At 68.0% G+C, this 114,058-nt stretch carries 101 protein-coding genes, 1 tRNA gene, 2 pseudogenes and 1 riboswitch; of the genes and pseudogenes, 50 read left to right on the top strand and 54 right to left on the bottom strand.

Annotation, left to right across the window (positions count from 1 at the left end):
* Positions 1–76 precede the first annotated feature (76 nt).
* On the bottom strand, positions 77–703 hold the full coding sequence (rpsD, locus tag AB4Y91_RS06880) for a 30S ribosomal protein S4 (protein WP_091251848.1): 627 nt from the start codon (positions 701–703) through the stop codon (positions 77–79).
* A 181-nt stretch (positions 704–884) separates the two neighbouring features.
* A complete protein-coding gene (locus AB4Y91_RS06875; RefSeq protein WP_441417879.1) occupies positions 885–2,198 on the bottom strand; it encodes a replication-associated recombination protein A in 1,314 nt (437 codons plus the stop codon).
* Between the two features lie 212 nt (positions 2,199–2,410).
* Between AB4Y91_RS06875 and AB4Y91_RS06870 the strand changes: the two genes are divergently transcribed.
* On the top strand, positions 2,411–3,058 hold the full coding sequence (locus tag AB4Y91_RS06870; RefSeq protein ID WP_441417703.1) for an acVLRF1 family peptidyl-tRNA hydrolase: 648 nt from the start codon (positions 2,411–2,413) through the stop codon (positions 3,056–3,058).
* A 106-nt stretch (positions 3,059–3,164) separates the two neighbouring features.
* Here AB4Y91_RS06870 and AB4Y91_RS06865 read toward each other — a convergent pair whose 3' ends face one another.
* Positions 3,165–3,953 (bottom strand): GNAT family N-acetyltransferase, encoded by a 789-nt coding sequence (locus AB4Y91_RS06865; RefSeq protein ID WP_441417702.1) that lies wholly within the window; start codon positions 3,951–3,953, stop codon positions 3,165–3,167.
* 91 nt (positions 3,954–4,044) lie between these two features.
* Positions 4,045–5,826, bottom strand: coding sequence for an aspartate--tRNA ligase (gene aspS / locus AB4Y91_RS06860; protein ID WP_441417701.1), 1,782 nt, complete (start codon positions 5,824–5,826; stop codon positions 4,045–4,047).
* 96 nt (positions 5,827–5,922) lie between these two features.
* Between aspS and AB4Y91_RS06855 the strand changes: the two genes are divergently transcribed.
* Positions 5,923–7,233, top strand: a complete 1,311-nt coding sequence (locus AB4Y91_RS06855; protein WP_441417700.1) for an APC family permease — start codon at positions 5,923–5,925, stop codon at positions 7,231–7,233.
* 23 nt (positions 7,234–7,256) lie between these two features.
* Here the strand turns inward: AB4Y91_RS06855 and hisS are convergent, their stop codons facing one another.
* Positions 7,257–8,621, bottom strand: coding sequence for a histidine--tRNA ligase (gene hisS, locus AB4Y91_RS06850; RefSeq protein WP_441417699.1), 1,365 nt, complete (start codon positions 8,619–8,621; stop codon positions 7,257–7,259).
* A gap of 236 nt (positions 8,622–8,857) precedes the next feature.
* On the opposite strand from hisS, the gene AB4Y91_RS06845 reads away from it, so the two are divergent.
* The 3 genes from AB4Y91_RS06845 (at position 8,858) to AB4Y91_RS06835 (ending at position 12,153) form a co-directional block, all read left to right on the top strand.
* Positions 8,858–9,664, top strand: coding sequence for a peptidylprolyl isomerase (locus AB4Y91_RS06845; RefSeq protein WP_441417698.1), 807 nt, complete (start codon positions 8,858–8,860; stop codon positions 9,662–9,664).
* Between the two features lie 61 nt (positions 9,665–9,725).
* Positions 9,726–11,378 (top strand): DUF349 domain-containing protein, encoded by a 1,653-nt coding sequence (locus AB4Y91_RS06840; protein WP_441417697.1) that lies wholly within the window; start codon positions 9,726–9,728, stop codon positions 11,376–11,378.
* A gap of 91 nt (positions 11,379–11,469) precedes the next feature.
* The gene (locus AB4Y91_RS06835) at positions 11,470–12,153 is read left to right on the top strand and encodes a hypothetical protein (RefSeq protein ID WP_441417696.1); all 684 of its coding nucleotides are present in this window, start codon (positions 11,470–11,472) and stop codon (positions 12,151–12,153) included.
* A 13-nt stretch (positions 12,154–12,166) separates the two neighbouring features.
* On the opposite strand, the gene AB4Y91_RS06830 is transcribed toward AB4Y91_RS06835, so the two are convergent.
* The 9 genes from AB4Y91_RS06830 to pdxT all read right to left on the bottom strand — a co-directional run bounded on the left by AB4Y91_RS06830 (position 12,167) and on the right by pdxT (position 22,098).
* Positions 12,167–14,560, bottom strand: a complete 2,394-nt coding sequence (locus AB4Y91_RS06830) for a RelA/SpoT family protein (protein ID WP_441417695.1) — start codon at positions 14,558–14,560, stop codon at positions 12,167–12,169.
* A gap of 143 nt (positions 14,561–14,703) precedes the next feature.
* On the bottom strand, positions 14,704–15,711 hold the full coding sequence (gene secF / locus AB4Y91_RS06825; protein WP_441417694.1) for a protein translocase subunit SecF: 1,008 nt from the start codon (positions 15,709–15,711) through the stop codon (positions 14,704–14,706).
* Positions 15,712–17,472, bottom strand: a complete 1,761-nt coding sequence (gene secD / locus AB4Y91_RS06820) for a protein translocase subunit SecD (RefSeq protein ID WP_441417693.1) — start codon at positions 17,470–17,472, stop codon at positions 15,712–15,714.
* A gap of 106 nt (positions 17,473–17,578) precedes the next feature.
* Positions 17,579–18,007: a preprotein translocase subunit YajC gene (gene yajC / locus AB4Y91_RS06815; protein ID WP_441417692.1), complete on the bottom strand. Its 429-nt coding sequence runs from the start codon at positions 18,005–18,007 to the stop codon at positions 17,579–17,581.
* A gap of 213 nt (positions 18,008–18,220) precedes the next feature.
* Entirely contained in the window at positions 18,221–19,342 is a 1,122-nt protein-coding gene (gene ruvB, locus AB4Y91_RS06810) for a Holliday junction branch migration DNA helicase RuvB (protein ID WP_441417691.1), read from the bottom strand.
* Entirely contained in the window at positions 19,335–19,979 is a 645-nt protein-coding gene (ruvA, locus tag AB4Y91_RS06805; protein WP_441417690.1) for a Holliday junction branch migration protein RuvA, read from the bottom strand. The genes ruvB and ruvA overlap by 8 nt, the downstream gene beginning before the upstream one ends.
* Before the next feature lie 83 nt (positions 19,980–20,062).
* Positions 20,063–20,641: a crossover junction endodeoxyribonuclease RuvC gene (ruvC, locus tag AB4Y91_RS06800; RefSeq protein ID WP_441417689.1), complete on the bottom strand. Its 579-nt coding sequence runs from the start codon at positions 20,639–20,641 to the stop codon at positions 20,063–20,065.
* The gene (locus AB4Y91_RS06795; RefSeq protein WP_441417688.1) at positions 20,638–21,393 is read right to left on the bottom strand and encodes a YebC/PmpR family DNA-binding transcriptional regulator; all 756 of its coding nucleotides are present in this window, start codon (positions 21,391–21,393) and stop codon (positions 20,638–20,640) included. The genes ruvC and AB4Y91_RS06795 overlap by 4 nt, the downstream gene beginning before the upstream one ends.
* A 3-nt stretch (positions 21,394–21,396) precedes the next feature.
* The gene (gene pdxT / locus AB4Y91_RS06790; RefSeq protein ID WP_441417687.1) at positions 21,397–22,098 is read right to left on the bottom strand and encodes a pyridoxal 5'-phosphate synthase glutaminase subunit PdxT; all 702 of its coding nucleotides are present in this window, start codon (positions 22,096–22,098) and stop codon (positions 21,397–21,399) included.
* Positions 22,099–22,190: 92 nt separating this feature from the next.
* On the opposite strand from pdxT, the gene AB4Y91_RS06785 reads away from it, so the two are divergent.
* Genes AB4Y91_RS06785 through AB4Y91_RS06775 form a run of 3 tightly spaced genes read left to right on the top strand, consistent with a single transcriptional unit; the run spans position 22,191 to position 24,779 of the window.
* On the top strand, positions 22,191–23,495 hold the full coding sequence (locus AB4Y91_RS06785; protein WP_441417686.1) for a MurT ligase domain-containing protein: 1,305 nt from the start codon (positions 22,191–22,193) through the stop codon (positions 23,493–23,495).
* A complete protein-coding gene (locus AB4Y91_RS06780) occupies positions 23,492–24,289 on the top strand; it encodes a type 1 glutamine amidotransferase (protein WP_441417685.1) in 798 nt (265 codons plus the stop codon). Before AB4Y91_RS06785 ends, AB4Y91_RS06780 begins: the two co-directional genes overlap by 4 nt.
* A gap of 10 nt (positions 24,290–24,299) precedes the next feature.
* Complete coding sequence (locus tag AB4Y91_RS06775) at positions 24,300–24,779, top strand: GNAT family N-acetyltransferase (protein WP_441417684.1); 480 nt, start codon at positions 24,300–24,302, stop codon at positions 24,777–24,779.
* Positions 24,780–24,798: 19 nt separating this feature from the next.
* Here AB4Y91_RS06775 and AB4Y91_RS06770 read toward each other — a convergent pair whose 3' ends face one another.
* The 3 genes from AB4Y91_RS06770 to AB4Y91_RS06760 are packed head-to-tail and all read right to left on the bottom strand — an operon-like array spanning position 24,799 to position 27,421.
* Complete coding sequence (locus AB4Y91_RS06770; RefSeq protein WP_441417683.1) at positions 24,799–25,299, bottom strand: AAA family ATPase; 501 nt, start codon at positions 25,297–25,299, stop codon at positions 24,799–24,801.
* Positions 25,296–26,093 (bottom strand): alpha/beta fold hydrolase, encoded by a 798-nt coding sequence (locus AB4Y91_RS06765; RefSeq protein WP_441417878.1) that lies wholly within the window; start codon positions 26,091–26,093, stop codon positions 25,296–25,298. Before AB4Y91_RS06765 ends, AB4Y91_RS06770 begins: the two co-directional genes overlap by 4 nt.
* 53 nt (positions 26,094–26,146) lie before the next feature.
* A complete protein-coding gene (locus AB4Y91_RS06760; RefSeq protein WP_441417682.1) occupies positions 26,147–27,421 on the bottom strand; it encodes a CapA family protein in 1,275 nt (424 codons plus the stop codon).
* An 81-nt stretch (positions 27,422–27,502) separates the two neighbouring features.
* Here AB4Y91_RS06760 and AB4Y91_RS06755 point away from each other — a divergent pair, with 81 nt between their 5' ends.
* A complete protein-coding gene (locus tag AB4Y91_RS06755) occupies positions 27,503–29,515 on the top strand; it encodes a M3 family metallopeptidase (protein ID WP_441417681.1) in 2,013 nt (670 codons plus the stop codon).
* Positions 29,516–29,758: 243 nt separating this feature from the next.
* Here AB4Y91_RS06755 and pdxS read toward each other — a convergent pair whose 3' ends face one another.
* The 6 genes from pdxS to AB4Y91_RS06725 all read right to left on the bottom strand — a co-directional run bounded on the left by pdxS (position 29,759) and on the right by AB4Y91_RS06725 (position 38,150).
* Positions 29,759–30,685: a pyridoxal 5'-phosphate synthase lyase subunit PdxS gene (gene pdxS / locus AB4Y91_RS06750; RefSeq protein WP_441417680.1), complete on the bottom strand. Its 927-nt coding sequence runs from the start codon at positions 30,683–30,685 to the stop codon at positions 29,759–29,761.
* Positions 30,686–30,848: 163 nt separating this feature from the next.
* Positions 30,849–31,487 carry a phosphatidylinositol phosphate synthase gene (gene pgsA / locus AB4Y91_RS06745; RefSeq protein ID WP_441417679.1) on the bottom strand — a complete coding sequence of 213 codons (639 nt, stop codon included), beginning with the start codon at positions 31,485–31,487 and terminating at the stop codon, positions 30,849–30,851.
* A complete protein-coding gene (locus AB4Y91_RS06740) occupies positions 31,477–32,124 on the bottom strand; it encodes an HIT family protein (RefSeq protein ID WP_441417678.1) in 648 nt (215 codons plus the stop codon). Before AB4Y91_RS06740 ends, pgsA begins: the two co-directional genes overlap by 11 nt.
* An 11-nt stretch (positions 32,125–32,135) precedes the next feature.
* Complete coding sequence (gene thrS, locus AB4Y91_RS06735) at positions 32,136–34,142, bottom strand: threonine--tRNA ligase (protein ID WP_441417677.1); 2,007 nt, start codon at positions 34,140–34,142, stop codon at positions 32,136–32,138.
* Between the two features lie 136 nt (positions 34,143–34,278).
* Positions 34,279–37,824, bottom strand: a complete 3,546-nt coding sequence (locus AB4Y91_RS06730) for a DNA polymerase III subunit alpha (protein WP_441417676.1) — start codon at positions 37,822–37,824, stop codon at positions 34,279–34,281.
* Positions 37,821–38,150, bottom strand: coding sequence for a DUF6504 family protein (locus tag AB4Y91_RS06725; protein WP_441417675.1), 330 nt, complete (start codon positions 38,148–38,150; stop codon positions 37,821–37,823). The genes AB4Y91_RS06730 and AB4Y91_RS06725 overlap by 4 nt, the downstream gene beginning before the upstream one ends.
* Before the next feature lie 145 nt (positions 38,151–38,295).
* On the opposite strand from AB4Y91_RS06725, the gene AB4Y91_RS06720 reads away from it, so the two are divergent.
* Entirely contained in the window at positions 38,296–38,682 is a 387-nt protein-coding gene (locus AB4Y91_RS06720) for a hypothetical protein (protein WP_441417674.1), read from the top strand.
* Positions 38,683–38,697: 15 nt separating this feature from the next.
* Here the strand turns inward: AB4Y91_RS06720 and AB4Y91_RS06715 are convergent, their stop codons facing one another.
* On the bottom strand, positions 38,698–39,024 hold the full coding sequence (locus AB4Y91_RS06715; protein ID WP_441417877.1) for a chorismate mutase: 327 nt from the start codon (positions 39,022–39,024) through the stop codon (positions 38,698–38,700).
* A gap of 14 nt (positions 39,025–39,038) precedes the next feature.
* On the opposite strand from AB4Y91_RS06715, the gene AB4Y91_RS06710 reads away from it, so the two are divergent.
* Positions 39,039–39,461 (top strand): VOC family protein, encoded by a 423-nt coding sequence (locus AB4Y91_RS06710; RefSeq protein WP_441417673.1) that lies wholly within the window; start codon positions 39,039–39,041, stop codon positions 39,459–39,461.
* Here the strand turns inward: AB4Y91_RS06710 and AB4Y91_RS06705 are convergent.
* Both AB4Y91_RS06705 and AB4Y91_RS06700 read right to left on the bottom strand, forming a co-directional pair.
* Complete coding sequence (locus AB4Y91_RS06705) at positions 39,458–40,609, bottom strand: hypothetical protein (protein ID WP_441417672.1); 1,152 nt, start codon at positions 40,607–40,609, stop codon at positions 39,458–39,460. The two genes, AB4Y91_RS06710 and AB4Y91_RS06705, sit on opposite strands and share 4 nt — an antisense overlap.
* A gap of 206 nt (positions 40,610–40,815) precedes the next feature.
* Entirely contained in the window at positions 40,816–41,562 is a 747-nt protein-coding gene (locus AB4Y91_RS06700; RefSeq protein WP_441417671.1) for an SOS response-associated peptidase, read from the bottom strand.
* A gap of 159 nt (positions 41,563–41,721) precedes the next feature.
* Here AB4Y91_RS06700 and AB4Y91_RS06695 point away from each other — a divergent pair, with 159 nt between their 5' ends.
* The 4 genes from AB4Y91_RS06695 to AB4Y91_RS06680 all read left to right on the top strand — a co-directional run bounded on the left by AB4Y91_RS06695 (position 41,722) and on the right by AB4Y91_RS06680 (position 44,458).
* Positions 41,722–41,979, top strand: coding sequence for a mycoredoxin (locus tag AB4Y91_RS06695; RefSeq protein ID WP_056739948.1), 258 nt, complete (start codon positions 41,722–41,724; stop codon positions 41,977–41,979).
* Between the two features lie 116 nt (positions 41,980–42,095).
* The gene (locus AB4Y91_RS06690; RefSeq protein ID WP_441417670.1) at positions 42,096–43,181 is read left to right on the top strand and encodes an S-(hydroxymethyl)mycothiol dehydrogenase; all 1,086 of its coding nucleotides are present in this window, start codon (positions 42,096–42,098) and stop codon (positions 43,179–43,181) included.
* A complete protein-coding gene (locus tag AB4Y91_RS06685; RefSeq protein WP_441417669.1) occupies positions 43,178–43,825 on the top strand; it encodes an MBL fold metallo-hydrolase in 648 nt (215 codons plus the stop codon). Before AB4Y91_RS06690 ends, AB4Y91_RS06685 begins: the two co-directional genes overlap by 4 nt.
* A gap of 126 nt (positions 43,826–43,951) precedes the next feature.
* Complete coding sequence (locus AB4Y91_RS06680) at positions 43,952–44,458, top strand: DinB family protein (RefSeq protein ID WP_441417668.1); 507 nt, start codon at positions 43,952–43,954, stop codon at positions 44,456–44,458.
* Here AB4Y91_RS06680 and AB4Y91_RS06675 read toward each other — a convergent pair.
* Complete coding sequence (locus AB4Y91_RS06675) at positions 44,455–45,204, bottom strand: lipoate--protein ligase family protein (protein WP_441417876.1); 750 nt, start codon at positions 45,202–45,204, stop codon at positions 44,455–44,457. The genes AB4Y91_RS06680 and AB4Y91_RS06675 overlap by 4 nt on opposite strands.
* A 16-nt stretch (positions 45,205–45,220) precedes the next feature.
* On the opposite strand from AB4Y91_RS06675, the gene AB4Y91_RS06670 reads away from it, so the two are divergent.
* On the top strand, positions 45,221–45,604 hold the full coding sequence (locus AB4Y91_RS06670; RefSeq protein WP_175320988.1) for a DUF2177 family protein: 384 nt from the start codon (positions 45,221–45,223) through the stop codon (positions 45,602–45,604).
* Positions 45,605–45,633: 29 nt separating this feature from the next.
* Here AB4Y91_RS06670 and AB4Y91_RS06665 read toward each other — a convergent pair whose 3' ends face one another.
* The gene (locus AB4Y91_RS06665; protein WP_441417667.1) at positions 45,634–46,437 is read right to left on the bottom strand and encodes a thioesterase family protein; all 804 of its coding nucleotides are present in this window, start codon (positions 46,435–46,437) and stop codon (positions 45,634–45,636) included.
* Between the two features lie 205 nt (positions 46,438–46,642).
* Between AB4Y91_RS06665 and AB4Y91_RS06660 the strand changes: the two genes are divergently transcribed.
* From AB4Y91_RS06660 to AB4Y91_RS06615, 10 genes are all read left to right on the top strand, one after another.
* Complete coding sequence (locus AB4Y91_RS06660; protein ID WP_441417875.1) at positions 46,643–47,350, top strand: endonuclease/exonuclease/phosphatase family protein; 708 nt, start codon at positions 46,643–46,645, stop codon at positions 47,348–47,350.
* Between the two features lie 135 nt (positions 47,351–47,485).
* Positions 47,486–48,760, top strand: a complete 1,275-nt coding sequence (locus AB4Y91_RS06655) for an alkaline phosphatase family protein (protein ID WP_441417666.1) — start codon at positions 47,486–47,488, stop codon at positions 48,758–48,760.
* The gene (locus tag AB4Y91_RS06650; protein WP_441417665.1) at positions 48,757–49,953 is read left to right on the top strand and encodes an alkaline phosphatase family protein; all 1,197 of its coding nucleotides are present in this window, start codon (positions 48,757–48,759) and stop codon (positions 49,951–49,953) included. The genes AB4Y91_RS06655 and AB4Y91_RS06650 overlap by 4 nt, the downstream gene beginning before the upstream one ends.
* Positions 49,954–50,051: 98 nt before the next feature.
* Positions 50,052–50,813, top strand: coding sequence for a phosphatase PAP2 family protein (locus AB4Y91_RS06645; protein ID WP_441417664.1), 762 nt, complete (start codon positions 50,052–50,054; stop codon positions 50,811–50,813).
* 4 nt (positions 50,814–50,817) lie between these two features.
* The gene (locus AB4Y91_RS06640; RefSeq protein ID WP_441417663.1) at positions 50,818–51,582 is read left to right on the top strand and encodes a DedA family protein; all 765 of its coding nucleotides are present in this window, start codon (positions 50,818–50,820) and stop codon (positions 51,580–51,582) included.
* 5 nt (positions 51,583–51,587) lie between these two features.
* Positions 51,588–52,262: a response regulator transcription factor gene (locus AB4Y91_RS06635; RefSeq protein WP_441417662.1), complete on the top strand. Its 675-nt coding sequence runs from the start codon at positions 51,588–51,590 to the stop codon at positions 52,260–52,262.
* A 7-nt stretch (positions 52,263–52,269) separates the two neighbouring features.
* The gene (locus AB4Y91_RS06630; RefSeq protein ID WP_441417661.1) at positions 52,270–53,265 is read left to right on the top strand and encodes a sensor histidine kinase; all 996 of its coding nucleotides are present in this window, start codon (positions 52,270–52,272) and stop codon (positions 53,263–53,265) included.
* A 194-nt stretch (positions 53,266–53,459) separates the two neighbouring features.
* Positions 53,460–54,608, top strand: coding sequence for a cation:proton antiporter (locus AB4Y91_RS06625; protein ID WP_441417660.1), 1,149 nt, complete (start codon positions 53,460–53,462; stop codon positions 54,606–54,608).
* A gap of 314 nt (positions 54,609–54,922) precedes the next feature.
* Complete coding sequence (locus AB4Y91_RS06620) at positions 54,923–55,765, top strand: esterase/lipase family protein (protein WP_441417874.1); 843 nt, start codon at positions 54,923–54,925, stop codon at positions 55,763–55,765.
* Positions 55,766–55,873: 108 nt separating this feature from the next.
* A complete protein-coding gene (locus AB4Y91_RS06615) occupies positions 55,874–57,544 on the top strand; it encodes a SulP family inorganic anion transporter (RefSeq protein WP_441417659.1) in 1,671 nt (556 codons plus the stop codon).
* A 21-nt stretch (positions 57,545–57,565) separates the two neighbouring features.
* On the opposite strand, the gene AB4Y91_RS06610 is transcribed toward AB4Y91_RS06615, so the two are convergent.
* From AB4Y91_RS06610 to AB4Y91_RS06600, 3 genes are all read right to left on the bottom strand, one after another.
* Positions 57,566–57,778, bottom strand: a complete 213-nt coding sequence (locus AB4Y91_RS06610) for a YegP family protein (protein WP_441417658.1) — start codon at positions 57,776–57,778, stop codon at positions 57,566–57,568.
* 123 nt (positions 57,779–57,901) lie between these two features.
* Entirely contained in the window at positions 57,902–59,632 is a 1,731-nt protein-coding gene (locus AB4Y91_RS06605) for a DUF5671 domain-containing protein (protein WP_441417657.1), read from the bottom strand.
* Positions 59,629–60,189, bottom strand: coding sequence for a hypothetical protein (locus AB4Y91_RS06600; RefSeq protein ID WP_441417656.1), 561 nt, complete (start codon positions 60,187–60,189; stop codon positions 59,629–59,631). Before AB4Y91_RS06600 ends, AB4Y91_RS06605 begins: the two co-directional genes overlap by 4 nt.
* A gap of 103 nt (positions 60,190–60,292) precedes the next feature.
* Between AB4Y91_RS06600 and AB4Y91_RS06595 the strand changes: the two genes are divergently transcribed.
* Positions 60,293–61,768 (top strand): DUF5129 domain-containing protein, encoded by a 1,476-nt coding sequence (locus AB4Y91_RS06595; RefSeq protein WP_441417655.1) that lies wholly within the window; start codon positions 60,293–60,295, stop codon positions 61,766–61,768.
* An 85-nt stretch (positions 61,769–61,853) separates the two neighbouring features.
* Positions 61,854–62,231, top strand: a complete 378-nt coding sequence (locus AB4Y91_RS06590; protein ID WP_441417654.1) for a cupin domain-containing protein — start codon at positions 61,854–61,856, stop codon at positions 62,229–62,231.
* A 34-nt stretch (positions 62,232–62,265) separates the two neighbouring features.
* Here the strand turns inward: AB4Y91_RS06590 and AB4Y91_RS06585 are convergent, their stop codons facing one another.
* Positions 62,266–63,459: a type II toxin-antitoxin system HipA family toxin gene (locus tag AB4Y91_RS06585; RefSeq protein WP_441417653.1), complete on the bottom strand. Its 1,194-nt coding sequence runs from the start codon at positions 63,457–63,459 to the stop codon at positions 62,266–62,268.
* Positions 63,459–63,656, bottom strand: a complete 198-nt coding sequence (locus AB4Y91_RS06580; protein ID WP_349627135.1) for a helix-turn-helix transcriptional regulator — start codon at positions 63,654–63,656, stop codon at positions 63,459–63,461. Before AB4Y91_RS06580 ends, AB4Y91_RS06585 begins: the two co-directional genes overlap by 1 nt.
* 258 nt (positions 63,657–63,914) lie before the next feature.
* Between AB4Y91_RS06580 and AB4Y91_RS06575 the strand changes: the two genes are divergently transcribed.
* A complete protein-coding gene (locus AB4Y91_RS06575) occupies positions 63,915–64,472 on the top strand; it encodes a dihydrofolate reductase family protein (protein WP_441417652.1) in 558 nt (185 codons plus the stop codon).
* A 95-nt stretch (positions 64,473–64,567) separates the two neighbouring features.
* Here AB4Y91_RS06575 and AB4Y91_RS06570 read toward each other — a convergent pair whose 3' ends face one another.
* A complete protein-coding gene (locus tag AB4Y91_RS06570; protein ID WP_441417651.1) occupies positions 64,568–65,329 on the bottom strand; it encodes a hypothetical protein in 762 nt (253 codons plus the stop codon).
* Between the two features lie 4 nt (positions 65,330–65,333).
* Positions 65,334–65,499, bottom strand: a riboswitch (cyclic di-AMP (ydaO/yuaA leader).
* A 201-nt stretch (positions 65,500–65,700) separates the two neighbouring features.
* Here AB4Y91_RS06570 and AB4Y91_RS06565 point away from each other — a divergent pair.
* Entirely contained in the window at positions 65,701–65,955 is a 255-nt protein-coding gene (locus AB4Y91_RS06565) for a hypothetical protein (protein WP_441417650.1), read from the top strand.
* A 2-nt stretch (positions 65,956–65,957) separates the two neighbouring features.
* Here the strand turns inward: AB4Y91_RS06565 and AB4Y91_RS06560 are convergent, their stop codons facing one another.
* Both AB4Y91_RS06560 and AB4Y91_RS06555 read right to left on the bottom strand, forming a co-directional pair.
* Positions 65,958–66,569 (bottom strand): DNA alkylation repair protein, encoded by a 612-nt coding sequence (locus AB4Y91_RS06560; RefSeq protein ID WP_441417649.1) that lies wholly within the window; start codon positions 66,567–66,569, stop codon positions 65,958–65,960.
* Between the two features lie 116 nt (positions 66,570–66,685).
* A complete protein-coding gene (locus AB4Y91_RS06555; protein ID WP_441417648.1) occupies positions 66,686–69,985 on the bottom strand; it encodes an Ig-like domain-containing protein in 3,300 nt (1,099 codons plus the stop codon).
* 656 nt (positions 69,986–70,641) lie between these two features.
* Between AB4Y91_RS06555 and AB4Y91_RS06550 the strand changes: the two genes are divergently transcribed.
* Positions 70,642–71,898, top strand: coding sequence for a hypothetical protein (locus tag AB4Y91_RS06550; RefSeq protein WP_441417647.1), 1,257 nt, complete (start codon positions 70,642–70,644; stop codon positions 71,896–71,898).
* A gap of 134 nt (positions 71,899–72,032) precedes the next feature.
* Positions 72,033–73,457, top strand: a complete 1,425-nt coding sequence (locus AB4Y91_RS06545) for an MBL fold metallo-hydrolase (protein ID WP_441417646.1) — start codon at positions 72,033–72,035, stop codon at positions 73,455–73,457.
* A 130-nt stretch (positions 73,458–73,587) separates the two neighbouring features.
* On the opposite strand, the gene AB4Y91_RS06540 is transcribed toward AB4Y91_RS06545, so the two are convergent.
* The 4 genes from AB4Y91_RS06540 to AB4Y91_RS06525 all read right to left on the bottom strand — a co-directional run bounded on the left by AB4Y91_RS06540 (position 73,588) and on the right by AB4Y91_RS06525 (position 75,951).
* Complete coding sequence (locus tag AB4Y91_RS06540) at positions 73,588–73,995, bottom strand: DUF7793 family protein (RefSeq protein WP_441417645.1); 408 nt, start codon at positions 73,993–73,995, stop codon at positions 73,588–73,590.
* Between the two features lie 128 nt (positions 73,996–74,123).
* On the bottom strand, positions 74,124–74,888 hold the full coding sequence (locus AB4Y91_RS06535; protein ID WP_441417644.1) for a sulfite exporter TauE/SafE family protein: 765 nt from the start codon (positions 74,886–74,888) through the stop codon (positions 74,124–74,126).
* Positions 74,885–75,493, bottom strand: coding sequence for a rhodanese-like domain-containing protein (locus tag AB4Y91_RS06530; protein WP_441417643.1), 609 nt, complete (start codon positions 75,491–75,493; stop codon positions 74,885–74,887). Before AB4Y91_RS06530 ends, AB4Y91_RS06535 begins: the two co-directional genes overlap by 4 nt.
* Before the next feature lie 155 nt (positions 75,494–75,648).
* Positions 75,649–75,951 carry a rhodanese-like domain-containing protein gene (locus tag AB4Y91_RS06525; RefSeq protein WP_441417642.1) on the bottom strand — a complete coding sequence of 101 codons (303 nt, stop codon included), beginning with the start codon at positions 75,949–75,951 and terminating at the stop codon, positions 75,649–75,651.
* 292 nt (positions 75,952–76,243) lie between these two features.
* On the opposite strand from AB4Y91_RS06525, the gene trxA reads away from it, so the two are divergent.
* The gene (trxA, locus tag AB4Y91_RS06520) at positions 76,244–76,609 is read left to right on the top strand and encodes a thioredoxin (protein ID WP_441417641.1); all 366 of its coding nucleotides are present in this window, start codon (positions 76,244–76,246) and stop codon (positions 76,607–76,609) included.
* A 285-nt stretch (positions 76,610–76,894) separates the two neighbouring features.
* Entirely contained in the window at positions 76,895–77,926 is a 1,032-nt protein-coding gene (locus AB4Y91_RS06515; protein ID WP_441417640.1) for a Gfo/Idh/MocA family protein, read from the top strand.
* A 27-nt stretch (positions 77,927–77,953) separates the two neighbouring features.
* Here the strand turns inward: AB4Y91_RS06515 and AB4Y91_RS06510 are convergent, their stop codons facing one another.
* Both AB4Y91_RS06510 and AB4Y91_RS06505 read right to left on the bottom strand, forming a co-directional pair.
* Positions 77,954–78,598, bottom strand: coding sequence for an FMN-binding negative transcriptional regulator (locus AB4Y91_RS06510; RefSeq protein WP_441417639.1), 645 nt, complete (start codon positions 78,596–78,598; stop codon positions 77,954–77,956).
* Positions 78,599–78,636: 38 nt separating this feature from the next.
* Positions 78,637–79,589 (bottom strand): annotated as a pseudogene (locus tag AB4Y91_RS06505) (DMT family transporter).
* Between AB4Y91_RS06505 and AB4Y91_RS06500 the strand changes: the two are divergent.
* Both AB4Y91_RS06500 and AB4Y91_RS06495 read left to right on the top strand, forming a co-directional pair.
* On the top strand, positions 79,588–81,000 hold the full coding sequence (locus AB4Y91_RS06500; RefSeq protein WP_441417638.1) for an aminotransferase-like domain-containing protein: 1,413 nt from the start codon (positions 79,588–79,590) through the stop codon (positions 80,998–81,000). The pseudogene AB4Y91_RS06505 and the gene AB4Y91_RS06500 sit on opposite strands and share 2 nt — an antisense overlap.
* A gap of 52 nt (positions 81,001–81,052) precedes the next feature.
* Positions 81,053–82,486, top strand: a complete 1,434-nt coding sequence (locus AB4Y91_RS06495; RefSeq protein ID WP_441417637.1) for an ATP-binding protein — start codon at positions 81,053–81,055, stop codon at positions 82,484–82,486.
* Here the strand turns inward: AB4Y91_RS06495 and AB4Y91_RS06490 are convergent.
* The 3 genes and pseudogenes from AB4Y91_RS06490 to AB4Y91_RS06480 form a co-directional block, all read right to left on the bottom strand.
* A complete protein-coding gene (locus AB4Y91_RS06490; RefSeq protein ID WP_441417636.1) occupies positions 82,472–83,140 on the bottom strand; it encodes a hypothetical protein in 669 nt (222 codons plus the stop codon). The genes AB4Y91_RS06495 and AB4Y91_RS06490 overlap by 15 nt on opposite strands.
* On the bottom strand, positions 83,137–83,859 hold the full coding sequence (locus AB4Y91_RS06485) for a dienelactone hydrolase family protein (protein WP_441417635.1): 723 nt from the start codon (positions 83,857–83,859) through the stop codon (positions 83,137–83,139). Before AB4Y91_RS06485 ends, AB4Y91_RS06490 begins: the two co-directional genes overlap by 4 nt.
* Before the next feature lie 122 nt (positions 83,860–83,981).
* Positions 83,982–84,175: pseudogene (locus tag AB4Y91_RS06480) on the bottom strand (hypothetical protein); the annotation flags it as partial.
* 185 nt (positions 84,176–84,360) lie between these two features.
* On the opposite strand from AB4Y91_RS06480, the gene AB4Y91_RS06475 reads away from it, so the two are divergent.
* Both AB4Y91_RS06475 and AB4Y91_RS06470 read left to right on the top strand, forming a co-directional pair.
* Entirely contained in the window at positions 84,361–86,508 is a 2,148-nt protein-coding gene (locus tag AB4Y91_RS06475) for a transglycosylase domain-containing protein (protein WP_441417873.1), read from the top strand.
* A gap of 73 nt (positions 86,509–86,581) precedes the next feature.
* Positions 86,582–87,430 carry an SDR family oxidoreductase gene (locus tag AB4Y91_RS06470; protein WP_441417634.1) on the top strand — a complete coding sequence of 283 codons (849 nt, stop codon included), beginning with the start codon at positions 86,582–86,584 and terminating at the stop codon, positions 87,428–87,430.
* 30 nt (positions 87,431–87,460) lie between these two features.
* Here the strand turns inward: AB4Y91_RS06470 and AB4Y91_RS06465 are convergent, their stop codons facing one another.
* Both AB4Y91_RS06465 and AB4Y91_RS06460 read right to left on the bottom strand, forming a co-directional pair.
* Positions 87,461–88,318 (bottom strand): 3-hydroxyacyl-CoA dehydrogenase, encoded by an 858-nt coding sequence (locus AB4Y91_RS06465; protein ID WP_441417633.1) that lies wholly within the window; start codon positions 88,316–88,318, stop codon positions 87,461–87,463.
* A gap of 26 nt (positions 88,319–88,344) precedes the next feature.
* Positions 88,345–88,977, bottom strand: coding sequence for a TetR/AcrR family transcriptional regulator (locus AB4Y91_RS06460; protein ID WP_441417632.1), 633 nt, complete (start codon positions 88,975–88,977; stop codon positions 88,345–88,347).
* Positions 88,978–89,047: 70 nt separating this feature from the next.
* Between AB4Y91_RS06460 and AB4Y91_RS06455 the strand changes: the two genes are divergently transcribed.
* Positions 89,048–91,453, top strand: coding sequence for an alpha/beta fold hydrolase (locus tag AB4Y91_RS06455; RefSeq protein WP_441417631.1), 2,406 nt, complete (start codon positions 89,048–89,050; stop codon positions 91,451–91,453).
* A gap of 77 nt (positions 91,454–91,530) precedes the next feature.
* A complete protein-coding gene (locus AB4Y91_RS06450) occupies positions 91,531–92,118 on the top strand; it encodes a TMEM175 family protein (RefSeq protein ID WP_441417630.1) in 588 nt (195 codons plus the stop codon).
* Here the strand turns inward: AB4Y91_RS06450 and AB4Y91_RS06445 are convergent, their stop codons facing one another.
* Positions 92,119–93,573 (bottom strand): FAD-dependent monooxygenase, encoded by a 1,455-nt coding sequence (locus tag AB4Y91_RS06445; protein ID WP_441417872.1) that lies wholly within the window; start codon positions 93,571–93,573, stop codon positions 92,119–92,121.
* A gap of 182 nt (positions 93,574–93,755) precedes the next feature.
* Complete coding sequence (locus AB4Y91_RS06440; RefSeq protein ID WP_441417629.1) at positions 93,756–94,553, bottom strand: dioxygenase family protein; 798 nt, start codon at positions 94,551–94,553, stop codon at positions 93,756–93,758.
* A gap of 138 nt (positions 94,554–94,691) precedes the next feature.
* On the opposite strand from AB4Y91_RS06440, the gene AB4Y91_RS06435 reads away from it, so the two are divergent.
* Entirely contained in the window at positions 94,692–95,765 is a 1,074-nt protein-coding gene (locus tag AB4Y91_RS06435) for a DNA polymerase IV (RefSeq protein ID WP_441417628.1), read from the top strand.
* 779 nt (positions 95,766–96,544) lie between these two features.
* Here AB4Y91_RS06435 and AB4Y91_RS06430 read toward each other — a convergent pair.
* A complete protein-coding gene (locus AB4Y91_RS06430; RefSeq protein ID WP_441417627.1) occupies positions 96,545–97,306 on the bottom strand; it encodes a GAF and ANTAR domain-containing protein in 762 nt (253 codons plus the stop codon).
* Between the two features lie 321 nt (positions 97,307–97,627).
* On the opposite strand from AB4Y91_RS06430, the gene fdh reads away from it, so the two are divergent.
* The 3 genes from fdh to nrfD are packed head-to-tail and all read left to right on the top strand — an operon-like array spanning position 97,628 to position 103,038.
* Positions 97,628–100,942, top strand: a complete 3,315-nt coding sequence (gene fdh / locus AB4Y91_RS06425) for a formate dehydrogenase (RefSeq protein ID WP_441417626.1) — start codon at positions 97,628–97,630, stop codon at positions 100,940–100,942.
* Complete coding sequence (locus AB4Y91_RS06420; RefSeq protein WP_441417625.1) at positions 100,943–101,953, top strand: 4Fe-4S dicluster domain-containing protein; 1,011 nt, start codon at positions 100,943–100,945, stop codon at positions 101,951–101,953.
* Positions 101,950–103,038 (top strand): NrfD/PsrC family molybdoenzyme membrane anchor subunit, encoded by a 1,089-nt coding sequence (gene nrfD, locus AB4Y91_RS06415; protein WP_441417624.1) that lies wholly within the window; start codon positions 101,950–101,952, stop codon positions 103,036–103,038. The genes AB4Y91_RS06420 and nrfD overlap by 4 nt, the downstream gene beginning before the upstream one ends.
* 62 nt (positions 103,039–103,100) lie before the next feature.
* On the opposite strand, the gene selD is transcribed toward nrfD, so the two are convergent.
* Entirely contained in the window at positions 103,101–104,126 is a 1,026-nt protein-coding gene (gene selD / locus AB4Y91_RS06410) for a selenide, water dikinase SelD (protein ID WP_441417623.1), read from the bottom strand.
* A 42-nt stretch (positions 104,127–104,168) separates the two neighbouring features.
* Here selD and AB4Y91_RS06405 point away from each other — a divergent pair.
* The 4 genes from AB4Y91_RS06405 (at position 104,169) to AB4Y91_RS06390 (ending at position 108,658) form a co-directional block, all read left to right on the top strand.
* A tRNA-Sec gene (locus tag AB4Y91_RS06405) sits at positions 104,169–104,263 on the top strand.
* Between the two features lie 39 nt (positions 104,264–104,302).
* Entirely contained in the window at positions 104,303–105,634 is a 1,332-nt protein-coding gene (gene selA, locus AB4Y91_RS06400) for an L-seryl-tRNA(Sec) selenium transferase (RefSeq protein ID WP_441417622.1), read from the top strand.
* A gap of 3 nt (positions 105,635–105,637) precedes the next feature.
* On the top strand, positions 105,638–107,428 hold the full coding sequence (gene selB, locus AB4Y91_RS06395; protein ID WP_441417621.1) for a selenocysteine-specific translation elongation factor: 1,791 nt from the start codon (positions 105,638–105,640) through the stop codon (positions 107,426–107,428).
* Between the two features lie 54 nt (positions 107,429–107,482).
* Entirely contained in the window at positions 107,483–108,658 is a 1,176-nt protein-coding gene (locus tag AB4Y91_RS06390; RefSeq protein ID WP_441417620.1) for a hypothetical protein, read from the top strand.
* Here AB4Y91_RS06390 and AB4Y91_RS06385 read toward each other — a convergent pair.
* Positions 108,609–109,631 carry an LLM class flavin-dependent oxidoreductase gene (locus AB4Y91_RS06385; protein WP_441417871.1) on the bottom strand — a complete coding sequence of 341 codons (1,023 nt, stop codon included), beginning with the start codon at positions 109,629–109,631 and terminating at the stop codon, positions 108,609–108,611. The two genes, AB4Y91_RS06390 and AB4Y91_RS06385, sit on opposite strands and share 50 nt — an antisense overlap.
* A gap of 176 nt (positions 109,632–109,807) precedes the next feature.
* Between AB4Y91_RS06385 and AB4Y91_RS06380 the strand changes: the two genes are divergently transcribed.
* Positions 109,808–110,305, top strand: a complete 498-nt coding sequence (locus tag AB4Y91_RS06380; protein ID WP_441417619.1) for a rhodanese-like domain-containing protein — start codon at positions 109,808–109,810, stop codon at positions 110,303–110,305.
* A 167-nt stretch (positions 110,306–110,472) separates the two neighbouring features.
* On the opposite strand, the gene AB4Y91_RS06375 is transcribed toward AB4Y91_RS06380, so the two are convergent.
* On the bottom strand, positions 110,473–111,048 hold the full coding sequence (locus AB4Y91_RS06375; protein ID WP_441417618.1) for a MarR family winged helix-turn-helix transcriptional regulator: 576 nt from the start codon (positions 111,046–111,048) through the stop codon (positions 110,473–110,475).
* Positions 111,049–111,269: 221 nt separating this feature from the next.
* Here AB4Y91_RS06375 and AB4Y91_RS06370 point away from each other — a divergent pair, with 221 nt between their 5' ends.
* Entirely contained in the window at positions 111,270–112,226 is a 957-nt protein-coding gene (locus AB4Y91_RS06370; RefSeq protein WP_441417617.1) for an FUSC family protein, read from the top strand.
* 753 nt (positions 112,227–112,979) lie between these two features.
* Here the strand turns inward: AB4Y91_RS06370 and AB4Y91_RS06365 are convergent.
* Complete coding sequence (locus AB4Y91_RS06365; RefSeq protein WP_441417616.1) at positions 112,980–114,026, bottom strand: MsnO8 family LLM class oxidoreductase; 1,047 nt, start codon at positions 114,024–114,026, stop codon at positions 112,980–112,982.
* Between the last annotated feature and the right edge of the window lie 32 nt (positions 114,027–114,058).

The following is a 114,058-nucleotide window of genomic DNA, read 5'->3' as shown; positions in this document are numbered from 1 at the left end:
ACTCCCCCAAGTACCTTACATACAAAGAAGCCCGCGGCGCTTGCCACGGGCTTCTTTGTAAGGTGTCGCGTTGGATCTAGCGTGCGTAGAATTCCACGACGAGCTGCTCTTCGCAGGTCACGGGGATCTCGGAGCGCTTCGGGCGACGGACCAGGCGTGCCTGCAGGGCGTCAAGCTTGACGTCCAGGTAGGCCGGAACCATCGGCAGCACGTCGCGGTGCGCGCCGGCTGCTGCCACCTGGAACGGAGGCATGGTCTCGCTGCGGCTGTGGACGTGGACCAGCTGGCCCTCACCGACGCGGAAAGACGGGCGGTCAACGCGGATGCCGTCAACCAGGATGTGGCGGTGCACAACCAGCTGGCGGGCCTGGGCGATGGTGCGGGCGAAGCCGGCACGCAGCACGAGGGCGTCGAGACGCATTTCGAGCAGTTCGATCAGGTTTTCACCGGTCAGGCCCTTGGTGCGGCGTGCTTCTTCGAAGGCACGGGTCATCTGGGCTTCGCGGATGCCGTACTGGGCGCGCAGGCGCTGCTTTTCGCGCAGACGTACGGCGTAGTCGGAGTCCTGCTTCTTGCGGGCACGGCCATGCTCACCGGGGCCGTACGGGCGGCGCTCCATGTACTTGGCGGCCTTGGGGGTCAGAGCGATGCCGAGTGCACGCGAGAGGCGTGCGGTACGGCGAGCACGAGTGTTGTTAGCCACTTGTGTCCTTCCAATATCTGCGGTGTGTCAGTGTTACTGGCCTCCACGATGGAGAGCATCGGCCAACCGCTGCCTTTTGCTACTGGGCACAGGGCGAACCCATCAAATCAGCAGGAACTGCCGAGAACTGGTGGATTGTGCGTCCGTGCCTTGCCAGACAACGATCAATCCTACCAGAGGTTCACTTGCCCCGGATGATCTTCCGCAGCCGTTCCAGCCGGGTGGAGATGTCGCGTTCGGCGCCGTTGCCGGTGGGTTCGTAGTAGTTCCGGCCAACGAGGTCGTCCGGCGGGTACTGCTGGGTGGCCACCGCATGCGGCGCGTCGTGCGCGTACTTGTAGCCCTTGCCGTGCCCCAGCTGCTTGGATCCGGGATAGTGGGCGTCGCGCAGGTGCGCAGGGATGCCGTTGCCGAGGCCGGCACGGACGTCGGCGATCGCCTGGTTGATGCCCATGTACGCGGCGTTGGATTTCGGTGCGGTGGCAAGGTGGACCACGGCCTCGGCCAGGATGATGCGCCCCTCGGGCATGCCGATCAGCTGCACCGCCTGGGCCGCCGCCACCGCGGTCTGCAGCGCGGTGGGGTCGGCCATGCCGACGTCCTCGGCCGCGGAGATGACGATCCGGCGGGCCACGAAGCGGGGATCCTCCCCTGCCTCAAGCATCCGGGCCAGGTAGTGCAGCGCTGCGTCGACGTCGGATCCGCGGATGGACTTGATGAACGCGCTGGCGACGTCGTAGTGCTGGTCGCCGGCGCGGTCGTAGCGCACCGATGCGACGTCGAGGGCACGTTCGGTGTGCTTGAGCTCGATCCTGACGGGTGCATCTCCGCCCGCCCCGGCGATCCCGTCAGTGTCGTCCGCGTCCCCGAAGGCGACGCCGGCGGCGGCCTCCAGCGCCGTGAGCGCCCGGCGCGCGTCCCCGCCGGAGAGCCGGACCAGGTGGGCGAGTGCTTCCTCGTCCAGTTCCACCTTGCCGTTCAGGCCCCGCGCGTCCGTGGCGGCCCGGCGCAGGAGTCCTTCGACGTCGGCGTCGGTCAGCGGTTTAAGCGTCAGCAGCAGCGAGCGGGACAGCAGCGGCGACACCACGGAGAACGAGGGATTTTCCGTGGTGGCCGCGACCAGGACCACCCAGCGGTTTTCGACGCCGGGCAGCAGCGCATCCTGCTGGGCCTTGTTGAAGCGGTGGATCTCGTCGAGGAAGAGCACGGTGGTGGTCTTGTACAGGTCCCGCGCGGTGAGGGCCTCATCCATGACCCGGCGGACGTCCTTCACGCCGGCGGTGATGGCGGAGAGCTCGACGAACTTCCGGCCCGGGCCCTTGGCAATGACGTGTGCCAGCGTGGTCTTGCCGGTGCCGGGCGGGCCCCAGAGGATCAGCGAGCTCGGTCCGGCCGGTCCGGTGGCGTCGCTGCCGGCCGCCAGCTGGCGCAGCGGCGATCCCTGGCCCAGGAGGTGTTGCTGGCCCACAACGTCGTCGAGGCTGCGCGGCCGCATCCGGACGGCCAGCGGGCTGCGCGGAGTGGAGCGGGCTGTTGTGCCGCTCGGGGAGCTGGCACCTCCGGACTCTTCGGCGTCGACGTCGTTGGTCGCCGACGCGTTGTCCTGCCCTGAGCCAAAGAGATCATCCACATAGATAGGCTACTTCTAGTTCCTGCCCGCCCCGACACGGCGGCCGCCCCTGCACCCTCACAACGGAGATCCGCGCCATGGCCAGCCCCGACACCCGTGTGGCGTTCGTCTCCGGCGGAAGGCTGCCCGGCTGGGTGGAGCGGTTCCGCGCCAGCCACGGGGAGTTGCGGGAGGAGCACGACGATGCCGGCCTGCGGCTGCTCGCGGCCGACGGCGCCACCGCCCTGCTGCTCCCGCCCTGGCCCGACGGCGGACGGCCCGGCCGCGGGAACGATCCCGTGGCCCGGCTGGCGTCGCTGGCCTCTCAGCCTCGCCGGCTCGGCCTGGTGCTGGTGCGCCGCGGCGGCTACTCGGTGGCGGTGGTGTCCGAGGGCCGGGTGCTCGCCGCCAAAACCGGGACCCGGCATGTGCAGTCCCGCACCGCGGCGGGCGGCTGGTCCCAGCAGCGTTTCGCCCGGCGCCGCGCCAACCAGGCCGACGCCCTGGTGGAGGCCGTGGCCGAGCATGCCGCCCGGATTTTCGCGGACCACAGCGTCGAATACCTCGCCCCGGGCGGGGACCGCACCCTGGCCGAGCAGGTACTCGCCGAACCCGTGCTCAAGCGTTACGCGGCGCTGGTCCGGCTGCCGTTCCTGGACGTCCCGGACCCGCGGGCGGCCGTGCTGAAGAAGGCCGCGGCCGACGTGTGTGCGGTGCGGATCATGGTCACAGACCCGCCGGCGTAGGGCGCAGGATCTCCCTACCCGGCCGTTTCGACGGTTCCGTGCCCGTTCGACGCTGCGAAACACCTTGGTCGCAGGGAACCGTCGAAACGGCCCGAGGGATCCGCGGTCAGCAGCCGGTCAGGTGTCGCTTGGGGCGCTCCTGCCGGTACAGATACCGGCCGGACTCCTCGAAGCCGGCGCGGGCGTAGAGTTCCTGGGCTCCGGTGTTGGCCGCCGTGACGAGCAGCCAGTAGCCGGCCAGGTCCCGGCGCGTTCCCTCACCCAGCAAGGCGTGCAGCACCCTGGCGGCGTAACCCCGCCGGCGCGCGTCGGGACGGGTCGCCATGCAGTAGAGACCACCCCACCGGGCGCTGCCAGGTTCCGCGAGGGGCAGGGCAAGGCGTCCGACGGCGGCGGGGGCGCCGTCGGCGTCCCGCACGAGGGCGTAGAGCGAGGGACAACCGGTCAGGATGCCGCGGGCCACGTCCAGGGCCGGCTCGTCGCCGCGGCCGTCGACGCTCCACCACAGCTGCAGCCACTCGTCGGAGGGTTCCGTGGAGAGCTCGACGCCGCGGGCCGAACCCGGAGCCGGCCTACCTCCGGCCCGGACCAGGACGAGGGTTTCCGACTGGCGGGTGAAACCTTCGGTATCGAGGAGGGCGTTGAGCGGCGCGGAGCGCGGGTCGTCGAAGACCTGGAAGATCAGCGGCTGGCGGCGGTCCCGGTACCAGAGCCGGGCGTCCCGGAGCGCGGCGAGCTGCGCGTTCGGGTCAGCTCCCGGCTGGCGGGGCCACACCGAGTTGGCCCGCTGCGTCACGCCCGAGGCAGCCCGAAGCTCCCAGCCGCCGCAGTCCTCGCGGTCGGCGGCTGGCCACGCGGCGTCCATCAGGGCCTCAAGGCCGGGCACTGCTTCCATGTTCGTGACCTCCGCAAAAGAAATGACCACCGGTTTGAACGGCAAAGGCCCCCCGGTTGCCCGGGGAGCCTTTGCTGCTGATCGGGTCAGGCTACTTTGAGCCCTCGTCCTTCTTGGCTTCCGGCTTGAAGTCGACGCCGGCCTCCTTGCGCTGCTGCGCCGTGATGGGCGCGGGCGCCTGGGTCAGCGGGTCGTAGCCGCCGCCGGACTTCGGGAAGGCAATGACGTCGCGGATGGAGTCCACGCCGGCGAGCAGCGAGACCACGCGGTCCCAGCCGAACGCGATGCCGCCGTGCGGGGGCGCGCCGAACTTGAAGCCCTCGAGCAGGAAGCCGAACTTCTCCTGGGCGTCCTCGTGCGAGAGGCCCATGACCTTGAAGACCCGCTCCTGGATGTCGCCCTGGTGGATACGGATGGAGCCGCCGCCGATTTCGTTGCCGTTGCAGACAATGTCGTAGGCGTAGGCCAGCGCGGTTTCCGGGTCCGTGTCGAAGCTGTCCATGAATTCCGGTTTGGGCGAGGTGAATGCGTGGTGCACGGCCGTCCACTTGCCGCCGCCGACGGCGACGTCGCCGGACGCGACGGCCGCTGCCGCCGGTTCGAACATCGGCGCGTCGACCACCCAGCAGAACGCCCAGTCGCTCGGGTTGATCAGGCCGGTGCGGTGGCCGATCTCGACCCGGGCGGCGCCGAGCAGCGCACGGGACGGGGTCTTCTCACCGGCGGCGAAGAAGATGCAGTCCCCGGGCTTGGCGCCGACGGCGTCGGCGAGGCCGGCGCGTTCGGTCTCGGTCAGGTTCTTGGCCACCGGACCGGCAAGCTCGCCGTCTTCCTTGAAGAGCACGTAGGCGAGGCCCTTGGCGCCGCGCTGCTTGGCCCATTCCTGCCAGGCATCCAGGGCCCGGCGGGCCTGCGAGGCGCCGCCCGGCATCACGACGGCACCAACGTAGGGCGCCTTGAAGACGCCGAAGTTCGTGTCCTTGAAGAACTCGGTGAGCTCGGTCAGCTCCAGGCCGAAGCGCAGGTCCGGCTTGTCCGAGCCGTAGCGGGCCATCGCATCGTTGTAGGTGATGCGCTGGATAGGGGTGGGGATCTCGACGTCGATCAGCTTCCACAGCGCCTTCACGATGCTCTCGCCGAGGCCGATGATGTCATCCTGCTCCACGAAGCTGGCTTCGATGTCGAGCTGGGTGAACTCAGGCTGGCGGTCGGCGCGGAAGTCCTCGTCGCGGTAGCAGCGGGCGATCTGGTAGTACTTCTCGAAGCCGCCGACCTGCAAGAGCTGCTTGAAGAGCTGCGGCGACTGCGGCAGCGCATACCAGGAACCCGGTGCGAGGCGGGCGGGGACGACGAAGTCGCGGGCGCCTTCCGGCGTCGAGCGGGTCAGCGTGGGCGTCTCGATCTCGACGTAGCCGTCCTGGTGCAGCAGTTCGCGGGCCACCCGGTTGGCTTCGGAGCGCAGGCGAAGGTTGCGGGCCGGGCCCGGGCGGCGCAGGTCCAGGTAGCGGTGCTTGAGGCGGGCTTCCTCGCCCACCTCAACGTGCTCGTCGATCTGGAACGGCAGCGGGTCAGAGGTGTTGAGGATGGTGACCTTCTCGGCCATGACCTCGATCTCGCCGGTGGCCAGCGCCGGGTTCTCGTTGCCCTCGGGACGCTTGGCGACGGTGCCGATTACCTGCAGCACGAACTCGTTGCGGAGGCCGTGGAAGACCTCTTCTTCGCGGACGACCACCTGGGCGACGCCCGAAGCGTCGCGCAGGTCCACGAATGCGACACCACCGTGGTCACGACGCCGGCCGACCCAGCCGGCGAGGGTTACGGTTTGTCCAATGTGCTCGGAGCGAAGGGATCCGAGGTCGTGTGTGCGCAGCACAGCTCGCCTTTCAGAAGGAAAACAGGGTGGTGTTAAATGGGACCGCTACGGGAACGATCCCGTTCGAGTTTACCCGTTGGAAAGGCCCCACCCGCCATGGCTAGCCATCCGCCCGTGCCGGGGCAGCTAAAGCGCCGACTCGGCGTCGTCGATTCCACCGCGATCGGTCTCGGCTCAATGCTGGGCGCCGGCGTGTTCGTGGTGTTCTCCCCCGCCGCAGCCCTCGCCGGGCCGCTGCTCACCGTCGCAGTGGCCCTGGCCGGCCTGGTGGCCTACTGCAACGCGGTGGCGTCGGCACAGCTGGCCGCCAGATATCCGTCCAGCGGCGGCACCTACGTGTACGGCCGCCGGCAGCTGGGCGAATGGCCCGGCTTCATCGCCGGGTGGGGTTTCGTGACCGGCAAGACGGCTTCCTGCGCGGCCATGGCTCTAACGTTCGGGCATTACTTGGCGCCCGGCTTCGCTACGCCGGTGGCGGTTGCCGCCGTCGTCGTGCTGACCGGCGTAAACCTGCTGGGCATCACCCGTACGGCGCTGCTGACCAAGATCCTGCTCGCCGTCGTGCTGGCCACGCTCGCGTTCGTTTCCGTGGCCTCGGTTATCGGCCCGCACCCTGAAGGCGCCGGCGCGGCACTGGGCGGACCGTTCGGGGCAATATCACTCCAGGCGCTACAGCCCGGTGCCACCGGCGGGGCGTGGGGCGTGTTGCCTGCGGCGGGGCTGATGTTCTTCGCCTTCGCCGGGTACGCACGGATCGCCACCCTGGGCGAAGAGGTCAAGGATCCAGCCACCACCATCCCGCGGGCCATCCTCGCCGCCCTCGCCGCGGCCTTCCTGATCTACCTCGGACTCGCGGCCCTGCTGCAGTGGCACCTGCCGGCGGACCAACTGGCCGGCTCATCCGCCCCGCTGCTCGACGCCGTGACCAACTCGTCGCTGCGCGCCGGCGCCCCCTTCGTACAGGCCGGGGCCGCCGCCGCGTGCCTCGGCGCCCTGCTGGCGCTGATCACCGGCGTGGGCCGGACCACCATGGCGATGGCGCGGGAAAGGGACCTGCCCGCCCCGCTGGCCCGGGTCGGCGGGGCGCACACTGTTCCGGTCGTGGCCGAGCTGACCGTCGCCGCGGCCGTGATCGTGCTGTTGCTGACCACGAACGTGCTGACGGTGGTGGGCTTCTCCAGTTTCGGTGTGCTGATCTACTACGCCGTGACGAATGCCGCCGCGTTCACCCTCACGGGCCCCCGCCGCCTCGCCCCGCGCTGGCTCAATGCCCTCGGATTCGCCGGCTGCCTGGTCCTGGCCGTGACACTGCCGCCCGCCTCGGTGCTGGGCATGGCGGCGGTGCTGGCTGTGGGCGTCGCCGGACGGTTCCTGGTGCTGGCGCACCGAAGGCGCAGCGGACGCTGAAACGGTGCGCGCCGCGGAAGGGCTTAGGCCCTGGTCACGCGGACGTGCAGGTCCTCCTCGGCCGGCGCCCAGCCGGCCGGATCGGCGTCGCCCTGCTCGCCGGTGCGGATGTCCTTGACCTGGTGCTTGCCGTCGTCGTCGGTGAACCAGACGAACGGGATGCCGCGGCGGTCCGCGAACTTGATTTGCTTGCCGAACTTCTCTGCCTTTGCCGCGACCTCCGTGGCGATCCCGCGGGCGCGCAGCTGCGCCGCGACGTCCTGCGCCGCGCCCCAGCTCTCGTCGTTGGTCAGCGCCACCAGAACGGCGGTGGGCACGGCCCGGGACGCCTTGGCCAGCTCCTGGCTGAGCATGCGCGACACCAGCCGGGTCACGCCGATCGACAGTCCGACGCCGGGGAACTTCCGGTTGCCCTTGCTCGCCAGCGCGTCGTACCGGCCGCCGGAGCAGATCGAACCCAGCTGCTCGTGGCCCACCAGGACGGTTTCCACCACGGTGCCGGTGTAGTAGTCCAGGCCACGGGCGATGCTGAGGTCCGCGACCACCTTGCCCGGCGCGCGCTGGACGGCGGCGGCTATGACCTGCTCCAGCTCGTTGAGGCCTTCCTCGAGCAGCTCGTTGCTCACGCCGAGCGCCCGGACCTGCTGCACGAACGAGGTGTCCCCGGTTCGGATTCCGGCCAGCTTGAGCGCTGCCTGCGCCTGCTCCTCGGTGGCGCCGAGCTCGGTCTGGAGCAGCTCAGCGACCTTGGCCGCGCCGATCTTCTCGAGCTTGTCGATGCTGCGCAGGACCCCTGCCGTGTCGGTCAGGCCGATGCCGTTGTAGAAGCCCTCGGCCAGTTTGCGGTTGTTGACCCGGAGCAGGAAGTCCGGGATCGGCAGGGCACCCAGCGCCTCAGCAATCACGAGCGCGATTTCGACGTCGTAGCGGAACGGCAGCTCGCCGTCGCCGACGATGTCGATGTCCGCCTGGGTGAACTCGCGGGCGCGGCCCTCCTGCGGACGCTCACCGCGCCAGACTTTCTGGATCTGGTAGCGCCGGAACGGGAACGCCAGGTAACCGGCGTTCTCCACCACGTAGCGCGCGAACGGCACGGTGAGGTCGTAGTGCAGGGCCAGGGCGTGCGGATCGGCCTTGTGGGACGCGGCTGGGTCGCTCGTAGCGCCGCCGGCCCCCTCGTCGTCCTGCAGCCGGCTGAGGCCGTAGACCTCTTTGTCGATTTCGCCCTTGCGGAGCAGCTGTCCCACCGTCTCCACGGCGCGCGTCTCAATGGAGGAGAAGCCGTGCAGCTCAAAGGTCCGCCGCAGGGTGTCCAGCACATGCAGTTCCACCAGCCGCTCCTCGGGAAGCCACTCGGGGAATCCGGACAGGGAGGCGGTGCGTGCCATGGTGGAATTTTCTCCTCAGATAACGACGGCGGCTGCAACGGCCGCGGCGTCGCGCGCTGACCGGCCAGTCGTGCATAAACTGTGTGCGGCAGTCAGTTTATGCTTTCGGCGCGCGCATCTCTAATGCGCGGCTCCGAAACGGTTGCCGCCGGCGGTACTGCCGGAAGCTTGCGTGTTGCACCCGGATCGGCGCCGACGGCGCGGCCCGGGGTGCGGCCCTACAACCAGGAGGACTTTTGGCGGCCAGTTCACGGAGCGCCCGCGAAGCCAAGCGGCGCGTCCAGCAGATGGAGGCGAAGCGCGAGCTGCGCCGGGAGCAGGACAAACGCCGGAAACGCGACAATGTCCTCGCGACCGCCGGCGGCGCCGCCGCCCTCGTCCTCGCCGTCGTGCTGCAGCTGACGGTGTTTTCCAGCAATCCCAGCGAGGACGAGTTCAAGGCCGCGGAAGCCGGGCTGCAGAGCCCGTCGGCCTCCGCCACCCCGTCCCCCGCCGCGAGCAACGGCGCGAACATTCCAAAGCCGGAGACCGCGTCCGGCAAGACCTTCACCGGCACCCTGGCCCTCAACCGCGGCAGCCTGGGGGTCACGTTGGACGGCAGCAAGGCTCCGCAGGCGGCCGCCGTGTTCAAGTCCCTCGCGGACAAAAACTTCTACAAGGGCCTCAGCTGCCACCGGCTTACCACCGCCGCGTCCTTCGGCGTGCTGCAGTGCGGTTCCAAGTCCGGTGACGGCAGCGGCGACCCCGCGTACACCTGGGGTCCGCTGGAAAACACCCCTGCCGACAACAAGTACCCGGCCGGCACCATCGCCGTGGCACGGACCGGCGGCAACGCGTACGGCAATGGAACCCAGTTCTTCATCGTTTACAAGGACACCGTGATCCCCGCCGACGCCGCCGGCGGTTACACGGTGGTCGGCAAGGTCACGTCCGGGCTGGACGTGGTCAAGAAGATTGCGGCGGCCGGCGTCAAACCCGGCGCCAGCGCCACGGACGGCGCACCTGTGGAACCAGTCACGATAGACTCGTTCTCTCTGAAGTAACCAGCCGGGGCCCTCGCGGCCGCGGTGCCGGTATTTCCCTCCAAGCGAAAGACTTCTAGCGGTGACAGACAGTCAGAAATCCGACGAAACAGTGGCAGCAGCTGCCAACGAGACCGAAGCCGAGGTTACGGTGACCGAGACGGCCAACGAGCCCGGCGGCGCCAACCCGGCCACGCCGGAAGTACAGGAGGCGGGAGCCCCGGAGCCCGCGGCAACGGAGGCCGACCCCGCATCCGCAGAGGCGGACGTGCAGCCCGAGGCCGAGGAAGCAGTCCAGCCCGAGGCCAAGGAAGCAGTCCAGCCCGAGGCCGCCGCCGCCGCCGCAGAATCCGCACCGGAATCCCGCCCGGCCCCGGCTCCCGCGCCCCGTCCGGCCCCGTCACCCGCCGCCTTTGCCGCACGCCCGAAAGCAACGCCATCGCTGGCCGCGCCCGCCGCCACCCCCTCCTCCAGTGCCACATCGCTTGCCGAGGCAGCACGCTGGGGCCGCGTCGAGGGCGACGGCCACGTGTTCCTGACCATCGATGGCGAGGAACACCCGGTCGGCCAGTACCCCGGCGTCAGCGATGATGAGGCCCTCGGCTACTTCGCCCGCAAGTACGACGACGTCGTGGCCCAGATCGTCCTGCTCGAGCAGCGGGTTGCCTCCAAGGCTCCCGCGACTGACATGCAGAAGACGGTCACGCACCTGCGCGAGCTGCTGGCCGAGCGCAACATGGTGGGCGACCTCCGAGCCGCGGAGGGTCGCCTGGACACGCTGTCGGGCCAGATCACCGAACTCGAAAAGACCGAGAAGGCGGAGCACGACGCCGTCCGCGCCGCCGAGCTGGCAGCCCGCGAAGCGATCGTGGCCGAGGCCGAGGAGATCGCCGGGCACGATCCCGCGCAGATCCAGTGGAAGACCTCCAGCGCCCGGATGAACGAGCTCTTCGAGAGCTGGAAGACCGCCCAGAAGAGCGGCGTCCGGCTTGGCCGCAGCAACGAGGACGCGCTGTGGAAGCGGTTCCGCGCCGCCCGCACCGTCTTCGACCGCCACCGCCGCGCGTACTTCTCGCAGCTGGACAGCAACAACTCCGCGGCCAAGGCGGCCAAGGAGAAGCTGATCACCGAGGCCGAAGCGCTGTCCTCCTCGACCGACTGGGGCTTCGCTGCCGGCGAATACCGCCGCCTGATGGATCAGTGGAAGGCCTCGCCGCGCGCCAGCCGCAAGGACGACGACGCCCTGTGGGCACGTTTCCGCGCCGCGCAGGACGTCTTCTTCACCAATCGCCAGGCCGCCAACGAGGAGATCGACCAGGAGTACGGGGCGAACCTCAAGGTGAAGGAAGCCCTGCTGGTGGAGGCCAACGAACTGCTCCCGATCAAGGACCTCGCCGCGGCCAAGAAGGCGCTGCAGTCCATCCGTGACCGCTGGGAGGAAGCCGGCAAGGTTCCCCGCGCGGACATGGGCCGGATCGAAGCCGGCCTGCGGAAGGTGGAGGACGCCGTCCGCCACGCCGAGGACGAGAACTGGAAGCGGTCGAACCCGGAAACGAAGGCCCGCACCAACAGCGCCCTCTCCCAGCTGGAGTCTGCCATCGCGGGGCTGAAGGACGATCTGGCCAAGGCCGAGAAAGCCGGCGACGAGCGCAAGATCAAGGCAGCCCAGGAAGCCCTGGAGGCCCGCCAAGCCTGGCTTGAGCAGCTCGAGCGGTCAGCCAGCGAACTCTCCTAGGAACAGCTAGCAGCGACAGGCCCCTCCCGGTTATCCACATGACCGGGACGGGGCCTGTTTCGCGTCCGGGGCCACGCGGCACGATGGCTGAATGACCCTGCGCCCCGGCTACCCCGCCGCCAGTTCCCCGGGTGCCGGCCCCGCGGCTGGCGGCCAGCCGGCGTCCGCTCCGGGCCAGCCCGGCGGTGCACCGTCGGTGCTCTACTCCCCCGGGACGCTGTTCTCATGGGCGGAGCTGCAGGCCATGGCGTCCGACGGCGTGCTGACGCAACTCTCCCAGCGCGGCTACCTCCCGCCCGGCGCCGCGTCCACCCCGCAGCTGCGCGCCCGGGCGGCGGCCTGCACCATTCCGCCGCCAATCCGGCAGCGCGTGGTCGCGGGACGGATGACGGCGGCGTGGATCTACGGCTGCGCCGGGGAACCGGACCGGACGGCCCTGCTCGTGGACGCCAACCGGCGCGTTTCAAGCCTCCGGGCCACCCGCGGCTGCACCTTCCATGAGGTGCGGCTGGGGCCGTTCGACGTCGTCAGCCTCGGCGGGCTCATGGTCTCCAGTCCGCTGCGGACGGCAGTGGACATCGCCCTGCATGTGGACGCAGAGCGGGCAGTGCCCGCCCTCGGAGCCTTCCTGGCCGCGCCGGAGCTGAACGTGCGGCTGCGGTTGCTCATCCGCGCGGTGGAGGCCACGCCCCGGCTGCCGTACCGGAGGTCGGCCCTGGCGAAACTCGCGGCCTTGCTGCCGGAGCAGGACCGCGGCACTGTCCCGGATTGTTAGCCGGTCCGGGATGCTAGCTGCGGCGGCGGTTGCCCGTGGTGCGATAGACGTCGAAGACACCGTCGATGCGCCGGACGGCACTGAGCACGTGGCTCAGGTACTTTGGATCGCCCATCTCGAACGCGAACTTGGAGATCGCCACCCGGTCGGTGGAGGTGTGCACGCTAGCGGCCAGGATGTTGACGTGGTTCTCCGAGAGGATCCGGGTGACGTCGGAGAGCAGGGACTTGCGGTCCAGGGCCTCCACCTGGATTTCCACCAGGAAGACGCTGGACTGGGTCGGCGCCCACTCCACCTCGACGATCCGGTCCGGCTGGTCCATCAGGCCGGACACGTTGGTGCAGTCGGTCCGGTGCACGGAGACGCCGGAACCGCGTGTGACGAAGCCCAGGATCGGGTCCGGCGGCACCGGGGTGCAGCAGCGTGCCAGTTTCACCCAGACGTCATCGACGCCGCGGACCACGACGCCGGAGTCCGAGTACCGCGTCTTGGTGACCTGCGTGGGGATCGAGATCTCGGTGAGGTCGTCCTCGGGAGTTTCGTTCCCTCCGAGGCTCTCGACGAGCCGCTCCATCACGGACTGGGCCGAGGTGTGGCCGTCGCCCACGCCCGCGTAGAGCCCGGAGATGTCCGCGTACTTGAAGTCCTCGGCAATCGCGGCGAGGGCGTCGTGGGTCATCAGGCGCTGCAGCGGAAGGTTCTGCTTGCGCATTGCCTTGGTGAGCAGTTCCTTGCCGCGGTCGATCGCCTCTTCGCGGCGTTCCTTGCTGAACCACTGCCGGATCTTGTTCCGCGCACGGGCACTCTTGACGAAGTGCTGCCAGTCCTGGCTGGGGCCGGCGCCTTCGGCCTTGGAGGTGAAGATCTCCACCCAGTCGCCGTGGTTGAGTTCGCTGTTGAGCGGCACGAGTTTGCCGTTGACGCGCGCGCCGATGGTCCGGTGCCCGACTTCGGTGTGGACCGCGTACGCAAAGTCCACCGGCGTCGAACCGGCCGGGAGGGCCATGACCTCGCCCTTGGGCGTGAACACGAACACTTCGCGGGCGTTGATCTCGAAGCGCAGCGAATCGAGGAACTCGCCGGGGTCGGAGGTTTCCTGCTGCCAGTCCACGAGCGACCGCAGCCAGCCCATGTCCCCGTCGCGCGGGCTCCCCGGACCGGCCGCCGTGCGGTTGGGCTGGTCCTTGTACTTCCAGTGCGCGGCGACGCCGTATTCGGCGCGGCGGTGCATCTCGTGGGTCCTGATCTGGATTTCCACCGGCTTGCCGCCCGGGCCGATCACCGTGGTGTGCAGCGACTGGTACATGTTGAACTTCGGCATCGCGATGTAGTCCTTGAACCGGCCCGGGAGCGGGTTCCAGCGCGAGTGCATGGCACCGAGGGCTGCATAACAGTCGCGCACCGAGTCGACGAGAACCCGGACACCCATCAGGTCGTTGATGTCGTCGAAGTCCTTATCGCGGACGATCATCTTCTGGTAGATCGAGTAATAGTGCTTGGGCCGGCCGGTAATCGTGGCCTTGATCTTGGCCGCGCGCAGATCCTCGGTGATCTGGTTGCGGATGACGGCGAGGTTCTTCTCCCGCTCTGGGGTGCGGTCCCCCACCATGCGCACGATTTCCTCGTAGACCTTCGGGTACAGCGCAGCGAAGGAGAGGTCCTCGAGTTCCCACTTGATCGTGTTCATGCCGAGCCGGTGGGCCAGCGGCGCAAAGATCTCCAGGGTTTCGCGGGCTTTGCGGGCCGAGGACTCGGCCGAGACAAAACGCCAGGTGCGGGCGTTGTGCAGCCGGTCCGCAAGCTTGATCATGAGCACGCGGATGTCCTTGGCCATGGCCACGACCATCTTGCGCACGGTCTCGGACTGGGCGGCCTCGCCGAAGCTGACCTTGTCCAGCTTGGTCACGCCGTCGACCAGCATGGCCACCTCCGGACCGAACTCACCCTTGAGATCATCCAGGGTGTACGAGGTGTCCTCGACGGTGTCGTGCAGCAGCGCGGCGGCCAGCGTCGTCCCGCTCAATCCCAGCTCGGCCAGGATCGTCGCCACGGCCACCGGGTGTGTGATGTACGGGTCGCCGCTCTTGCGCTTTTGTCCGCGGTGGCATCGTTCCGCCACGACGAAGGCGCGCTGGATCAGTTCGAAGTCGTCCTTGGGGTTGTTGGCGCGCACGGTGCGCAGCAACGGCTCCAGAATCGGCGAGTACGAGGGCGTTCCGCGGCCGGTCAGGCGCGCCAGCCGGGAGCGGGTGCGTTCGCGGCGTCCGGGGAAGGTGGGCCGGGTTCCGGAGTTGTCGACGGGCACGGCCGTGTCCGGGCGTCCGGCAGCGACCACGCCAGTCTGGGGCCCCTGGCCGGTAGCCTTATCCGCCGGGGCTGCAGGCACCGGCGTCGAACGTTCTTCCAATGAAGCACCTCTCACAACCCGTTAATTATTCAAGTCTATTCCCGCAGCAGGACACTTCGATAACCGGGACCAACGGCCACGGGCCGGAGAACGTCGCGGGGACGTTCTCCGGCCCGTCGGGCGGTCTTCTGCGGGCCTGCCGGCTAGGCCGTGGCCGGTGCCGCCTTGGCGGCATTCTCGGTGCGGCGCTGCTGCACGCGCTTGGCCTGCTTGATCAGGTCCGGCTCCCCCTGGCGCAGCCAGGCGTACAGCGGGGCGGCGACGAAGATGGTCGCCGCGGTGCCGATCAGGATGCCGACGAACAGCGCCAGCGAGAGATCCCGAAGGGTGCCCGCGCCCAGCAGTCCGGCCCCGATGAAGAGGATCGCGCCGACCGGGAGGATGGCGACCATCATGGTGTTGATGGAACGCACCAGCGTCTGGTTGACGGCGAGGTTCACTTCTTCGGCGAACGTGCGCCTGGTGGATGCCTGCAGGTCCGAGGTGTTTTCACGGATCTTGTCGAACACCACCACGGTGTCGTAGAGCGAGTAGCTGAGCACCGTGAGGAAGCCGATGATGGCCGAGGGGGTGACCTCGAAGTCGCTCAGCGAATACACCCCGGCCGTGACGAACATCGTTATCGCCATGCCGGCGAGGGCGGACAGGGACATTTTCCAGGTCCGGAAGTACAGCGCCATCAGGACTGCGGCAAGTCCCACGAAGATGGCGAGGCCGAGCAGCGCCTGCTTGGTCACGTCAGCGCCCCAGGTGGGCCCCACGAACGTCGAAGTGACCTCGTTGTCGGTCACGCCATAGGCCTTGGTGAGGCCTTCCTTGACCTTGATCACCTCGTCGTCGCTGAGCTTGTCCGTCTGGATGCGCATGGTGTTGCCGGCGACGTTGGCGACGCGCGGCAGGCTCCCGGAGACGACTTCCTGGACGGCCTTCTCGCCGAGGGCGGCGTCGCGGTCCTTGACGTTGGAGACCGTGAACTCCGAGCCGCCGCGGAATTCGATGCCCAGGTTGAAGCCGCCCTTGGCGATCGGCAGCAGGATGGAAAGCGCGACGGCGGCCGCGGCGATCAGGAACCATATCTTCTTGGAACCGACAAAGTCGTACGAGCGCTTGCCCGTGTAAAGCTCGTTACCGAAAGTGGCGAAGCTGGCCATTTACTTGCCCTCCTTGGACGCGCTCTTGGAGGAACCAGCAAGCTGTTCCTGCTTTTCCGCGAGGCGTCGTTCTGCAATGGTCATCCGGCGTTCGGCCTCGGCCGCGGCACCGGTGTTCTTGGCGCGCGGGGCCGCAACCGGCCGGTCCTCCGGCGTGCGGATGCGTCCGGCTCCCCGGTACAGGGGCACGGCGCCGAGCCGCTTCGGGTCAAGGCCCGAGAACTTGTGGCCTTCGCCGAAGAACTTGGTGCGGGCCAGGACCTGCAGGGTCGGATGGGTGAACATGAAGACCACGATCAGGTCGGCGATTGCGGTCAGGCCCAGGGTGAAGGCGAAGCCGCGGACGTTGCCCACCGCCACGAAGTAGAGCACGAGGGCTGCCAGCAGGTTGACGGCCTTGGACGCCAGCACGGTCCGTTTGGCCCGCTTCCAGCCGTTTTCCACGGCCGAGACCAGGCCGCGGCCTTCGCGCAGCTCATCACGGATGCGTTCGAAGTAGACGATGAACGAGTCCGCCGTCTGGCCGATTGCCACGATGATGCCGGCCACACCGGCGAGCGAGAGGCGGTAGTTCTCGGTCCAGCCGAGGATTGCGATGGCCAGGTAGGTCAGCGCACCGGCGACGACGAGCGAGGCGACGGTGACAAAGCCGAGCGCCCGGTACTGGAACAGCGAGTAGACCACGACCAGCAGCAGGCCGATCAAACCGGCCAGCATGCCCATCCGCAGCTGCTCACCGCCGAGGGTGGCGGAGATCTGCTGGTCGCTCTGGATCTCGAAGCTGATCGGCAGGGCGCCGAAGCGCAGCTGGTCGGAGAGGGCCTTGGCTGACTGCTCGGTGAAACCGCCGGTGATCTGCGGGCGGCCATCGGTAATGACGGCCTGGGCCCGCGGGGCGGAAATGACCTGGTCGTCCAGGACGATGGCAAACTGCGCCTTCGGGTCCGAACCGGTCTCGCCGCCGGCAGCGACGTAGAACTTGTTCAGCCGCTCGGTGACCGTCTTGAACTTGGCGGTGCCCTCGTCGTTGAACTGGATGTCGACGGCCCACTGGTTGGTCACCGCGCCCTGCGCGCCGCGCTGCAGCTGGAAGGAAGAGGTCGTGATGTCCGAGCCCTTTACCTCAACCGGCCCGAGGATGTACTTGATTGCGGGCCTGCCGTCGGAGGCGGGTTCGCAGGTAACCAGCGGCTTGGCCGGATCGGAGCGTTCCTGCTTGTCCTGGGACGGGTTGTCGCAGTCGAGCGCCTCAAACTTCTTGTAGACGTCCGCGGTGACCCAGTTCTCGTCGCTGCTGTTCTTGGGCGCGGCGGTCGGCTTGGGCAGCTTGTTCGCGGGGGTCCGGGACGCGACCGGGACGGCTGCGCCGGCGCCGGCCTGGATGACCGGGCGGAAGTTCATGTCGGCCGACGCCTGGATCAGCGCACGGGTCTCCTTCGACGGAGTGCCCGGAAGGCTGACGACGACGTTGCGGCCGGACTGCGTGCTGATTTCAGCTTCCGCGACGCCGGAGCCGTCCACACGCTGGCGGATGATCGCCACGGCCTGGTTGAGCTGTTCTTCGTTGATGTCCGAACCGCCCTCCACCTTGGGCGCCAGGATCATCTGGGTGCCGCCTTCAAGGTCCAGTGCCAGCTTGGGAGCCCAGCTCGCCTGCCCGGCCATGGTGCCGCCCGCCAGGACGGCAGTCAAGACGGCGAGAATTACGCCAAGCCAGACCAGCACCCTGAGGGCTGAGTTTTTGGGGCCAGTTCGTGCCATTGTCGATCTTTCTATTGTTTACGGAGGAACCGCCGGTGCGGCCTGTCAGGCCTGCACCGGCGGATGCCCGCGCACCGTAGCTTCGCGGGATAGCTCAGGAGGCAGACTAGCTGTCTTTCTTGCCTTCGTCGTTCAGGCGGCGCAGGGTTTCGTCCGGCGTTTCGTGGCGGGGCGCCTCACCGGCGGTGGCGGCGCTGTCGACGCCGTCGATGGTGGCATCGGTCTTCCCGAGGGTCAGCGAGGAGGCATCGTCAGGAACAACCGTCGGTTCCTCGGCGGCAACAACCGGCTCCACGATCTTGGTGACGGCCTGGCGGTGCACGGTGGCGGTGTTGCCCGGGGAGAGCTCCAAAACAACCTTGTTCTCGGCTTCGTCGATCTCAACGATGCGGCCGAACAGCCCGAAGCTGGTCATGACGTCAACGCCGGTGCCGAACTTCGACTGGAGCTCTGCCTGCTGCTGCTGCGTCTTCTTGTTGCGGCGGAACATCATGAAGACGAACACGCCGAGCATGACGAACAGGAGAATAGTCATTGGATCCAAGGGGAAAGTTCCGTTCTGTACTTGCAAGCTGGTTTCACAGCAACGTCCGTTCCGTTCCGGGGCCGCCTGGTGTGGGCCCTGGCAGTAGACCTGGCAGAAAATCATGCCCGGCCGGCAGCGGCTAGCGGTAGCCGCACACGGAAACAATGGCCCGAACGTGCCGAGCGTCATACCAGTCTAAAGGGAAAAGGTCACTAGCGAGTGCTATTGACTATTACGGATCCATTCCGGATCGACTTCGCCCTCGGCATCCACGCCGAAGCCGGCCGGTCCACTATCGGGGGTGCCGGCCTGGAACAGGTCCAGCGGGTCCTGCCCGAAGGCGCCGGCGGGCACCGCAAAACCCAGGTGGGTCCACGCCGGGGCCAGGGCAATCCGACCGCGCGGTGTCCGGCCCAGCAGACCCTCCCGGACCAGATATGGTTCGGCGACGGTTTCCACCGTTTCGGTTTCCTCGCCGACGGCGATCGCCAGGGTGGACAGGCCCACCGGTCCGCCGCCGAATTTGGTGATCAGCGCCTCCAGGACGGCACGGTCCAGGCGGTCCAGGCCGCGTTTGTCCACTTCGTACATGTCGAGGGCAGCGGACGCCGTCCGGGCGTCGATTTGATCCACGCCGTGCACCAGGGCCCAGTCCCGGACGCGGCGGAGCAGGCGGTTGGCAATTCGGGGCGTGCCCCGGGACCGGCCGGCGATCTCGCTGAACCCGGCCGAATTCACCTTCAGGTCCAGCAGGCCGGCGGAGCGCCGCAGCACCAGTTCGAGCTCCTCGACGGAGTAGAACTCGAGGTGGCCGGTGAAACCGAACCGGTCCCGCAGCGGCCCCGGCAGCAGCCCGGCGCGGGTGGTGGCGCCGACCAGGGTGAAGGGCGGGAGCTCGAGCGGGATGGCGGTGGCCCCGGCGCCCTTGCCGACGACGATGTCGACGCGGAAGTCCTCCATGGCCATGTAGAGCATCTCCTCGGCCGGGCGGGACATCCGGTGGATCTCGTCGAGGAAGAGGACTTCGCCCTCGGACAGCGAGGAGAGGATGGCGGCCAGGTCTCCGGCGTGCTGGATGGCAGGACCGCTGCTGATCCGCAGCGGGGCGTTCATCTCGGCGGCGATGATCATGGACAGCGTGGTCTTGCCCAGGCCGGGCGGCCCGGACAGCAGCACGTGGTCGGCGCTGCGGCCGCGCATCCGGGAGGCCTCCAGGACGAGGGAGAGTTGTTTGCGGACCCGGTGCTGGCCCACGAAGTCGTGCAGGTTCTTGGGCCGGAGGGCGGCCTCGATCGCGCGCTCCTCGGGTTCCTCGCCCCCGGCGACGAGCGACGGCTCAGCCACGGGCGCCTACCCTGTTGCCGGCGCGGGCGCCGTCCTGGCCCAGCCAGCGCAGCGTGGCGCGGAGGATTTCCGCGACGTTGCCCTTCTCGGCGAGCTCCGGGGAATCGGCCAGCGACTTGTCGATGCTGGCGGTGGCGTCCTTCTCGGACCAGCCCAGGCTCGTCATCGCGGCAACCACCTGCGGCTTCCACACGGCTTCGGCGGACACGGCCGGAGCGGAGCCTCCGGGCGTGCCGTGCGGGACCAGCTTGCCGGCCAGTTCCAGCACGATCCGGCCGGCGACCTTGGGGCCGATTCCGGGAACCTTGGTGAAGGCCTTGCCGTCACCGGAATGCGCGGCGACCCGGATCGCCTCGGGCTCATGGACGGCCAGGACGGCCAGGGCCAGGCGCGGGCCGACGCCGCTGACGCTGAGCAGCACGTCGAATACCTCACGTTCGTCGTCGCTGGAGAAGCCGAAAAGGGTCAGCGAGTCTTCGCGCACGATCAGGGAAGTAAAGAGCCTGCCCTCGTCCCCGACGCGGAGCTTGCTGAGGGTCTGCGGCGTCGCGTTGACGCTCATGCCGGCGCCGTTGAGGTCGATCACTGCCGAGGACAGGCCAACGTGCGCTACGGTTCCGCGGAGAAAACTGATCAAGGCCTGGCTCCTGGGTCTACGGCTGGGTTGGCAGCCGGCTATCCGAACATATCTACGAATACCCTAGCAAGCGCCCCGGACATTCAGCGCGCGCGGCGCGCCTTGGCCTCCGCGTTGGCCCAGGCGCGCTGGGCCGGGGTAAGGGACTGGCTTCCCGGCCCTGTGGTGGCCACCGCGGCACCACTGCCGGCCCGCCACGCGTGTGTGATGGCCAGTGCCAGCGCATCGGCGGCATCGGCTGGCCGCGGCGGGGCATCCAGCCGCAGGATCTTGGTGACGAGCTTGGTGACAGCGTCCTTGTTGGACGTTCCACTGCCGGTCACAGCGGCCTTGACCTCCGAGGGCGTATGCAACGCCACCGGGATGCCGCGGCGCGCGGCGGCCGCGATCACGACGCCGGAGGCCTGGGCCACACCCATGACCGTGCTGACGTTGAGCTGGGAGAATACACGTTCCACGGCGAGGACCTGCGGCTCATACTTGTCCAGCCAGTCGTCGATCGAGGTGGCGATGACAAGCAGCCGCTGGTCCAGGCTCTCCTCCGGGGAGGTGCCGACGACGCCGAACGCCACCATCGTGGCGCGGCGGTTTTTCTCGACGTCCACGACGCCGATGCCGCAGCGGGTGAGGCCCGGATCGACGCCGAGGACGCGAAGGGTCACTCGGCTTCCAGTGCGGCCTGCACTTCGTCGCTGAGGTCTGCGTTGCTGTAGACGTTCTGCACGTCGTCGAGCTCTTCCAGGGCATCCACGAGCTTCATGAACTTCTTGGCGGCGTCGAGGTCCAGCGGCACCTGCATGGAGGGCACGAACTCGGCCTCATCGGTGTCGTAGTCGATTCCGGCTTCCTTGAGCGCATCGCGGATGGCCTGCAGGTCAGTCGGTTCGGAGTGGATCTCGAAGCTGTCGCCGTTGTCCTTGACTTCCTCGGCGCCGGCGTCGAGGACGGCCATCAGCACGTCGTCCTCGCTCAGGCCGTTCTTGGGCAGCGAGACGACGCCCTTGCGGGAGAACAGGTAGCTGACCGAACCGGGATCGGCGATCGTGCCGCCGTTGCGGGAGATGGCGAGCCGGACCTCGGAGGCTGCGCGGTTCTTGTTGTCCGTAAGGCACTCGATCAGCAGGGCCGAACCCTGCGGTCCGCGGCATTCGTACATGATTTCGGTGTAGTCCACGACCTCGCCGGTGAGGCCGGCGCCGCGCTTGATGGCGCGGTCGATGTTGTCAGCGGGGACCGAGGTCTTCTTGGCCTTGGTGACGGCGAGTTCCAGGCTCGGGTTGCCGGCGAGGTCGGGTCCGCCCATGCGCGCGGCAACTTCGATGTTCTTGATCAGCTTGGCGAACGACTTGGCCCGGCGGCTGTCCAGGATGGCCTTCTTGTGCTTGGTCGTCGCCCATTTGGAGTGGCCTGACATGCTTTACGCTTCTCCTCTGATCATTCGAATAAACAATTCGTGCACGCGCTTCTCCCCCGTGACTTCCGGGTGGAAGGAGGTGGCCAGCAGCTTGCCGGAACGCACTGCAACAATTCTAGCCGTCCCGTCGAGGGATTCCGGGTGGCCGGCCTTGGACGGTTCCACCTGGGCCAGGACCTCAACGCCCGCGCCGACGCGCTCCACCCAGGGTCCGCGGATGAACACGGCGTGCACCGGGGCCACGCCGGATTCATCGGCGCTGAACTCCAGCCCCTTGAACTCAAGGTCGGTCTCGAACGATTCCCGCTGCCGGCCGAAGGCGTTGCGGCGGACCGAGATGTCCAGGCCGCCGAAGGTCTGCTGGGGGTTGCCGGAAAGGTCCAGGGCCGGGTCTGCGATGTCCGCCGCCAGCAGGATCATGCCGGCGCAGGAACCATAGACCGGCAGGCCGGCCTGAATGCGTTCGCGCAGCGGATCCCGCAGTTCGAACATCCGGGCGAGCTTGTCGATGGTCGTCGATTCCCCGCCGGGAATGATGAGGCCGTCAAGGCCGTCCAGCTCGGCGGGGCGGCGGACGCCGATGCCCGTGGCGCCGGCTGCCTCCACGGCGTGCAGGTGTTCACGGAAGTCGCCCTGGAGCGCCAGGACGCCGATCCGGAGGCCTGATCCCGCGCCGGAACCAGGCAAAGAAAGGGGGGTGGTCATGGTGCCAGCATAATGCGCCGCGCTCCCCGGGGCCGCACCGGAGCGCGCCCCCGGACCGGGTTCCATGCCGCCGCTGGGATATATTACAAAGCATGCTCTACTTCAGCGTTCCGCTCGGCAAGCTCGTCCGCCGGGTCTCCCGGCTCCGGGGCGGAGGCTCAGCCCTCCCCGGCCTGGTGGTCGAAAAAATCGACCCCGGCTTCATGCAACGGACGCTCTCCACGCTGCCGCTGGGCGTCGCCGTCGTCAGCGGCACGAACGGCAAGACCACCACCACCAAGATGGTCGTGGAACTGCTGGAGAGCCAGGGCCTGAAGGTCTTCACCAACCGCACCGGCAGCAACTTCACCCGGGGCGTGGCCGCGGCGCTGCTCGGCGAGGTGGACTGGCGCGGCCGGCTCGACGCCGACGTCGCCGTCCTGGAACTCGACGAGGCCCACGCCGTGCACTTCGTCAACAAGGTCCCGCCGCGCTACTGCCTGCTGCTGAATGTCCTGCGCGACCAGCTGGACCGCTTCGGCGAGATCGACAAGACTGCCGAGCTGCTGCAGCACATCGCCGCCAAGACCTCAGGGACCGTCGTCCTGAACCGCGAGGACCCACGCGTGGCCCGCATCGCCGACACGCTCAACGGCCCGGCGGCCGGCGGTCCCGAGGTCCGCTACTTCGGCCTCGATGATTCGCTGCTCAGCACGTTCCCCAACGACGACGAAATGCGTGCCACGCCGGGCAGCCCGGTGCCTCCGGCCCCCGCCAAGCCGGGTGCCGACGTCGTCCTCCGCCGGGTGGGCGCGGACGACGCCGACTTCGAGTACGACGGCGCGACGGTCAGCACCGGGATGAAGCTCCGCGGCGTCTACAACATCTTCAACGCTGCGGCTGCCCTGACCCTGGCGCGGGCCATCACTGGCGCCCGCGGCACGGGCACCGACCACGCCGGCCTGCTGACGGCGCTTTCCAACGTTGCCCCTGCCTTCGGACGCGGCGAAAGCCTCGTCGTCGACGGACTGCCGCTGGAACTGGTCCTGGTCAAGAACCCCAGCGGCTTCCGCCTCGGCCTGAAGTCCTTCCCGGCCGCCGGCTACGCCACGATGATCGCCATCAATGACAACTACGCGGACGGCCGGGACATGTCCTGGCTGTGGGACGTCGAATTCGACACCCTGCGCGACGGCGGCGTGGACCAGCTCTCCGGCTCGCGCGCCTACGACATGGCGCTCCGGCTGCAATACGACGACGTGGCGATCGGCGCCGTCGACACGGACATCGCCGCCGCCCTTGCCGCCTTCATCCGCGGCTCCAAGGACAAGCCGAAGCGGATTTTCTGCACCTACACGGCCATGCTGGCCATCCGCCGCGAGCTGTCCAAAATCACCACAGTGGAGGTGGTCTCATGACCCCCGCGTCCCCCGAAACCCCGAACGGGCTCTCCTACGGGCACGAACTGCCCCCCGAGGACACCCCGGCCCCCAGCAAGGGCAGCATCCGCGTGCTGCAGCTCTATCCACGGGACATGAACATCTACGGCGACTGGGGCAACGCCCTGGTCCTGGCCCAACGCCTGCGCTGGCACGGGTACACCCCGGAACTGCTCGAGTACAACGTCGGGGACGAGTTCCCCGCCGGCGTCGACCTGATCGTGGGCGGCGGCGGCCAGGACAGCGGCCAGCTGGTGATCCAGGATGACCTGCTCTCCCGCGAGACCGTCCTGAAAGAACTCGCCGAGGCCGGCACGCCGATGCTGGTGATCTGCGGGCTGTACCAGCTGTTCGGGAAGTTCTTCAAGACCCGGACCGGCTCCGTCATCCCGGGCATCGGCATCCTGGACGTCGAGACGCACGGCACGGACGAACGGCTGATCGGCAACGTCTCGGTGGCCTCCCCCGAATTCGGCACCGTGCTGGGCTACGAAAACCACAGCGGCCAGACCACGCTGGGCCCGGGCGTCGCGCCGCTGGGAACCACGGCCAAGGGCACCGGCAACAACAGCAGCGACGGCCAGGAAGGCGCCCGCTACCGCAACATCGTCGCCAGCTACCTGCACGGCTCGCTGCTGCCCAAGAACCCCGCGCTGGCAGACTTCCTGATCAAAACCGCCGTCGAGCGCAAGTACGGCAGCTTCTCACCGGGCACCCCGGATGACTCGTACGCCGTCCTGGCCCGCGATCACGCGGCCCGCCGGCCCCGCTGACGCGCGCCGCATGATCAAGGTTGCCCGCGACAACCCGGCGCGCCCGGACGTCCGGCGCCTCCTGGAAGAACACCTCGCGGACATGTATGCGACCTCACCGGCCGAGAGCGTGCACGCCCTGGACCCGGACGCGCTGGCCGGTCCGGAGATCGCCTTCTGGACCGCGCGCGACGCCGGCGGCGCGCTGCTTGGCTGCGGAGCGCTGAAGGACCTCGGCACGGGCGAGGGCGAGATCAAGTCGATGCGGACAGCGCTCCACGCCCGCGGCCGTGGCATCGCCGCACTCCTCCTGGCCCGGATCCTCGACGAGGCACGGAACCGCGGCTACGGCCGGGTGTGCCTGGAAACGGGGTCGGAGGACTTCTTCGCACCGGCACGGCGGCTCTATGAACGGCACGGATTTGTCCTTTGCCAGCCGTTCGCCGATTACCTGCCCGACCCCAACAGCGTCTTTATGGCCTGCAACCTGTCGGGTTCGCTGACGAACTGAGAAGCGCCGGACGCCGCGGTCAGTTGCCCGACACCCGGAGGATCTCCAGCCCCTCCGACTCCCCCGGCTCCTGGAAGATTGCCGCCAGGTGCCGGACCCCGGAGTCCTCCAACGCATGGGAACCCGGTTCTTCCGCCAGGGTCCGCCGGCGGACACGCTCAAGGGCGGTGTCCAAGGGCGTCTGGAGATAATGCAGCACGACGTCGAACCCGGCCGCGGTCGCCTTCCCATGCCACAGCGCCCGCCGGGCGCGGCTCCACTGGTTCCAGTCGAGGACCACATCCATCCCGGCGCGCAGGACCTGCGCAGCCGTGTCCCAGATGAGCAGTTTGCAGCTCTCTGCGCGGCCGCCGTACTCCTCGGCCGCGTAGTGCAAGCCCGGATACAGCCGCAGCATCCAGTCGTCGAGGCTGAACCGCACGGCCGGCAAGGTTGCCTCAAGCTCCCGGGCCAGCGTCGTTTTGCCCGCACCGTTGAGCCCGCAGAGCAAATGGACCGCGGGCGCCGCCGTCGTCGTCATCCTCCGGCTCCGCTGTTCCTGAGCAGCGCCGCGAGCTCGGCCGGCCGGGTAGCCGGCCACCAGTGGCCGCTGTCCACCCTCACCACGCGCAGGTCATCCACCCACGCCTCAAGCCCCTCCACCAGGTGCGGGGACAGGAAGGGGTCCCGCAACGGGACCACCACCTGCACCGGCATCGCCACCCGCGCGGGTGCAGGCCAGTTCCGGGCGGACCGGAAGTTGCTGCGGTACAGGGCCAGCCCGCGGACCGGGTCGTTGCCGACGCTGCGTTTGGCGCCCCGCTCGTAGCGCCGGGTCAGGAACAGCCGCCAGGCAGCCTCCGGCAGCACCGGGACCAGGAACGCCGCGATGTACCAGCTGCGCAGCAACTGCCCGGCCGCCTGCCGCCAGGACCGGGGGTCCCGGAGCCGTGAGCGCACCCAGCGCGAGAAGTGGCGCAGGTCCGGGCCGGAGATGCTCGTGTAGCGGCGGATCACACCGGCGGCACGCGGATCCTGCACCGCTGCCCAGCCCTGGATCGACCCCCAGTCGTGGCCAACCAGATGCACCCCGGCGGCTCCGACGGCGTCGAGCACGGCAAAAAGATCGTCCACCAGCGTGGCCAGGCTGAAGTCGCCGGGGCTCCCGACGACGGAGGCGCCCGCATTGCGGGTGTCGTACGCGACCACGTGGTGCGTTGCGGCAAGCTCCCGGATGACGGGCAGGAACACCCGGTGGTCATCGGGATACCCGTGCACCAGCAGCAACGTCGGAACGTCCGGACCCGGCTGCCGGCCGTATTCGACGACGGCCAGCTCGGCACCGTGCGCGCCGACAGTCCGCCGTCGTTCGCTCAGTGTGTCCAGGGCTACCGCTCCTTCGTGATCAGCAGTTCATGGGCGCCTGCCGCGGCAGCGCCCATCGATTCCACCACGGTCCGGGTCCGGAGCCGGGTGGCCGCGTCCGCGGCGGCACCGGCGCAGGGACCCTGCGGGGCGTCGGAGGCGACCGAACACCAACGGTAAGGCCCGCGCACAATGACCGAGGGCGCCCAGGCCAGGTCCGAGGCGGACCACTTGCCCGCGGCGTCCTGGCTGAACTGCGCCCGCACCAGCAGCCCCTCGTTGTTCACCACGTACCAGGGCGAGAGTTCGGTGACGCCGTTGCCCAGCCCGTACACGATCCAGGTCCCCTTGTAGCGCTCAATCGGGAGCACCGAGTGGGTGTGGTGGCCGTAGATCATGGTGAACTGGCCGCTGTCCACCAGCGCGTGGGCCACGGTGCGCTGCTGCTCGTTCGGCACGTTGGCGTACTCGTCCCCGGCATGCATGACGCCCAGCACGATGTCCGCCCCGAGTGCCCTCGCCTTGCGGGCCTTGGCGATCATCGCGGCGGGATCGAGCATGTCCACCTGCCAGGCGTGCTCCGGGGTCTGCCCGTTCAAACCGTAGGCGCCCTCGATCACGGCCACCGTGGCGGCGGCGGTATTCAGGATCATCACGCCGCGGGAGTCGGCTTCGCTGCGGTAGGAGCCGGTGTGCTGCAGTCCGGCCGCGTCGAGGGCGTCGAGGGTGCGGACCAGGCCCGCGGTGCCCTGGTCGATGGTGTGGTTGCTGGCGGTGGTGCACGCCTGGTAGCCCACCTGCTGGGCGGCGGTGATGATCTGCGGCGGCACGTTGAACGACGGGTAGGCGGAGAACGGCCCGGTGGGTCCGGAGACCGGCGTTTCCTGATGGCAGACCGCGAGGTCGCTCTTTTCGATGTACTTGCGCTGGCCCGCCAGCAGCGGTTCGAAGTCCAGGCCCTTGGCACCGGTAGCGAGGGCGTCGGCACGGGCCTGCTCCCAGAGCTGGGCGTGGACCAGCATGTCCCCGGTGACCAGGACAGTGGTGCAGCGGATGGCGGCGCAGGCCGGCCCCTTCCCCGGCGTCGGCGTCGGGGTGGGTGTCGGCGTCGCGTCCGGCGTGGATCCCGGGGTTCCAGAGGCAGTGGTCCCGGCAGTATTGGCGGCAGCCGCCGAGGACGGTCCCGCGCTGGAGTCCGGGCGGGCGACGAGGCCGCAGGACGCCAGGGAGACCGCCAGGAGAGCCGCGGCGGACCCGGCCAGCAGCCGTCCGCGCAGCGTGGGGGTGATGATTCGCATTTTGTCATCGTACGGTGGCCCGGGTCACAACACGCCTAGCGGTCCATTGAGAACCGGCGCTGTACATGAAAGAGTTATTTCATGACCAATCCCCTCCTGAGCCCCAGCACCCTGCCCTACGGACTGCCGCCATTCGCGGACATCGAGGTCCAGCACTACTCCGAGGCCGTCGAGGCCGGCCTCGCCGAACACCTGGCCGAGATCCAGGCCATCGTGGCGGACCCGGAGCCTGCGACCTTCGAGAACACGGCGCTGGCGATGGAGCGCTCCGGACAGCTGCTGCAGCGTGCCGCGGCATCGTTCTTCACGCTGGTGTCCGCGGACGCCTCGGAGGCCATCCGGGAGCTCGAGACCCGCCTCTCCCCCAGCTTCTCGGCCCACCAGGACGCGGTGTACCTGAACCGGGGGCTGTTCGAGCGCTTCGCGGCCATCAACACCGACCGGCTGGATGCGGAATCAAACCGGCTCGTGGAGGAATACCTCAAAGAGTTCCGGCAGACCGGCATCCAGCTCGACGCGGCCGGCCAGGAACGGCTCAAGGCCATCAACGCCGAGCTGTCCACCCTCGGGACCGAGTTCGGCCAACGGGTCAAGGAGGGCATGAAGTCCGCCTCGTTGCTGCTGGACGACGCCGCCGAGCTCGCCGGTCTCCCGGCGGACGACGTCGCCAGCGCCGCCGAAGCCGCGCGCACCGCGGGGCACGAGGGGAAATTCCTGCTCACCCTGATCCAGCCCAGCAACCAGCCCGCGCTGGCCGCCCTGGAGAACCGGGAGGTGCGGCGCCGGCTTTTCGAGGCGTCGGTTGGCCGTGGCAGCGGCGGTGGCGACCTCGATGTGCTGGACCTGGTCAAGGACATGGTCCGGCTCCGCGCGGAGAAGTCCGGCCTCCTTGGCTTCGCCAACTTTGCCGAGCTCAGTGTGGACCAGCAGACCGCCCCCGATTTCGAGGCCGTGCAGGCCATGATGAACCGGCTCGCCCCGGCCGCCGTCCGGAACGCCGACGCCGAGGCGGAGGCGCTGGCGGAGGTCGCCGGCCACCCGCTCGAGGCCTGGGACTGGGCCTACTACTCGGCGCAGGTGAAGCGTGAACGGTACTCGGTGGACGAGCAGGCCCTGCGGCCGTACTTCGAGCTGGACCGGGTGCTCCGGGATGGAGTTTTCTTCGCCGCCACCGCCCTGTACGGCATCACCTTCCACGAACGCACCGACCTTGAGGGCTATCACCCCGATGTCCGGGTCTGGGAGGTAAAGAACTCCGACGGCACCGACCTCGGCCTGTTCCTGGGCGACTATTACACCCGGGATTCGAAGCGCGGCGGGGCCTGGATGAACTCCCTCGTGGAGCAATCCGGACTGCTGAACACCCGGCCCGTGGTGATCAACAACCTCAACATTTCCAAGCCGCCGGCCGGCGAGCCGACGCTGCTGACCCTGGACGAGCTGCGGACCACCTTCCACGAGTTCGGCCACGCCCTGCATGGGCTGTTCTCCTCGGTCACCTACCCGAGGTTCGCCGGCACCTCGGTGCCGCGTGACTTCGTCGAGTACCCCTCGCAGGTCAATGAAATGTGGATCATGTGGCCGGAGGTGCTCGCCAACTACGCCCGGCACCACGCCACCGGCGAGCCGCTGCCGCAGGAAGCGGTGGACAAGCTCAACGAAGCCGCCCTCTGGGGCGAGGGCTTCGGCACCACCGAGTACCTTGGCGCCGCGCTGTTGGACCTCGCCTGGCACGTGCTCGACGGTACCGAGATCCCCGAGGACGCGCTGGAGTTCGAGGCCAAGGCCCTGGCCGCCGCCGGCGTCGCGCACAGCCTGATCCCGCCGCGCTACCGCACCGGCTACTTCCAGCACATCTTTGCCGGCGGCTGGTACGCCGCGGGGTACTACTCCTACATCTGGAGCGAGGTGCTCGACGCCGAGACGGTCGAATGGTTCAAGGAGAACGGCGGCCTGACCCGGGCGAACGGTGACTTCTTCCGGGCCGAGCTGCTCTCCCGGGGCAACAGCCGCGACCCGCTGGAATCCTTCCGCGCCTTCCGGGGCCGGGAAGCCCGGCTCGAACCGCTGCTCAAGCGCCGCGGCCTCGACTGACCCCCAGAACACAAACGACGGCGGCGGGTCACCTCAGAAAGGTGACCCGCCGCCGTCGTTCAATCAGAAGCGCAAGGCGCGGGGCGGTGTGATCCGGCAGCGTGCGTAAAAGGGGCCCGCCGCCGTCGTCGATCAAAAATCAGGCGACAGACGCGCCTAACTCTCTTGGCTTAATAAGAGAGACTGCAGAGGCTCCATGGACGAGGCGCCTTGGCGCCGAGTCTGTGGAGAGGCAGTCGAACGCTACCAGCCGCGCTCGGCGAGCCGGTGCGGCTGCGGGATTTCGTCGACGTTGATGCCGACCATCGCCTCGCCCAGGCCGCGGGAGGCCTTGGCGATGACGTCCGGGTCGTCGAAGAAGGTGGTGGCCTTCACGACGGCGGCGGCGCGCTGGGCCGGGTTGCCGGACTTGAAGATGCCGGAGCCGACGAAGACGCCGTCGGCGCCGAGCTGCATCATCATGGCGGCGTCGGCCGGGGTGGCGATGCCGCCGGCGGTGAACAGCACCACCGGAAGCTTGCCGGTCGCGGCAACTTCCTTGACCAGGTCGTACGGGGCCTGCAGCTCCTTGGCGGCGACGTAGAGCTCGTCCTCGGGCAGGGCGGCGAGCTTGAGGATCTCGGCGCGGATCTGGCGCATGTGGGTGGTGGCGTTGGAGACATCTCCGGTGCCGGCCTCGCCCTTGGAGCGGATCATGGCCGCGCCCTCGTTGATGCGGCGCAGCGCTTCGCCGAGGTTCGTGGCACCACAGACGAACGGAACGGTGAAGTTCCACTTGTCGATGTGGTTGGTGTAGTCGGCCGGGGTCAGGACCTCGGACTCGTCGATGTAGTCCACGCCGAGCGACTGCAGGACCTGGGCTTCGACGAAGTGGCCGATCCGGGCCTTCGCCATAACCGGCACGGAGACGGCGTCGATGATCTTGTCGATCATGTCCGGATCGCTCATCCGGGACACGCCGCCCTGGGCGCGGATGTCGGCGGGAACGCGTTCCAGCGCCATCACGGCCACGGCACCGGCGTCCTCGGCGATGCGGGCCTGCTCGACGTTGACGACGTCCATGATGACGCCGCCCTTGAGCATCTCCGCCATGCCGCGCTTGACGCGGCTGCTGCCCGTAACGTTCTTGGCGGACGCGCCGGCTTCGCTGCTTACATCAGGTGTAGACACAAAAACCCCTATGGGTAGATAGATGACCTCGCCGGGGCGCGGACGGCACGCAGATGACAATCTCGCATACACCGGCTCGCACACACCGGATTACCGGGAACCATTGGCCGGTAAGCCTAATACTAGTCCCCCGCCGCGGCGGGGTTGAATTCCGATTACGGGCTCAGGCGGCCTGTTCCGTGGCGCTTCCCGTATTTTCCTCCAGCGACTGGCGGTGCACGGAGGCGATGCGCTGCACGACCGTCACGAAACTGGCCAGGGCGAGCAGGCAGAGGGTGGCAAACAGGACCACGGTGGGGAGGCCTATCCCGGTGAAGCCGGTGACCACCAGGACCGACACCAGCCGTTCGGCCCGCTCCGCGATGCCCACGTTCGCGTGGTAGCCGAGCGCCTCGGCCTTGGCCCGCGCGTAGGACACCACCATGCCCAGTACGAGGCAGACGACGGCGGCGATGGCGATGGGGATATCGGCGCCGCCGGTGAAAAACCAGATGGCGACGCCGGCGAAGAGGGCGCCGTCGGCGACCCGGTCCAGGGTGGAGTCCAGGAAGTTGCCCCAGCGTCCGCCGCGTTCCTGCATCCGGGCCATGATGCCGTCGATGACATCGGAGAAAATAAACGCCGTGATGAACAGCGTTCCCCACCAGAGCTGGCCCAGCGGATAGAACACGAGCGCTCCGACGACGACGCCGGCGGTGCCGATGATCGTGACGGCGTCGGGCGAGACACCCACCCGCAGCAGCCAGCGGGCCAGCGGCGAGAACAGCGCGGTGAAGAAACCGCGGGCGTGCTTATTCAGCATCCGACGTCCCGGAGGGCCGCTGCCCCGTAGGGCCGGCCTGGTCGCTGCCCTCGTCATTGGCCTGGGGCCAGGCCTCGGCGACCTGCTGTCGGACCTCGCCCAGGGTCTGGGTGATCGCCTTGGTCTGCGCGATGATCGGGAAGAAGTTGCCGTCCCCGCCCCAGCGCGGCACCACATGCTGGTGCAGGTGGCCCGCGATGCCGGCCCCGCCGGTCACGCCCTGGTTCATCCCTAAGTTGAAGCCGGTCGGGTTCGCGACCTTACGCAGCACCCGCATCGCCGTCTGGGTCAGCTCGGCGAACTCCGCGGTCTCCTCGACAGTCAGGTCCGTGTAATCGGGGATATGCCGGTAGGGGCAGACCAGGAGGTGGCCCGGGTTATAGGGGAAGAGGTTGAGCACGACGTAGCAGGACCGGCCGCGGAACACGATCAGGGAGTCGTCGTCCTCGCGCTCGGGAGCGACGCAGAAGGGGCAGTCATCCGGGTTCTTGAACTGGTGCTGGCCGCCCTTGATGTACGCCATGCGGTGCGGAGTCCACAGGCGCTGGAAGGCGTCCGGCACCCCGGCCAGGCCAAAGTCGTCGGTTACGCCGTCGTCACCCGGGTAGCCCGGGACAGCGCCTGTGGTCTCCTGCACGTGCCGCTCCCCTAGCTGGTCCGGTTGCGGACGGCGTCGACGATCCGCCGGACGGCCTCGGCAACGGGCACGCCGTTGTCCTGGCTGCCGTCGCGGAAGCGGAAGGACACGGCGCCGGCCTCGGCGTCGTCCCCGCCGGCGATCAGCACGAACGGGATCTTGTCCTTGCTGGCGGTGCGGATCTTCTTCGGGAAACGGTCCGAGGAGATGTCCACCTCGGCGCGGATCCCGGCGGCCTTGAGCTGGTCGACGACGTCGAACATGTAGTCGTTGAACGCCTCGGCCACGGGGATGCCGACCACCTGCACCGGGGCCAGCCAGGCCGGGAAGGCGCCGGCGTAGTGCTCGGTCAGGACGCCCATGAAGCGTTCAATCGAACCGAAAAGGGCGCGGTGGATCATGACCGGGCGCTGGCGGGTGCCGTCCGCGGCCTGGAACTCGAGTTCGAAACGCTCCGGCAGGTTGAAGTCCAGCTGGATGGTGGACATCTGCCAGGTCCGGCCGATGGCGTCGCGGGCCTGCACCGAGATCTTCGGGCCGTAGAAGGCGGCTCCGCCCGGATCAGGGACCAGTTCCAGTCCGGACTCCTGCGCCACCTCGGCGAGGGTCTGGGTGGCTTCCTCCCAGACCTCGTCCGAACCCACGGACTTCTCCGGGTCCTTGGTGGAGAGTTCCAGGTAGAAGTCCTCCAGGCCGTAGTCCTTGAGCAGGCCGAGGACGAAGTTGAGCGTCTTGGTGAGCTCGTCCTTCATCTGCTCGCGGGTGCAGTAGATGTGGGCGTCGTCCTGGGTCATGCCCCGGACGCGGGTGAGGCCGTGCACGACGCCGGACTTCTCGTAGCGGTACACCGAGCCGAATTCGAAGAGCCGGAGCGGAAGTTCGCGGTAGGAGCGTCCGCGGGAGCGGAAGATGAGGTTGTGCATCGGGCAGTTCATCGGCTTCAGGTAGTAGTCCTGGCCGGGCTTGCGCACGGTGCCGTCCTCGTTCAGTTCCGCGTCGATGTGCATCGGGGGGAACATGCCCTCGCGGTACCAGTCCAGGTGTCCGGAGACCTCGTAGAGGTGGCCCTTGGTGATGTGCGGGGTGTAGACGAACTCGTAGCCCGCGTCGACGTGGCGCTGGCGGGAGTAGTCCTCCATAGCCTTGCGGATGATGCCGCCCTTGGGGTGGAACACCGGCAGTCCGGAGCCCAGCTCGTCCGGGAAGGAGAACAGGTCCAGTTCGGCGCCGAGCTTGCGGTGGTCGCGGCGCTCGGCCTCGGCGATCCGCTCCTGGTAGGCCTTGAGGGCCTCCTTGGTGGGCCAGGCGGTGCCGTAGATGCGCTGCAGCTGCTTGTTCTTCTCGCTGCCGCGCCAGTAGGCGGCCGACGAGCGGGTCAAGGCGAAGGCGTTGGAGATCAGCTTGGTGTTGGGCAGGTGCGGGCCGCGGCACAGGTCGCACCAGACGGTGGTGCCTTCCTTGCGCTCCACGTTGTCGTAGATGCTCAGCTCGCCGCCGCCCACCTCCACGCTGGAGCCGTCGGCGTCCGAGCCGGCGCCCTTGAGGCCGATCAGTTCCAGCTTGTAGGGCTCGTCCTTCATGGCTTCGCGGGCCTCGTCCTCGGAGACGACGCGGCGGACGAACTTCTGGTTCTGGTTGATGATCTTTTGCATCATCTTTTCCAGCTGGCGCAGGTCTTCCGGGGTGAACGGCTCCTCGACGTCGAAATCGAAGTAGAAGCCGTCGGTGATGTACGGGCCGATGCCGAGCTTGGCGTCGGGGCGCAACTGCTGCACGGCCTGGGCCATGACGTGGGCGGTGGAGTGGCGCAGGACGTTGAGGCCGTCCGGGGAATCGATGGTGACGCCTTCAATCGCTGCACCCTCGGGCAGCGGCTGGTCCAGGTCTTTCAGCTCGCCGTTGACGCGGGCCACAACGACGTCGCGGCGCTCAAAAAAGAGTTCCGCGCCGGTGGTCCCGGTAGTCACCTTGGTCTCTTCGCCGTCGACGATAAGGGTGATCTGCTGGGCATCTGACACGGGTGTCTCCTATTCAAAGTTAAGGCTTCGTAGCTTGTGGCGTACGGGGACCACAGCCAGCCTCGTCCATGCTATCGGGTTCCGGATAGGCCAACCAACGCGGCAGGCCGCCGGCCGACAGGCGTTTTGCCGCCGCTTAGCCGGAGAACCCGGTGATGGCCAGGGTCCGGCGGATCCCGTCCAGCGGGCCCTGGACCGGGTGCTCAGGACGGCCCTGCGCGGGGGCGGCAGCTCCGCCGGCGCCAGGCTCGGCAGCAGCCGTCCGGTTGGCGGCGGGCGCCGGGAAGGGCAGCGTCTCGGTCCGACTGAGGTCCCAGGCCATCGAGGCGCTGACGCTGATGCCCCGCGGCCCGGTCCGCCGGGTGGTACCGCGGATCAACAGCAGCCGGGTGCCGAACAGCAGCGGACCGGACTGTTCCTGGGCCTCATGGAAGAAGACCGAGTCCACGCAGCCGGTGCCGTCATCGATGCTGATGAACACCACCCGCCTGCCGCCGCGCATCGGCGGGGTCTGGGTGGCCACCCGCACCCCGGCCACCAGCACCTCGGTACCGTTGCGCAGTCCCAGCAGCTTGTCCGCCGTCGTAACGCCCAGCCGGTCCAGCAAGGGGCGGTGGCTGTCCATCAGGTGTCCGCTGACATCCAGGGCCAACAGGTCCAGTTCGGCGCGCACTGTTTCCACCAGCGTAGGGGCCGGCAGGCCGCCCTTCAGGTTCCTGAGCTCGACGTCGCCCAGCGGCAAGGCCAACTGCCCCTCGATGACCTCGACCCCCTTGCGCTGCGGCCTGCCCTGCAGCTGCTGCAGGTGCTGGACCAGGTCGGCCCGGTTGGCGGTGCTGCCGGAGGAGCGGTGCAGCGAGTCGAAGGCGCCCAGTTGCGCCAGGCGCTGGATGCTCGGCTTGCTGAGCCGGGTGCGGGCACGCAGGTCCGCGAGGGAATCATAGGGCTGGCCGGCCACAATCCGTTTCAGCTCGGCCCCGGAAAGCCCGAAAATGCCGTTCAGGCTCAGCCGGATGCCGAGCTTGCCCCGGTCCGGGCCGGTGTCCACCCGTTCCACCCGGTATTCGGCGTGGCTGCGGTTGATGTCCAGCGGCAGGATGGGGATCCCCAGCCGCCGGGCTTCGGCCACCAGCAGCCGCTTGGGGTACATCCCCGGGTCGTGTTCCCAGAGCCCGGCCAGGAAGGCTTCGGGGTGGTGGGTCTTGAGCCAGGCCGACTGGTAGGTGGGCACGGCGAAGGCGGCGCCGTGGGCCTTGCAAAAACCGAAGCTGCCGAAGGCTTTCAGCGTCCCCCAGACCTTGTCCACCACCTCGGGGGTGTAGTTCCGGGCCCGGGCTTCGCGGCGGAAGAAAGCCTCCACCCGGCCCTCGAGCACCTCGTTGCCGAGGGCCCGCCGGAATTCATCGGCCCGGGCCAGCCCGCAGCCGGTCATGACGTCGAAGGTTTTGAGGATCTGCTCATGGAAGACGGTGACGCCGTGCGTCTCCTGCAGCACCGGCTTGAGGTCCGGGTGCGGGTAGACCTCCGGCGCGAAGCCGTGCCGGTGTTCCAGGAAGGGCCGGACCATGTCCGACTTCATCGGCCCCGGCCGGAACAGCGAGATGTCGATGATGAGGTCGTTGAATTCCCGGGGCGCCAGCTTGCCGATAAGTTCCCGCTGGCCCGGGGATTCGATCTGGAAGCAGCCCAGGGTGTGGGTGCTGCGGATCAGCTCATAGGTGGGTTCGTCGTCGAGCGGGACGGCGTTGAGGTCGATGCGGCCGTCGGCTGCGATGTAGTCCGGGCCGGCGCCGTCCGGGCCTGCGGGGTGGCGGCCGGCAGCCACCACCTCGGCCTTGGACGGGTGCAGCCGGATCACCTCCCGGACCGCGAACGCCATGGCACTCTGCATCCGGACGCCAAGGACATCGAGCTTGAGCATGCCCATCGGATCCATGTCGTGCTTGTCGAACTGGCTCATCGGCAGGCCCAGGCCGCTGGGCTGCACGGGGGTGCGGTCCAGCAGTGTCGCATCGCCCAGGATGACCCCGCAGGGGTGCATCGAGATGTGCCGCGGCAGCCGGTCCAGCCGTTCGGTCAGGTCCACCAACAGGTCCAGTTGCTGGTTTTCGGTGAAGTCCCGCTGCTCCACCCGGCCGGCGAATTCCTTCAGCTCCGGCTTCTCCACCAGGGCCTCACGGAAGTTCCGGGCCGAAAACCGCCACAGCTGTTTGGCGATCTCGTCGATGTCGCCGCCGTCCATGCCAAGGGCCAGGCCGGCGTCGCGGACGGCCCCGCGGGCGCGGTAGCCGTTCTGCATGCTCATCAGCGTGACGCGTTCGGAGCCGAAGCGCTCAAAGATCCTCCGGTAGACGTTGTGCCGTTCGGCGCTTTCGACGTCGATGTCGATGTCCGGCAGGGTGGCGCGGTCCCGGGACAGGAATCGTTCAAAGATGAGGTCGTGCTGCAGCGGGTTGACCTGGCTGACATCGATCAGGAAATTGACCAGGCTGGAGGCGCCCGAGCCGCGGGCTGCCGCCCGGACCCCCATGTCCAGGATCATCCGGGACACTTCGGCCACCGTCAGGAAATAGGAGGCAAAACCAAGACTGTCGATGATCCGCAGTTCGTGCTCCAGCCGGGCGCGCATTTCTTCGGCTGGCTTGCCGGCGATCCCGGGGAAGCGCCGGCTGATGCCGGCCTCGCAGCGCTGCGTGAGTTCCACGAGCGGGTCCCCCGCAATTCCGATCACCGAGGCCTCCGGGACCACGGGCTGCTTCCATCCCATGTCCGTGACCGGATCCATCCGGCAGCGGTCCGCGAGCGCCTCGGTGTGTGCCAGCAGGCTCTTGAGGTCCGCGGCGCCGTAGCCGGCGGCGTGCATGATTTCCTGGCCCAACCGCAGCATCTGCGCGGAGGATTTCAGCCAGGCCTGCCCGTTGGGTTGCAGCTGCGGCGCGGCGGAGAGCTCGGGCAGGGATTTCAGTGTCCGGGCGGAGTCCAGCACGTCCGCCGTCGCGGCACCGTCCTCGGCACAGTAGCGCACGGCGTTGCTCAGCACCGCGGGGACTGCGTGTTCCGCGGCGAGCTTGAGCATTCGCACCGCGTGGGCCGTGCTCAGCGGCTCGCCGGGCGGGCTGAGCTGCGAGACGACCTCAGCGGCGAGAGTTCCCGCCGGCATGGCGTCCAGCCAGCGCTTGAAGAGCGTGCGGGGCCGGAGGTAGCGCCGGCCGCCCATCGCGCGGCCGACGTCGGAGTCCGGGCCGATCAGCACGGTGAGCACCGGTTCGAGGGTCTGCGGGTCGAGGGCGCGGGAGGCCAGTTCCGCCCTGGTCACCGCGACGGGCACCGTTCCTCCGGCCCTGCCCGTGGTGCGGGCGTGGGCGTCGGAGACCAGCCGGCACAGCGCCCGGTAGCCGGCGCCGCGGTTGTGCCCGTGCGCCAGTACGACGACGCGGCCGCCGAGCTGGGTTCGGAGGTCGCCGTCGTCGTCGAAGACTGCCAGGTCCACCCCCACGACTGGGTCAAGCCCTGCCGCCATGCAGGCTTTCAGGTGCTTGACCGTGCCGTAAAGCCCGTCACGGTCCGTGCAGGCGAGCGCCGTGGCCCCGTCCGCGGCGGCGGCAGCAGCCAGTTCCTCCGGCCAGGACACCCCGTAATGGGCGCTGAAGGCGGTGGCAACGTGCAGGTGGGTGAAGCTCATGCCGACTCGGGCTTCCTGATAGTGCGCAGGGCATCGTGGATCCGCAGCAGCCGCCAGCGACCGCTGCCCAGATGACGGCTCAGGTCCAGGGTGAGGGTGTCCTCCGTGTTACCGGCGTCCCGGACCTGGATCCGCCAGATCTCGTGGTCCACCAGTCCCGGGCCGCTGCCCAGCGGAGCCCGCTGCTCCTCGGCCCACCACTGCCGCCGCTCAAACCAGCGGACCGGTTCGGCGCAGACGTCGTAGTGCCGGCCGCCCCAGTCAAGGGACAGCGGCTGGCCGGACGGGGTGCACGCGACGTCCACCGACTCGCTGAACATCCCCATGGTGCCTCCCGGAATACGCTGACCTCTGGCAAGAATCTTGAGAGGGTATTCGAATATATCTTCGAACAATTCAAGTCTACGCCGGGCCCGGGACAAAACCTAGATGGGGGTGGACGGACGCAAGCGCAGGTAGCAGGATTGAGCTATGAGCTCCCATAGCGCACTCCTGAAGCACGTAAGCATCGCCGCCAAGGATTCAACCTTGGTGGCGAAGTTCGATATAGACGGGAATATCCCGAGTTCCGGGGCCTATGTGGTGGGGCTCGTGGCGGCCACCCCGGACCATTCGCACCAGCGCCGGATGGAAATCGAGTTCATGAACGGCGAGGCAGTTTCTTTCTTCTGTTTCAGCCATGACGGCACGGAAGAGAACTTCGACCTCAAGGGTGTGGAGCACTCCGGCAACACCATCACCGGCAACTTTCCGCTGAGCACGGTGATGGGGCTGGCCAAGGGCCATCTGATGACGGCCTACAGCGATTGTGAGGGCCGGGAGTACCAGGCCAACGTGCCCGTCGAAGAGTCGCTCTAGCTGAGTCGACCAGCCCTAGCTGGAGGCTTTGTAGACGTCCAGCTCAAGCCGGATAAAGGCATCGATCATGGCCCGGTAGGTCTGTTCGACGATCTCGGTGTCGATGTCCTTCTGCTCAGCCGTCGCCTTGACATGTTCTAGGACCCGCTCCACGCGGCCGGGCGCCCGCACCTCGGCACTGTCCGCCTTCAGGGTGCCGGCAATCCGGATGAGCCGTTCGCGCCGGCCGATCAGCGCGACGATTTGCTCGTCCACCTCGTCGACCGCCACCCGCACGGCGGCGAGTTGTTCCTTATCGGCCTGGGCGTCTTTGGCGTCACGGTGATGTGTGGACATGTGCATGACAGTATCGAACGATGCAACCACGAGTCGACTTCATCTCATTGGGTGTCCGCAGCGTTGACGCCTCGCGCCGCTTCTACGTGGAGGGCCTCGGGTGGCCGGTCCACCGGGAGGTTTCCGGCGAGGTGCTCTTCCTGCAGGTCAACCACGGGCTTATCCTTTCGCTCTGGGACGCCGGGCAGATGCAGGCCGAGGCCGCCACCGATCCCCCGGCCGGCATCCCCTGCATCACCCTGAGCCACAACGTGGGCAGCGCTGACGAGGTGGACCAGGCGATGCGCCAGGCGGAGGCCGCCGGCGCCGTCGTCGTGGCCGCGCCGAAGACCCAGCCTTGGGGCGGCTATACGGGCTACTTCGCGGACCCGGACGGTTTCCGCTGGGAGGTCGCCTTCAACCCCACTTGGACGGTCGACGCCGGCGGCAAGGTCACGGTCTAGTCGCCGCCGATGACCTGGCTCGAAAACACTTCTGCAGACGTGCCGCCCGCTGCGACGAATTCTTTCAAAAGGGAAAGCCCCACTGAAAGCGGCAGGGAGAGCCTTCCCCGGTACTGGAGCTCGAGCATTGTTTCCGGCGACGATCCCCATTCGCTCGGTTCACCCACAAGCCTGGTGAATGTCCGTCCGCGAACGAACGGTCTCTCGAGTTTCCCCGTCATCCGCTGTTCAAGAACGTGCGAGTCCACGGAGAGCAAACTCAATGTCATGAGTTCGGGACGCGCCGCCTTTTCAAGCCAGCGTCCGAAGCCTAGGAAGTAGCTCTCTTGGATCTCACTGGCCAGAACTCCAGCTTCTTCCTGCAACTCACGGTTGGCCCCGTTGGCCGCCAGTTCCGCCAAGGGAAGCGAAGCGCGGCCCTGAAAATCCTTGGGCTCCAGCGCACCCGAGCCACTCGGAGCCAACTGACCGCCGCTGTTTAGGTTATGAATTCCTTGATCCACTATGAGCAGCTTGCCATCGCTCGTGAATGCCATGACTGAGGTCCCAACCACGTTTACAAGCCATGAGTCGTGGAAGTCCCTGAGCGCCCCGCGTCGGGTAATGAAAAGCCTTCGTCCGTGGTCTTCGGTGAAACGACCGGCCTGGCTTACGTCGTGGAGCGCAAGCTGGTCCGTTGCGATGTGCTGAAAGTAGGTTGCGGGCTGAAAATCTATCCAGCGAGGCAGCTCAGACGCAGCCGGCCCTACCCCAACGTTCGAGTTCCAACCAAGGATAGGCCCGTCAAAGACATGCCTAACCTTGATCTTTTCGTCGAGAAAGCGTTGGCCGAGGGCGCTCAGGGACGGGGGCATCGTGAACGGTTTGGGTTCCAGTCGCGCCTCCAGTCCGTCCTGTATGGCCGAGCTCACCAGGTTGTCCGAGAGGAAGGATCCGTGCGGGAACTTGCGATAGGTGAACCGACCGTGGCTGCTAGTCGTCGGCACGAAACTTTCGAAGGAATCGCTAATGCGCGGTTCAAACACCGTCGAGGCAACGGAGCGACGGTGGGCGCGCACCTCCATGTACAACAAGGCAAATGAGATTGCCGCCAGGAGCACGTTGATCCATTCCGGGATGGTAATCCATACGCCGAGAAGGCCCATCACAGCGAGTACGGTGCTTAGGATGATCCACCGCAGCCCACTCGCTTTTCGCCTTATTCGAAAGACCGCGGTAGCCGACTCACGACCCAAAATTGTCACCATTGCCCCCCATGGCAGAACCAGATTCTAATCGAGTCAAATGTACCTTTGTCTCGGCCCTGCAGAGCCAAAAATGGCCGGGAACGGAGCCAAGCCTGCCGGCCCGTCCGCTAAAACAGGCTGCCGACCGGCTCGATCAGCTCCGGGGAGTCATTCTTGACGTTCCCGACGGCGGTGCCGACGGCGTCGATCCTCCAGCCCTCGGCGACGTCGTGCGCGCCGGCGCGGACCAGCCCGACCAGCGCGGCGGCGTCTTCCGCCTGCGGATCCAGCCAGGTCTCCATGGTCCTGCGGTCCATCGGCAGCGGGACGCGGTCGTGCAGGGCCGTCAGTTCCGCCAGCATGCCGTCCGCGTAGCCCTCCGGCGGAGAATCGGTGGTGAGGATCGACGTCGAGAGCAGCCAGCGCCCCGGGTCCCCCTCGGTCTTTGACGGGTCCTTCCACCATTCATAGAGGCCTGCGAAGACCACCGGGCTGCCGTCCTTTGGGTGCACGTAGTACGGCTGCTTGCCGCGGCCCTCGCCCTTCCACTCGTAATAGCCGTCGGCCGGAACGGCGCAGCGGCGGGTGCGGGTGGCCTTGCGGAAGGCCGGCTTCTCCAGCACGCTCTCGCTGCGGGCGTTGATCATCTTCGAGCCGATGCCGGGGTCCTTGGCCCAGGACGGCACCAGTCCCCAGCGGGCAATGTGGAGCTGCCGCACGGGTTCACCGTCCACCAGCCGCTCAAGCAGGATTGGCACGTCCGCGGTCGGCGCGACGTTCCAGGACGGCGGAATCACCACCTCTTCCTCGAGTTCGGCGTCGAATTCTGCCAGCAGGTCCCCGACGGCCCGGGCCATCACGTAGCGTCCACACATGGCACCAGCATGCCACCGCGGGCCGCCCAGCGGGAATAGAGCAGGGAATAGCGGGCCCCGGGTTACCGTTATTGGGAGTGACATACGACTTTTGTCGGCAACGGCGATGCCACTCATCATCGCCAACCAGTGCCGTCAACCTGCCTTGAGGAGAACTTCGTGGACTTCACCCCCGATTCCGGCACCATCACCATGTTTTCGACCACCTGGTGCGGCTACTGCAACCGGCTGAAGAAGCAGCTGGACGCGCAGGGCATCGGATACACCGAGATCAACATCGAGGAAGTCGAAGGCACCGCCGAACTCGTGGAGCAGCTCAACGGAGGCAACCGCACGGTCCCCACCGTGCTCTTCCCGGACGGCACCGCCGCCACCAACCCCTCCGCGGCCGAGGTCAAGAGCCGCCTCGCGGCCTAACGCCACCTTTTCAGGACACCCCCCAAACCACTTACGGCGCGGACTCCCGGCTCACCCCAGGGGCCCGCGCCGTGCCGCTTCCCGCCACGGAAGCGGTGATGAAAGGAGCCAACCCCATGGTCCACGAAGTCAAAGGCGCAGTAGTCCGTTCTAAGAACGCACCCGTCACCCTGGAGACCATCCTGGTCCCTGACCCCGGACCCGGCGAGGCCCTGGTGGACATCCTCACCTGCGGCGTCTGCCACACCGACCTGCACTACAAGCAGGGCGCCATTAACGACGACTTCCCGTTCCTGCTCGGCCATGAGGCCACCGGCGTGGTTAGCGCCGTCGGCCCCGACGTCACCGAGGTGGCCCCCGGCGACCGGGTGGTGCTGAACTGGCGAGCCGTCTGCGGCGAGTGCCGGGCGTGCCGCCGCGGCGAGCCGCAGTACTGCTTCAACACGCACAACGCGACGCAGAAGATGACGCTGGCGGACGGCACCGAGCTCACCGCCGCGCTCGGCATCGGCGCCTTCGCCGAGAAGACCCTCGTCGCCGCCGGCCAGTGCACCAAGGTGGACCCCGACGCCGACCCCGCCGCGATCGGCCTGCTCGGCTGCGGCGTCATGGCGGGCCTCGGCGCCGCGATCAACACCGGCAACGTCCAGCGCGGTGATTCCGTCGCCGTGATCGGCTGCGGCGGCGTGGGCGTGGCGGCCGTCGCCGGTGCCGCGCTCGCCGGCGCCACCACCGTCATCGCGGTGGACATCGACGCCAAAAAGCTCGAACGTGCCAAGGAACTCGGCGCCACCCACACGGTGGACTCTTCCGCCGTCGACCCGGTGGAGGCGATCCGCGAACTGACCGGCGGTTTCGGCGCCGACGTCGTGATCGACGCCGTGGGACGGCCCGAGACGTACAAGCAGGCCTTCTATGCCCGCGACCTCGCCGGCACCGTGGTCCTCGTGGGTGTCCCCAGCCCGGACATGACCCTGGAACTGCCGCTGCTGGACGTGTTCGGCCGGGGCGGCTCGCTGAAGTCCTCCTGGTACGGCGACTGCCTGCCGTCCCGCGACTTCCCCATGCTTATCGACCTGTACCAGCAAGGCCGGCTGGACCTGGACGCCTTCGTCACGGAGCGGATCACCATCGACCAGATCGAAGACGCCTTCGAGAAGATGCACTCCGGGGCCGTCCTCCGCTCGGTGGTGGAACTGTGAGCGCCGGTTCCGGAACCGGACTGAGGATCGAGCGGCTGGTCACCTCGGGCACGTTTTCGCTCGACGGCGGCACCTGGGACGTGGACAACAACGTCTGGCTCGTCGGTAATGACCAGGAGTGCGTGGTGATCGATCCGGCCCACGACGCCGCCGCCATCGCGGCCGCCGTCGCCGGCCGGAAAGTCACAGCCATCCTGCTCACCCACGGCCACGACGACCACATCGCCGCGGTGGGCGAGTTCCGCGGCCTGGTCAACGCGCCGGTCTACCTCAACCGGAACGATTGGATGCTCTGGGACCGGGTCTTCCCGGGAACCGAGCCGGATCACGGCATCGACGACGGCGACACCTTCGACGTCGACGGCGCGCGGCTGGTGGCGCTCCACACCCCGGGCCACTCGCCCGGCTCCGTGAGCTTCTACCTGGCCGCCGAGGGCACGGTCTTCACCGGCGACACGCTCTTCCAGGGCGGCCCGGGCGCCACCGGCCGGTCCTTCAGCGACTTCCCCACCATTGTCGAGTCGATCAAGTCCAGGTTGCTGACGCTTCCCGCGGACACGGTGGTCCGCACCGGCCATGGGGACTCGACCAGTGTGGGCGCCGAAGCGCCGCAACTTGAGGATTGGATCGCGCGGGGGCACTGACGTCCCGGTGTTCCGTCATGGGCTGGCCCCGTCCGAAGTCGCGGACGGGGCCAGCCCATGGTGGGGGTGGATGCGGTAAGGGCAGGCCTGCGGGCGCCCGGCGGCAGGGTATTAGGCTGTGGACCCATGAGCACATTCCCCAGCATGGATCCCGGCATCTTCGCGGCCGACCTTCGGGCGCAGTTCGACGCCTTCCTGGACGAGCACCGGACCTCACTGCACGACTGCCTGGATGGGATGAGCGAGCACGAGGCCCGGGCCTCCCTGGTCCCCTCGCGCACCACGCTGCTGGGGCTGGTCAAGCACGCCACGTTCGTGGAAAAGGTCTGGTTCGACGAAGCCATCACGCGCCGTAGCCGCCAGGAGATCGGCATACCAGCCACCCCGGACGAGTCCTTCATCCTGGACGACGGCGACACCATCGCAAGCGTCCAGGCCGCGTACCGGCTGGCCTGCGCTGGGTCGCGCGAAAGGACCCGGCCGCTGGGGCTGGACGACCTGGTCACCGGAAACCGGCGCGGGCCGCTCCCGCTGCGGTGGGTGTATCTGCACATGCTCCGGGAACTCGCCCAGCACTGCGGGCACGCCGACATCCTGCGCGAGCAACTCCTCGCGGCGCGCGCCCCAGGCTAATCCAGCAGGCTGTCGAAGTCGCCGTAGGCCAGGGTGGCGTAGCGGCCGTACGCGCCCAGCACGGCGGCCTCGATAGCGTCCACGCCCAGGTGCGGGACAAGATCGTTGACCGCCCCCGCCGTCGCCGGGTCCCAGTCCAGGCCCAGGGCCGCGTAGCTGGCCTCGAGCACGGCCTTGATCGGCGCTGAGTTCTCCACGATGATCACCGAGCTGAACAGCCAGCCGCCGGAGACCACGCGCTGGGCGGTGCCAATGAGTTTGAGCCGGCGCTCAGGAGCCAGCGGGTCCTGGCCGTGCACGCTGAACTCGCCGGGGCAGTATTCGCCGGGGATCTCCCCGACGGCGGCCTCCACCCCGGCGTCGCGCAGTGCCTGCGCCAGCAGTTCGCCGAAGAAGGAAAAGCGTCCCTTCGCGCCCGCGATCGCATCGGCGTCCGGCTCGAGATGGTCGATCACCAGCGTTCCCCCGTGGTACGCCGCAGCCCGTCCGCCTGCCTTCCGGACCAACGGCTCGAACCCGAGCTCGCGGCAGGCCCGCGCCGCGGCGTCGAAGCCCGGCAGGTGCGTGTCACGCTGACCGAAGGCCACGGTGGGCGCGGGCCGGTAAAGCCGCAGCATGGGTCCCACCGCGCCGGTCTTCACCCGCTGCAGCAGCTCCAAGGCGAGGTCCAGATCCTCCGCGGCGCCGAGGGAGTGCTCCTGCCGGAACGCCGTCAGGCTCCGGGGTCCGGCCGCGGCCTGCTGCATGTTGTTATGCTCCCTTATGGTCATTCTGCAATTCCTAGTGGTAGCCGCCGCGTTCGCCGTCATCGACGCCGTCTGGCTCAAGTCGATGAACAAGTTCTACCGCCGGCACCTGGGCCACCTGATGGCCGACAAACCCCATCTAGGGTACGCCGTGGTGTTCTACGTGCTCTACATTGCCGGGATCGTCTTCTTCGCCCTCCGCCCGGCCCTCGACGGCGGCAGCTGGCTGACCGCGCTGGGATACGGCGCCGCCCTCGGCGGGTTCGCCTACGCCACTTACGACCTCACCAACGCCGCGACGCTGAAGAACTGGCCGCTGGCGATCGTCGTGGCGGACATCCTTTGGGGCGCGTTCCTGACTGGCCTGGCCACAACCGTCGGCTGGCTCGTCTTCCACTGACCGGACAGTTTTCCTGCCGGGGCACTCGACTAGCTTTTGCGCAGCGTCAGGATCTGCTCGGCCCGCCCGAAGGGGCCCTGCAGATCGTGCAGCACCGTGGAGGTCAGGCCGATGCCGTCCGTGCCGAAGGACACCTCGTTGTCCAGACCCAGCCACTCCCCCTCCGGGCGCCGGTACATGTGGATCTGCAGGTCCAAGTTGGGAAAGGCATAACTGCCCTTGCCCGGCGGAACCCGGGCGGCAATCCCGTTGGCTGTGTCCACAAGGCCGATCAGACGGGCCAGGTCGCTGCTGTCCGCCCGGTCCGTGAGCGGGTGGTCGGTGTGCAGCCAGACGGTCCCGGAGCCGGCGCGGTGGCCCTCGGCGATGCGCATCTTGAGCGAGGCGATGTACCCGCCCGGCCAGACCGTTGCGGCGTCATAGGGCTCACAGTCGTCCGGTGCCGGGATCCTCGGGTCTTCGAAGGCGGCAATGGCCGAGGTGTCGGAGGTGATCATGCGCCACGCCGTCGCCCGGATCGCCACGCGGCCGCCGGCCACGAGTTCGGCCTGCAGCAGTTCAATGGTCCGGCCCGGGCGCAGCGTGGTGGTGGTGACCTCAAATTCGCCGCCGGGGATGAGGCCCAGGATCTCGTAGCTGATCCGCGCCATCCGCATGTCGTCCCGCGGTTCGTGCCGGGCCAGGCAATCGGCCATGATGCCGGACGCCGGCGCCATGTGCTGTTCGTGCACGTTCCACGCGCCCTGGGCGTGGATGGTGGAGCGGAAACGCCCGTCCCCCAGCACCTCGTAGTAGAAATCGCCCTCGGCCAGCACGGGTAGTTCAGCAGTCAACGTCGACCCTTTCGCAGCAACAATCAGAGAATCCCAACCACCTTATCGCCTCGGGCCACCACCGCTTCAGCGCGCCATTGCGGCGGCGGTTCCACGGAGCGGCCCGGGCAGTCACCCGGCCAGTCTGGTCCCGTCCGATCCGCCGGACTGGGTAGACTCGGGAGCAGGTTTACCCCGACTATTGCGCGAAGAGGTGCTCCCCCTGATCCGAGTTATCAGCTACAACCTCCGCAAACACAAGGCCAGCGGCGAACTGGAGGCTTTGGCCAGCGGCTATGAGATCGATGCGCTCTGCCTCCAGGAGTGCGACACCGAAGACCTGCCCGAAACCATCGGCGACCTTCACCTCGCGGATGCCACGAGAGGCAACCGGCTGGGCCTGGCCATCTACTACCGCAAGGACCGTTTCACCGCGTACGAGACCAAGACGTTCGCACTGAAGAAGTCGATGCATGATCGGGTGCTGGCACCCGCGCACGAGCGGCTCATCGGCACCCGGGTGGTCGACAACGAGACGGACCACGACCTCGTCATCGCATCCTTCCACGCGGCGCCCCTGACGGCGTCGAACTCGCTGCGCCGGAACCAGATCCACGCCGCGCACGCGGAACTGCTCAGCATGGGCGGCGGGCTGATGACACTCATGGTGGGCGACTTCAACTACCCGTTCTTCACCAAGTACCTCACGGAACAGATGAAGGACGCCGGCTACGAGCTCTCCCTCAGCGACCGGCGGACGTACACCCGGTACAAGGTCTTCAAGGGCCACTTCGACTTCGCCACGTCCCAGGGCCTCATGATCGAGAACGTCGAAACGCTGCCGCGCGGCGCCTCCGACCACCTGCCCATCCTGATCTCGGCCGAGTACGGCCAGAACGCGCCCGGGATGCCAGGCGGCACCGCGCCAGCCTGACCGTTGCCCGGCGGAAGTCCGGGGTCCTGCCCGGATTTCCGCGGCGGTACCGGACCGCCAACACACGGTGAACAGTTCGTGAACCAGCCCCGAAACGGGCCGGGGCCGTAACCTTTCCGTGATCTACTTCTGGGCGTGAACTTAACACGACGTAACTTCATGACCGCCGCCGGCACGGCCCTGGCCGCCAGCACCGCCACGGCCCTGGCCACCGGCAACGCTTCCCGGGCCGCAGCCGCGGCGACGCTGCCTGCACCCGGTGCCTCCGGCATCGACCACATCATCGTGGTGATGATGGAGAACCGCTCCTTCGACCACTTCCTCGGCTGGATGCCGGGGGCCGACGGGAAACAGTCCGGGCTGAGCTTCACCGACCGCTACGGCATCCCGCACTCCACCCACCACCTGACAGACTTCCAGGGCTGCGGCCACCCGGACCCTGACCACTCCTACGAGGGCGGCCGGATCCAGTTCAACAACGGGAAGAACAACGGCTGGCTCCAGGCCGGGGAGAACGACGAGTTCGCCGTCGGATACTACGACGCCGCCGACCTGGACTTCTGGCGGCAGGCCGGCCCCGACTGGACGGTCTGCGACCAGTACTTCGCCGCGACCATGGCAGAGACCTACCCCAACCGGTTCTACCAGCACGCCGCAGCCACCGACCGGGTCCATAACTCCACGGTCACCAGCACCCTGCCGACCATCTGGGACCGGCTCGCCGCCGCAGGCGTATCCGGCAAGTACTACTACGGCGACATCCCCTTCACCGCGCTCTGGGGGGCCAAATACCAGGGCATCTCGCACCATTACTCCGAGTTCCTTACGGACTGCTCCGCCGGGACCCTGCCCGCGGTGTCCTTCGTGGACCCGCGGTTCACCGACGAGGGCTCCGGCACCTCGGGCGATGACCACCCGCACGCGGACATCCGCTCCGGCGAAACGTTCCTGGCCGAGGTTTACAACGCGGTCACCTCCGGTCCCGGCTGGGCCAACACCCTGCTGGTGGTCAACTACGACGAATGGGGCGGCTTCTACGACCACGTCGCACCGACGACGGCCCCGGACACCAGTGCCGCCACGGCCCTGCGCGGCTTCCGGGTCCCCTCCCTGGTGGTCTCTCCCCGCGCACGACGCCGCTACGTCGCCCACGACGTCTACGACCACACCTCGGTCCTCAAGGCCATCGAATGGCGCTGGAACCTCCCGCCACTGACGCCGCGGGACAGGGCCGCCCGCAACATCGCCGAAGTCCTGGACTTCGCCACACCGGCAAACCTGGCCGCGCCCAAATACCTTGTCCCGCCCTTCGTAGCCGGACCGGCCTGCACCCCCGTCGGCCCGCCGCCGGCCGAGGAATGGTCCGGACTGAAAGAGAAAGCACTCGCCGACGGATGGAAGCTCCCGTGAACCCCACCACCCCTACCGCATCCGCACCGACCTCCGCACCCCGGCCGCGTAGCCGCCGCACGCTCAAGCGCTTCGCCGCCGCCGCGCTGCTCGTACTGGCCGCCGCGGCGCTCAGCTACGGCCCCCAGGCCGGCACGGCGGCCACGCCGGCCAACGCTGCCCCGGCCGGCACCACCGCCGGCCAGGGCTACCTGCCCGGGGCCCAGCACGTCTTCGTCATCAACCTTGAAAACAAGGGCTATGACAAGACCTGGGGCCCGGCGTCGGCAGCACCGTATCTCTCCCAGACGCTGCGCAGCCAGGGAGTCCTGCTGAACCAGTACTTCGGAACCGCGCACAACTCGCAGCCCAACTACGTGGCGCAGATTTCGGGGCAGGGACCGAACCCCCAGATGCAAGCCGACTGCCAGAGCTACACCCCCTTTGCCGGCAGCGGAACGGCCAGCCCGGGCCAGGCCGTCGGGGACGGCTGCGTCTTCCCGGCCAGCGTCCCCACCGTCGCCGGCCAGCTGACGGCCGCCGGGAAGACCTGGAAGGGGTACATGGAGGACATGGGCACCCCGTGCCGGCACCCGGCGCTCGGCGCCGTCGATGACACCCAGAAAGCCAAGGTCGGCGACCAGTACGCGGCGCGCCACAACCCGTTCGTATACTTCGCCGGGATCACCGGCTCGCCCGACTGCGCCAAGAACGACGTCGACCTGGCCGCCCTGAAGACGGACCTCGCCTCCGCCGCCACCACCCCGAACCTGTCCATGATCACTCCCAACCTCTGCCACGACGGACACGATTCCCCGTGCGTGGACGGGCAGCCGGGCGGCCTCGCCAGCGCCGACGAGTGGCTCAAGCAATGGGTTCCGGCCATCACCTCCTCCCCCGCGTTCAAGCAGGACGGGGTCCTGGTCATCACCTTCGACGAGTCCGACGGGCCGCAGAGCGACGCCAGCGCCTGCTGCGGCGAAGGCCCCGGGCCGAATGCGCCGCTGCCGGGCATCACCGGCATGGGCGGAGGCCGGGTCGGTGCCCTGGTCCTCTCGCCGTTCACCAAGGGCGGCACCTGGTCCACCACGCCGTACAACCACTACAGCCTGCTCGCCAGCATCGAAGACACCTTCGGGCTGCCCTACCTGGGCTACGCCGGGACACCGGGCCTGAACCGCTTCGGCCTGGACGTCTACAACGCCGGGTCCTAGGACACCCGCGGCCAGTTCTTAAGCGTTTCTTAAGAGCCCCGCGGAAGAGTTGATCAGGACGCGTGACCGCGCGCCGCCGACTCGAGCCGAAGGATTCCATGACTGGGCCCGCCACTGACGACCGCACTGCACCGTCCCGCCTGCCCGACAATCGGGCCGCTGCCGGACCAGGTTTTTGGACCCTCCCCCAGGCCAGGCACTGGCTGGTGGTGGGCGCGCTGCTGTGCGCGGCCGTCATCGCGCTGGGCCTGGCGGTGCAGCTGGTGCCCGGCGACACCTCCGCCGAGCTGGGCGTGGACCAGGGTCTCAGCCGGCACCACGGCGCGGCGCTGACCGCCGTCGCGATGGGCATCAACGTGTTGTTCGGTCCGCTGGTAGGGCTCATGCTGGTCGGCGTCGTCTCCGTTTACCTCTGGCTGGTCCGCCGTGACCTGGTCAAGGCCGTGGCCTTTGGCTTGGTCGCCTGCTCCGGCTGGGTGGCCAGCGAAGCCTTCAAGCTCCTCATCGCCCGGCAACGGCCGGATCCGAAGCTGCTCTTCGACCCGCTGGCGCCGGAGACGGGCTCCAACAGCTTCCCCTCGGGCCACGTCTCCTTCGCCGTCGCGCTCGCCTTCGCCCTGTATTTCCTGGCCCGCGGAACCCGCTGGTCCAAGGCCGCCGCCGTCGCGGGTGCGGCCATGGCGCTGGTCGTGGCCTGGTCGAGGCTCTATGTCGGCGTCCACTACCCCACCGACGTCGCGGCCAGCTTCCTGGCCGCGAGTGCCGCGGTGGTCCTGCTCACCGGACTGTGGAACCGGTTCGCGCCCCGGATCGTGGAGCGCCTGCCGGCCGCCCCATTCCTCCCTTCACACCGACCCTAAGGACGTGACCGTGCACAGCATCCTGTCTTCGGGACTGGCCCCTGCCCTGGCCGCCGCGGCCGGAACCCCCTCCCTGCTGGACCCGGCCAGCCTGCTCGCGGGGCTCGGACCGGCCGCGCTGGGCGTCATTGCCGCCATGGTGTTCGTTGAGTCCGGGGTCCTGTTCCCGTTCCTGCCCGGCGATTCCCTGCTCTTCACGGCGGGGCTGCTGCATCAGCAGCTGCACCTGACGTTGCCGGCGCTGATCGGCGTCGTGACCGGGGCCGCCATCGCCGGTGACCAGGTTGGCTACATGCTGGGACGCAGCTTTGGCCGGAGATGGTTCAAGGATGACGCCAGGGTGCTGAAGACGGCCCACCTGACCACCACGGAGGACTTCTTCCGCCGCCACGGGGGCGCCGCCGTCGTGCTTGCCCGCTTCGTGCCGATGGTCAGGACCTTCGCGCCGCTCACCGCAGGCATCGGCCGCTATGGGTACAAGTCCTTCACCCTCTGGAACATCGTCGGAGCCCTCGCGTGGGCCACGTCCGTGACTTTGCTGGGCACCTGGCTGGGACACTACGAGATCATCGCCAAGAACATCGACGTCATCGCCGTTGTCATGGTCCTCGTCTCGGTGGTGCCCTGGGTGATCCAGTTCCTCAGGCGCCGGCGGAGCAACCGCCGCGCCGCTGCTGCGGCCGCTCCGGACGAAGCAGCCGGTGTAGACGGAACTGGACACGACACGGCCGGGGGCGTGCTGGCCGGGAAGACCGCCACGGAAGAATAGGCTCCATGACCACCGCTGACCGGCCGTCCCTGCTGCTCGTCGAGGATGACCCCGCCCTGGGCCCGATGATCGCCGAGCTGCTGGAACCGGACTACCGGGTCCGGCTGGTCGCCAACGGCCAGGACGGCCTGCATCTGGGGCTGACGGAGCCCTGGGACGTCATGGTCATCGACCGGGGACTGCCCGTGATGGACGGGATCAGCGTGATCGCTGCCTTGCGGTCCAAGGGCATAGCCGCACCGATCCTGATTCTGACGGCGCTGGGCGACCCGGACGAAAAGGTCCGGGGGCTCGACGCCGGCGCCAACGATTACGTCACCAAGCCGTTCGACGCCGGCGAACTGGCGGCACGGCTGCGCGCGCTGACGCGCACCTTCGCCCGGCCCGCCGGCCCGGTGAGCATCGGCGACTGGGAACTCGATCCGGCGTCGCGCTCGGTCCGCTCTGTGTACGGAGGCCAGGTGTCCCTCACCGCGAAGGAGGCCGAGGTGCTCGGGGCACTCGCAGCCGAGCCCGGCAGGGTCTTCACCCGTGACGAACTGCTCGCAGGCTTCTTCCACGCCACCGACCAGCCCGGCGTGATCGACACCTACGTCCACCACCTGCGCCGGAAGATCGCCAAGACCGTCATCCGCACCGTCCACGGCGTCGGCTACCAGATCGGCGACGCCAATGACTAGGAAGCCAATGACCAAGGAAACCGTGCCGGGGGGAACGCCGGACCAGTCCACCCTTCGCAGTGCCTCGCTCAAGGTGGCGGTGCGGATCAGCGCCGCCTGCGCGGTGATGGTGGTCTGCCTCCTCGCCGTCGCCGCCGTATATCTCATGAACAAACTGGCCCATCCGGAGTTGCCGCCCGCCGCGGCTGCCGGGACTTACGCCTACCTGGATTCCAGGGACCTGCTGGAGGCGATGATCATCGCCGGGGTGGCCGGAATCGCACTCGCCGGCCTCGTGGGCTGGCTCAGTGCCCGCAGCGCCATCCGCCCGCTGGGCGAGGCGCTGGCCCTGCAGCGCCGCTTCGTCCAGGACGCCAGCCACGAACTGCGCACGCCGCTGGCCATCCTGGACACTAGGATCCAGCTCGCGCAGCGCGATGCCGCGCCGGACTCCCAGCCGGGCCGGAACCTGGCCCGGATCCGCGAGGACGCGGCCACGCTGACCGGAATCGTCAACGAACTGCTGCTGGCCGCTACGGCCGCGGCACCCGATCCCGGCGCGGAGCCCGTCGAACTGGCCGACGTCGCCGCTTCAGTCGCTGAGAGCCTCCAGCAACTGGCGTCGGCGAACGGGGTGCGCCTGGACTTCGCCGCTCTCGGCCGGCCACAGGCCAGGATTGAGCAGAACGCCCTGCGACGCGCGGTGCTGGCGCTCGCGGACAACGCCCTCGCCCACACGCCGCCCGGCGGGCGCATCACCATTTCAACGGGTGCGGAGCAGGACCGGGCCGTCATTACCGTCGCAGACACGGGGACCGGGATCAGCGGCGTCGAGCAGGACCGGATCTTCGAGCGCTTCGTCAGGACCCCCAACGCCGACGGTGCCCGAAGCCAGCGCAGCTTCGGTATCGGTTTGTCCCTGGTCCGTGAGATTGCCATGGCCGCCGGCGGCACGGTTGAGGTGGCCCGCACCGGGGCCGAAGGAACCGTCATGAAGATCGTCCTTCCCGCCGCCGGGCGCTGACGCCGGGGCGCGGGCGTCTCATTCGGGGGCGCCGGACCCCCGACGGACTAGTCTCATTCCATGGTGAAACACCCCAGAATGAGGGCCGCGGCGGCTTCCGTCATCTGGCTGCCTGAACCGGCGGCACAGGCGCCCGCCGCACAGGTGCCGGGGGCGCTTGCGCCGTCAGCGCCGCCCGCCGGGTTGCGTCCACGGTGACGTTCCTGTCCCTGGCGCTGATCGCCGTCGTCGCCCTCGCCGGGCCCGTGCTCGCACTGCCGGTCCGCTGGCGCCTGCCGGTGGTCCTGGGCGAGCTGCTGGCCGGCGTCGTGATCGGCCGGACGGGGCTCTCGCTGGTCGATCCGGGTGATCCCACCTTCAGTCTGCTGGCAAACATCGGCTTTGCGCTGATGATGTTCGTGGCCGGAACGCATGTGCCCGTCAGGGACCCACAGATCCGCTCCGCCTTGGGAAAGGGATCGGGCAGGGCCGCGGTGGCTGCCGGCGCGGCCGTGGTCATCGGAACCGGCATGGGCCTGGCCTTCGGTACCGGCCATGCTCCGCTCTATGTGGTGCTCCTGGCGTCATCGTCAGCCGCACTGGTCCTCCCGATCGTCGACTCCCTGCGCCTGGGCGGACCGAAGGTGGTGGCAATGACGGCCCAGGTTGCGATTGCCGACATCGCCTGCATCGTCGCGCTGCCACTGGCCGTGGATCCGCCGAACGCCGGCCGCGCCGCGCTGGGGGCGCTCGCGGTGGGGGTCGCGGCCATGGCGCTCTTCTTCGCGTTGCGCGCCCTGGAGCGGAGCGGCACCCGGCAGCGCATGCACCGGCTCTCCGAGGAGCGCAAATTTGCCCTGGAGCTGCGAATCCAGCTGACCCTGCTTTTCGCGCTGGCCGGAGTGGCCAACTTCGGCCACGTCTCCGTGATGCTGGCAGGCTTCTCGTTCGGTCTGGTGGTGGCCGCCGTCGGCGAACCGAGGCGCCTGGCCCGCCAGCTTTTCGCCGTCAGCGACGGATTTCTCGGCCCGATCTTCTTTGTCTGGCTGGGCGCGTCCCTGAATCTGCGCGATCTCGGCGGCCACCCGGACATGGTCGTCCTGGGACTCTCCCTCGGGATCGGGACTGTGCTGCTCCATGCCGGCCTGAGAGCGGTCGGACTTCCCCTTCCGCTGGGCGTTCTATCGGCGGCCCAGCTGGGGGTGCCGGTGGCAGCTGCCAGCATCGGCACGCAGCTGAACGTGCTGCTGCCCGGCGAGGACGCCGCCCTGCTCCTCGGTGCCTTGGTGACCATAGCCGCCAGCAGCCTGGCCGGATCGCAGGCGGCCAAGACCTTCGCCCAACCTTTGAAAGCCGGAGACTGAAGCCGGAGACGGCAAGAGCAGTAGCAGCCAGCGGCACTGGGCCAAGGCCGGAGAGGCGCATATGTGCAGCCGCGCTGTCCTGTTACCGGGAAGTAGCCTCATGCGGCGAGAAACCCCTGCACAAACGTGCAGAAAAGTCCGCACGTCGGGAAAAGCTATCTAGCGTGAAGGGGTGGACGTGAGCCGGATCACAAGGGGGGCGGTCCCTAACTCACCTCCATCTACACAGACCCCTCAGTGCCGAGGGGCCCAATCGAAGAGGTACTTCCGTGTCCCAGCCCAGCACATCTGCCCGAACCAAGCGCGCCAAGGCCATGTCCGCCGCGGTGGGTGCAATCGCCCTCCTCTGCGGATCCCTGGCGGCTGCACCCGCGGCTAACGCCGACACCGTCGACGTCTCCCCTCCCGGTGCAAACGACTGGTCGTGCAAGCCCACGACGGCGCATCCCTACCCGGTGATTCTGGTACCCGGCACCTTCGAAAGCATGGCAAAGAACTGGGCGACCATGGCGCCGGCCCTCAAGAGTGAGGGCTACTGCGTCTACGCGCTCAACTACGGTTCGACCAACGGCATCGACGCCACCGGCCCGATCGCCGACTCCGCGGCGCAGCTTGCCCCGTTTGTCGACGCCGTACTGGCCTCGACCGGGGCGAAGAAGGCCGACCTGGTGGGACACAGCCAGGGCGGCATGATGCCTCGTTACTACATGGGATTCCTGGACGGCGCGGAAAAGGTCAACCATCTGGTCGGCATCGCCCCGTCCAACCACGGCACCCAGGGGCTGATAGCTCCGGCACCGGACTCCGTGCCGCCCGCTACCTCCCTGGGCGGCTCCAACTGCCAGGCCTGCGCTGACCAGCAGGCGGGCTCGCCGTTCCTGGCCAAGCTGAACTCGATCGGGGATACCGTGGCGGGGCCGGCATACACGGTCATCTCAACGACGCACGATGAGGTGGTGACGCCGTATCAGAGCCAGTTCCTGGCCGGGTCAGCGCAGCAGGTCACCAACATCACCATCCAGGACAAGTGCCCGGCGGATGTGATTGAGCACGACCAGACGCCCAACGATCCGGTCGTTCAGCGGCTCGTCTCCAACGCGCTCGGGCGCCCGGCCGGTCAGCCGGCCGACCCCGCCTACCAGCCAAGCTGCGTTTAGGTGGGGGTCCGGCCGGCCGGCCGGCCGACGTAGAATCGAGCATGAAGCGCGCCCGCTCGTCACCGGCCTGGAACTGAGCCGGCCGCCGTGCGCCGCTGGATCGGAAGTGTGCCGCCCGGCCTCAAGATTGTCCTCGGCTACCGGCGCTCCTGGCTGAAGTCCGACCTGGCTTCGGGCGCGGCCCTGAGCGCGGCATTGATCCCGGCCGGCATGGCCTACGCCGAGGCCTCCGGCCTGCCCGCCGTCACCGGTCTCTACGCCTCGGTGGTTCCCCTGCTCGCGTACGCCGTGTTCGGCCCCTCGCGGGTGTTGATCGTCGGGCCGGACTCCTCCCTCGCACCGATGATCGCCGCGGCGATCCTCCCACTGGCGGGCGGGGCGTCCGGCCACGCCGTGGCCCTGGCCGGGGTGCTTTCGCTGCTGATAGGGGCGATGCTGATCGTTGGCCGGTTCCTCAAACTCGGTTTTGTCACCGGCCTGCTGTCCAAGCCCATCCGCGTGGGCTACCTGAACGGCATAGCGCTCGTCGTAATCGCCAGCCAGCTGCCCAAGCTGTTCGGCATCCCGGCCGACGCCGGTTCACTCGCCGGCAGCCTTGGCGGTACGGGGCGGGCACTGCTCCAGGGCGCCGCTAATCCGCTGGCACTGTTGTTCGGCGCCGGCACCATCGCGGTCATCCTCGGCTGCCGGGGGCTACCGTGGAAAGTCCCCGGTGTGCTGCTGGCGGTGCTGGCTTCCATGGCTGTCACCGCCGCGGCCGGGCTGGGCGGGGCCGTTCCGGTGGTTGGCGCCCTCCCGGCAGAGCCTTCGGTGCCCGCGCTTGGCAGCGTCCGGCCGGAGGAAGTCCTTGCCCTGCTGGGGCCCGCGGCCGGCATCGCACTGATCGCCTTCGCGGACACCTCAGTGCTCTCGACGAGCCTCGCGCGCCGGCGCGGCACCCGCGTGAATGGGAACCAGGAAATGGGCGCACTCGGCTTCGCCAATGCGGCCTGCGGACTGTTCGGCGGTTTTCCGGTTTCCGGCAGCGCGTCCCGCACCCCGATCGCGCTTGAGGCCGGGGCGCGCAGTCCGCTCAGCGGCGTCATCGCGGCAGCCCTTGTGGTGCTGTTCATGATCTCCGCGCCCGGGATCACGGCGTTCCTGCCCTCCAGCACCCTGGCCGCCGTCGTGATCCTTGCGGCGGCCTCGATCGTTGACGTCAAGACCCTCGTGCGGCTGATCAGGATGAGCCGGACCGAAACGGCGCTGCTCGTCACGACGTTCCTCGGCGTCGCCTTCGTGGGTGTCCTCGAGGGCATCCTGGTCGCAATCGGCCTGTCCCTGATCGCTTTCGTCCTGCGCGCCTGGGACCCTTACCGCACGGAGCTGGCCAGTGTTGAGGACCTGCCCGGCTACCACGACCTCAGCCGGCACCCGGAAGGCCACCGGGTGCCGGGGCTGGTGATTGCCCGCTTCGACGCCCCGCTGTTTTTCGCCAACGGCGCGGTGTTCGCCGAGCACATCCGCACGCTCGTGGCGCAGGCCCCCGGACCCGTACGGTGGGTGGTGGTGGCGTCGGAGGCCATCACGGACCTCGACACGACTGCCCTGGATGACCTCGTGGAACTCGACGACGAACTCGCCCGGAAAGGCATCAGCCTGGTGTTCGCCGAGATGAAGGGGCCGATCAAGGACCGGCTCATCCGCTTCGGCGTCAGCAGCCGGTTCGGCCCGGACCACTTTTTTCCCACGGTGCACAACGCCGTCCGTTCCTACCGCAGGGAATTCGGACTTCCGTGATCCGGGCCGGCGGGTCCTGGCCTAGCCGGCTACCCCGGTGATGCTGCCTGCGGGCTCTTCGGTGAGGTCAACGACGTCGGCCCCGGCGTTCTTCTTGACGGATTCGACTCCGCCCATGGCGCTGGCCTTGGACTTGTAGCTCTGCGAAGACGCCACTACCTCGCCGTTGGCAGCCTTGAGCCGGAACCGGAACCCACCGGACTTGTCCTTGTACACTTCGAATTTTCCAGCCATGTCGCACCCCGACTTCTTCGTCGATAACCACGGCCGGGCGGCCGCTAATCGACAGGCTACTGCTAACCCTGGAGGACCGGCCAGAGACCCGCCGGGCGGTGTCGCAGGCTGCCCGCAACCGGCTCAGCCGCGCAGCGGTATGACGTCCACGCTGCCGCCGGGACCCGTGATCACGAGCACGCGCTTGGCGCTTACCCCGGCGAGGGCCTCGGCCAGCCGGCCGCCGGGATCCCCCGCGGACACGCCGGCCTCGGACAGGCCGACGCCGGGCGCGCCGGCGTCAGGCACGCCGGCGGCAGGCACGGCGGCCGCCGGTACGGGCACGGCGATGTCGTCCCGGATCCAGACAGTAACCGCGGCCCCCGTGAGCTCCTCGAGGGCGCGGCGCAGCGGCTCCGGGTCGGGGCCGGCCACAAGGATCACGTGCCCAATCGTCCGTTTCCGGCCGAGCCCCGCGGCTGCCGGCCGGGACCTGTCCTGCCGCCAGACGGCAAAGTGGTAGCCGGCGGCCAGGCCCGTGGCCACCAGCAGGCCCAGCGGTGCGCGGATCCGGTCCACCAGGCTGCCGCCGGTTACGTCGCCCAGAAAATATTCGAAGACGCGGTAACCGACCACCAGGAGGGCAATCAGGGCCACCACGGCGCTGAGGCCAAACACCGCGATGAGATAGACGCGCCGCCCGAGCGGGACAGCGCCTTCAAGCCGGTGCTGCCTCGCCGGCCGCCACGCAAGCCACCAGACGCAGCCGCCCACGGCGAGGGAACTGATGCCGCCGAGCAGCAGGGTGCGGGCGTTGCCTCCGGCCAACGGCGACACCGCGATGGAGAGGGCCGCGTTCACGATCACGCCGACGCCGGTGGCGGCAGCCGCCAGGGCCACACCCGAGGTCACCAGCGCCCCTGCCTGACGGGTCCGTTCGGCGCGGCTGACCGCAATGGTCCGGTAATAGCGCCAGACCAGCGAGCCGACGGCGGCCGACGCGATCGCGACGCCGAGGGGCGCAAGCAATTCCATCAGGGCGTCCTGCCGGTCAAACGCCAGTCGCAGCAGGACAAAAAGGACGGTCCCGGCCCCGCCCAGGGCGAGAAGGCCCGCCGCCAGCACACCGACGACGACAAGCCCCACATCGGCGAACCCGCCCCGGAGCCGGCGCGCACCACCCCGGACCCAGTGCCACCACCAAACCAGGCCCCCGCCGGCCGCCCAGACCAGATCCTGCAGGGTGGATTGCCACCACGGGTCAACGGTCGACGTGAGCTCCATCGATCCGCGGATGGCGACGTCCAGCAGGCCGCCAAAGGCCGTCACCGCGGCGCCCACTCCGACGCCCAGCCCGAAATACGTGCCGATGACGGCCGGCACGTTCGCAAGCTCGAGCGGGCTCCGCGCCCGATGCCGCCACATCCAGCGGTGCCACACCCACACTAAGGCCCAGACCAGGCCGACGGAGAGCGGCGACCGCCACTCCGGATTCGCGTCGGCGATGAACGAGGCCGCCATCGCCAGCAGGGACGTCACAAAGAGGATCAGCGAAATCGTGTAAACCGCGGCGACGTAAAGACCCCACGACGTGGCCGCCCGCTCCGCTTCCTCGTCCAGCCGCCGCCAGACGAACCACCAGAGCAGCGCGGCGAGCGGGCCGCCGATCAGCGTGAACGCCAGCGACAACGCCAGCCCCGCGACCCCTTCTCCGGCCAGCACCTGGCCGGAGCGCAGCAGCCGTTCCAGCAGGCCGCTGAGCCCGTTGGCGGCGATCACCACGAGGGCAAAGAGCAACACGAAGACCACCAGGCGGCGGACCTTCGCCTGCGCCGACCCCGCCGCTGGGCCGGTGGGCACCCTGGTGGCGCTCACTTTTTCAACACCCCGCCGGCGCAGGTCTGGAGGCTGTATGGCAGATCGTTGATCATCCACTTGCCGGCATCCTTCACCAGGCCGATGACGGCTTCCTCGGCGTATTCGGAGGGGCCGAACGGCCCCTCCGACGCCGAGTGCACCACCGAGACCTTCACCGTGGCGGTGTCCCCCCGCTCCGAGGTGGAGATCAGGACCACCCGGCTGGCCTGGGCACTGCCGTAGAAGTTGGCGCAGCGGGACCGGGCGGCGTCGGTGAGGTAGGCGTCCGCGGCGGCGGTGTCCGCGTCGATGACGGCCCTGCTGTAGCGCTGCACCACTCCGGCCGGGGACGACTCATCCAGCGGCTGCGGCTCCCCGCGAAGAAAGACCACGGCCAGCGCGACCACCACCAGCACGGCGATCGCAGCAACGATGCCCTGCAGCACCCGGTCGGGCCGGTGCCGCTCCGGGACCGGTGCCTCGGCTGCGGCGGGTCCCGGAACCGGATCCTTGCCGCGCGGGCCGTCGCTGCGTGCTGTGGCCGGTCGTTCGGGGCCGTTCGGCGGTTGGCTCATGCCGTCAGTATGGAGGGGCCGCGATGGCCCGTCATGGTGTCTTTAGGCCCTTTCAGCGCCTCCGCGGCTCGACGACGCTGGCAGCAGACACTACTCTCAGGCGATGGGGATCATGCGGAAAATCATTGGCCCGAAACTGGCGGGCGCCCTGCTGCTGCTCATCGCCCCGTTGGCCATCCTGCTGGGCGCCGCGCCGGCGGCGCTCGCCGTCCCGCCGGCCGACGTCGTCGTGGAGGACCGGGCGGGGGTCCTGGACCGCAACACGCTGATCCCTGCGGTGCAGAAGATCGAGTTCTACGAGCCCACCAAGGTCGCCGTCTACACGTACAAGGGCAGCGCGGCGGACAACCTCAACGAGGAGGTGCTGCGCTTCGCCCGCGCCGAGCACCCGGACTGGATCAGCAAGGACGGGCAGAAATGGGCGGACGGCCTCTTCATCTTTGCGCTGGATCCGGTGGGCCGGCACGTCGGAACGTACATGGGCGAGGACCGGAAGGTATCCCTCGAGCAGCGCGCTGACATCCAGGACGCCGCCAAGGAACTGCTGCGCGACGCCCAGTGGACGGAAGGGACCATTGCGGGCATTCGGCGCGGCGCGGAGCTGATCAACCAGCCGTGGTATCGCTCCACCGCCTTCCTGGTCACGGCCTGGGGCGCTGTGGGGGCCGCGGTGGCCGGTGCGGGCACCTGGTTGCTGGTCCGCTGGCGGACCCGAGTGGGCAGCCGCAAAGAGATCGCCCGCGGCGACGCGAACTATGCCAACGTGAGCATGGATCTGCAGGTGACCGAACTCAATGCCAGCACCATCCCCGAGTCGTCGCGGTACGGCAGCACCGTGCTGGAGAAGCACCGCACCTTCCTGAGCCGCTACAACACGGCCACCGGGCTCTCGAACCAGGTGCATGCCCTGACGCCGCGGCAGCTGGGGCGCCGTTCCAGCCTGTCGCTGGCCCGGCAGTACGCCGATGCAGCCGCCGAACTCGATGCCCTGGATGACGTCATCGCCGACACGAACGCACTGCTGAACCGCGGGTCCATCTGGGCGACGGCGTGGGACCGGCAGCTCGCCCCCTTCCGCAGCGACCTGGCGGGGATCGAGGGCATGCTCGCCAAGAGCCACGGTGAGGGCGATTCCGCCACTGCCGCCGCACTCCGTTCCTTCCGCGACCGCAGCCAGCGGGACATAGAACGCTGGACCGCGGAACTTTCCGACGGCAGCATCACCCCAGAAACCGCGCTGGACCGGCTGCGCGACGCCAGGACCGAGCTCTCAGAGCTGCTCAAGAGCCACGCGGACACGGTGATCGCCGGCTTCGCCCGGAACGAGCGCGAGGCCAAGCTCATGCGCAAGGAAATGGAGGAGGCCCAGGCGGGGACCGGCAAGAAGCAACGGCGCAGCTATGAGCCCAGCATCCTGGGCACGGTGTATCCCTCTTATTACTTCTTCTCGGTCCCCACTTTCAACAGTGGTTTCAGCACCGGCGTCAGCAGCGTCAGCTCCGCCAGGGGCGGTTCCACCACAGGATACGGCGGCAGCGGCGGCAGCTTTTCCGGCTCCGGGAGCTCGTCCAGCTTCTAAGAAATGTGTATCGACAACGGGCGGCCAAGCGAGGACGCTTGGCTCCGTAAGCAGTTAAATTCCCTGATAGGGAAGAGGGAGTGCCATGACCACAAATGTTGTTACCCAGCTGCAGGTGAAGTCCCACAACTCGCCCGATGAGAAGCGCCGTCCGGACAAGACCGAGGTCGACATCGTGTCCGTCGGCGACTACACGATCGGCCGATTCAGCTTTGAGCCGGGATGGCGCTGGTCCGAATGCATCAAACCCGTGGTGCACACTGATACGTGCGAGAACAGCCACGTGGGGTTCTGCGTGTCCGGCAAGCTGACCGTCGAGACCACCGACGGCGGCCGCATCGACATCGCCGCGGGAGATTCCTACACCATTCCCCCGGGCCACGACGCCTGGGTTGAAGGCGGAGACCCGTTTGTCGGGGTCGAGTTCCTGAGCGCGGCCACCTTCGCCAAGGGCACGGAATAGGGCGCGGCCGGGCCTAGACCTTCCATGTCCTGGTTCAGGCGTTGATCTCCTGGCGCCTGAACCGCAATTCCCGCTGCGCTCCGCGCAGCGGGGAACCCGAGAACGGCAAGTCTTCGAGGCGGATGGCGTCCGCCGCCGCAAGCGCAGTGCGGTTGGCGCTCTCCGCGGCCCGGCGCGGCAACCCGAGTGTGACCGCGAATTCGGCCCAGTGCCTGGCCTTGAGGTTCCGGGTCTTGCCGGCGACGGGGAGGGCCAGCGTCTCGTCCCCGTACAGCAGGGTGCAGGGAACGTCGTAGACGGGGGCCATCGCGAAACCGGCGGGACCGCCCAGGATGGCCAGGTTCTTGGCGTGAAGGTCGCCGTTTCCGGTCAGCCACGCGAAGAGGAACTGGAGGTACAGGTTGCGGCTGGCAACCACCGGCGCCTTGCACATCCGAGCCAGCGCGGCCGCAACATCCTCCGACGCCACGCCGTACTTGGACGCCGGCGGGAGGCCCAGCACCTGGGTGCCGTCTTCGAGCGGCAGCCGGTGCCATGCGCCGTCGGCCGTCTTGACCCGGTCGAACCTTTCGACGAGGAGTCCGGGCAGGCCGTTCCGGTCGGCAATGACGGAGCTTTTTGCGACGGCGATCTTCAGCGCCTTCGCACCTTTCAGGTGGGCGGCCTCGTTTTCCACCAGGTGCGGGTGTTCCGGCGGATCGAGTTTAAGCAGGTAGCGGTGTCCCCGCAGGGCCAGCGGAGTGGTCAGCATGGAGGCGCTGGTCTTGCGCTGTACCCCCGGGATGCCGTGCAGGTCCACGGTGTTGGCGAGGAAGGAGAAATCCAGTTCCTCGGGCCGTGAGGTATCGGCCAAGGCCGCCGGTTCCGCCGGGGGCTCTCCGGCCGGAACCACCTGCACGTCGCCGGGAACGTCCGCCCCGACGGCGAGCAGCAGGGTCAACTCGTCGTCGAAACTCGTTTTGGTGGCGTTCTTCAGCACGGTGAGCCGGTGGCCCTCGGGGAGGAGTCCGGCAAAGAAGGCGGGCAGCGCCCCGGCGGGGGCTTCCACTGCCACCTCGGACGGGGGCAGGGAGATGGCCACGGCGGGGTGGCCGCCTGCGAGGTAGTCGGGCCGGTAGGAGAACCGCACTCCCCCGGCGCCGGTCCGTGCGAGGTGGCCGGCCAGGCGGCCGTTCTTGTAGACGTCGGCCGCCCTGACGAACCTCAGGTCCTGGAGTTCGGCCGGCATCAGCCCACCGCGAGTTTCAGGCCGAGCACGTTCGCCACCGCCACCACAGCCTGCAGCGACGGGTTGCCGCTCCCGGTCTCGATGGCGCGGACGGTACGCTCCGAGGTGCCGGCCAGGTGCGCCAGGTCCTCCTGGGTCAGCCCGGCCTCCTTGCGGGTCCGGCGGATCCCCTCGGCAATCGCCGCCACGTCGCTCACCGGCACTCCCCTTCGCTGCGCGCACACCATGCCGCGGTCTGATGTCCCGGCTTCGCCATATCGGCATCATTTTGCCGATCCCCCAGCAGGGCTCTCCTAATAGTGCCCGAATATTGTCCATTCGGCAACATACTGCCGAAATTGGTTTGTCGCGAGCCTACGGCACGAGCTTGGAGTCCAAAACGGCAGGATGTTGCCGTTCACCGGGGACGAGCGCCGCCTTCCCGCATCGTTTCGTCCGGGCGTAGGCTCTGGCCCATGCGAAAGATCATTCTGGCCCTCCAGGTCTCCCTCGACGGTTTTTTCGAGGGGCCGAACGGAGAGATTGACTGGCACATGGTGGACGAGGAGCTCCACAGCCACTTCAACGAGCAACTGGCCTCTATGGGCGCCTTCCTGGACGGCCGCGTGACCTACGAACTGATGGCCGACTTCTGGCCGACGGCGGACCAGGATCCGTCCAGTACACCGGCTATGGTCGAGTTCGCCAAAATTTGGCGGGACATGCCGAAGATTGTCTACTCCAGGACGCTGGAACGGGCCGACTGGAACACCACGGTGGTGCGCGACGTCGTCGCCGATGACGTGCTGGAACTGAAGGCGCAGCCCGGCGGCGACTTGGCACTGGGCGGGGCTGACCTCGCCGATACCTTCCGCCGGCTCGGGCTCATTGACGGGTACTGGATTTATGTCCACCCGGTGCTGATCGGGCGGGGGAATCCCTTGTTCAAGTCAGCAGACGACAGGACCGCGCTCACGCTCGCCGGCACCCGCGCGTTTGGCAACGGCGTCGTCCTGCTGCGGTACGCCGTCTGAGCTCACCGGCCGGCGTAAACGTGCGCAAAAGCCGGTGGCCAGCTGCCGTTTAGCAGCCGACCACCGGCCCTGGAAAGAGGTTCTTACGCTTTTTGCTATGCGCTGGCGCGGACGAAGGTCACGCCACCCGTGGCGGTCAGCCAGGACAGCGGGTGCTTGATCGTCTGGTTGCTGCCGTTCATGCCACCGCTGATGGCCATGCCGTCACCGGCGTAGATGGCGACGTGGCCGGACTGGACGATCATGTCGCCGGGCTGCGGGGCACCCACAACCTTGCCGTAGCCCATGAACTGCTGGGGACCGAGGTCGCCCACGTGGATACCGGCCGCACCGAGGGCCTTCTCAACCATGGCGGTGCAGTCCTGGGTGATGCCGATCTGGCTGTAGGCGGCCGAAAGCATCGCGGCGTTGGCTCCGCCGGCTGCCGAGGCAGGTGCCACGGCCGCCTTCGCCTGAACGCTGACCTGCGGCGCTGCCGGCGCGAGCACCGGAGCAGGGGCAGGCGCGACAGCCGGAGCGGCGGCAACCGCAGGGGCGGTGACGGGCTTAGGCTGCTCGATCACGGGCGCCGGCGTGGTAGCGACTGCCGGGCGGGCGAAGCTGATCTGAACTGCGGAATCAGCGGTAACCGGCGCGGAGACCTTGCTGCCGACGTCAACCGACGAAGCCGGGGCGGTTTTGTTTTCGGCCGGGGCAACGGCTGCATTGGCTGCCATTCCGCTCGTGAGGACGAGGCCGGAGGCTGCGAAGATTACTGCGGCCTGACGACCGATGGTGCCTGATTTGCCCGAGAATGCTGAGGCCCGTCCGGCGGATGCGTCGGAACGATGGCGCGCAGAAGTAATGCTTGAAGTCATGTTTGTAGCCTCTCCCAATGCCTGCGAGGTGAGCTGTCGGATTCGGATGGGAGGCACCCGGCCGCGGGCCCGTCAATGCGGGCGCTGTGCGGCTTCACCCCAAGACCTGCTAAAACTGCAGGTCAAAAGTGGTTTCCCCGTCTCTGCCAGAAAGGTTGCATTCGGATCCCAGGCCGCGGCAGAGTTAGGCAATCGGCTCGGGAGCGCCCGTATCGGAAACAAACAGGCACCCATCTACGGTAACGGGCCCGGGCGGGAATGTCACATTCAGATAACGGAGCCGTGTCCTGGCGCGGAAGAAAGCCTAGGACGCTGCTACCTGCCAGCCATAGGATGAGGGCACCCAGCATTCCCCGAGCGGAGGCCCCGTTATGAACAGCCACTGTGTCGCAATTTGCCAGCTCAGCGATCAGCCGCAGGAGGATTTCGACGTCAACACAGAGCTGCTGGTTCTCGAGGGAAAGGAAATCCACGTAGCCACGTGGGACGCGGAACCGCGCGACGGCGGCTTCGATATCCACGTCCTGAATGACCGTGTGGACGCGCTCGGTTTTATGGTGGTGACCGACTGGCAGTTCCTCGACGGAAAGGCGTATGCCGTCGTGGAGCGCCGGCCCGGCACGTAGCGCTACTTCGCCATCCCGGAGGTGACGGCAGCGATCGCCTCCCTCACCAGACCGGCGTCGTCCGGGGTGCCCGACTCCGCCAGCCCGGCCTGGCGCCGGTAACGGTCCCAATCCCCTCCACCGGCCCGTAGCTCGCGGAGCGGCGCCATCAGGGCCGCCCGCCGCAGCCAATCGTCCGGGTCCTGCAGCCAGCGGCCCAGCACGGTTTCCGCGCGGGAACGGTTTTGGCCGTCCAGTCCCGCAATCAGCGGCCCGACGACATCGGTCGCCAGCGGATCGGCCAGCTCGCGCAGGCGCGCAGTCCGCAGGAAACCCTCGATCCGGGTCAGGTCCGAATTGTCCAGCAGGGCCAGGCTGGACTGCAGCAGGACGACGGCGGCAAGGCGGCGTTCGAAGACGGGCACCTCCCACAACTCCGAGCTGAGGGCGGTGACATCGTCGCGGCCGAGTGACCGGTACCGGCGCAGCGCGTCGCGGACAGTGCCGCGGACGGCGCCAACCGAGGAGCCGTAGCTCCCCAGGCCCGGGCCGTATTGCGCCTGCGCTTCCTCGGCCCGCTGCCACGAGCTCTCACGCAGCAGCGCCGCGTCAATGAAGTCACCGGCCTCGCTCATGGATCCATTCTGTCGTGCGGGGGCCGGCTTGGCCTAAGCAGCTGCGTCCTCCCGCGGGAAACCGTCGGCGAGCGCAGTGTCCTACGCGGACCGCTGGGGCCCGGGACTCGCACGCGCTAGCCGGTCACCAGTCTGGTTGAGCTATTCCAGGTCAACCGCCCGTGCTGGAAGTCCGAAGCCCGGCCCACGGACACTGCGTACTCGTCCCGGGTCGGATATCCCAGACGTCCCCTTTCCCTGCCGAGGGCCGTCCACTTGGCACGGATCGCACCGAGGACGTAGTGCGACCCGGTCTTCGCCGACCAGTAGATCGATGCACCGCCCGAGCCTGTGAAGTGGCTGTAACGCCCCACGCCATCGGGGGTGCGCGTCTCGTCTGACGTCGGATAGCCCAGCAGCCCCCGTTCCCTGCCCAGGGCCGACCACTTGGCACGGACCGCGCCCGTGATGAAGTGCGCCCCGGTGCTTGGCGTCCAGTAGATCGATGAACCCCCCGAACCTGTGAAGTGGCTGTAACGTCCCACGCCATCAGGGGTGCGCGCCTCGTCCGACGTCGGATAGCCCAGCAGTCCCCGTTCCCTGCCCAGGGCCGACCACTTGGCACGGACCGCGCCCGTGATGAGGTGCGCCCCGGTGCTTGGCGTCCAGTAAATGGATGCCCCGCCGGAGCCGGCGAAGTGTTCATACCGCCCGATCGTGTCCGGGGTTGTCAGCTGGTCGGTGGTGGGGAACCCCAGGACGCCGGCAGCGCCGCCCGCGGCCTTGTAGCGGGCGTAGATCGCGCCTGCGACCCAATGGGCCCCGGTGGACGGGGACCAGCAGATCACACCCTTGGTGTAGTCCTGGCATTTCCCTGCCCCCACCGGGTACTCCAATGTCAGCGACCTGCCGAGGACAGACCGCGGGTCACCGGCATTGGTCTGGTACGCCTTCAGGCCAATGGGATCGTCGACGCCCATTCCGGTGAGCATAACTTTCTGTGCTCCTTGGCCGTCGTCCGCGGTCAGCAGGTAGTAGGTGTCGGCGGTTCCGGCCTGACCGACCACCGTCGGCTTGAACGTCACGCTCTGATGTGCGGACTCTCCAGGCGGGATCACCAGGCCTTCCGAGATTGGAACGGTGGTGGAGAATACACCCTCCGGCGCCTTGGCCTTGGTGATCGTCAGGGGGATGTTGCCAGTGTTAGTAATGGTGAAATCCCGGGTGGCCGCAGCGCCGGCAGGCACATCACCAAAGTCCAGGGATGCCGGCAACTGCAGATGCGCTACGCCCGACACGGCGGTCGCCGTCACCGGTACCGTGAGCGATCCTCGGTCGCTCGTGATGAGGAGCTGATCAGCCACCGGGGTTGCCGTCGTCGGACTGAAGGTGACGGACACCGGAACGGAAGTAAGGGGTTGAATCTTCTGTCCCACGGCCGGCAGCGTGGCCGGGTCGACCGCAAGCTGGGCGTTGCCCGGCAAGGTGACGCCGGTGATCGTGGCGACGCTCGTGCCGGTGTTGACCACGTTTACGGTCTGGCGACTGCTGGTCTGGGTCGGCACGTCGGTGAATACCAGGGTGGGCGGCGTTGCCCCCAGTCCGTCCTTGGTGCCGACGCCGTGAACCCCCAGAAGGTCCGTCTCGCCGTCGGAGGTTTTGACGGTCAACGTCCCGTCGACCTGTCCGGCTACGGTCGGCGAGAAGGTGACCGGGACCGTCATGGTTCCGCCTTTGGCAAGCGTCCGGGGCAGTGTGAGGGCCTCGATCCCGAACGGCGCAGGTGCTGCGACGGAACTGACCGTAACAGCCCTGCTGGCGGTGATGATCAGGTTCCCTTTCACGGTGGTGCCTACCGCGGCGGTTCCCAGGTCCGTGTTTGTCGCCCCAACCGCTGAGGTCGTCGGGGCACCGAAGCCGATCACGTGCCCGTCCCGGGTTCCCACGTAGACGCGCCCGTTGTCAGTGGCAACCGTGGAAAACTTGGCGGCGGTGCCCAGCGGGGCCGCGAAAACCTGCTGAAGCTTACCGGTGCTGTCCGGCATTGCGCGGTAGGCACGGAGTTCCGCGCCGGTACCGGTGGGTCCCGTTACGTACACGGCCCAGACCAGGGCGGTGGAGGCGTTTGTACCGTTGGAGGTCACCGTGGGCGCCCCGGAGGTGTACCCGAAGGTACCAATGGACGTACCGACGGAGGCCAGCTGGATGCCGCCGGTGCTGCTGGCCAACAGCTTGTGCGCACGCAGGTAGCCCTTGTTCTCCACGGTGTAGATGTACCCGCCGTTTGTGGTCCCGAGGAACGCGGGCCTGCCCCAGACGCCACTGTACGGCCCGGCGCCGTCGAGGACGGCGTCCGTTCCGCCGCTCCCCTGCCCCATACCGCCCAGGTTGTCCCGGTCCAGCAGGTAGACCCGGCCGTCCTTGCCGACCTGGACCATCAGGCGAGGGTGGGCCGTGGTGCCGTAGCCGGTGGGGATGGCGATCGGGGCACCGGAACCCAGGTCGGCATCGTTCTGATCCAACTTGGCGTTGTTGGCCGGGCTGAAGAAGTCCGTGGCCTTGAGGTTTCCGTCGGCTCCGACGCTGACCCGAACGACTGACTCTGCGAGGGTCGCCGGAGGGGTCTTGCCCGGTCCCGGCTTAGGGGAAATCCCGTTCCCGGTGGAAAACAGGATCTGGCCGGTGCCGTCGGAGACCAGGCCGCCGCCGGATTGCCAGATTCCGCCCTCCGCACTGCTGTTGCCGGACTCGGTGGCCCACATCGTGGTCTGCCGGCCTGCGGTGGACACCCCGACGACGTAGCCGACAAACGGTGCCCAGTCGCAGTGGCTGGCGAAACCGGCGTAGACCACGCCATCCAGCAGGAGAAGCCCGGGCCGCTGCATCGCAGTCATCGCGTTGAACGGCCGTGTCGGGTCGTTAGTGGGCGCGCCGTTGATGAGCACCGGGAACCCTGGCCTCTCGGCCCCCGTGACCCTGTCCAGCGAATGCATGTACCAGTGCGGGAGCTGCGGCGTCGCTCCGTCGTTCGTCTTCGCCATCAGGAAGACGCTGTTGGTCGCGGCGTCGAAGACCGGAGTGGACGTGACTCCGATGTTGGGGGTGAGGTCACCGCAGCTTACGGTCGCTGCCGGCCAGGCCGGACCGAGGTTGCGCTGCCACTTCACCGCTCCGGTGCCGCCGTCCAGGCCGTAGACGTTGTTGTTCTCCGTCGCGGCTATGACGGTGCCGCCCACCACGAGCGGCTGGGCGTACACCTGGCCGTCCACGGCGGTGGAAAAAAGCTTGCCGAAATTTGATGACGCGACCGACGTCGGCGAAAGCGCAGTCTCGTTGCTGTCCCACCCTGTCCGTAGCAAATCGTGCGCGATCGTGCCGACGTCGGCAGAGGCCGGACCGCTGACGGATAGCCCGGCCAGGGCGAGCGATGACGCCACGAAGATCGCCCACGCGCGTCGGGTCCGCGACCGTCGCCGGGAGGGAGCCTGGGACCATCCGGCAGCCCGCTTCCGCTTGAAATGGGATGCCCCGGCCGCGCCCCCACAGCGACCAGGAAAATGTCCGGACAAAGCACGAAGTGCCGCTTGTTCACGCATGGCTGAGACCCGTTTCTGAACATTCAATTGACTAACTCCACCCAGTACTCCGGAGCCTAGAAGCGCCGAAAGAGCAGCGCGCGAGTGGCGCCTACCCGTCTTCTGGAAGGGGCTTCTTGCTTTCCGGCCGGTCCTACTTGGTTGGTTGTTAGGGACACTTGGTCGCCTACTTGCTTCCGGTCATCCGCCGGACTTGGTCCCCGGCATTGAGTAACCTCCGGCGCGGCCCGGGGGCATAAATCCTCTGGTGCCCCCGGGCCCTGCGCCGGATCATGGGCTCAGCACATCTTTCGACGGCAGGGAGTCCAGTCGTGTGTCCAGGTGCTGCAACAACACGGAACACCAGCGGTCCCCGCTCGCGGACCCAGCGCTGGCTCCTGGCCTGCGCTGCCGCTGTTCTGGCGGTGACCGGCTGCACGCCGGGCTCACCCTCACCGCCCGCGGGCAGCGGATCGTCTCCCGCAACCGGGACCCTCCCGTCGGCGACGGCGGAGAAGGTGCTTTCCGATGAGGAACTCATGGTCCTCGTGGACAGGGCGATCAACAGCGGCCAGGAAGGCACCGGGCGGGTCTCCAGAAGCTCGGACCTGCGCACCCGCCTGCAGGGACGACCGGAGCCCGCCGATAAGCCGGCCGTCGAGCCCGGCGAGTGCAGCGTGTTCCGGCCGCACAGTTCGCCGACCAGCGGAGCGGACCTGGCAATGCACTTCGCCGCGGGCGTCCTGACGCTGACCGGCGTGTGGTCACGCGAGGCCCTGGCGTTTGTCTTTGCCCGAAGCGCACCGCGCAGCGACGTGCTCGCTGCGGATTTCGCCTACACCGACGACCTGGCCCAAAGGTGTTCAACGTTCCGGCAGACGGTGGGGAATGATCCAACGTCCACGGTCAGGCTGCTTAGGACGCCGGCCGTGGGCGAGAAGGCCTACGCCACGGTTTTGAGTACACCGGCAACCGCCGGCACTCCCCCGGGCGGCGCCACCGTTGCACTGCAGGTACTCAAGGGAACCCTGACGATCGGGCTGAGCCGGCAGGCACCCACCGCCAGGTCCGACGCGGAACTCAGGACCGCCCTCGAGCCGCTGGTCCGGCTGGCCCAAAAACTGGTCGGGCAGACCGACTCCGGCACGGCACCGTCAGCCGCACCGCCGTCTGGTCCGCCCGCTACCCCACAGCCCCCCGAACAACGGACGCCGCAGCAACTGGCCAGGCTGCTGCAGGGCGTTACCGGCCCCACTGGAAGGCCGGCCCAGGTGCTGGAGGGACGCTACACCCGGAGCGGCCCTGCCACGGCGCCGGCCGTTTCCGGATGCATTTACGACGACGCCGCCTATCTTGCCTCGTTCTCCGGGGCGGCCACCGTGGTGGCTGAGATCGCCGGTGGGCCGCAGGTGCTGGACCAGATCAGCCTGCGGCTCGTCAGCTTGCCGCCCCCGCCGGCCGGGCCGTCCCCTTTTGACAGCCGGGCAGCCGACCTCAGCCGCTGCAGTTCGATCCGGGAGCGCCTGCCGGGCGGCGGCTCGCGCACCTGGACCGCCATCAGACACCCGATCGTCAACACCGGCGGCGAAGCGGGCTACGCCGTGGTTTATGTGCTTCCCGACGGGACCGGAGTCCGGCACATCCAGGTGGGTGCCCGGAAGGGCAGGCTGTGCGTGGAAACGGAAACGAAAGCCCTGTCCGACGCCGGCGTCCTTCAGGCCGCGCGCGGGCTCGCGGCGACCATCAACAAGGTGCTGGCCAGGATCGGCAACTGAAGCCTCCGGGCGACGTCGGCGGCACCGCAGGACCGGTCCGGCGCCGCTTGCGCGATACCCCCGGGGGTATTACTGTTGAATGTAGAGGAGGAAGGAATCCCTTCCCCGTCCACCTCAAGAAGGAGTTCTCCCGAATGCTTATCGAGCGCATCTACGACGAAGACCTTGCCCAGGCGAGCTATTTCATCGGCTGCCAGGCCAAGGGCGAGGCCCTTGTGGTTGATCCCCGGCGTGATATCGCCGTGTACCGGGACCTCGCTGCCGCGAACGGCATGACGATCGTGGCCGTTACCGAGACGCACATCCACGCGGACTTCCTCTCCGGCACCCGGGAACTGGCCGCCGCGACCGGCGCCACCGCCTATGTCTCGGGCGAGGGCGGCGCGGACTGGCAGTACGGTTTTGAGGCCGAGCGGCTCAACGACAACGATGAGATCGTGCTGGGCAACATCACGGTCAAGGCCCTCCACACCCCCGGGCACACCCCGGAGCACCTGTCCTTTTTGATCACCGACGGCGCATTCGCAGACAAGCCGGGCTACCTGCTCTCGGGTGACTTCGTGTTCTCCGGCGACCTGGGCCGGCCGGACCTGCTGGATGAGGCCGCCGGCGGCGTCGACACCCGCTTCGCAGGCGCCAAGCAGCTGTTCGCCAGCCTGCGGGACAAGTTCCTGACCCTGCCGGACCACGTCCAGGTCCACCCGGGCCACGGCGCCGGCAGCGCCTGCGGCAAGGCCCTGGGCGCGATCCCGTCCTCGACCGTCGGCTACGAACGGCTCTACGCCTGGTGGGGCCCCTACCTGGCCGCAAACGACGAGCAGGGCTTCATTGATGAACTCCTCGACGGCCAGCCGGACGCGCACGCCTACTTCGCCCGGATGAAACGCGAAAACCGTGAAGGCCCCGCCGTCATGGGCGAACGCGCCCCGCTCCCCGAGCTGGGCACCGCCGATGTCGCCCGCGACCTCGCCGCGGACAAGGTCATTTTCGTTGACACCCGCCCGAACAACGAGGTCCACGAAGGCACCGTCACCGGCTCCGTCAACGTCCCGGCCGGTAAGTCCACCGCCAGCTTCGGCGCCTGGGTCGTAAACCCGGAAACCGACACCAACCCGCTGGTCCTCCTCGCTTCCAGCCAGGCGGACGCGCAGGAAATGTGGGACCACCTCGTCCGGGTCGGCATCGACAAAGTCGCCGGCTACGTCACCAGCCTCGAGGGCCTGCCGGTCAGCGTCCCGAAGCTGATCCAGCCCGAGGAACTCGACGGCTTTGACGCCGCCATGGTCCTGGACGTCCGCAACCGCACCGAACATGCAGCCGGCCACATCCCCGGCTCCTACCAGCTCAGCGGCGGCCGCGTGATGTGGCACCTGGATGAACTCCCCACCGAAGGCACCATCGTGTCCTACTGCCAGAGCGGCGTCCGGAACTCCGTCGCGGCCAGCGCGCTGCGCCGCGCCGGCTACGACGTCGTCGAACTCGACGGCAGCTACTCCGCGTGGAACGCAATGGAACAGGCCGCCCGCCGGCAGGCACCGGAAACCGTTCCGGCCAGCTAAGCGGGACAACCAGTAAGGCAACACAGTGACAGCGTGGCGGCGGCCCGGGTAACCCGGGTCGCCGCCACAGCTGTGTCCGCGACAAGTTCCAATCCCTGTCGTCAGGCGGCGACGGGAGCCGGCACCGGGGCTACGCCTTGTGCAGGCCCGTTCCCTCCCCCGCGGCGAGCTCCGGAAGCTGGAGGCCCTCCAGCCACTCCAGCGCCTCCGTGCGTGAGGTGAAATACGCGTGCGGGCAAAAGCTGTGGCGACCAAGTGCCGCCGCAACGACGGTGTCCACCACGCTGGAACCCAGCAGGGCCACCGCGGTCACTGCCTTGGCACGTTCGTAGGTATGTCTTGCCGTCGAGCGCATCGTTACACCGGATATTTCCACGAGTAAGGGCAACTCCCGGCCGCCGCCAAGGGCCCGCATCGCTTCAATCGAAGCGGCCGCGTCCCGGGCGTCGACAAGCGTCCCCGGCGCCCAAACCAGGTGAAAATGAGGCCCGCAGATTCCGAGCCGTCCTTTCCCGCCTGCGATCAAGATCTCTTCCATTCATCCCCCTAAGCACCAAAGGTACCCTCCACCAACCGACTTGAGCAGAACCCGGGCAACGAAAAAGCGCCGGAGGACATGTCCTCCGGCGCTTTATCGCCGTGCTGTTTTCCCTCGGGCTGTCCGGCTTAGGAGAGCAGTGCCTGCACGCTCACGTAGGCCGCGACCAGCAGGACCAGGACGCCGAAGCCGCGTTTGAGCACCCTGTCCGGAATCCTGGTTCCGAGCCGGCCCGCGATCAGGGAGGCAACCATTGCTGCCCCCGCGAACGCTGCCGTCACGGCCCAGTCGATCTGCAGGTCACCGAGGTGCGCCGCGAAGCCGGCAATCGAGTTGATCACAATAATGACCAGCGAGGTACCGACGGTCACCGCCATCGGCAGGCCCAGGACCAGGGTCAGGGCCGGGACGATCAGGAAGCCGCCGCCGACGCCGAGCAGCCCGGTGAGGAAACCCACGACGGCACCCGTCGCGATGGCCTTGGGCAGGCAGCTGCGCCAATTCACGCCGCCGCTAGGCAGGGCGCAGGAGCCGCCGGAGGCCTTGGCCGGAAGCATCATCCGGATGCCGGCGAACACCATGATGGCGGCGAAAGCCAGCAGCAGCACCTTCGGGTCGAGCAACCGGTTCACGTAAGCGCCCAGGTAGGCAGTTGCCGTGCCGGCCGCACCGATAATGAGGGCCAGCCGCCAGTTCACACCACCCCACAGGCGGGGCAGCACCGCGACGGCGGAGGACGCGCCGACAACGACCAGCGACGTCGGGATCGCCGCAGCCAGCGGAAGCCCCACGCCGTAGACGAGGGCGGGGACGGCGAGAATGGACCCGCCGCCTCCAACCAGGCCCAGCAGGCCGCCGACGACCAGCCCGAACGCCGCCGCGGTGAGGATCATGCCTTGGAGCCCAGGTTCTGCAGCGCCTGGTGGGCGGTGGGCTCGTTGGCGGAACGGTTCCACGGCATCTTGGAGAGCATCTGGCCCATGGCGCAGCTGTTCGTCGCCGCGGAGAAGGTCAGGCCGGCGCCGATGCCGCCGGCAAGCAGGCCGAGCTTCGGCGAGAGCAGCTTGCTGCCCACGATGCTGGCCAGGACCAGGGAGCCGGCCGTCATGCGGACCTGGCGTTCCAAGGCCCAGGTGTTGCGGCCCTTCACCACGTTGCCGCCGGCGGCAGCATAGGCAGGAACGCCGCCGGCCAGCACGCTCGCGCTGCCCAGGCCGACTGCGTCCAGGTGCTTGCGGGCCTGCTCGGCCCGATTCCCGGACTGGCATACGAGGACAACGCGGGTGCCCATCTTGGCGGCGAATTCCTCGGTGTGTTCGCTCAGCATGGGGAGCGGGACATGGTACGAGCCCTTGATGTGCATCGAATCAAACTCGGCACCGCTGCGTACGTCGATCACCATCAGGTCATCGTGGTTGTCCTCCCAGGCCTTGAGCGTGGCGGCGTCAATGGACTGGGGTGCGGACTCGGCCGTAGTGGTCTTGTTTGAGGTAGTCATAGTCTCTTTCGGTCTAGCTTGGGTGGTTCTGGCGGCACCCCTGCGGATGCGGGCCGCCGTCCACCGGCCTGAAGCCCGTTAGGGCGCAGTCAGGACAGGTGGAGGCCCGGGCGGCGCATGGGGGGAGGCGCCGCCCGGGCAGTCTATGGGGAGTGTCAGCCGGCGGGCAGCCCGGCGTCGGACCAGTCGAGCATCCCGCCGGTCATCGTGTAGGCGGTGAAGCCGGCGGCGGCAAGCTGGTCGGCGGCTGCGGCGCTGCGGCGGCCGCTGCGGCAGACGGCGACGACGGGACGGGTCTTGTCCAGTTCCCCCAAGCGGGCCGGCAGCTGCGCCAGCGGGATGTGGCGGGCGCCGGCAATCATGCCGGAAGCAATCTCCTCGGATTCGCGAACGTCCACGACCTGGGCGTCGCTGCCGCTCTTGAGCTGTTCGTTGAGTTGCTGGGCGGTAATGTCCATTGATGTGCACCTTTCGGGAGGCGTTCGGCAGGGGCATGTGGCCGATCCAGCCACTCACAAATATACCCCCAGGGGTATTGAGGTTCAAAATCTGCCGCTGTTCGCCCGGAGTCGCCGGGGGCGCCGCGCAAGCCCCGGGGCGTCAGGCCAGGCGCAGGAAGAGGGCACGGATTTCGTCGAGAGTTAGCCTCTGCACCTCGGCGCCTGGGGGTATTTGATCAAGACCCCGCGCCATCCACCTCCCCCGTGGCGCACGCTTGCTCCGATACCCCCGGGGGTATATATTTGGAGTATGGCAACCATCGACATTTCTGAAAAGACCTTCAACGACACCATTTCCGGCAACGACATCGTCCTGGTGGACTTCTGGGCAGCCTGGTGCGGTCCGTGCCGCATGTTTGCCCCCACATTCCGCAAAGCTTCCGAAGCCCACCCCGACGTCGTCTTCGCGAAGGTGGACACGGAGGCTGAGCCGGGGCTCTCCGCGGCAGCACGCATCACCTCGATCCCCACCCTGATGGCCTTCCGAGAGGGTATCCTCGTCTTCTCGCAGCCCGGCGCCATGAACGCCAGCGGGCTCGACGGACTCATCACCGCCGTCAAGGGGCTGGACATGGAAGAAATCCGGGCCAAGATGGCCGCCGCGCCCGCGTCCTAACCGCCAGCAATACCAAACCAACGCAGCACCCAACCAGCAGCACCCACTTAAGGAGAAAACAATGTGCAGTCCCGTCCGTTGCAATAGCTGTGGAAAGATCACCTGGGCCGGCTGCGGCGAGCATGTCGACTCCGTCATGGCCGAGGTGCCCACCGAACAGCGCTGCACCTGCAAGTGACTCGTCCCCGGCCGGCTCCGGTGCTGGGCTAGCATGCTCAGACGGCGTCGTTGCGATCCGTACGCAGCGACGCCGACCTGACCGCCAGCCCAAGGAGAACCGAAGCCATGTCAGACACCGCCGCGACGCGCGCCCCCAAAAGCTCCGACTCCCCCGGTGGCGTCCGCTGGGGAATCCTCGGCACCGGATTAATCGCCGGGCTGCAGACTTCGGACCTGGTGGAACACGGCTTCAACGTCCAGGCGGTGGGCTCCCGGAACCTCGCGACGGCCCGCGAGTTCGCCGGCAGGTTCCGGCTGCCCGCGGCCCATGGCAGCTACGAAGCGCTGGTGAACGACCCCGAGGTGGACGTCGTCTATATCTCCTCGCCGCACCCGTTCCATTACGAGAACGCACTGCTGGCCCTCAACGCCGGCAAGCATGTGCTGGTGGAGAAGCCGTTCGCCATGAACGAGTGGCAGGCGCAGGAAATCGTGGACCTCGCCGCATCGAAGGGCCTCGTGGCCCTCGAGGCGATGTGGACGCGCTACCTCCCGCACATGGTCCGGGTGCGGGAACTGATCCGCTCGGGTGCCCTGGGGGAGGTCCGGACCGTCATTGCGGACCACAACCAGAACCTGCCCAAGGATCCGGCGCACCGGCTCAACGACCCCGCCCTGGGCGGCGGAGCCCTCCTTGACCTGGGGATCTACCCGGTCTCCTTCGCCTTCGACGTGTTCGGCGAGCCAGCCCGGATCCAGGCAGCCGCCAGCATGACGGCCACCGGCGTCGACCGCCAGACCGCGATGATCTTCGAATACGCGGACGGACAGCAGGCTGTGCTGCACTGCGCACTGGACACCGCTGGGCCCAACCGCGCCGCGGTGATCGGCACCGAAGGCAGCATCGAGATGGACCCGGTCTGGTACACGCCCACCGGTTTCACCCGGTACGACGACGGCGGCAACGTCGTTGAGCGCTTTGACCAGCCGGCCACCGGCCGCGGCATGCAGTACCAGGCGTGGGAAGTCGAGCGGCTCATTGCCGACGGCGCGGTGGCCAACGACGTGCTGTCACCCGGCGAGACGGTCCAGGTCATGGCCGCGCTGGACACTGTCCGAAGCCAGATCGGGCTCAGCTACGCCAGCGACGAACGGTAGGGGCGCGGCAGTTCGGACCCAGCCGGCCTACCCTCCCAGGTCCGGGCGCCGCTCACGGCGTGCGCGTTCGACGTCACGGGCACTGGCTGTGTGCCCGCACCCCGCGAGTCCGGCCACGACGCCGTCGACGTCTTGATCGGAGCGGTTTTGGCTGAGCTTGGTCTTCGCCTCGATCCTGCTGATCAGCAGTTCGACGCCGACAATGGCGCGCAGTTGGCCGGCAATGTACCGCTCCGGCGCATCGTCGACGGACCAGGGCCGGGCTGAACCGGCTTCGTTGAGGTCGGTGAGCCGCCTGACGTGGCCGGCGAGCCAGGCCGGATCATCGTGGATGACCAGGGTGCCGTAGACGTGGGCCGTGGAGTAGTTCCAGGTCGGGACCACGCGCCCGTGTTCGGCCTTTGATGCATACCAGCCCGGTGAAATATAGGCGTCGGCGCCCTGCATGATGACCAGGGCCTCGCCGAGAGCCGGCTCGGACCACTGCGGGTTATTCCGGGCCAGATGGCCGTGCAGGGCCCCGTGCTCGCCGATTGAGGGATCGTAAACCAAGGGCAGCAAGGTGGCGAGCATGCCGTGCGCGGTCGTCGTGACCAGGTTGGCGGCCGCCGGGGTGGTGAGCAGGTCACGGACGGCGCCGGGGCCCGCCGCGAAGTGCGCTGGGATGTACATGGGATTGTCCTTTGCCGTTGGGTGGGGTGCGGGAAAAGTCAGGGCCGCGGTGGCGGCGGTGTTGGCCTCAGCCGGACGCGGACGGCGATGCCCGCGCAGGCAATTACCGCGGCCCCGCCAACCAGGGTGGTCGGCGTCAAGGTTTCACCAAGGAGCAGCGCGGCCCAGGCGATGCTCAGCACCGGCTGGATCAGCTGGATCTGGCTGACTTGGGTCATGGGGCCGATGGCGAGGCCGCGGTACCAGGCGAAGAAGCCGAGAAACATGCTGACGACGCCGAGGTAGGCGAAGGCGGCCCACTGCGCCGGAGTACCCGACGGGGGTGCTGGATCATCGTCCACGCGGCCAGAAACAGCATCAACGGCGCGGCGAGCACGAGCGCCCACGAGACGGTCTGCCACGCACCGAGCTCCCGGGCGAGGAAGCCCCCTTCGGCGTAGCCGATGGCTGCGGCGACGACCGCGCCCAGCAGCAGCAGGTCCGACCAGTGCAGTTGCCCGAAGCCCCCGGGCTGCGCGAAGGCGAAGCCGAGGGCCGCCGCGGCGCCGGCAGCCGTAGCGAACCAGAAAGCCGCGCGCGGACGTTCGTGGCCGCGGAGGACGACGGCGGTGGCGGTAGCGGCCGGGAGCAGGGCGATAACGACTGCGCCGTGGCTGGCGGGCACACTGGTCAGCGCGAACGAGGTGAGCAGCGGGAAGCCGACGACGATCCCGCCGCCGACCACCGCGAGACGGGCCCACTGAAGGCCCAGCGGAAACCGCTGACGGGTCAGCACCAGGGCGGTGGCAGCCAGGGCCGCGGCAACGACCGCCCGGCCGGAGCCGATGAACAAGGGCGACAGTCCCGCCACCGCCACCCGGGTGAAGGGAACGGTGAAGGAGAACGCCGCAACTCCGAGCAGTCCCCACCCGAGGCCGCCGCCGGAACGGCCGGACCGAGGGGTCGGTATCACTGGGCGAAAAAGTACAGTAGCGCTACTATTGTCTCTCATGAACCACGATAGCAGTTCACGGATTGTGACGCAGCTCAAAGAGTGGATCGCACGTGCCGCCCCCGGAGCCCGGCTGCCGTCTACGCGGTCGCTGGTGGCCGAACACCAGGCCAGTCCCGTCACGGTGCAGAAGGCGCTGCAGGTCCTTGCCGCCCAGGGGCTCATCGAGAGCCGGCCCGGCGTCGGGACCTTCGTCCGGGAGATCCGGACGGCGCGCCCCTCCGACTACGGCTGGCAGACCGCGGCGCTGCGGACGCCGCACGCGCAGCTTCGTCCGGCATCCACCGCGATGCGCAGCGCGGCGAACGATGTCATCGCCCTGCACTCCGGCTACCCGGCCCGCGAACTGCTGCCCGAACGGCTGGTCCGGGCGGCCCTGACCAGGGCCGCCCGGGGCGACGCGGCGCTGTCCCGCGCACCGGCAGCGGGGCTCCCGGAGTTGCAGTCCTGGTTCGCGCACGAGCTGGGTGCCTCGATGCAGGCCGGCGTCACCCCGCCGGCTGCGAGCGACGTCGTCGTACTGCCCGGAACCCAAAGCGGACTCAGCTCGATCTTCAGGTCGCTGGTGGGCAGCGGGCAGCCGCTGCTTATGGAATCCCCAAGCTACTGGGGCGCGATTCTCGCTGCCGCCCAGGCCGGCGTGAGCGTCGTTCCCGTTCCGAGCGGACCCGACGGCCCGGAGCCGGACGGGTTGGACCGCGCGTTCCAGGAGACCGGCGCACGCCTGTTCTACGCGCAGGCCAACTACGCCAACCCCACCGGGGCGCAGTGGACGGGCCGGCGTGGCGAAGAGGTCCTGGAGGTGGTGCGCCGGCACGGAGCGTTCCTGGTGGAGGATGACTGGGCCCACGACTTCGGCATCACTTCGGCCCCCTCCCCCGTCGCCGCGCGTGACGATTCCGGCCACGTCGTATACCTGCGGTCCCTGACGAAGAGTGTCTCGCCGGCCATGCGGGTGGGGGCCGTGATCGCGCGCGGCCCGGCTCGGGACCGCATCCTCGCGGACCGCGGGGCCGAGTCGATGTACGTCAGCGGCGTCCTCCAGGCCGCCGCCCTCGACGTCGTCACCCAGCCGGCCTGGCAGACGCACCTGCGCAGCGTCCGCCACCAGCTCCAGTCACGCCGCGACCTGCTGGTCACGAGCCTTCGCGAGCATGCCCCGCAGGCCCATCTGACGCTGGTCCCCAAGGGCGGGCTGAACCTCTGGGCCCGCCTGCCTGACGGGACCGACGTCGACCGGCTCAGCGCCGACTGCGAGCGCGCCGGGGTGCTGATCGCCGCCGGCATGGAATGGTTCCCTGCCGAACCCGCAGGCCCCTTCATCCGGCTCAACTACGCCGGGCCGAACCCGGGGGCCTTCCCGGAGGGCGCCCGGGTCCTGGGCCAGGCGATCGAGCGGAACGGGCAGTAGCAGATGGTGCGGCAGCGGACGCTACGCTGGCGGCCGCTGGTAGGGTCTGCGCATGGATGAAAATTTGGGGAAGTTCATCGACGATTTTGCGCAGCTTGTGCAACTTGCGCAGTCCGGCCAGCACCGGACGCCGGCGGGACCACAGTTGCTGTCGACGCTTACCGAACATTTGGGCGCGCCGGCCGGGTCGGTTTCTGTCGTGGTGGAGGAGATTCCGCCGCACCGGTTCGTCGACGCAGACATCCTAATGGCCGAGCTGGCGGGCGCGGATCCGAAGTCCCGGCTGGTCGGCATCGGTGGCGGCGACCAGCGACACCATCATTCCTTGAGCGACATGCTGCAGCAGGCGCAGGTCTTTCCCCAATTCCCCCTCTCCCAGCCGGACTACGCCAACCTCGCGGTGGGCCCTGACGAGCAGCGGCAGGCCGTGGCGCTGGGGCTCTGGCTGTTCAGTCACGGCGGACATCCGATCGTGGTGCTGCAACGGGATGCCAACCCCCGGTACGGTCGGCAAACGGCGTCCCTGGAAGTCCTGGCCGGCGCTACCGATACTGCCGCAAGCTTCCTCGCGGAGTTCCGACGTCGGATGCAGCGCCACAGCATCTTGAAGGGACAGGTCATCTCCCTTGTCATGGGCGAGTACGGACCCAGCGCGGCAGGCGTGACCTTCCACGCCCGGCCGGATCTGGCCGCGTCCGAGGTCATCCTGCCGGACGGTCTGCTGCAGAAAGTGTCTGACCATGCCCTCGGCATCGCCGAGCACCGGGACACCCTCAACCAGTACGGGCAGCACCTGAAGCGGGGCATCCTGCTCTACGGGCGGCCGGGCACCGGAAAGACCCACACGGTGCGGTATCTGCTGAGCCGGAGCCAAGGTGCCACTGCCATCCTGTTGTCCGGCGGATCGCTTGCCCGGATTTCCGAGGCGGCCTCCATGGCCAGGGCGCTGCAGCCCTCCATCGTGGTGCTCGAGGACTGTGACCTCATTGCCGAGGACCGCAGCTTCGGACATGGACCCCAGCCGCTGCTATTCGAGGTGCTCGACGCGATGGATGGCCTGGCCAGCGACGCCGACGTGGCGTTCGTCCTCACCACCAACCGGGTGGACATGCTGGAACGCGCCCTCGCGCAACGCCCCGGGCGGGTGGATCTGGCCGTGGAGATTCCCCTGCCCGCGCAGCCCGAGCGCGTGGCGTTGCTCAAGCTGTATTCACGCGGGATCCCCTTCAGTGCGGCCGCCCTTGATGAGGCGGCTGCCCGCACCGAAGGAACCACGGCCTCCTTTGCCCGCGAACTGATCCGCCGTGCCGTCGTGGCGGCCGCCCTGGCCGGCGTCCCGGTCGCGGACGGCCACCTTCAGACGTCCGTGGGCCAGCTGATGGCCGACGGCGAGGCGCTCACCCGCAGTTTGCTGGGCAGCGGGGTCGGAGAGGGCGCTGGTGGTGGCCCTGCCGGAGGCGGATTCCGGGGTTCAGCTGCTTTCTGACTCAACGAGACGTTTCAGATTTGAGAACTGGCGGGTCTGCATGACCCAGTGCGAGGGCTCCAACACCAAGATACTCAGCGCAGGTTGAAGCCATTGGGGCCGGAACGACCAATAGCCGCTGACCACCAGCCTGGTGCGGCCGCCTGCCGCGTCCTTCAGCTCGAACCCCCACAGCGAGTCGGTGAAGTGACGGGGCCGCTCTCCCGCCGGGTCGAACGGACGCCCGCGCAAATCGATCGACATGCGCAGACCCAGAAACTTCTCGGGTTCCAGCGCCGCGACCTCCCACCACTGGCTGCCGTCCGGCGTGGCCGCCAGCCGGTCCCCAACGGCGGCATCCTGCCACTCAGGATGGATTGTCCCGGCACTGCGGCGCCCGAAGTTATCCAGGCGGTCCCAGCTGTACCAGCCGCCCCGCCTGGTTCCCATCTGCACCAGCCAGGGCCACACGCGCGAACGTGGCGCGTCAATGGTCACGGCCATCGTGGCGCTTCGGGTCCCGTCCGGGATAAGCCCGGCACCTGGGTAGGGTCCGTGAACTTCACCGTCGGTCGCACCGGCGCGTAGCAGGCGCGGGCGCACAACCATCAGATAAGCGGCGGTGAGAAACGCGGCAACTGCGCCGGCCATTCCCCCCGTCCGCTGCGAGGTCATCGTGGCACCCCCTCAGGGTTCAGATGCGTCCGGAAGAACGCCAGGACACGCCGTCGGGCGTCTTCGGCCGAGGGCTCGTGGTAACCGGCGGCCACCAGTTTCGCCAGCAACTTGTCGCCGAACGTCAGGTCTGACGGGCCATGCCGGTTGAGGAAGCCGTGGCCCGCGCCGGGATAGACCTTGATGTCGCGGTCTATCCCTGCGTCAGCCAGCAGCGGTTCCAGCCGGGCGGGCACCCGGCGCACCCCGGGCCAGCGGTCTCTTGCTCCGTAGCTCGCCACTATTGGGCAGGCCCGCGGCATGGCCCTGGCCGTGGCGTCGTCGAGTCCGCCGTAGTTCACGCTGGCCGCGGCGAAGTCGTGATCCGGTGCGAGCATGAGGGCGAAGCCACCACCCATGCAGAAGCCGATCACCCCGACGCGGCCTGTGCAGTCGCCACGTGCCACCAGCCAAGCGCGGGTGAGGTCCAGGTCGCCGAGGGGTCGCCAGCCGCGGATAAGGGACCAGAGGCAGGCTGCCCTGGTGTCCCAGTAGAACAGGTCCGGTGCCACTGCGAGGAACCCCTCGCGGGCCAGCCAGTCGGCCTGGCCCCGGGTGTCTCGGCTCAGGCCCAGCGCGTCATGGATAACCACGACGCCGGGCCAGGGACCTTCGCCGGCCGGCGTGGCCAAGTAGGCCGGCATTTCGCCGCGGGAGGTGCCAATGATTACCTCGGCCATGGGGCCTCCCGGAAGACTGGAACAATCAGGACCTGATTACCGGCCTACCAGCGACATGCCCCTCGCGGGAAGAGTCATTGGCCACCGACCGGCCACGGCGGCCTCCCGGGAGAGCTCCTGCACGAGGGCTCGGGTTCGCCGGCGTAGCTGCGCCCGAAGCGGGCAAGGCCGCCGTCGAGGTACCCGACCTGGTCCCGGGCATCCGCCTGGGCCCAGGAGTCCTCCTCGGCCATATAGAGCGGGTTCTCGAAGCGCATGTCAATCACGCCGGTGCCGAGTTCGATGCGCGAGGTGCGGCGGCGATTGCGGCGAGCAGCGGAAACGGCGAGGCCTGCTGCTCGGCAAAAAATGTTGAACTCTCACAGGGACTCGGGCTCCCGGAAGCGGACGGGTGTCGCGCCTCCCGGATGCCGGCAGCGGGAAGGCCTTCCGGCACTGGTCCTTCGGGGGCGGCCCGGCCTAATCTGGGCACAGATTTTGAGCGTGATAGCTGGACAGAAAATGGCGCAGAAAAAGCGATTCGGAGCTCGGCTGGCCGCGGCCTTTAGGAGGGTCCTCGGGTTCTTGATAGTGAGCGCGTTCTGCGGTGTTCTGGCCGCCAGCCTGGTGGTCCCCGGTGTGGCGGCGGCCGGGGTCGCCGTCAGCAGATCAATCACGTTCTTCAATAACCTTCCCTCCGAGCTGGCCGTGACTGCGCCGTCGCAGTCAACCAAAGTCCTGAGCGCGGACGGGAAACCGATTGCCACCTTTTTCGCGGAGAACCGTGTGAAGGTGAGGCTGGACCAGATGTCCCCGTACATCAAGGATGCGATTGTCGCCATCGAGGACAGCCGCTTCTACGAACACGGCGGCGTCGACCCGCAGGGCATTCTCCGGGCGCTCACTTCCAACCTGACCGGCGGCGCGAGGCAGGGAGCATCGACGCTCACCCAGCAGTACGTCACGAACGTAATCAACGAGTCCCTGCTGTCGGCGGACCGGAGCGATCAGGTCATCCTCAGCGGGCAGAAAAACATCGGCGACAAGGTACGCGAGATGAAGCTCGCCATCGAGCTGGAAAAGAAGTACACCAAGGCACAGATCCTGGAGGGCTATCTCAATATCGTGTTCTTCAGCCGCGACGCATACGGCATTGAGGCCGCAGCCAGGCATTTCTTCAGCACCACCGCCAAGGCTCTCACCCTGCCCCAGGCTGCCCTGCTGGCCGGCCTGGTCAACAGTCCCAGCTTCTACGACCCCGCCGTCCATCCGGAAAACTCCATCAAGCGGCGCAACCAGGTCCTGGACAAGATGCTCAGCGAGGAAAAAATTACCCAGGCTGCCCATGACGCCGCCGTCGCCAGCGGTGTCAGGCTGAAAATCGCCGCCGCAAAGCAGGGCTGCTCCGCGGCGGACATGGCCCCGTACTTCTGCGACTATGTCTCCCACCTGATCCTCAACAACCCGGCCTACGGCGCCGACACCACGGAACGCGAAAGGAGGCTGTACCGCGGCGGCCTGACCATCACCACCACGCTGGACAGCAGGCTGCAGGCGGCCGCCCAGGTGCAGGTCGACGCCACAGCCGGGGCCAACCCGGACAAATGGGGCGCGTCCCTGGTCTCTATCCAGCCGGGCACCGGCAAGATCCTCGCCATGGCGCAAAACACCGTGTTTCTGCCCGCCCCCGGAAAGTTCGACACCCAGCTGAACTTCAACGTCGATTCCAAGGACGCCAACGGCAAGGACCTGAACGGCGCCGGCGGATTCCAGCCCGGGTCCACAATGAAACCGTTCACTTTCGCGGAGTGGCTCAATGAAGGCAAATCCATGCTCACCAAGGTGGATGCTTCCCGGCGGGTCTATCCGCTGGACTTCCCCTGGAGGTCCAGCTGTGGCAAGGTCCTCGGCGCCTACAACACAGCGCAGAGGGCCCTCGGTGCCGCCGACGACTTGAAGAACAATGATGAGGGCTACTACCGCAAGATGCCCGTCAATTACGGGCTCTACAACTCCATCAACACGGCAACCTTCGCCGAGGCCGCCCAGCTGGACTTCTGCGGCATCCAGAAAATGGTGGACACGGTGGGCCTCCACAGCGGCGTGGACAACGCCCGGGTGAACATGCACCAGCTGGGCAACTTGCTCGGGGCCATCGGCGTGGCGCCGCTCCATCTGGCGAATGCCTTTGCCACCTTCGCCGCCGATGGCAAGTACTGCGCCCCCATCGCGATCACCGCGGTGACCGATGCCGCCGGACGGGAGCTTCCGGCCCAGGCCAGCGACTGCCGGAGCGCGGTCAGGCCCGAGGTGGCCCGCGGCGTGAATGCCGTGCTGCAGGACGTGCTGAAACGGGGGTCGGGAATCTACATTGAACCCAAGGTCCAGGCCCGAGTTCCGGTGGCTGCCAAGACCGGCACCTCCAACAACAATGGCGCGACCTGGGTGGTCGGCTACACCACCGGCCTCGCCACCGCATCGTTCTTCGGCGACACCCTGGCGGGCCAGAAACGGCCAGGCCAGAACGTCACCATCAACGGCAAGTTCTACCGGAACATTGACGGTTACATGCTCGCCGGCCCGCAGTGGGCCAACTACATGCAGCAGGTGGCCCCGCTCTACCCCGCCGCACCCTTCCCGCCGCCGCCCAAGTCGATGACCAAGCCCTGAGCCTCGCTCCGCCCCGGTACCGAGTCCGATGACAACTCTTGCTCTCCACGGCCGCTGCGCGTATGAGAGAAGCATGAGTTCGCAACGGGACGTCCTCCACGGACGCGTGGCGGTCGTGACCGGCTCGACACGCGGTTTGGGTTTTGCCATGGCGCGGCTGCTGGGGCACCAGGGGGCGACCGTGGTGCTGGCGTCAAGATCCGACGCCGACGTCGCCGCCGCCGTGGAGCGGCTGAGAACGGAAGGGATCGCGGCGTCCGGACGTCGCTGCGACACCGGGGAGCTCGCCGACGTGGAGGCCCTTCGCGACGAGGCGCTAAGCCGCGGGACGCTCGACATCTGGGTCAACAACGCCGGAGTCTCCGGCGTCTTCGGGCCCACGGCGTCCACACCGGTCGACGACTTCACGCGGGTGGTGCGCACAAACATCCTCGGCACGTTCCACGGATCGAGAGTCGCGTTGCCCGTGTTCCTCGGCCAGGGCCGCGGCGACCTCGTCAACGTCTACGGCCAAGGCGACCGGGGGCCCGTCGCGCTGCAGAATGCCTACGCGTCAAGCAAGCGCTGGGTCCGGCAGTTCACCGAGACGTTGCGGCTGGAGACCCGAGGCACCGGCGTCCGGGTGCATGGCATGAACCCGGGGCTGGTGGTGACGGACCTGCTGGGGCACATCACGTCCCAGCCGGGGTACGACCATCGGCTGGGCGCGTTGCAGCTCGTCGTCGGATTGTGGGGGCAGACCCCCGACGACGCCGCGCGCCCCCTCCTGGATCTCGTAACGTCGGACGCGGCCGAGTTCCGGTATCTGACGAAGACCACCATGGTGACCCGTGGGGTGCGCAACGTGCTGGCCGGACGGCTCCGCCGGGCCAACCGGATGCCACTGAGCGTCACGGTCCTGGACGCGAACGGCCGGGGCTGACACCCGGGAAGCACGTGGCGCCGGCATGGCTCAGTACCGGTAAAAGCCCTCGCCCGTCGCGACACCGAGCTTGCCCATGTCGATGTAATTGTCCTTCAGATACTTAGCGAATGCCTGAGACCCGGCGTCCGGCGAGGAGGCGGCGATGTTGTACGCGGTGCCCAGGCCGACGACGTCGAAAATCTGGAACGGTCCGCTCGGCGCCCCGGTGGCAATGCGCCAGGTCTTGTCGATTGTCTCCGGGCTGGCGATGCCCTGCAGCAGCAGGCCGGCGGCCGCGTTCAGCAACGGAACCAGCAGCGAGTTCAGCACGTAGCCGGCCTTCTCCTTCTTGATCTCGATCGGCTCCAGGCCGCCGTTCCGCGCGAACTCGACGACGGCGTCGAACACTTCCGGGTCGGTGTCGGCGGTGCCCATCACCTCGGCGATGTTTTGCGCCCAAATGTTGTTGGCGTAATGGATGGCGAGGAAGCGGTCGGGGCGGCCGGTGGACTCCTTGAGGTCGCTGGGCAGCAGGGTTGAGGAGTTGGTGGCGAAGATGGTCCTGGCGGGGGCCAGCTCCGCGAGTTTGCGGTACACGTCCCGCTTGAGCTCGAGCAGTTCGGGTACGGCCTCGATCACGAGGTCCGCCTCGGAGACGGCGCCCCGGAGGTCGGCGGTGAGGCGAAGGTTGCCGAGAGCCGCCTCGGCCTTGCCCTCCCCGGCGCCGGCAATGTTCGCCGCCCGGTAGATGCCGGCGAGCTGCGCGAAGCGGGAGCGGGCCTTGTCGAGGGCCTCATCGTCGAGGTCGTAGGCGGTGACGGCGAACCCGTGGAACGCGGCCTGGTAGGCGATTTGGGAGCCGAGTACTCCGGTGCCAAGCACGGTGAGGGTCTTGATTTCTGCCATTTGCGTTCTTCCTTTCGGCGCGGACGTTACCGTCGGCCGGGGTTGTCGGAGCCGTAGATGCTGCGGATCCAGATGGTCGATAACACGTGCAGGGCGCTGGACTCCGGGATGGCGGGACTCTCCTGGTTGAGGACCGCGGTGATCACCCGTTCGTTCATCAGGTTGAGGCTTACGGCCAGGTCGTGGGCGTCGACGCCCTCCGGCGCAGCGCCTCGTGCCTGCTCGGACCGGATCACGTCGCTGGAGAAGTCGACCCATGACTGCATCGACTTGGACCAGAGCGCACGCACCTCCTCGTTGCGGGCGCGCGCCGCGATCGCCGCCGTGGAAACACCCCGGTGGGCCGCGAACACCTCGACGAACATGCCAATGGAACGGGTCCAGGCTGCCGCGGGGTCGCTCTCGAAATCGCGCGGCAGGTCACCGACCCGGTGCTCAACCTCGGTGATGACACGGTCCAGCAGGGCCAGCAGCACCTCGTCCTTGGACCCGAAGTAGAAATAGAAGGTAGGGCGTGAAATGCCGGCGCCGCGGGCCAGCTCCTCAATCGAAATATCGTCGAAGGCCCGCTCGGCCAGGAGGGCCTCGGCGGTAATCAGGATTGTGTCCTGGCGCTCATCACCCGAGACCTTTGCGGAGCGTCTTCCTCGCTGAACCATGCCGCCCATCCTAATCCAACTTTCCGACGCCGTGTTGACTCTCTCAACACTAAGTCGATAACTTGGCGGTATGAGCGAACACGTGGATGTGTTGATTGTCGGCGCCGGGCTGAGCGGCATAGGCTTCGCCAGCCGGCTGAAACGCGAGATGCCCGGGAAGTCGTTCGCGATCCTGGAATCCCGCAGCGCCGTCGGAGGCACCTGGGACCTCTTCCGGTACCCCGGCATCCGCTCCGACAGCGACATGTACACGCTCGGCTACTCCTTCCGGCCCTGGGCCGGCGCCAAGGCCATCGCCGACGGCGATTCGATTCGCGAGTACATCCAGGCGACGGTCGCGGACGAGGGTCTCGAATCGCGGATCCGGCTGAATTACCGGGTCGTCTCGGCCGAGTGGTCAAGCGAAACCGCGCTGTGGACGGTGACGGCGGTCCCGACGTCGGGCGGCGAGTACCGCCAGGACGCTGCGGCATCCCGTCCCGGCAAGCCCGCCACCTTTACCTGCTCGTTCCTGTCCGTCTGCTCGGGTTACTACCGCTATGACGAGGGCTTCACCCCGGCCATCGAGGGCGCCGACACCTTCACCGGATCGATCGTCCACCCGCAGCACTGGCCGGCCGACCTCGATTACGAGGGCAAGCAGGTGGTGGTCATCGGCAGCGGCGCCACCGCGGTGACGCTCGTGCCGTCGATGGCGAAGACGGCCGCCAGGGTCACCATGCTGCAGCGCTCCCCCACCTACATCGCCCCCGTGCCCTCCCGGGACCACCTGGCCGACCGCCTCCGAGGCAAGATGCCCGCCCAACTGGCTTACGACGTCGTCCGGGCCAAGAACGTTCTCTTTTCGATGTTCACGTACCAGCTCAGCCGGCGGCGGCCGGAAACGATGAAGGCGATCCTCCGGAAATCAGCCGTCGCCAAACTGCCGGCCGGCTTTCCGGTCGACACGCACCTGGCCCCGTCGTATCAGCCCTGGGACCAGCGGGTCTGCGCCATCCCCAATGGGGACCTTTACCGGGCGATCAGCGCCGGCACTGCCGACATCGTGACCGACGAGATCTCCCGGATCACCCCGGACGGGATTGACCTGGTTTCCGGCGGATCGATTCCTGCCGACGTGATTGTCACGGCGACCGGGCTGAACCTGCTGGTGATTGGCGGAATGACCCTCACCGTGGACGGCGAGCCCGTGGACGTCGGCAAGACCTTGACCTACAAGGGCATGATGCTCGACGGCGTACCCAACTTTGCGCTCACCATCGGCTACACGAACGCGTCATGGACGCTCAAGGCCGATCTGGTCGCGGGTTATATCTGCCGGCTGCTCAAGCACCTCGACCGCCGGAACCTGCAGTGGGTTGCACCCGCGGCGCCCGGCGAGGTTGCGGACGCGGGGCTAACTTCGCTGATCGACCTGAAAGCCGGGTACATCCTGCGCGGCGCGGACAAGCTCCCCCGGCAGGGCGCCGGCTCACCCTGGCGGCTGCACCAGAATTATCTGCGCGACTTCGCCCTGCTCAGGGCCGGCCGGGTCACGGACCACGTCCGTTTCGGCCGGCGTGGGCAGCAGGTGCGCGCGTTCGGACGTACGACGGCGGCGCTTGGCCCTCTTGAGCTTCCGGGAACGGGATACGTCAACGTCGGCGGTGCGCGGCTGCGCTTCCGGAAGACCGGCAGCGGGGATCCCGTGCTGCTCCTGCACGGCATCGGCCAGAGCCTGGAGGATTGGAACGAGCAGCACGATCGTCTCGCGGCACGGCACACGGTCATCAGCGTGGACCTGCCCGGGTTCGCGTACTCTGCCCGCCTCTCCGGGCCGGCGACGTTGGCAAAGCTTGCCGACGCCCTGCCGGCCCTCCTCGACGCCGTCGGGGTGCACGAGCCGCTGCCCGTGATCGGCAACTCGCTCGGCGGGGCCGTCGCCATGAAACTGGCGGCCGACCATCCGGACCGCGTCTCCGCCCTGGTTCTTGCCAACAGCGCCGGATTCGGCAAGGAGGTTGCGCTGGTCCTGCGCCTGCTTACGGTCCGGCCGCTCGCGGCCCTGCTCATGCGTCCCGCTGCGGCGGCCTCCCGCCGCACGGTCGAGTCGATCTTCTATGACAAGAGGCTGGTGACCGACGCCCGGGTTGGCAACGCTTTCGCCCTGTCGCGACGGGCCACGCACCGCAAGACGCTGCTGGACGTCGCCCGCGACCTTGGCACAGTCTCCGGCGTTCGGGCCGAATGGCGGACGTCCCTGCTTGGTGCTTTGGCGACGTCGGAGATACCCGCCCTGGTGTTGTGGGGCTCCCACGACCACATCCTGCCGTTTAGCCATCTGGCGGCGGCGACGGCGGCACTGCCGCACGCCGAGTCACATGTCTTCGCTAAGACGGGGCACATGCCGCAGATCGAGCGGCCTGACGAGTTCGCCGCAGTGGTGGAGGAGTTCCTCTCCCGGCGCGTGGCGGGGCGCGAGGCTGCCAACATCTGATCCGACCGGCGTTGCCGTTGCGTTGCCGTTGCCGTTGCCGTCTGCCGCGAGCATGATGACTTGATGGAGGAAACGGTGTGAACAAGAACCGCCTGGAGGCGTTCAGCGACGGCGTGCTGGCCATCATCATCACGATCATGGTCCTGGAGCTGAGGGTGCCGGAGGAACCGACCTGGCATGGCCTGGCTGATGTCCTGCCAACCTTCCTCAGCTACCTGCTCAGCTTCATTTACGTTGGAATCTACTGGAACAACCACCACCACATGATCCACCTGGCCGACCACGTCAACGGGTCAATCCTCTGGGCCAACCTGCACCTGTTGTTCTGGCTTTCGCTGTTCCCCTTCACGACCCGCTGGATGGATGAAACCGGCTTCGTCCAGGTACCGGTGCTGGTCTACGGGATGAACTTGTTCTGTGCAGCCATCGCCTACTTCATTTTGCAGCAGGCACTGATCCGCCAGCAGGGCAGAGACGGCGCCCTGGCACGCGCTGTCGGCCGGGACTGGAAGGGCAAGGCGTCGCCGCTGATTTACCTCACCGGGATTGCCGTGGGCGTCGTACAACCGCTGTTCGGGCTTGCCGTGTACACCGTGGTGGCCCTGATCTGGCTGGTGCCGGACCGCCGGGTTGAGCACTTTGTCACCCAGGCGGGCCGTGGCTAGTCAGCCCTGAGGCCCGAACCACCTGGCCAGCGCCTCGGCCAGCCCCCGCGAGGTTCCGTCTCCCGTCCACGCCACATACCCGTCCGGACGGATCAACACGGCAGCCGGGGCGCTCACCGGACCGATCACCGGAAGCTCCCATCCGCCGTCGTACATGGCGTCCACCGGCTGCACCCGGTCCGCCCACGGCCCCGGGTCGACGCTGCCCGGCGCCCCGAGGTTGAGCAGCACCGCGCGGGCGTTGTGCAGGTAGCTGAACACCCGCCGCGGACCGCTGGCGGTGACGACGTCGAGATCGGGCATCCGGCGTCCGAGCAGCGGGTGCCCCTCCCCCAGGTCGTAGCGGACGTCGAGGCCGGAGATGAGGCCGCCAAGCCGCTTCCGGGCCTCATCGATCGTCAGCAGGCCGGCCACTGTGTCGGCCAATGCGCCGATGCGCGGGTCGGACCGCTGCATAACGGACTGTGCCATCGTGTGCCGTAGCGCGCGCGCCCCGGCGGGGTGCCGCTCGGCGTGATAGCTGTCCAGCAGGCCCTCCGGCGCCTTTCCCTTGACCACCTGGGCGAGTTTCCAGCCGGGGTTCACGGCGTCCTGGATCCCAAGGCCGATCCCCTGGCCGCCCGAGGGCGAGTGGATGTGCGCGGCGTCCCCGGCGAGCAGCACACGGCCGCTGCGGTAGGCCGCGGCCTGGCGTGTGGCGTCGGTGAACCGCGAGATCCAGGTCGGAGTATGGACCCCGAAGTCCGTGCCGTAGACCTCGACCAGCGCCCTGGCGAGGTCGGCCAGGGTCGGCTCGGTGGCCGGCCCAAGGTGTTTCTCGGTCACGACCACCCGCATGGTTCGCCCGTCCTCCATCGGGTGCAGCCCGTGGACCCCCACCTCGTCGATGCGCATGCCCTCTGGCGTCTCCTCCGACACCTCCACCTCGGCGATCAGGCTGCTCCTCGTCGCATCCCAGCCGGGGAACTCGATGCCGGCCGCCTTCCGGACGGCACTCCGCCCGCCGTCGGCGCCCACCAGGTACAGCGCGCGCATCGCACCGCCGTCGGCGAGATGGACCGTGACACCGCCGCTGTCCTGGGCAAAGCCGGCAACGTCGAGCCCCCGATGGACCGGCACACCCAGCTCCTCCACCCAGCCTGCCAGGATCCGCTCGATGTGGTTCTGCCACAGGCCGAGCGTGTACGGATACCGGGTAGGAAAGTCACCCAGGTCCAGCGCCGTCGTGCCGAAGAATGCCGCCTGGACGGCCTTGCCCTCGGCGAGGAACCGGTCTGCAATCCCGCGCTGGTCGAGGAGTTCGATCGTCCGCGAGTGGAACCCGCCCGCTCTCGAGCCCACCAGTTCCGGCGTCGGTCGGCGTTCCACAATCGCCACATCTATCCCGGCCAAGGCGAGCTCGCCGGCCAGCATCAACCCCGTCGGACCGCCGCCCGCAACGATCACATCAACCACCAATACCCCCGCCTCTCCGCGCCTTGTCCAGGCTGGCTTCCCCGGCACCGCTTCCGGCACCACCGAGCCAGTTTGAAGCATGAAGGGGGCCTTGCCGCAAGCCCCTTAGGGCGCGGTAGATTGGAAGAAGAGCGGGGCATCCGGAGAACGGACCGGAGGAAGTCCGCAGCAGGTTTCTTGGCTTAGGTCAGGGTCCAGGAGCGCTTCGACAGGCCGAACCAGAACCCGTCGATGGCGGTCTTGGCCTGCAGGTCACCGGACTCGTAGGCAGCGCCAAGCGCCACATACAGCGGTGCCCAGTGCTCGCTGCGGGGGTGCGCCTCGCGGGCTGCCGGGGCCTTGTGCAGGAAGTCCAGGATAGAGTCGACGTCGCCGCGCGCCATCGCTTCCTCGGCCCACTGGTCGAACTCACGGGAGACCGACGGCGGGGTGCTGTCGGGTCCCCCGGCGGGGTTGAACCAGCGCAGGTTGTGTGTGGTGAAGCCGGATCCGACGATCAGCGTGCCGCGGTCCCGCAACGGCGCCAGCGACTTGCCCAGATCGAACAGGCCCTGCGGATCAAGGGTGGGCATCGACATCTGCACCACCGGTACATCCGCGTCCGGGAACATCTCCTTGAGCGGGACGTAGGCGCCGTGGTCCAGGCCGCGGCTCTCGTCCCGCTCGACGTGGTGGCCATGGCCGACCACAAGCTTCTCCACCTCGGCGGCCAGCCCGGGAGCCTGCGGGGCGTCGTACGTGACGTCGTAGTACTTCTGGGCGAACCCGCCGAAGTCGTAGACCAGTCCCGGGTTGCGCCCGGTGGCACTGAGGGTGACCGGGGCGTTCTCCCAGTGGGCGGACACCATCAGGATGTCTTTGGGCTTGTCAAAGGTGGCGGACCAATTCTTGAGTTCACCCGTCCACGTCGCGTCGTCGGCCAGCGGCGGCGCGCCATGGCTGAGGAAAAGAACCGGAGGGCGGTCGAGTGTCGAAGTCATGCCTTCAGCTTAGTCGGCTTTACTTGAAGGTTCAAGCTTCGTGAATCACATAGTGAGGGCTAGCTTCCCCGGACCGGCGCCGCAAACTCGACTGCTGCGGCCGATGCCTGCCGGTGATGTTTAGGGCAGACTGGTGGCGTGGACGGAATCCGGTGGGTGCTGCACGTCGATCTCGACCAGTTCATCGCCGCCGTCGAAGTGCTCCGGCGGCCGGAGCTTGCGGGCAAGCCGATCATCGTCGGCGGCCGCGGCGATCCCACGGAACGGGCGGTGGTCTCCACCGCGTCCTACGAAGCCAGGGCGTTCGGGGTGGGATCCGGAATGCCCTTGCGCATTGCGGCCCGGAAAGTGCCCGACGCCGTGATCCTGCCCGTCGATCACGAGGCATACCTCGCGGCGTCTGAAACGGTGATGGCTACCCTGCGCGCGCAGCCGGGCGCCACCGTCCAGGTGCTGGGTTGGGATGAAGCCTTTGTCGGCATCGAGTCAGAGGATCCGGAAGCCTACGCCCGGCAGGTGCAGGCCGCCGTCCTGGAGCAAACGCAGCTGCATTGCAGCGTGGGCATCGGCGACACCCTGGTCCGTGCCAAGGTAGCCACCGGTTTCGGCAAGCCGGCCGGCGTCTTCCGCCTCACTTCCGAGAACTGGCTCGAGGTCATGGGCAGCCTGCCCACCAAGGAGCTGTGGGGCGTCGGAACCAAGGTGTCCGGCCGGCTGGCCAAACTGGGCATCAACACTGTCGCCGAGCTCGCCGCCGCCGACCCCCAGGACCTGGTCCCGGAGTTCGGCCCCAGAATGGGTCCCTGGTACGCGGAGCTGGCACGTGGCGACGGCGCCAGCGTGGTGGACGCCACCCCGTGGGTTGCCCGCGGTCACAGCAGGGAGACCACCTTCCAGCGCGACCTGACCGAGCCTGCCCAGGTGGACGATGCCGTCAGGGAGCTGACGGCGCGCGTCCTCGAGGATGTTGCGGCCGAAGGACGTCCCGTCATTGGGCTGACCTTGAAGGTTCGGTACGCGCCATTCGTCACCAAGACCCACGCAAGGAAGATTCCCGAGACGTTCGACCGGGACGAGATCCTCGCGCAGGCGTTGGACCTTGCGGCCGCCATCGAAGCGGGCCGGCCCATCCGGCTCCTGGGCCTGCGGGCCGAAATGCCGATGCCCGACGACGCCCGGAAGGGTCACACCCCAACGCGCGGCGGCTGGTGACGCCGTCGTGCGGCGGCTAGCGACGCCGTCGTGCGGCGGCCGCAGCTAGCGGGCAGATCCGCGGGCGGATCAACTCGTCGGACCGTCGCACGCCCTGGTCGTAGCCCGGCGACCGACCGTCGGCGCGCTGACGCCGCCGGGAATAGTGTCGTCACAACAGGTCCGTTCCAGCCATACTCCGATACTCTGGAAGAGGTCAGGCAGTGGCCTCCGTTCTTTTCCAGAGGACACACTGTATGCTCGCGAAACTCTCCGTAACTGTCGCCGTCGACATGGACGCCGCCGCAGTTACCCTTCGGCCCACCGGCCGGTTGACCCCCAAAAACGTTCAAGGCCTCCTCGCGGTGGTGCGACGCGCGACGCGCGTCCTGCCCGGCTTTGACGTCCTGCTTGATCTTGACCAGCTCCTCGTGGATTGCCCTGAAACGCTCCCCGCCCTTAGCCAGGCCGGGGCCGGACCATTCGCAGCCATCACGCACGCGCCGGGTGCCGCCCCAGTGCCCCAACGCGGACGGCCGCGTGATGGAACTAAGCAGCTCCGGCTGCCACGAGCGGATATTCCACCATTTCGGGAGATGGCCGTTCGTGCCCGCTGAAGACCTGTTGAAGTTGCGCCAATCACTGCGTCAGGCACAGAGCCTCGGCGGCCGGACCGGCGCCAGCGAGCTCCTTCTCCTTGTCGGTGAGGAAGTAGACAGGCGCCGGGGCGGCGCACCGCGCGACGATGAGCCCTCCGGGGACGGGGCAGGCGCGAACTGACGATCTGCCGCGGCACTGCCCTACTTTGGACGCGGAGGTATTTCGGTCGACATTTCTCCGCTACTGGTCAGGTTTTCTGCCACCTCACGCAGTTTCGTGTTGGAAGTGGTGCTGGCGCGGGAGAGGACCAGAAAGGCCTGCTGGGCGGTTAGTTTGTAACGCTCCATGAGGATGCCTTCGGCCTGGCCGATGAGCTGGCGGGAGACCAGCGCCTCATTGAGCTGGCTGATTTTCTGGGAGTCGGCGAAGGCCACCGCTGCGTGGGCAGCGACGAGCAGCCCAATTTGCTCCGACTCTAGGTCGAAAGCGTTCGGACTGGCTCCATACAGGTTCAACGCACCCAGCCGGTCGCCTTCGACGAACAACTGGATTGAAAGCATGCTGCGCGCCCCAAGCTCAACGGCGCCGCGGGAGAAGGCCGGCCAACGGGTCTCACTGCTGAGGTCGGGCACCCGCACAATCCGGTCCTCGTAGGCCGCGTCCAGGCACGGCCCCTGTCCGGATGTGCTTTGCAGAGCGTCAACCCTGCGGGGAAGGTCTCCCGAAGCGACCGGTGAATCGATCTTCTTCCGGCCAGTGACCACGCTGATGGACGCATCGGCGGCGCCGGGGATGAGCTGGACGGCGGCCTGCACTATCCCGGCAAGCACCCTGTCGGGATCATGTTCGTGCTGCAGCTCCCTGGCCAGGTCGCTGAGCTGTGTGGCCAGTCCGCCGCTGCCACTCCCGCCCTGTTCTGGCTGCCCGGAAGGGCCGTCCGTCTGTGATGCGTCGGTGTTCATCTGCTCACCTCAGTTCTTCCGTATGCGCTGATACTACGTCCGGAATCCCCTGCCGGACCCTCTCGGCAGGGGTTTTCTTCGGCACCGGACGGCCAAGCATTAGCTCGGACTTCGGCCCACAATGTCCGGCTCGCGGGTCCCGGCGCCGCGATGCGGACAAGCCGTACTTACCGAGGACTTCTCCGGATTTGTTCGACGGCTCGCCTGGATAACGGCGGCCGTGCACTCCAACGGCCCGCCGAAACGTCGAAGGCGATGGGCAGCACGGAACGCTTCATCGACACCCTGTCGTTGGGGCCCCGGATTGTGTAGGCTCCTGCCATGGCTCGGCGCAGTTTTCTTCAGTGGCCGGTCGTCCGGCAGTTCAGCACGGGCGATCTGCTGGGACGCGGCCCGGCGGTAACCTCCCCGCGGACGAGGGACATCACCCCGCGCACGGCCACCGCAGACCGCGTCGTGCAGAGCGTGTGCCCGTATTGTGCCGTGGGCTGTGGACAGCGGGTCTACGTCAAGGACGAAAAGGTCGTTCAGATCGAAGGCGATCCCGATTCGCCGATTTCCCGTGGCCGGTTGTGCCCCAAGGGCTCGGCGAGCGAGCAGTTGGTCAACTCGCCGGGCCGGCAGACCGAAGTGCTCTACCGTGCGCCACGCTCCACCCAGTGGCAGCATTTGGATCTGGAAACGGCCATCGACATGGTGGCGGACCGCTTCGTCGATTCCCGCCGCCGGACCTGGCAGCAGGAAGACGCAAGAGGCCGGCTGCTTCGACGCACCATGGGCATAGCCTCGCTGGGCGGGGCAACTCTGGACAACGAAGAGAACTACCTGATCAAGAAACTCTTCACGGCTGCCGGAGCAGTGCAAATCGAGAACCAAGCCCGCATTTGACACTCCTCCACGGTTCCCAGTTTGGGAGCCTCGTTTGGACGCGGTGGTGCGACGCAATCACTGCAAGACATGGCCAACGCCGACTGCATCATCATTCAGGGTTCCAATATGGCCGAATGCCATCCTGTGGGATACCAGTGGGTTGCGGAGGCCAAGGCCCGCGGAGCGAAGGTCATCCACGTCGACCCCAGGTTCACGCGCACCTCGGCCGTCGCGGATAAGCACATCCCCATCCGGGCCGGCTCTGACGTTGTCCTCCTGGGCGCGCTGATTAACTACGTGATCACCAACGACCTGTGGTTCAAGGAGTACGTCAGCGCCTATACGAACGCGGCCACGCTGGTTCACGCCGATTACCGCGACGCCGAGGACCTTGGCGGCCTGTTCTCCGGCTATGATCCCGAAACCGGAGCATACGACATGGCGTCATGGTCGTACGCGGAACAGGGCGGAGGCACCATCGGGGACGCTGGGGCGGGCACCGAGCACGGCTCCCACGCGTCGGATCGGGCCGCGGGAGACCAGTTCGGCAGCGGCGGCCCCGCCCTGGAACACGCCCAAGTGCAACGTGACGATACCCTGCAGGACCCCCGGACCGTCTTCCAGATCCTGAAGCGCCATTACGCCCGTTACACCCCGGAGATGGTCCAGGACATGTGTGGCATCAACGCCAAGGACTTCGAGTATCTGGCCCACGCCATCACGGAAAACTCGGGGCGCGAACGGACAACGTGCTTTGCCTACGCCGTCGGCTGGACCCAGCACACGCTCGGAGCGCAGTTCATCCGGGCCGCCGCTATCCTGCAGCTTCTGCTCGGCAACGTGGGCCGCCCGGGCAGCGGAATTATGGCCCTGCGCGGGCATGCAAGCATCCAAGGCTCCACGGATATTCCAACCCTGTTCAACCTGCTGCCCGGTTACCTGCCGATGCCCAGCGCCGGACGCCACGACACCTTCAGCGAATACCTGGATGCGATCGCGTCGAAGAAGCAGAAGGGCTTCTGGGCGGACGCCGACTCCTACGTCATCAGCCTGCTGAAGGCCTGGTGGGGCGACGCCGCGACCGCGGAGAACGACTGGGCCTACGACTACCTTCCCAGACTGACAGGAGCGCACGGCACGTACCAGACGGTGATGGACATGCTCGAGGACAAGGTGGAGGGCTACTTCCTGCTCGGACAGAACCCCGCCGTAGGTTCGTCCAACGGCCGGATGCAACGCCTTGGCATGTCGCACTTGAAGTGGCTGGTGGTGCGCGACCTGAACCTCATCGAGTCGGCGACCTGGTGGAAGGACGGCCCGGAGATCGAATCGGGCGAACTGCGCACCGAAGACATCGAGACCGAAGTGTTCTTCCTGCCTGCAGCAAGCCACGTCGAAAAGGCCGGCTCGTTCACGCAGACCCAGCGGCTGCTGCAGTGGCGGCACCAGGCGGTGGCACCGCCTGGTGCGTGTCAAAGTGAATTGCAGTTTTTCTTTGAGCTGGGCCAGCGGATCCGCGAAAAACTGGCGGGTTCGGAGGATGAACGCGACCGTCCGCTGCTCGACCTCACCTGGGATTACCCCACCGACGAACACGGCGAGCCCGACGGCGAGGCGGTGCTGGCCGAGATCAACGGCCGCCACCTCAACGGCCCGGACGCAGGCAAACCGCTCTCCGCGTATACAGAGCTGCGCGCCGACGGTTCCACGTCGGCGGGCTGCTGGATCTACACCGGCGTCTACGCCGACGGCATCAACCATGCCGCCAACCGGAAACCGGGCCATGAGCAAGGGCCTGCCGCCTCGGAATGGGGCTGGGCCTGGCCGGCCAACCGCCGGATCCTCTACAACCGGGCGTCGGCCGACCCGGCCGGTAAACCGTGGAGCGAGCGGAAGAAATACATCTGGTGGGACCAGGAGCAGGGACGTTGGGTCGGAGACGACGTTCCCGACTTCCCGATTGACCTTGCACCGGGCAGCCAACCCGACCCCGATCTCGGTGGTCCGGCCGCCCTGACAGGAGATGATCCCTTCATCATGCAGTCAGACGGCAAGGGATGGTTGTTCGCGCCGAAGGGCGTCGTCGACGGCCCCCTTCCCACCCACTACGAACCGCAGGAATCGCCGGTGGCCAATGGCCTTTACCCGCAGCAGCAAAATCCGGCCCGGCTGGTGTACCCCCGCGCAGACAACCTCAGTGCACCAAGCGCCGGTACCAGTGGCGCGGGCGTCTACCCCTACGTCTTCACCACGTACCGGCTGACCGAGCACCACACGGCCGGCGGAATGAGCCGCTGGTTGCCGTACCTCTCGGAGCTGCAGCCGGAAATGTTCTGCGAGGTCTCTCCCGAGCTGGCCGCTGAGCGCGGGCTTGAGCCGTACGGGTGGGCCACCATCATTTCGGCCCGCTCCGCCATCGAGGCGAAGGTGCTCGTCACCGAGCGGATGAAACCGCTGGCCGTCGGCGGCCACACCGTCCATCAGATCGGGTTGCCGTACCACTGGGGCGTCGGAGCGGATGCTGTGGTCAGCGGTGACGCGGCCAATGACCTGTTGGGCGTGACGCTGGACCCCAACGTCCAGATCCAGGAATCCAAGGCCGCCTCCTGTGACATCCGTCCGGGCCGCCGGCCCCGCGGGGCGGAGCTGCTTGCCCTGGTTGCTGAGTACCAGGCCCGGGCCGGAGCGACGACCGAGACCGGGAACCGACTCGTTACCGATCCGCGCGGCACCGTTCCGGATGCCGACTCGATGTTGGAGGATTAGATGGGCCAGCTGTCCGGACCGACCGACCCCGCCGCCGATGCCCGGTGGGAGGACCAGCAGCCGCGCAAGGGGTTCTTCACAGACACCTCCATCTGCATCGGCTGCAAGGCCTGCGAAGTGGCCTGCAAGGAGTGGAACCACAACCCCCACGACGGGAACCTGGAGCTGCTGGGAGCCTCCTATGACAACACCGGAGGACTCGGCGCCAGCACCTGGCGGCATGTCGCCTTCGTTGAACAGGGCCAGGAACGCATTACCGAGGCGCGGGAATCCGGGCGCGCGCTGGTCAACCTCGGCATGCCCCGCATCGGGCCTCCCCCGACGGCGGCGTCCGCCGGGGCGGACCTGGCGAATGTGGATACGACGCCGCCGGACACGGCAGACTTCCGTTGGTTGATGTCCTCCGATGTCTGCAAGCACTGCACGCACGCCGGGTGCCTTGATGTCTGCCCGACCGGAGCGCTGTTCCGCACGGAGTTCGGCACGGTGGTGGTCCAGGACGATGTGTGCAACGGCTGCGGAACCTGCGTGGCCGGGTGTCCCTTCGGCGTGATTGAGCGCCGCAGCGACGGCATGGTGGCGGTGGCCGCCCAGCGGGAGGAGCCGCACGCCAAGCAGTCCGCCGTCCCCAACGTCGGCGTCGCCCAGAAGTGCACGCTGTGCTACGACCGGCTGGTCGACGATGAGACGCCCGCTTGCGCTAAAGCCTGCCCGACGACGTCCATCAAGTACGGCAACCATGACGACATGGTGGAGACGGCCCGGGAACGGGTCGCCGCCCTGCACCAGCAGGGACTCACGGAAGCCAGGCTCTATGGTGCGAACGAACTCGACGGCATCGGCGGAACCGGAGCGGTCTTCCTCCTGCTCGACGAACCGGAAGTGTACGGGCTTCCGCCGGATCCGAGGGTGCCAACCGCCGATCTGCCGCAGATGTACCGGCGGGCCGGTATGGCCGTCGCCGGCATGGCCGCCGCTGCGGCGCTGGCTTTCCTGGGAGGGCGCGCGTGACCCACTCTGAGTTCGACAGCTTTCGGCCGCCCGAGCCTGCCCGCCGGCGTCGGGCTGGCGGCAAGCGCGGCACCGGCCGCCGCGACGGCGGTGACGGTTCCCGAGAAATGCCTATGGTCCCGGAGCCGGAATTCACCTCGTACTACGGCCGTCCCGTGGTCAAACCGGCACCCTGGACCGAAGATGTGGCCGCCTACCTGTTCCTTGGCGGCGTGGCGGCCGGCTCTGCACTGCTCGGTCTCGGCGGCCAGCTGACCGGGCGGCCGACGCTGCGCCGGAATGCCCGGCTGAGTGCCCTGACGGCAGCAAGCATGGGCACCGTTGCGCTGTTGAAGGATCTGGGCAGGCCGGAGCGCTTCCTGAACATGCTGCGGACCATCAAACTGACCTCGCCGATGAGCGTGGGCTCGTGGATTCTCAGCGCATTCAGCGTGGGCGCGGCGGTCTCGGCGGCAGCGGAGGTCGATCGGATGACCGGAGCGCGGTTGCCGCTGGGTCCGTTGCGGAACCTGCTGTACGCGGTCGAGGGACCGGCCGGCTTCGAGGCCGCGTTTTTCGCCGGACCGCTGGCGGCGTACACGGCGGTCCTGCTCGGTGACACGGCCACCCCCACCTGGAACGCCGCGCACGAGGAACTGCCCTTCGTTTTCGTGAGTTCCGCGGCCCTCGCTTCTGCCGGGCTCGCGATGATCACGACTCCGGTACAGGAGGCGGGCCCGGCCCGGAAACTTGCGGTGCTGGGCGTGATGGGTGACGTGGTGGCCATGCGGGTGATGGAGCACCGGATGGACCCAGTGGTCGCCGAGCCCCTGCATCAGGGCAAGGCCGGTGTCATGCTGAAATGGAGCGAGCGGCTAGCCGCTGCGGGCGGACTGGGGGCACTGTTGGGCGGACGCAACCGGGCGGTGGCCGCGGCCTCGGGACTGGCACTGCTGGCCGCCTCGGGGCTGACCCGGTTCGGGGTGTTCGAGGCCGGCCTTGCCTCGGCTCGGGACCCGCGGTACACGATCGAACCGCAGAAGAACCGTCTCGCCGCCCGCCGCGCCGCCGGCATCACCGGAGACTCGATCACCACTGCCGGCTGACGAGTCCGCTGTGCTCTAGGGGATGCTGATCTAGAGGACCGTGGGTTCAGGAGATCCCGGGTTCAGCGGATTTCGATGCCCTGACCGACGAAGGTATGCCCGATCACTGGATAGCCTGGCACCTCGCCGACCACGAGCAAGCCGCCGGAAGTCTGCGCATCGGCAAGCAGCAGCAGATCGTCTTCAGTGACGCCCGCCTCGGCCCGCAGGTGCGGTCGAACCCAATCGAGGTTGCGCCGCGTCCCGCCGGAGACAAAGCCGTCCCGCAACGCCTCCCGGGCGCCCTCGACGAGTGGCACGGCCGCCCGGTCGATCACTGCACCCACTCCGGAGGCGCGGCACATCTTGTACAAATGTCCAAGCAGCCCGAAACCCGTCACGTCCGTGGCCGCCCGCACGCCGGCCGCCACCGCGGACTCGGCGGCGTCGCGGTTGAGGCGCGTCATCGTCGCCACGGCTTCCGCGAACACTTCACCGGTCTGCTTGTGCCGGTTATTGAGCAGTCCGACGCCGATCGGCTTCGTGAGGGTGAGCGGCAGCCCGGGCCGGGCGGCGTCGTTGCGCAGCAACCGGTCCGGATGGGCGACGCCGGTGACCGCCATGCCGTATTTCGGCTCGGGATCGTCAATCGAATGCCCGCCAATCACCGGGCACCCCGCCTCGGAGGCGACGCTCAGGCCGCCGCGGAGCACTTCAGTCATCAACTCGAGCGGCAGCACGCCGCGCGGCCAACCGACGAGGTTGATTGCCATGATCGGGCGGCCGCCCATGGCGTAAATGTCAGAGAGCGCGTTGGCGGCAGCAATCCGGCCCCAGTCAAAGGCGTCGTCGACCACGGGAGTGAAGAAGTCGGCGGTGGACAATACCGCCAGGTCGCCGCGCACCAGGACGGCGGCTGCGTCGTCGCCGCTGTCAAGACCCACCAGCACGTCCGCTCCTGGCTGGCCGGTAAGGCCGCGCACCGCTTCTTCGAGTTCGCCGGGCGGAATCTTGCACGCGCAGCCCCCACCGTGGGCATAGCCGGTGAGCCGGACTGCTCCGACGCCGTCGTTTTTGAGCTGCGGAATAGACGTCTCGGTCTCTTTCACACCCCTAGGCTACCCCCGGGGGCAATCTGCTACATTGAACGCGGTGGCGTCCGGGTCCTGGTGGGCCCCCCGGTCTTCAAAACCGGTGAGGCTGAGTATCTCGGCCTGGCGGGTTCGATTCCCGTCCGCCTCCGCCAACCACCGTCACGCAATGCCGCGGAAGGAAGAGGGACTGTGTGGACCAGGTCGATCCCCGCCGCCTGATTCCGCGCACCGACGATCTGCTGGCATTGCCGGCCGTCCGCGCGGCCCGGAGTCGTCTGAGTGCACAACTCATCGGTGAACTCGTCCGGCAAACCCAGGAGCGGGCGCGGCGCGGTGAACTCGCTCCCGGCCAGGTGGAACCGGCCCTGCTCTCCGCCGTCGCCGCACGCAGGGCGACCACCCTGCGCCCGGTGCTCAACGCAACCGGCGTAGTCGTCCACACCAACCTCGGCCGCGCCCCGCTGTCCGCGTCCGCGGTCGAAGCACTTGTCGCAGCCAGCGGCTACGTCGACGTGGAGCTCGACCTGGCAACCGGCAGCCGCGCCCGCCGCGGCGCCGGTGCCCGGGCCGCATTGCTCGCCGCCTGTCCCGCTGCCGAGGACGCTCTGGTGGTCAACAACGGGGCTGCGGCGCTGGTGCTGGCCACCACGGCCCTCGCCGCCGGCCGGGAGGTGGTGCTGAGCCGCGGCGAACTGGTTGAGATCGGTGCCGGCTTCCGGCTTCCCGACCTGATCGAATCAACGGGCGCGACACTGCACGAGGTGGGCACGACCAACCGCACGCACCTGCGGGACTACGCCGACGCCATCGGACCAGCCACCGGCTGCCTCCTCAAGGTCCACCCGAGCAACTTCCGGGTGGACGGATTCACCTCCGCTGTTCCATTGGACGAACTGAGCAGGCTCGCCGCGGCGCACGGGGTCGCCCTCGTGGCCGATCTCGGCAGTGGACTGCTGGCGCCCGATCCGCTTCTTCCCGCAGAACCGGACGCTGCCACCGCGCTGGCAAGCGGGGCCGACGTCGTGATCGCCAGCGGCGACAAACTCCTGGGCGGACCCCAGGCCGGTCTGCTGCTCGGCCGGACGGAGATCATCTCCCGGCTGGCACGCCACCCGCTGGCCCGAGCAGTGCGGGCCGATAAACTGGCCCTCGCGGCGCTGGAGGCGACGGTCGCGGGTGAAGCACCGCCGGTTGTCCGGGCCCTGCACGCGGACCCGGAGTGGTTGCGGAACCGTACCGCCCGGCTTGCCGCGGCACTCGGGGTACCGGTCGTCGCGCACGACGGCCGGGTCGGCGGCGGCGGAGCGCCCGGCGTGGCACTGCAGGGGTGGGCGCTCCGGCTACCCGAAGCGCTCGCGGCGCCCCTGCGAACCGGCGACCCGGCCGTGCTCCCGCGCGTCCATGACGGCTCCTGCCTGCTCGATCTGCGCTGCGTGCCCGAAGAGGACGATGACCGGATACTCGACGCGGTGCGCCGGGCGCTGGCGACCCTCACGGATTCGGATGCAGGCAGGGCGGGCTGAACCGTGCATGTCGTTGCCACCGCCGGACACGTCGATTGCGGCAAGAGCACGCTGGTGCGCGCGCTTACCGGCATGGAACCGGATCGCTGGGAGGAAGAGCGGCGCCGTGGACTGACCATTGACCTGGGCTACGCCTGGACCACGTTGCCTTCCGGGCAGGATGTTGCCTTCGTGGACGTACCGGGCCACGAACGATTCCTCGGGAACATGCTCGCCGGAATCGGACCCGCTCCCGTCGTCTGCTTCGTCGTCGCTGCCGATGAAGGCTGGCAGGCGCAGTCAAGCGACCACCGGGACGCCGTCACGGCGCTGGGCATCGAGTACGGCGTCGTAGTCATCAGCCGCTCCGACCGGGCACCCGGGCAGGTTGGTGAAGTGCTCGCCCGGACGCGCAGAGAGCTGGCCGGGACAGGCCTGGCGGATGCGCCCGCAGTGGCTGTGTCCGCCATCGAGGGCACCGGGCTGACCGAACTGCGTGCGACGCTCGACGGCGTTCTGGCCGGGGTGCCCGCCCCCGCCACCACAGGCCGGCTCCGGCTGTGGGTGGACCGCTCGTTTACCATCAAGGGTGCCGGAACCGTGGTGACCGGAACTTTGGCAGCGGGAACACTTGCTCAAGGTGACCGGCTGCAGCTGCTTGGCCACGATGGCTCACGGTCCGTCGTGGTCCGCGGCCTGCAAAGCCGCGACACGTCGTACTCCTCGCTGGGGCCGGTCAACCGGGTGGCACTGAACCTGCGCGATGTTTCCGCCGCCGACGTCCGACGGGGAGACGCGTTGCTGACCCCCGACGCGTGGCCCGTCACGGGCGTCCTGGGCATCCAGCGCACAACCGGCGTGGCCTACACGGACGTACCGGAGCAGCTCATGGTGCATGCCGGAACCGCTGCCGTGCCGGCCCGGCTGCGTCCCTTCGGTGCCGACCACGCCCGGCTTGTCCTGGACCGGCGCCTGCCGCTCGTTCTCGGAGACCGTCTGGTGCTGCGGGACCCCGGGACCCGCTCGGTGCTGGGCGGCGCGCAGGTGCTCGACGCCGATCCGCCGGCCTTGCGGCGGCGCGGGGACGGCGTCCACTGGGCTGAGCGGCTCGCAGGCATGGACGCCGCCGGAGACGTGCTTGGGGAAGTGGCAGGCCGCGGGGCCGTGCAGGAAGAGCACCTGCGTCGGCTCGGGCTATTGTCTGCGCACGAGGCGGCGCCACCCGGCGTCCAGGTTCTCGGCGACTGGTGGGTGCACGCTCCCCTCTTCGAGGCATGGCAGCGTCGGCTGCGTACGGCGCTCGGGGAACTGCAGGAGCGCGATCCTCTCGCACCGGGCCTTTCCCGGGGCGCGGCCCGGGACCTTCTCAAACTGCCCGATGAGCGGCTTCTTGACCCGGTCATCCGCGAAGCAAGTCTCGAACAGGAGGGCGGCCACGTCCGGCTGCCAGGGACCCAAGGCAACCTGGGCGCCGCCGGGCCGGCAGTCGCCGAGCTGGAGCGCAGGCTCACTGAAAACGCCTTCCATGCCCCGGAAACCGATGAGCTGGCCGCACTGGGCCTGGGCGCCCGGGAGCTCGCTGCCGGCGAGCGCACCGGGCGGCTCTTGCGGTTGCGCGACGGGGTGGTGCTGCTGCCTACGGCCCCGGCCCTGGCGATGCGCGAACTGGCCCGCTTGGAGCAGCCCTTCACCACCAGCCAGGCACGCCAGGCCCTCGGCACAACTCGACGGGTCGCGGTCCCCTTGCTTGAATATCTGGACTCGCGCGGCTGGACCCGGCGTCTGGATGCCGGTCACCGCACCGTGATGCGGTGACCCCCGGGCTTTTAGCCTCTCGCCCCCAAAGGCCGCGAGTCCTACTGTGGAACCATGGACGCCGCAGCCGCCAACGCCTTGGCCATTCCGCAGGTCTCAGTGCACCGTCCCACTACGGTTGCTGAAGACACCATCACCCTCGCCGCCGGGGTCTGGCTCCTCGGCGGGACGTACGTGGACGGCTGGGCCCACAACAACCTCCACGACCTTGAGACCTTCTTCACGCCTTGGCACGCGGTCCTCTACTCGGGCTTTGCTGCCTGCGCCCTCTGGCTCGCCGCCCTGACGTGGCGCCGGCACGCACCGGGCATGCGGTGGACGGAAGCGATCCCGGCCGGCTACGGACCCGCCGCTGCAGGCGTCTTCCTCTTCCTTGCCTCCGGGGTGGCCGACTTCGCCTGGCATTCGGTCTTCGGAATTGAGCAGAACCTCAAGGCGCTGTTCAGCCCGTCCCATCTGGGACTTGCTGCGGGCGCATTCCTGATCCTCAGCGCGCCGTTTTCCGCCGCATGGCACGCGCCAGAGCGGTCACGGCCACAGCTGGTGCCGGCCGTCGTGAGCGCGATGCTTTCGGGCATGGTTGCGGCGTTCATCCTGCAGGAATTCGCTGTCTTCGCGCGCCATGGCCTCGTCCAGACGTACACCGGCTCCGCAGCCCAGCCCGCGGTGACGGCTCCGACGTCGTCGGCCATCCTGGTCGCTTTGGGATCGTTCTTCGTCTCAACGGTCGTGCTCTTCGTGCCCGTCCTGTTGCTGTCGCTGCGCTGGCGCCTGAACGCAGCGGTGCCCGCGGCCATGGCACTCGTACCCTCCGTAGCGATGCAGCTTATGGTCGCGATGCGGGACGCCTGGCTCGTGTCGGTGGCCCTCGTCGGTTCCGTGCTCATGGGAGTGGTGTGGGCGGTGGTCCGCCCGGCCCCGGGCCACCAGGCAAGGCTCATGACTGCGGCGGCGCTCTCGCCCGTCGTGTTTTGGGCCGCCTACTTCGCCGGTGTGGCAATCCACGATGGGGCCCTCAGCTTCTCCGCCGAGATTTGGGGCGGGACGCTAGCCTGGACTGGGCTCGAGATGCTGGGGCTGGCCTTGCTCGCGCTCAAAGGGGGCGCTCCGGCACGCGTACAGCACCAGCCAACCACGCCACATATTCAGCGGTCTCCCAGGGGGAAGCTGCCACACGGGGTCAGCGCCAGCCGAGCTGCGGCGCCACATACTTCAGAATCGACTCGATGACGTGGGCGTTGTAGTCGACACCGAGCTGGTTCGGGACCGTGAGCAGTAGGGTGTCTGCCGTGGCGACCGCCTCGTCCTCCGCCAGCTTCGCGGCCAGCTCATCCGGGGCACCCGCGTAGGAGCGGCCAAATACCGCGCGCGTATTCTCGTCGATGTTGCCCACCTGGTCCGAGCTGCGGCGGTCGCGGCCGAAGTATTGCCAGTCGCGCTCGTCCGTTAGGGCGAAGATGCTACGGCTGACCGAAACGCGCGGCTCCCGCTCGTGTCCCGCCTCCTTCCAGGCCTGCCGGTAGAGCTCGATCTGCTCGGCCTGCTGGACGTGGAAGGGCTTGCCGCTCTCGTCATCCTTGAGTGTGGAGCTCTGCAGGTTCATGCCGAGCTTCGCCGCCCACATGGCCGTGGCGTTCGAGCCGGAACCCCACCAGATGCGCTCACGCAGGCCCTCCGAATGCGGCTCCACGCGCAGCAGGCCCGGAGGGTTCGGGAACATCGGGCGGGGGCTCGGCGCCGCGAAGCCCTCGCCAGTGAGCACCTCGAGCAGGCGCTCGGTGTGCCTGCGGCCCATATCGGCGTCCGACTCGCCCTCGGCGGGGGCGAAGCCGAAGTGACGCCACCCGTCGATGACCTGCTCGGGTGAACCCCTACTTATGCCCAGCTGCAGCCGGCCGCCCGAGATCAGATCGGCCGCACCGGCGTCCTCCGCCATGTAGAGCGGGTTCTCGTAGCGCATGTCGATCACGCCGGTACCAATCTCGATGCGGCTGGTCCGTGCCCCGATGGCGGCGAGCAACGGGAATGGGGAGGCGTACTGCCGCGCGAAGTGGTGGACGCGGAAGTACGCGCCGTCCGCCCCCAGCTCCTCGGCCGCGACCGCGAGATCGATCGCCTGCAACAGCGCGTCCGACGCGCTGCGCGTGCCGGACTCCGGGTGGTCGTTCCAATGGCCAAAGGACAGGAATCCGATGTTCTTCACACCACGATGCAACCTTTTGGCGGGGGGTTCTTATTCCCACGGGGCCTCAGCCTCGCACCTCATCCCGCGGCACGGGCCGACTCCGCCGCGAGAGGGTCGGGCATGGCCGTATTGCGTGACTGACGTGTATTGACATGATTCCCTCCATGCCCTTGGATTGATGACCAAAATAGCTCATGGTTCCGCTTGGGGGTGGAACGACAGACGGATCAGCAGGCAGAGCGAGGAAAACCGTGACGCAGTGTGAAATCTCCGATGACGGCGTTCCGATCTGCCAACGGGTCCTAGATCCGAGCGCTTCCCCTGCAACGCTTACGATCAACGAATTACTACTTGAGAGCCGCATGGGGCTCGAGCGTGTTCACGCTTCGGATCTTGAGCGAGAGATGGCAGCGGGCGCCCTCGTTGTCGACACGCGGCCGGTCGATCAGCGAGACCGCGACGGTGATCTTCCGGGAGCGGTCGTTATTGACCGAAACGTTCTCGAGTGGCGGCTGGACCCTTCCAGCCCCCACCGGCTCCCGATCGCTGACAACCCCGCACGGCGGATCGTGGTGGTCTGCAATGAAGGTTACAGCTCCAGTCTCGCTGCACACACCCTGCGACGGCTGGGACTGACCCGCGCGACCGACCTTATCGGCGGTTTCCAAGCCTGGGCAGCGTTGCGCAAATAGTCCCCTAAACAAGCTGCCGGCGTCGGGAGTCGGCAGGGCTGATGACCACCGCGCATCGCGCGGTAGCTCTTCGTCCTCAGGTTGGAGCAGCGCGCCGTTGGTGGTCTACCACGCGGAGCCCGGTAGCGCGTCGGATGATGCTCACCCGAAGCGCGCGCTGCTGCGGCTCATCCGGAGGGCTCGAGCGCGCCGTTCCGCCGGTCCTTGCTGGACCCGGCTTGGTGGCCTCGTCCTTGCTCCCACACCGAGGTCAGTGCCCGCAGGGGACCGACCAAGCCCTCGATGGCCCAGGCCGGGGCTTCACCGAGTAGGGCATCTTCGAGGGCGAGCTGGGCGGGAATCACCTCGTCCACGAGCGCGGCGCCAGTGTCGGTGAGGACGAGCAGGGACGAGCGGCCGTCGGCCGGGTTGGCCGTCCGGCTCAGCAGTCCCCGAGCCTGGAGGGCGTTCAGCCGCATGGTGATCGCCGAGCGCGGGGCAAGCAGCGTCTGGGCCAGCGTCGTTGGGCTCAGAGGTTCGCCCGTACGGCGCAGCGCGGAAAGCACGTCCAACTCGCCGCGGGTGAGCCCGTAGTCGGCGAGGAAGGCGTCACTGGCTTCGAGGATGAGGCGGGAAGCGCGCAGCACGCGGTGGATCACCCCGAGGCTGGTGAAGCTCAGGTCCGGGCGCAGCAGGGCCCACTCACGCTGCATCCGGTCTACGACGTCGCCATGCGCGGGCAGGCTGTCTGCGTCCTGGTCCATCCGGCTCCTCCGCGCCTCCGTGGCGGTCGCCTCGGTCAACTCAATAGTAGTTCATACGTGTAGTAACCTTGAGGTACTTCATTCCTGTACCACCTCGGAAGGTTAAAATGACGCAGGCCACCCCCACGCGGTCTTGGTGGGCGGCAGTCTTCGATCTGGGCCCGCATGCCGGCGCCCATTGGACCGCCCTGCGCGCAAGCCTGGCGATCTTCGTACCGCTGGTGGCTTGCTTGGCGTCCGGTGGCGGCGACCTGCTGCTGTATGCGGCGATCGGTGCCTTCACCGCACTGTACGGCCGACACGAGCCGGCTCGGGTACGCCTAGCCATGCAGGCGCAGGCGGGCGTGGTGCTGGTGGTCGGCGTCGTCGTCGGCGCCCTAGTCGCGACCGTCCCGTTCCGGCTCTGGCTGCTCGTCCCGGTCGCGGCCGCCTGGGCCTGCGTCGCGGTAGTGCTAGCCGAGCTAGGCCGATGGCATCCGGCCGGAGCTCTCAACCCGGTCTTCGCTCTCACAGCCTCGGCCACGGTCCCGATCGCGCTGAGCGCGGTGCCCGCAGCCGCCCTCGCTGCGACTGGCGCGGCCGTCTTCGCACTGCTGCTCGCCCTCCCGGGTCGCACCGCCCGCGACGGCGGCGACCCGGTGCGGTATCGGCTGTCGTGGCGCGGCCTACGCCCGTCCGACCCGGTGGGCCGCCACGCCGCCCGCTATCTGCTCGGTATCGCCGCCGCCGCCCTCGCCGTCGCGACCAGCGGCATCGGCCACCCCTACTGGACCTTCGTCACGGCATCCGTCCCCATGTCGGCACCCGACCTGCACGCCAGCCTCACGCGCGCTGCCCAGCGGGTGATCGGCACCGCCGCCGGCCTCGGCGTCGCAGCCCTCGTCCTGGCCGCCCACCCCAGCAGCTATGCCGCGATCATCGTGATCGCCGTGCTCCAGGCGTGCACCGAGCTGACAACCGGGCGCAACTACAGCCTCGGCCTGGTCTTCTTCACCCCGATGGCCCTTCTGCTCGGCGATCTCATGCTGCCCGCCTCGATCGGCACCCTCCTGACTCAGCGGGCTCTCGAGACCGTCGTTGGCCTCAGCATCGCCTTAGCCGCCACTGTCATCACCCACGAAAGGCGCACTCGTACGAGCCAGACCCCACCGCGCGATCATGTGCTCGACCACGTGTAAAGGCGGCCGCGTGGAGGCGAACCTGCCCACAGCCGCGGGGCTCCTTGTCGCGGGCGTGTTCAGTAGAGGCTCGATCTACGGCAGATGAGTGCACTCACAACCCGAATAGGGACACACCCAGTAAGACTGCGAAGCGAACTGGCTCTTTACGGATGGGACAGCTACTTCTGGAGGGAGTCGGGTGGACGGCTGTTCCACCCTGCTTAGCTCCCAATCTTGGATGCTGTCCCCTGGCCCGCTAGATATGGCCAGATGATGATGAGCCCCCCGTAAGGCCGCCCGCGACGGCACCACGTGCGGGTGCGGTTCCGAATGAGAACGCAAGGATGACCGCTGGAATGATGAGGGCGAGTGCTGTCGAGCAAAGCCCATGCCGCGCTCGCCGCATTCCCTTCCGCCGGACCGGGTGCGGGGTCGTCCTTTGCTGACCAGAGGGTAGAAGAATAAGAATCGTCCCCGGTTGTGGACAGCGCACAGGATCCGGGGGCCGTATGCGCTGCTTCTTCGGCGCCGTCGTGTCCTCCGTCAATATTGCATCGATCGCCCTCGTCCGGACAGCCCAATACACACTGCCGGGGTGCGCATTGACCCTATCCCTCTCCAGCGCTCCTTAAAGTCGCCCGGCCGCGTCCGGGTCATACCTGAGCTGCCGGGCATACGCTGAGGTGATTGAGGCTTTACAAAAGGATGAACCAATGACCGGGAGCAGCGAAGAGCTGGGAGGGCGCTAGGCGGCGTCAAGTCAGGTGGGCGTCAGCGGGATGCCGCGAATCCACGGCGGTCGTCCATGCTGCGGCGCTCGTCTTGGGGGAAGATCCCGGCCAGGATCCGGTCGGATTCCGCCTGTGCCGCGACATCGAAGGCTCCGCCTGTGATCAGCAACTCGTTGGCTCCGGAGGCCGCGAGCAGGTGCTGGACTTGGGTCCGCACCTCGGAGGCCGTGCCGTAGAGCGATGTGGACAGGCTCATTTCGACCGCTTCCTTTTCCCGGGGAGTCAGCCCGGCCCATTCGGTCGGACCCACGGGCGCCAAGGCAGCGAATTCGCCGGTGGTCCTGGAGCGGGCCAGCGCGACGGCTTCGGGCAGAAGCAGTTCCCTCGCTGCCTGGCGGGTGGCAGCCACTGCTACGTTGGCGGAAACTATGATGAAGGGCCGCTCGAACCAGCGTGATGGACGGAATTGTGAGCGGTACCTTTCCAGCGCCGGGAGTGTGCCGTTCTGATCCGTCCGGAACACAGCCGGGCCGCCCAGCACCACAGCCAGGCCGGCACGGGCTGCAATATCGATTCCCGAACCGGTGGCCAGCACGAATACCGGTGTAGCCGAATCGTTCCGCGGCCGGGCAGTGATGGGCGCGGCTCCTGACAGGTAAGCCAGCAGTTGGGCCAGCTGCTCTTCAAACCGCTCCGCGTCCTGTTTCCCGGCGCCCAGCGCATTCCGAACTGCCGGGGTGAAACCGACAGACCGGCCGACGCCCAGGTCGATCCGTGCGGGATGCAGAGCCTCCAGCGTGGCCGCCTGTTCGGCCACCACGAGTGGTTGGTGGTTGGGGAGCATGATGCCTCCTGAACCGACCCGGATGGAATGCGTCCGGGCAGCAACGGCGGCCATCAGCACGGCCGGAACGGAACCGGCAATGCCTGGCACCGCGTGGTGCTCTGCAACCCAGAAGCGGTGGTAACCCCATTCCTCGGCCCGCTGGGCCCGTTCCAGCACCCGGTTCAGGGCGTCCGCAGCAGGAAACCCGTCCCGTGCGTTGGCACGGTCGAGAATGGAAATCCGGGGAAGGGGAAGGGCCATACTCTTGGAACCACTCCGGGCGAGGAAGAATT

Origin of the sequence: Arthrobacter sp. YAF16 (assembly GCF_052113385.1) — a bacterium.
Classification (GTDB): domain Bacteria; phylum Actinomycetota; class Actinomycetes; order Actinomycetales; family Micrococcaceae; genus Arthrobacter.
Note: the sequence above shows the minus strand (reverse complement) of the source record. Positions and strands in the feature narration are given on the sequence as shown.

Coding starts and splice junctions, on each gene's coding strand:
- AB4Y91_RS06710 (WP_441417673.1), top strand. CDS start 39,039: ATGCAACCACGAGTCGACTTCATCTCATTGGGTGTCCGCAGCGTTGAC.
- AB4Y91_RS06630 (WP_441417661.1), top strand. CDS start 52,270: ATGACCAAGGAAACCGTGCCGGGGGGAACGCCGGACCAGTCCACCCTT.
- AB4Y91_RS06490 (WP_441417636.1), bottom strand. CDS start 83,140: ATGACCTCGCAGCGGACGGGGGGAATGGCCGGCGCAGTTGCCGCGTTT.
- AB4Y91_RS06455 (WP_441417631.1), top strand. CDS start 89,048: ATGAGCGAACACGTGGATGTGTTGATTGTCGGCGCCGGGCTGAGCGGC.
- AB4Y91_RS06585 (WP_441417653.1), bottom strand. CDS start 63,459: ATGCCGGCCGAACTCCAGGACCTGAGGTTCGTCAGGGCGGCCGACGTC.
- AB4Y91_RS06620 (WP_441417874.1), top strand. CDS start 54,923: ATGTCCGCCGCGGTGGGTGCAATCGCCCTCCTCTGCGGATCCCTGGCG.
- AB4Y91_RS06495 (WP_441417637.1), top strand. CDS start 81,053: ATGGATGAAAATTTGGGGAAGTTCATCGACGATTTTGCGCAGCTTGTG.
- AB4Y91_RS06365 (WP_441417616.1), bottom strand. CDS start 114,026: ATGGCCCTTCCCCTTCCCCGGATTTCCATTCTCGACCGTGCCAACGCA.
- secF (WP_441417694.1), bottom strand. CDS start 15,711: ATGGCCAGCTTCGCCACTTTCGGTAACGAGCTTTACACGGGCAAGCGC.
- AB4Y91_RS06635 (WP_441417662.1), top strand. CDS start 51,588: ATGACCACCGCTGACCGGCCGTCCCTGCTGCTCGTCGAGGATGACCCC.
- AB4Y91_RS06715 (WP_441417877.1), bottom strand. CDS start 39,024: ATGCACATGTCCACACATCACCGTGACGCCAAAGACGCCCAGGCCGAT.
- AB4Y91_RS06600 (WP_441417656.1), bottom strand. CDS start 60,189: ATGAGCCAACCGCCGAACGGCCCCGAACGACCGGCCACAGCACGCAGC.
- AB4Y91_RS06595 (WP_441417655.1), top strand. CDS start 60,293: ATGGGGATCATGCGGAAAATCATTGGCCCGAAACTGGCGGGCGCCCTG.
- AB4Y91_RS06610 (WP_441417658.1), bottom strand. CDS start 57,778: ATGGCTGGAAAATTCGAAGTGTACAAGGACAAGTCCGGTGGGTTCCGG.
- AB4Y91_RS06795 (WP_441417688.1), bottom strand. CDS start 21,393: ATGTCAGGCCACTCCAAATGGGCGACGACCAAGCACAAGAAGGCCATC.
- AB4Y91_RS06720 (WP_441417674.1), top strand. CDS start 38,296: ATGAGCTCCCATAGCGCACTCCTGAAGCACGTAAGCATCGCCGCCAAG.
- trxA (WP_441417641.1), top strand. CDS start 76,244: ATGGCAACCATCGACATTTCTGAAAAGACCTTCAACGACACCATTTCC.
- AB4Y91_RS06575 (WP_441417652.1), top strand. CDS start 63,915: ATGCGAAAGATCATTCTGGCCCTCCAGGTCTCCCTCGACGGTTTTTTC.
- AB4Y91_RS06875 (WP_441417879.1), bottom strand. CDS start 2,198: ATGCGGCCGCGCAGCCTCGACGACGTTGTGGGCCAGCAACACCTCCTG.
- AB4Y91_RS06525 (WP_441417642.1), bottom strand. CDS start 75,951: ATGGACATTACCGCCCAGCAACTCAACGAACAGCTCAAGAGCGGCAGC.
- AB4Y91_RS06375 (WP_441417618.1), bottom strand. CDS start 111,048: ATGGACCAGGACGCAGACAGCCTGCCCGCGCATGGCGACGTCGTAGAC.
- AB4Y91_RS06485 (WP_441417635.1), bottom strand. CDS start 83,859: ATGGCCGAGGTAATCATTGGCACCTCCCGCGGCGAAATGCCGGCCTAC.
- AB4Y91_RS06645 (WP_441417664.1), top strand. CDS start 50,052: ATGACTGGGCCCGCCACTGACGACCGCACTGCACCGTCCCGCCTGCCC.
- AB4Y91_RS06530 (WP_441417643.1), bottom strand. CDS start 75,493: ATGACTACCTCAAACAAGACCACTACGGCCGAGTCCGCACCCCAGTCC.
- AB4Y91_RS06430 (WP_441417627.1), bottom strand. CDS start 97,306: ATGAACACCGACGCATCACAGACGGACGGCCCTTCCGGGCAGCCAGAA.
- pdxT (WP_441417687.1), bottom strand. CDS start 22,098: ATGACCACCCCCCTTTCTTTGCCTGGTTCCGGCGCGGGATCAGGCCTC.
- AB4Y91_RS06510 (WP_441417639.1), bottom strand. CDS start 78,598: ATGTACATCCCAGCGCACTTCGCGGCGGGCCCCGGCGCCGTCCGTGAC.
- AB4Y91_RS06475 (WP_441417873.1), top strand. CDS start 84,361: ATGGCGCAGAAAAAGCGATTCGGAGCTCGGCTGGCCGCGGCCTTTAGG.
- AB4Y91_RS06855 (WP_441417700.1), top strand. CDS start 5,923: ATGGCTAGCCATCCGCCCGTGCCGGGGCAGCTAAAGCGCCGACTCGGC.
- AB4Y91_RS06725 (WP_441417675.1), bottom strand. CDS start 38,150: ATGGGGATGTTCAGCGAGTCGGTGGACGTCGCGTGCACCCCGTCCGGC.
- AB4Y91_RS06440 (WP_441417629.1), bottom strand. CDS start 94,553: ATGACTTCGACACTCGACCGCCCTCCGGTTCTTTTCCTCAGCCATGGC.
- AB4Y91_RS06785 (WP_441417686.1), top strand. CDS start 22,191: ATGCTCTACTTCAGCGTTCCGCTCGGCAAGCTCGTCCGCCGGGTCTCC.
- yajC (WP_441417692.1), bottom strand. CDS start 18,007: ATGACTATTCTCCTGTTCGTCATGCTCGGCGTGTTCGTCTTCATGATG.
- AB4Y91_RS06535 (WP_441417644.1), bottom strand. CDS start 74,888: ATGATCCTCACCGCGGCGGCGTTCGGGCTGGTCGTCGGCGGCCTGCTG.
- AB4Y91_RS06420 (WP_441417625.1), top strand. CDS start 100,943: ATGGGCCAGCTGTCCGGACCGACCGACCCCGCCGCCGATGCCCGGTGG.
- hisS (WP_441417699.1), bottom strand. CDS start 8,621: ATGGCACGCACCGCCTCCCTGTCCGGATTCCCCGAGTGGCTTCCCGAG.
- AB4Y91_RS06570 (WP_441417651.1), bottom strand. CDS start 65,329: ATGACTTCAAGCATTACTTCTGCGCGCCATCGTTCCGACGCATCCGCC.
- AB4Y91_RS06690 (WP_441417670.1), top strand. CDS start 42,096: ATGGTCCACGAAGTCAAAGGCGCAGTAGTCCGTTCTAAGAACGCACCC.
- AB4Y91_RS06590 (WP_441417654.1), top strand. CDS start 61,854: ATGACCACAAATGTTGTTACCCAGCTGCAGGTGAAGTCCCACAACTCG.
- AB4Y91_RS06865 (WP_441417702.1), bottom strand. CDS start 3,953: ATGGAAGCAGTGCCCGGCCTTGAGGCCCTGATGGACGCCGCGTGGCCA.
- AB4Y91_RS06680 (WP_441417668.1), top strand. CDS start 43,952: ATGAGCACATTCCCCAGCATGGATCCCGGCATCTTCGCGGCCGACCTT.
- AB4Y91_RS06565 (WP_441417650.1), top strand. CDS start 65,701: ATGAACAGCCACTGTGTCGCAATTTGCCAGCTCAGCGATCAGCCGCAG.
- AB4Y91_RS06775 (WP_441417684.1), top strand. CDS start 24,300: ATGATCAAGGTTGCCCGCGACAACCCGGCGCGCCCGGACGTCCGGCGC.
- AB4Y91_RS06465 (WP_441417633.1), bottom strand. CDS start 88,318: ATGGCAGAAATCAAGACCCTCACCGTGCTTGGCACCGGAGTACTCGGC.
- AB4Y91_RS06500 (WP_441417638.1), top strand. CDS start 79,588: ATGAACCACGATAGCAGTTCACGGATTGTGACGCAGCTCAAAGAGTGG.
- AB4Y91_RS06380 (WP_441417619.1), top strand. CDS start 109,808: ATGGTTCCGCTTGGGGGTGGAACGACAGACGGATCAGCAGGCAGAGCG.
- AB4Y91_RS06560 (WP_441417649.1), bottom strand. CDS start 66,569: ATGAGCGAGGCCGGTGACTTCATTGACGCGGCGCTGCTGCGTGAGAGC.
- AB4Y91_RS06540 (WP_441417645.1), bottom strand. CDS start 73,995: ATGGAAGAGATCTTGATCGCAGGCGGGAAAGGACGGCTCGGAATCTGC.
- AB4Y91_RS06545 (WP_441417646.1), top strand. CDS start 72,033: ATGCTTATCGAGCGCATCTACGACGAAGACCTTGCCCAGGCGAGCTAT.
- AB4Y91_RS06770 (WP_441417683.1), bottom strand. CDS start 25,299: ATGACGACGACGGCGGCGCCCGCGGTCCATTTGCTCTGCGGGCTCAAC.
- AB4Y91_RS06835 (WP_441417696.1), top strand. CDS start 11,470: ATGACCCTGCGCCCCGGCTACCCCGCCGCCAGTTCCCCGGGTGCCGGC.
- AB4Y91_RS06675 (WP_441417876.1), bottom strand. CDS start 45,204: ATGCAGCAGGCCGCGGCCGGACCCCGGAGCCTGACGGCGTTCCGGCAG.
- secD (WP_441417693.1), bottom strand. CDS start 17,472: ATGGCACGAACTGGCCCCAAAAACTCAGCCCTCAGGGTGCTGGTCTGG.
- pgsA (WP_441417679.1), bottom strand. CDS start 31,487: ATGCTGAATAAGCACGCCCGCGGTTTCTTCACCGCGCTGTTCTCGCCG.
- AB4Y91_RS06460 (WP_441417632.1), bottom strand. CDS start 88,977: ATGGTTCAGCGAGGAAGACGCTCCGCAAAGGTCTCGGGTGATGAGCGC.
- AB4Y91_RS06515 (WP_441417640.1), top strand. CDS start 76,895: ATGTCAGACACCGCCGCGACGCGCGCCCCCAAAAGCTCCGACTCCCCC.
- AB4Y91_RS06755 (WP_441417681.1), top strand. CDS start 27,503: ATGACCAATCCCCTCCTGAGCCCCAGCACCCTGCCCTACGGACTGCCG.
- AB4Y91_RS06470 (WP_441417634.1), top strand. CDS start 86,582: ATGAGTTCGCAACGGGACGTCCTCCACGGACGCGTGGCGGTCGTGACC.
- AB4Y91_RS06760 (WP_441417682.1), bottom strand. CDS start 27,421: ATGCGAATCATCACCCCCACGCTGCGCGGACGGCTGCTGGCCGGGTCC.
- AB4Y91_RS06870 (WP_441417703.1), top strand. CDS start 2,411: ATGGCCAGCCCCGACACCCGTGTGGCGTTCGTCTCCGGCGGAAGGCTG.
- AB4Y91_RS06700 (WP_441417671.1), bottom strand. CDS start 41,562: ATGTGTGGACGCTACGTGATGGCCCGGGCCGTCGGGGACCTGCTGGCA.
- AB4Y91_RS06670 (WP_175320988.1), top strand. CDS start 45,221: ATGGTCATTCTGCAATTCCTAGTGGTAGCCGCCGCGTTCGCCGTCATC.
- AB4Y91_RS06730 (WP_441417676.1), bottom strand. CDS start 37,824: ATGAGCTTCACCCACCTGCACGTTGCCACCGCCTTCAGCGCCCATTAC.
- AB4Y91_RS06780 (WP_441417685.1), top strand. CDS start 23,492: ATGACCCCCGCGTCCCCCGAAACCCCGAACGGGCTCTCCTACGGGCAC.
- AB4Y91_RS06390 (WP_441417620.1), top strand. CDS start 107,483: ATGGACGCCGCAGCCGCCAACGCCTTGGCCATTCCGCAGGTCTCAGTG.